At 65.2% G+C, this 110,606-nt stretch carries 109 protein-coding genes, 4 tRNA genes and 1 pseudogene (2 of these 114 running past the window's edge); 58 read left to right on the top strand and 56 right to left on the bottom strand.

Annotation, left to right across the window (positions count from 1 at the left end; translation table 11 throughout):
• The 5 genes from VJ162_RS02580 to VJ162_RS02560 all read left to right on the top strand — a co-directional run.
• Positions 1-1,289, top strand: partial view of a cryptochrome/photolyase family protein gene (locus tag VJ162_RS02580; protein ID WP_324662184.1) — the 3' portion only. The gene continues 118 nt to the left of window position 1, outside the view; 1,289 of the gene's 1,407 nt are visible here — the last part of the coding sequence; its start codon lies off the left edge, out of view; it ends in the stop codon at positions 1,287-1,289.
• Between the two features lie 246 nt (positions 1,290-1,535).
• Positions 1,536-3,194 (top strand): histidine kinase N-terminal 7TM domain-containing protein, encoded by a 1,659-nt coding sequence (locus tag VJ162_RS02575; RefSeq protein ID WP_324662964.1) that lies wholly within the window; start codon positions 1,536-1,538, stop codon positions 3,192-3,194.
• A gap of 150 nt (positions 3,195-3,344) precedes the next feature.
• Entirely contained in the window at positions 3,345-3,956 is a 612-nt protein-coding gene (gene sod, locus VJ162_RS02570) for a superoxide dismutase (protein ID WP_324662183.1), read from the top strand.
• Between the two features lie 123 nt (positions 3,957-4,079).
• Positions 4,080-4,349, top strand: a complete 270-nt coding sequence (locus tag VJ162_RS02565; RefSeq protein WP_324662181.1) for a DUF5827 family protein — start codon at positions 4,080-4,082, stop codon at positions 4,347-4,349.
• Positions 4,346-5,200, top strand: coding sequence for an ATPase (locus VJ162_RS02560; RefSeq protein WP_324662179.1), 855 nt, complete (start codon positions 4,346-4,348; stop codon positions 5,198-5,200). The genes VJ162_RS02565 and VJ162_RS02560 overlap by 4 nt, the downstream gene beginning before the upstream one ends.
• A 54-nt stretch (positions 5,201-5,254) precedes the next feature.
• Here VJ162_RS02560 and VJ162_RS02555 read toward each other — a convergent pair whose 3' ends face one another.
• Positions 5,255-5,830, bottom strand: a complete 576-nt coding sequence (locus VJ162_RS02555; protein ID WP_324662178.1) for an MBL fold metallo-hydrolase — start codon at positions 5,828-5,830, stop codon at positions 5,255-5,257.
• Between the two features lie 163 nt (positions 5,831-5,993).
• Between VJ162_RS02555 and VJ162_RS02550 the strand changes: the two genes are divergently transcribed.
• The 4 genes from VJ162_RS02550 (at position 5,994) to VJ162_RS02535 (ending at position 9,431) form a co-directional block, all read left to right on the top strand.
• Entirely contained in the window at positions 5,994-6,575 is a 582-nt protein-coding gene (locus VJ162_RS02550) for a HalX domain-containing protein (RefSeq protein WP_324662177.1), read from the top strand.
• Positions 6,576-6,587: 12 nt separating this feature from the next.
• Complete coding sequence (locus VJ162_RS02545) at positions 6,588-7,247, top strand: RAD55 family ATPase (protein ID WP_324662175.1); 660 nt, start codon at positions 6,588-6,590, stop codon at positions 7,245-7,247.
• Positions 7,248-7,298: 51 nt separating this feature from the next.
• Complete coding sequence (gene thyX / locus VJ162_RS02540) at positions 7,299-8,042, top strand: FAD-dependent thymidylate synthase (protein WP_324662174.1); 744 nt, start codon at positions 7,299-7,301, stop codon at positions 8,040-8,042.
• Between the two features lie 93 nt (positions 8,043-8,135).
• Entirely contained in the window at positions 8,136-9,431 is a 1,296-nt protein-coding gene (locus VJ162_RS02535) for an ABC transporter substrate-binding protein (RefSeq protein ID WP_324662173.1), read from the top strand.
• Between the two features lie 79 nt (positions 9,432-9,510).
• Here VJ162_RS02535 and VJ162_RS02530 read toward each other — a convergent pair whose 3' ends face one another.
• From VJ162_RS02530 to VJ162_RS02515, 4 genes are read right to left on the bottom strand one after another with little or no spacing between them, the layout of a single operon-like run.
• Positions 9,511-10,266, bottom strand: a complete 756-nt coding sequence (locus VJ162_RS02530; protein WP_324662172.1) for an ABC transporter ATP-binding protein — start codon at positions 10,264-10,266, stop codon at positions 9,511-9,513.
• Complete coding sequence (locus tag VJ162_RS02525) at positions 10,263-11,096, bottom strand: ABC transporter ATP-binding protein (protein WP_324662170.1); 834 nt, start codon at positions 11,094-11,096, stop codon at positions 10,263-10,265. The genes VJ162_RS02530 and VJ162_RS02525 overlap by 4 nt, the downstream gene beginning before the upstream one ends.
• Positions 11,089-12,372: a branched-chain amino acid ABC transporter permease gene (locus tag VJ162_RS02520; protein ID WP_324662169.1), complete on the bottom strand. Its 1,284-nt coding sequence runs from the start codon at positions 12,370-12,372 to the stop codon at positions 11,089-11,091. Before VJ162_RS02520 ends, VJ162_RS02525 begins: the two co-directional genes overlap by 8 nt.
• Positions 12,369-13,484, bottom strand: coding sequence for a branched-chain amino acid ABC transporter permease (locus VJ162_RS02515; RefSeq protein ID WP_324662168.1), 1,116 nt, complete (start codon positions 13,482-13,484; stop codon positions 12,369-12,371). The genes VJ162_RS02520 and VJ162_RS02515 overlap by 4 nt, the downstream gene beginning before the upstream one ends.
• Before the next feature lie 259 nt (positions 13,485-13,743).
• Between VJ162_RS02515 and VJ162_RS02510 the strand changes: the two genes are divergently transcribed.
• The 3 genes from VJ162_RS02510 to VJ162_RS02500 all read left to right on the top strand — a co-directional run bounded on the left by VJ162_RS02510 (position 13,744) and on the right by VJ162_RS02500 (position 15,655).
• Positions 13,744-14,856 (top strand): helix-turn-helix transcriptional regulator, encoded by a 1,113-nt coding sequence (locus VJ162_RS02510; protein ID WP_324662167.1) that lies wholly within the window; start codon positions 13,744-13,746, stop codon positions 14,854-14,856.
• Between the two features lie 67 nt (positions 14,857-14,923).
• Positions 14,924-14,998, top strand: a tRNA-Glu gene (locus VJ162_RS02505).
• Positions 14,999-15,142: 144 nt separating this feature from the next.
• Complete coding sequence (locus tag VJ162_RS02500) at positions 15,143-15,655, top strand: DUF21 domain-containing protein (protein ID WP_324662166.1); 513 nt, start codon at positions 15,143-15,145, stop codon at positions 15,653-15,655.
• Positions 15,656-15,732: 77 nt separating this feature from the next.
• Here the strand turns inward: VJ162_RS02500 and VJ162_RS02495 are convergent, their stop codons facing one another.
• The 4 genes from VJ162_RS02495 to VJ162_RS02480 all read right to left on the bottom strand — a co-directional run bounded on the left by VJ162_RS02495 (position 15,733) and on the right by VJ162_RS02480 (position 19,605).
• Positions 15,733-15,918 carry a DUF7576 family protein gene (locus VJ162_RS02495; protein WP_324662164.1) on the bottom strand — a complete coding sequence of 62 codons (186 nt, stop codon included), beginning with the start codon at positions 15,916-15,918 and terminating at the stop codon, positions 15,733-15,735.
• Between the two features lie 125 nt (positions 15,919-16,043).
• Complete coding sequence (glmU, locus tag VJ162_RS02490) at positions 16,044-17,225, bottom strand: bifunctional sugar-1-phosphate nucleotidylyltransferase/acetyltransferase (RefSeq protein ID WP_324662163.1); 1,182 nt, start codon at positions 17,223-17,225, stop codon at positions 16,044-16,046.
• Positions 17,226-17,454: 229 nt separating this feature from the next.
• Positions 17,455-17,529, bottom strand: a tRNA-Glu gene (locus tag VJ162_RS02485).
• A 111-nt stretch (positions 17,530-17,640) separates the two neighbouring features.
• Entirely contained in the window at positions 17,641-19,605 is a 1,965-nt protein-coding gene (locus VJ162_RS02480) for a 3-hydroxyacyl-CoA dehydrogenase/enoyl-CoA hydratase family protein (protein WP_324662162.1), read from the bottom strand.
• Positions 19,606-20,042: 437 nt separating this feature from the next.
• Here VJ162_RS02480 and cysE point away from each other — a divergent pair, with 437 nt between their 5' ends.
• Entirely contained in the window at positions 20,043-20,615 is a 573-nt protein-coding gene (gene cysE, locus VJ162_RS02475; RefSeq protein ID WP_324662161.1) for a serine O-acetyltransferase, read from the top strand.
• Positions 20,616-20,647: 32 nt separating this feature from the next.
• Positions 20,648-21,268, top strand: coding sequence for a DNA-3-methyladenine glycosylase family protein (locus VJ162_RS02470; protein ID WP_324662159.1), 621 nt, complete (start codon positions 20,648-20,650; stop codon positions 21,266-21,268).
• Positions 21,269-21,285: 17 nt separating this feature from the next.
• Here VJ162_RS02470 and VJ162_RS02465 read toward each other — a convergent pair whose 3' ends face one another.
• The gene (locus VJ162_RS02465) at positions 21,286-22,617 is read right to left on the bottom strand and encodes a RimK family alpha-L-glutamate ligase (RefSeq protein WP_324662158.1); all 1,332 of its coding nucleotides are present in this window, start codon (positions 22,615-22,617) and stop codon (positions 21,286-21,288) included.
• Between the two features lie 86 nt (positions 22,618-22,703).
• Here VJ162_RS02465 and VJ162_RS02460 point away from each other — a divergent pair, with 86 nt between their 5' ends.
• The 5 genes from VJ162_RS02460 to VJ162_RS02440 all read left to right on the top strand — a co-directional run bounded on the left by VJ162_RS02460 (position 22,704) and on the right by VJ162_RS02440 (position 27,350).
• Positions 22,704-23,738 (top strand): succinylglutamate desuccinylase/aspartoacylase family protein, encoded by a 1,035-nt coding sequence (locus VJ162_RS02460; RefSeq protein ID WP_324662156.1) that lies wholly within the window; start codon positions 22,704-22,706, stop codon positions 23,736-23,738.
• A gap of 110 nt (positions 23,739-23,848) precedes the next feature.
• Positions 23,849-24,244, top strand: a complete 396-nt coding sequence (gene sdhC, locus VJ162_RS02455; RefSeq protein WP_262177707.1) for a succinate dehydrogenase, cytochrome b556 subunit — start codon at positions 23,849-23,851, stop codon at positions 24,242-24,244.
• A complete protein-coding gene (locus VJ162_RS02450; RefSeq protein ID WP_324662155.1) occupies positions 24,244-24,609 on the top strand; it encodes a succinate dehydrogenase hydrophobic membrane anchor subunit in 366 nt (121 codons plus the stop codon). The genes sdhC and VJ162_RS02450 overlap by 1 nt, the downstream gene beginning before the upstream one ends.
• Entirely contained in the window at positions 24,609-25,490 is an 882-nt protein-coding gene (locus tag VJ162_RS02445) for a succinate dehydrogenase/fumarate reductase iron-sulfur subunit (protein WP_324662154.1), read from the top strand. Before VJ162_RS02450 ends, VJ162_RS02445 begins: the two co-directional genes overlap by 1 nt.
• 33 nt (positions 25,491-25,523) lie before the next feature.
• Positions 25,524-27,350, top strand: coding sequence for an FAD-binding protein (locus VJ162_RS02440; protein WP_324662153.1), 1,827 nt, complete (start codon positions 25,524-25,526; stop codon positions 27,348-27,350).
• A gap of 8 nt (positions 27,351-27,358) precedes the next feature.
• Here VJ162_RS02440 and VJ162_RS02435 read toward each other — a convergent pair whose 3' ends face one another.
• A complete protein-coding gene (locus tag VJ162_RS02435) occupies positions 27,359-27,679 on the bottom strand; it encodes a cupin domain-containing protein (protein WP_324662151.1) in 321 nt (106 codons plus the stop codon).
• A gap of 135 nt (positions 27,680-27,814) precedes the next feature.
• Here VJ162_RS02435 and VJ162_RS02430 point away from each other — a divergent pair.
• A tRNA-OTHER gene (locus VJ162_RS02430) sits at positions 27,815-27,917 on the top strand.
• Positions 27,918-28,574: 657 nt separating this feature from the next.
• Here the strand turns inward: VJ162_RS02430 and VJ162_RS02425 are convergent.
• Positions 28,575-28,659 (bottom strand) — tRNA-Leu (locus tag VJ162_RS02425).
• Positions 28,660-28,791: 132 nt separating this feature from the next.
• Between VJ162_RS02425 and VJ162_RS02420 the strand changes: the two genes are divergently transcribed.
• Positions 28,792-29,292, top strand: a complete 501-nt coding sequence (locus VJ162_RS02420; protein ID WP_324662150.1) for a helix-turn-helix domain-containing protein — start codon at positions 28,792-28,794, stop codon at positions 29,290-29,292.
• A gap of 65 nt (positions 29,293-29,357) precedes the next feature.
• Complete coding sequence (locus VJ162_RS02415; protein ID WP_324662149.1) at positions 29,358-29,900, top strand: HAD family hydrolase; 543 nt, start codon at positions 29,358-29,360, stop codon at positions 29,898-29,900.
• Here the strand turns inward: VJ162_RS02415 and VJ162_RS02410 are convergent.
• Positions 29,879-30,106, bottom strand: coding sequence for a DUF5822 domain-containing protein (locus VJ162_RS02410; RefSeq protein WP_324662148.1), 228 nt, complete (start codon positions 30,104-30,106; stop codon positions 29,879-29,881). The two genes, VJ162_RS02415 and VJ162_RS02410, sit on opposite strands and share 22 nt — an antisense overlap.
• 89 nt (positions 30,107-30,195) lie before the next feature.
• On the opposite strand from VJ162_RS02410, the gene VJ162_RS02405 reads away from it, so the two are divergent.
• The 3 genes from VJ162_RS02405 to bioB all read left to right on the top strand — a co-directional run bounded on the left by VJ162_RS02405 (position 30,196) and on the right by bioB (position 32,483).
• Positions 30,196-30,417, top strand: a complete 222-nt coding sequence (locus VJ162_RS02405; RefSeq protein WP_324662147.1) for a hypothetical protein — start codon at positions 30,196-30,198, stop codon at positions 30,415-30,417.
• A gap of 25 nt (positions 30,418-30,442) precedes the next feature.
• Complete coding sequence (gene panB / locus VJ162_RS02400; protein ID WP_324662146.1) at positions 30,443-31,252, top strand: 3-methyl-2-oxobutanoate hydroxymethyltransferase; 810 nt, start codon at positions 30,443-30,445, stop codon at positions 31,250-31,252.
• A gap of 127 nt (positions 31,253-31,379) precedes the next feature.
• Positions 31,380-32,483, top strand: a complete 1,104-nt coding sequence (gene bioB, locus VJ162_RS02395; RefSeq protein ID WP_324662145.1) for a biotin synthase BioB — start codon at positions 31,380-31,382, stop codon at positions 32,481-32,483.
• A gap of 236 nt (positions 32,484-32,719) precedes the next feature.
• Here bioB and VJ162_RS02390 read toward each other — a convergent pair whose 3' ends face one another.
• Together VJ162_RS02390 and acs are read right to left on the bottom strand one after the other, a co-directional pair.
• Positions 32,720-33,790: a phosphotransacetylase family protein gene (locus VJ162_RS02390; protein ID WP_324662144.1), complete on the bottom strand. Its 1,071-nt coding sequence runs from the start codon at positions 33,788-33,790 to the stop codon at positions 32,720-32,722.
• Positions 33,787-35,892, bottom strand: coding sequence for an acetate--CoA ligase alpha subunit (gene acs / locus VJ162_RS02385; RefSeq protein WP_324662143.1), 2,106 nt, complete (start codon positions 35,890-35,892; stop codon positions 33,787-33,789). Before acs ends, VJ162_RS02390 begins: the two co-directional genes overlap by 4 nt.
• A gap of 129 nt (positions 35,893-36,021) precedes the next feature.
• On the opposite strand from acs, the gene VJ162_RS02380 reads away from it, so the two are divergent.
• A complete protein-coding gene (locus tag VJ162_RS02380; protein WP_324662142.1) occupies positions 36,022-36,402 on the top strand; it encodes a hypothetical protein in 381 nt (126 codons plus the stop codon).
• Positions 36,403-36,526: 124 nt separating this feature from the next.
• Entirely contained in the window at positions 36,527-37,060 is a 534-nt protein-coding gene (dpsA, locus tag VJ162_RS02375) for a DNA starvation/stationary phase protection protein DpsA (RefSeq protein WP_324662141.1), read from the top strand.
• A gap of 63 nt (positions 37,061-37,123) precedes the next feature.
• Here dpsA and VJ162_RS02370 read toward each other — a convergent pair whose 3' ends face one another.
• Entirely contained in the window at positions 37,124-37,285 is a 162-nt protein-coding gene (locus VJ162_RS02370) for a hypothetical protein (protein ID WP_324662140.1), read from the bottom strand.
• A gap of 91 nt (positions 37,286-37,376) precedes the next feature.
• On the opposite strand from VJ162_RS02370, the gene VJ162_RS02365 reads away from it, so the two are divergent.
• The 3 genes from VJ162_RS02365 (at position 37,377) to VJ162_RS02355 (ending at position 39,013) form a co-directional block, all read left to right on the top strand.
• Positions 37,377-37,940, top strand: a complete 564-nt coding sequence (locus VJ162_RS02365; protein ID WP_324662139.1) for a DUF7547 family protein — start codon at positions 37,377-37,379, stop codon at positions 37,938-37,940.
• A 68-nt stretch (positions 37,941-38,008) separates the two neighbouring features.
• Positions 38,009-38,488, top strand: coding sequence for an HTH domain-containing protein (locus VJ162_RS02360; RefSeq protein WP_324662137.1), 480 nt, complete (start codon positions 38,009-38,011; stop codon positions 38,486-38,488).
• Positions 38,489-38,560: 72 nt separating this feature from the next.
• Positions 38,561-39,013: an HTH domain-containing protein gene (locus tag VJ162_RS02355; RefSeq protein ID WP_324662136.1), complete on the top strand. Its 453-nt coding sequence runs from the start codon at positions 38,561-38,563 to the stop codon at positions 39,011-39,013.
• A 16-nt stretch (positions 39,014-39,029) separates the two neighbouring features.
• Here VJ162_RS02355 and VJ162_RS02350 read toward each other — a convergent pair whose 3' ends face one another.
• From VJ162_RS02350 to VJ162_RS02340, 3 genes are all read right to left on the bottom strand, one after another.
• The gene (locus VJ162_RS02350; protein WP_324662135.1) at positions 39,030-39,413 is read right to left on the bottom strand and encodes a Zn-ribbon domain-containing OB-fold protein; all 384 of its coding nucleotides are present in this window, start codon (positions 39,411-39,413) and stop codon (positions 39,030-39,032) included.
• Positions 39,410-40,561, bottom strand: a complete 1,152-nt coding sequence (locus VJ162_RS02345) for a thiolase family protein (RefSeq protein WP_324662133.1) — start codon at positions 40,559-40,561, stop codon at positions 39,410-39,412. Before VJ162_RS02345 ends, VJ162_RS02350 begins: the two co-directional genes overlap by 4 nt.
• Before the next feature lie 61 nt (positions 40,562-40,622).
• Entirely contained in the window at positions 40,623-41,450 is an 828-nt protein-coding gene (locus tag VJ162_RS02340) for a DUF7551 domain-containing protein (RefSeq protein WP_324662131.1), read from the bottom strand.
• 201 nt (positions 41,451-41,651) lie between these two features.
• On the opposite strand from VJ162_RS02340, the pseudogene VJ162_RS18580 reads away from it, so the two are divergent.
• A pseudogene (locus VJ162_RS18580) lies at positions 41,652-41,826 on the top strand (DUF7836 family putative zinc-binding protein).
• Here the strand turns inward: VJ162_RS18580 and VJ162_RS02335 are convergent.
• The 3 genes from VJ162_RS02335 to fabG are packed head-to-tail and all read right to left on the bottom strand — an operon-like array spanning position 41,820 to position 44,468.
• The gene (locus tag VJ162_RS02335; protein ID WP_324662130.1) at positions 41,820-42,143 is read right to left on the bottom strand and encodes a hypothetical protein; all 324 of its coding nucleotides are present in this window, start codon (positions 42,141-42,143) and stop codon (positions 41,820-41,822) included. The pseudogene VJ162_RS18580 and the gene VJ162_RS02335 overlap by 7 nt on opposite strands.
• Positions 42,143-43,723 carry an acyl-CoA carboxylase subunit beta gene (locus VJ162_RS02330; RefSeq protein WP_324662129.1) on the bottom strand — a complete coding sequence of 527 codons (1,581 nt, stop codon included), beginning with the start codon at positions 43,721-43,723 and terminating at the stop codon, positions 42,143-42,145. The genes VJ162_RS02335 and VJ162_RS02330 overlap by 1 nt, the downstream gene beginning before the upstream one ends.
• 1 nt (position 43,724) lies before the next feature.
• Positions 43,725-44,468, bottom strand: coding sequence for a 3-oxoacyl-[acyl-carrier-protein] reductase (gene fabG / locus VJ162_RS02325; protein WP_324662128.1), 744 nt, complete (start codon positions 44,466-44,468; stop codon positions 43,725-43,727).
• A gap of 251 nt (positions 44,469-44,719) precedes the next feature.
• Here fabG and VJ162_RS02320 point away from each other — a divergent pair, with 251 nt between their 5' ends.
• Genes VJ162_RS02320 through VJ162_RS02295 form a run of 6 tightly spaced genes read left to right on the top strand, consistent with a single transcriptional unit; the run spans position 44,720 to position 52,377 of the window.
• A complete protein-coding gene (locus VJ162_RS02320) occupies positions 44,720-45,889 on the top strand; it encodes an alpha-1 4-glucan-protein synthase (RefSeq protein ID WP_324662126.1) in 1,170 nt (389 codons plus the stop codon).
• A 44-nt stretch (positions 45,890-45,933) separates the two neighbouring features.
• Positions 45,934-47,082 carry an extracellular solute-binding protein gene (locus tag VJ162_RS02315; RefSeq protein WP_324662124.1) on the top strand — a complete coding sequence of 383 codons (1,149 nt, stop codon included), beginning with the start codon at positions 45,934-45,936 and terminating at the stop codon, positions 47,080-47,082.
• A gap of 1 nt (position 47,083) precedes the next feature.
• Complete coding sequence (locus VJ162_RS02310) at positions 47,084-48,697, top strand: ABC transporter permease (RefSeq protein WP_324662123.1); 1,614 nt, start codon at positions 47,084-47,086, stop codon at positions 48,695-48,697.
• A 1-nt stretch (position 48,698) separates the two neighbouring features.
• Positions 48,699-49,832: an ABC transporter ATP-binding protein gene (locus tag VJ162_RS02305; protein WP_324662121.1), complete on the top strand. Its 1,134-nt coding sequence runs from the start codon at positions 48,699-48,701 to the stop codon at positions 49,830-49,832.
• Positions 49,829-51,841: a DUF7846 domain-containing protein gene (locus VJ162_RS02300; protein ID WP_324662119.1), complete on the top strand. Its 2,013-nt coding sequence runs from the start codon at positions 49,829-49,831 to the stop codon at positions 51,839-51,841. Before VJ162_RS02305 ends, VJ162_RS02300 begins: the two co-directional genes overlap by 4 nt.
• Positions 51,838-52,377 carry a gluconate 2-dehydrogenase subunit 3 family protein gene (locus VJ162_RS02295; protein WP_324662117.1) on the top strand — a complete coding sequence of 180 codons (540 nt, stop codon included), beginning with the start codon at positions 51,838-51,840 and terminating at the stop codon, positions 52,375-52,377. The genes VJ162_RS02300 and VJ162_RS02295 overlap by 4 nt, the downstream gene beginning before the upstream one ends.
• Positions 52,378-52,441: 64 nt before the next feature.
• Here VJ162_RS02295 and VJ162_RS02290 read toward each other — a convergent pair whose 3' ends face one another.
• From VJ162_RS02290 to VJ162_RS02275, 4 genes are all read right to left on the bottom strand, one after another.
• A complete protein-coding gene (locus VJ162_RS02290) occupies positions 52,442-53,152 on the bottom strand; it encodes a dolichyl-phosphate hexose transferase (protein WP_324662116.1) in 711 nt (236 codons plus the stop codon).
• Between the two features lie 79 nt (positions 53,153-53,231).
• Positions 53,232-54,284, bottom strand: coding sequence for an HTH-type sugar sensing transcriptional regulator TrmB (trmB, locus tag VJ162_RS02285; protein ID WP_324662114.1), 1,053 nt, complete (start codon positions 54,282-54,284; stop codon positions 53,232-53,234).
• Between the two features lie 46 nt (positions 54,285-54,330).
• The gene (locus VJ162_RS02280) at positions 54,331-55,395 is read right to left on the bottom strand and encodes a glucose 1-dehydrogenase (protein ID WP_324662113.1); all 1,065 of its coding nucleotides are present in this window, start codon (positions 55,393-55,395) and stop codon (positions 54,331-54,333) included.
• A 46-nt stretch (positions 55,396-55,441) separates the two neighbouring features.
• Positions 55,442-56,515, bottom strand: coding sequence for a Gfo/Idh/MocA family protein (locus tag VJ162_RS02275; protein WP_324662112.1), 1,074 nt, complete (start codon positions 56,513-56,515; stop codon positions 55,442-55,444).
• Positions 56,516-56,668: 153 nt separating this feature from the next.
• On the opposite strand from VJ162_RS02275, the gene gfcR reads away from it, so the two are divergent.
• Positions 56,669-57,310: a transcriptional regulator GfcR gene (gfcR, locus tag VJ162_RS02270; RefSeq protein ID WP_324662111.1), complete on the top strand. Its 642-nt coding sequence runs from the start codon at positions 56,669-56,671 to the stop codon at positions 57,308-57,310.
• 39 nt (positions 57,311-57,349) lie between these two features.
• On the opposite strand, the gene VJ162_RS02265 is transcribed toward gfcR, so the two are convergent.
• The 3 genes from VJ162_RS02265 to VJ162_RS02255 are packed head-to-tail and all read right to left on the bottom strand — an operon-like array spanning position 57,350 to position 60,564.
• Complete coding sequence (locus VJ162_RS02265) at positions 57,350-58,429, bottom strand: M24 family metallopeptidase (protein ID WP_324662109.1); 1,080 nt, start codon at positions 58,427-58,429, stop codon at positions 57,350-57,352.
• A 53-nt stretch (positions 58,430-58,482) separates the two neighbouring features.
• Complete coding sequence (locus tag VJ162_RS02260) at positions 58,483-59,592, bottom strand: Gfo/Idh/MocA family protein (RefSeq protein ID WP_324662107.1); 1,110 nt, start codon at positions 59,590-59,592, stop codon at positions 58,483-58,485.
• 3 nt (positions 59,593-59,595) lie between these two features.
• The gene (locus tag VJ162_RS02255; RefSeq protein WP_324662105.1) at positions 59,596-60,564 is read right to left on the bottom strand and encodes a sugar phosphate isomerase/epimerase family protein; all 969 of its coding nucleotides are present in this window, start codon (positions 60,562-60,564) and stop codon (positions 59,596-59,598) included.
• A gap of 208 nt (positions 60,565-60,772) precedes the next feature.
• Here VJ162_RS02255 and VJ162_RS02250 point away from each other — a divergent pair, with 208 nt between their 5' ends.
• Complete coding sequence (locus tag VJ162_RS02250) at positions 60,773-62,023, top strand: mandelate racemase/muconate lactonizing enzyme family protein (RefSeq protein WP_324662104.1); 1,251 nt, start codon at positions 60,773-60,775, stop codon at positions 62,021-62,023.
• 71 nt (positions 62,024-62,094) lie between these two features.
• Here VJ162_RS02250 and VJ162_RS02245 read toward each other — a convergent pair whose 3' ends face one another.
• Positions 62,095-63,657: a class I adenylate-forming enzyme family protein gene (locus VJ162_RS02245; protein WP_324662103.1), complete on the bottom strand. Its 1,563-nt coding sequence runs from the start codon at positions 63,655-63,657 to the stop codon at positions 62,095-62,097.
• On the bottom strand, positions 63,650-64,450 hold the full coding sequence (locus VJ162_RS02240) for an alpha/beta fold hydrolase (RefSeq protein WP_324662101.1): 801 nt from the start codon (positions 64,448-64,450) through the stop codon (positions 63,650-63,652). Before VJ162_RS02240 ends, VJ162_RS02245 begins: the two co-directional genes overlap by 8 nt.
• Positions 64,451-64,660: 210 nt before the next feature.
• On the opposite strand from VJ162_RS02240, the gene ppc reads away from it, so the two are divergent.
• Positions 64,661-67,357: a phosphoenolpyruvate carboxylase gene (gene ppc / locus VJ162_RS02235; RefSeq protein ID WP_324662100.1), complete on the top strand. Its 2,697-nt coding sequence runs from the start codon at positions 64,661-64,663 to the stop codon at positions 67,355-67,357.
• Between the two features lie 73 nt (positions 67,358-67,430).
• Positions 67,431-67,883: a universal stress protein gene (locus tag VJ162_RS02230; protein ID WP_324662099.1), complete on the top strand. Its 453-nt coding sequence runs from the start codon at positions 67,431-67,433 to the stop codon at positions 67,881-67,883.
• A 123-nt stretch (positions 67,884-68,006) separates the two neighbouring features.
• On the opposite strand, the gene VJ162_RS02225 is transcribed toward VJ162_RS02230, so the two are convergent.
• The 3 genes from VJ162_RS02225 to glpA are packed head-to-tail and all read right to left on the bottom strand — an operon-like array spanning position 68,007 to position 72,368.
• Positions 68,007-69,377, bottom strand: coding sequence for an anaerobic glycerol-3-phosphate dehydrogenase subunit C (locus VJ162_RS02225; protein WP_324662097.1), 1,371 nt, complete (start codon positions 69,375-69,377; stop codon positions 68,007-68,009).
• Positions 69,374-70,648: a glycerol-3-phosphate dehydrogenase subunit GlpB gene (gene glpB / locus VJ162_RS02220; RefSeq protein ID WP_324662096.1), complete on the bottom strand. Its 1,275-nt coding sequence runs from the start codon at positions 70,646-70,648 to the stop codon at positions 69,374-69,376. Before glpB ends, VJ162_RS02225 begins: the two co-directional genes overlap by 4 nt.
• Positions 70,638-72,368, bottom strand: coding sequence for an anaerobic glycerol-3-phosphate dehydrogenase subunit GlpA (gene glpA, locus VJ162_RS02215; protein WP_324662095.1), 1,731 nt, complete (start codon positions 72,366-72,368; stop codon positions 70,638-70,640). The genes glpB and glpA overlap by 11 nt, the downstream gene beginning before the upstream one ends.
• Positions 72,369-73,287: 919 nt before the next feature.
• On the opposite strand from glpA, the gene glpK reads away from it, so the two are divergent.
• From glpK to VJ162_RS02200, 3 genes are all read left to right on the top strand, one after another.
• Positions 73,288-74,820 (top strand): glycerol kinase GlpK, encoded by a 1,533-nt coding sequence (glpK, locus tag VJ162_RS02210; protein WP_324662094.1) that lies wholly within the window; start codon positions 73,288-73,290, stop codon positions 74,818-74,820.
• 3 nt (positions 74,821-74,823) lie between these two features.
• The gene (locus VJ162_RS02205; RefSeq protein ID WP_324662093.1) at positions 74,824-75,909 is read left to right on the top strand and encodes a hypothetical protein; all 1,086 of its coding nucleotides are present in this window, start codon (positions 74,824-74,826) and stop codon (positions 75,907-75,909) included.
• Positions 75,910-75,973: 64 nt separating this feature from the next.
• Positions 75,974-77,146, top strand: a complete 1,173-nt coding sequence (locus tag VJ162_RS02200) for a Cdc6/Cdc18 family protein (RefSeq protein ID WP_324662092.1) — start codon at positions 75,974-75,976, stop codon at positions 77,144-77,146.
• Here VJ162_RS02200 and VJ162_RS02195 read toward each other — a convergent pair.
• From VJ162_RS02195 to VJ162_RS02180, 4 genes are all read right to left on the bottom strand, one after another.
• The gene (locus VJ162_RS02195; RefSeq protein WP_324662091.1) at positions 77,143-78,114 is read right to left on the bottom strand and encodes an ROK family protein; all 972 of its coding nucleotides are present in this window, start codon (positions 78,112-78,114) and stop codon (positions 77,143-77,145) included. The genes VJ162_RS02200 and VJ162_RS02195 overlap by 4 nt on opposite strands.
• Positions 78,115-78,164: 50 nt before the next feature.
• Positions 78,165-79,919, bottom strand: coding sequence for a pyruvate kinase (pyk, locus tag VJ162_RS02190; RefSeq protein ID WP_324662090.1), 1,755 nt, complete (start codon positions 79,917-79,919; stop codon positions 78,165-78,167).
• A gap of 121 nt (positions 79,920-80,040) precedes the next feature.
• Positions 80,041-81,000 carry a bifunctional 2-dehydro-3-deoxygluconokinase/2-dehydro-3-deoxygalactonokinase gene (gene kdgK1, locus VJ162_RS02185; RefSeq protein ID WP_324662089.1) on the bottom strand — a complete coding sequence of 320 codons (960 nt, stop codon included), beginning with the start codon at positions 80,998-81,000 and terminating at the stop codon, positions 80,041-80,043.
• Positions 81,001-81,266: 266 nt separating this feature from the next.
• The gene (locus VJ162_RS02180) at positions 81,267-83,174 is read right to left on the bottom strand and encodes a hypothetical protein (protein ID WP_324662088.1); all 1,908 of its coding nucleotides are present in this window, start codon (positions 83,172-83,174) and stop codon (positions 81,267-81,269) included.
• Between the two features lie 215 nt (positions 83,175-83,389).
• Here VJ162_RS02180 and VJ162_RS02175 point away from each other — a divergent pair, with 215 nt between their 5' ends.
• The 6 genes from VJ162_RS02175 to VJ162_RS02150 all read left to right on the top strand — a co-directional run bounded on the left by VJ162_RS02175 (position 83,390) and on the right by VJ162_RS02150 (position 89,158).
• A complete protein-coding gene (locus VJ162_RS02175; RefSeq protein WP_324662087.1) occupies positions 83,390-83,836 on the top strand; it encodes a hypothetical protein in 447 nt (148 codons plus the stop codon).
• A gap of 43 nt (positions 83,837-83,879) precedes the next feature.
• The gene (locus tag VJ162_RS02170; protein ID WP_324662086.1) at positions 83,880-84,968 is read left to right on the top strand and encodes an outer membrane protein assembly factor BamB family protein; all 1,089 of its coding nucleotides are present in this window, start codon (positions 83,880-83,882) and stop codon (positions 84,966-84,968) included.
• 41 nt (positions 84,969-85,009) lie between these two features.
• A complete protein-coding gene (locus VJ162_RS02165; protein ID WP_324662085.1) occupies positions 85,010-85,810 on the top strand; it encodes a hypothetical protein in 801 nt (266 codons plus the stop codon).
• A 1,302-nt stretch (positions 85,811-87,112) separates the two neighbouring features.
• The gene (locus tag VJ162_RS02160; protein ID WP_324662084.1) at positions 87,113-87,508 is read left to right on the top strand and encodes a DUF5805 domain-containing protein; all 396 of its coding nucleotides are present in this window, start codon (positions 87,113-87,115) and stop codon (positions 87,506-87,508) included.
• The gene (locus tag VJ162_RS02155; RefSeq protein WP_324662083.1) at positions 87,505-88,542 is read left to right on the top strand and encodes a tyrosine-type recombinase/integrase; all 1,038 of its coding nucleotides are present in this window, start codon (positions 87,505-87,507) and stop codon (positions 88,540-88,542) included. Before VJ162_RS02160 ends, VJ162_RS02155 begins: the two co-directional genes overlap by 4 nt.
• 379 nt (positions 88,543-88,921) lie before the next feature.
• A complete protein-coding gene (locus VJ162_RS02150; RefSeq protein WP_324662082.1) occupies positions 88,922-89,158 on the top strand; it encodes a hypothetical protein in 237 nt (78 codons plus the stop codon).
• Between the two features lie 39 nt (positions 89,159-89,197).
• Here VJ162_RS02150 and VJ162_RS02145 read toward each other — a convergent pair whose 3' ends face one another.
• Both VJ162_RS02145 and VJ162_RS02140 read right to left on the bottom strand, forming a co-directional pair.
• Entirely contained in the window at positions 89,198-89,719 is a 522-nt protein-coding gene (locus tag VJ162_RS02145) for a phosphopantetheine adenylyltransferase (RefSeq protein WP_324662081.1), read from the bottom strand.
• 514 nt (positions 89,720-90,233) lie between these two features.
• On the bottom strand, positions 90,234-90,860 hold the full coding sequence (locus VJ162_RS02140) for a DUF7344 domain-containing protein (protein ID WP_324662080.1): 627 nt from the start codon (positions 90,858-90,860) through the stop codon (positions 90,234-90,236).
• A gap of 1,092 nt (positions 90,861-91,952) precedes the next feature.
• Between VJ162_RS02140 and VJ162_RS02135 the strand changes: the two genes are divergently transcribed.
• Positions 91,953-92,234, top strand: a complete 282-nt coding sequence (locus tag VJ162_RS02135; protein WP_324662079.1) for a winged helix-turn-helix domain-containing protein — start codon at positions 91,953-91,955, stop codon at positions 92,232-92,234.
• Here VJ162_RS02135 and VJ162_RS02130 read toward each other — a convergent pair whose 3' ends face one another.
• From VJ162_RS02130 to VJ162_RS02120, 3 genes are all read right to left on the bottom strand, one after another.
• A complete protein-coding gene (locus tag VJ162_RS02130; protein ID WP_324662078.1) occupies positions 92,235-92,366 on the bottom strand; it encodes a hypothetical protein in 132 nt (43 codons plus the stop codon).
• A 128-nt stretch (positions 92,367-92,494) separates the two neighbouring features.
• Positions 92,495-93,343, bottom strand: coding sequence for a formyltransferase family protein (locus VJ162_RS02125; protein WP_324662077.1), 849 nt, complete (start codon positions 93,341-93,343; stop codon positions 92,495-92,497).
• Positions 93,344-93,443: 100 nt separating this feature from the next.
• Positions 93,444-94,025, bottom strand: a complete 582-nt coding sequence (locus VJ162_RS02120; RefSeq protein ID WP_324662075.1) for an acyltransferase — start codon at positions 94,023-94,025, stop codon at positions 93,444-93,446.
• A gap of 224 nt (positions 94,026-94,249) precedes the next feature.
• On the opposite strand from VJ162_RS02120, the gene VJ162_RS02115 reads away from it, so the two are divergent.
• The gene (locus tag VJ162_RS02115) at positions 94,250-95,182 is read left to right on the top strand and encodes a polysaccharide deacetylase family protein (RefSeq protein ID WP_324662073.1); all 933 of its coding nucleotides are present in this window, start codon (positions 94,250-94,252) and stop codon (positions 95,180-95,182) included.
• A gap of 35 nt (positions 95,183-95,217) precedes the next feature.
• Here VJ162_RS02115 and aglF read toward each other — a convergent pair whose 3' ends face one another.
• From aglF to VJ162_RS02095, 4 genes are all read right to left on the bottom strand, one after another.
• Positions 95,218-96,009 (bottom strand): UTP--glucose-1-phosphate uridylyltransferase AglF, encoded by a 792-nt coding sequence (gene aglF, locus VJ162_RS02110; protein WP_324662072.1) that lies wholly within the window; start codon positions 96,007-96,009, stop codon positions 95,218-95,220.
• A 62-nt stretch (positions 96,010-96,071) separates the two neighbouring features.
• A complete protein-coding gene (locus tag VJ162_RS02105) occupies positions 96,072-96,938 on the bottom strand; it encodes a 3-keto-5-aminohexanoate cleavage protein (protein ID WP_324662071.1) in 867 nt (288 codons plus the stop codon).
• A 67-nt stretch (positions 96,939-97,005) separates the two neighbouring features.
• On the bottom strand, positions 97,006-97,206 hold the full coding sequence (locus VJ162_RS02100) for a hypothetical protein (RefSeq protein WP_324662070.1): 201 nt from the start codon (positions 97,204-97,206) through the stop codon (positions 97,006-97,008).
• 2 nt (positions 97,207-97,208) lie between these two features.
• The gene (locus tag VJ162_RS02095; RefSeq protein WP_324662068.1) at positions 97,209-97,916 is read right to left on the bottom strand and encodes a hypothetical protein; all 708 of its coding nucleotides are present in this window, start codon (positions 97,914-97,916) and stop codon (positions 97,209-97,211) included.
• Positions 97,917-98,178: 262 nt separating this feature from the next.
• On the opposite strand from VJ162_RS02095, the gene VJ162_RS02090 reads away from it, so the two are divergent.
• Both VJ162_RS02090 and VJ162_RS02085 read left to right on the top strand, forming a co-directional pair.
• Positions 98,179-99,786: an alkaline phosphatase family protein gene (locus VJ162_RS02090; protein ID WP_324662067.1), complete on the top strand. Its 1,608-nt coding sequence runs from the start codon at positions 98,179-98,181 to the stop codon at positions 99,784-99,786.
• A 121-nt stretch (positions 99,787-99,907) separates the two neighbouring features.
• Positions 99,908-100,996, top strand: coding sequence for a Gfo/Idh/MocA family protein (locus tag VJ162_RS02085; RefSeq protein ID WP_324662066.1), 1,089 nt, complete (start codon positions 99,908-99,910; stop codon positions 100,994-100,996).
• Positions 100,997-101,095: 99 nt separating this feature from the next.
• Here the strand turns inward: VJ162_RS02085 and VJ162_RS02080 are convergent, their stop codons facing one another.
• Positions 101,096-101,428, bottom strand: a complete 333-nt coding sequence (locus tag VJ162_RS02080) for a DUF7344 domain-containing protein (RefSeq protein WP_324662065.1) — start codon at positions 101,426-101,428, stop codon at positions 101,096-101,098.
• Positions 101,429-101,834: 406 nt separating this feature from the next.
• Here VJ162_RS02080 and VJ162_RS02075 point away from each other — a divergent pair, with 406 nt between their 5' ends.
• Positions 101,835-102,365: an HTH domain-containing protein gene (locus VJ162_RS02075; RefSeq protein ID WP_324662063.1), complete on the top strand. Its 531-nt coding sequence runs from the start codon at positions 101,835-101,837 to the stop codon at positions 102,363-102,365.
• Positions 102,366-102,439: 74 nt separating this feature from the next.
• On the opposite strand, the gene VJ162_RS02070 is transcribed toward VJ162_RS02075, so the two are convergent.
• The 8 genes from VJ162_RS02070 to VJ162_RS02035 form a co-directional block, all read right to left on the bottom strand.
• Positions 102,440-102,796: a DUF5658 family protein gene (locus tag VJ162_RS02070; protein ID WP_324662062.1), complete on the bottom strand. Its 357-nt coding sequence runs from the start codon at positions 102,794-102,796 to the stop codon at positions 102,440-102,442.
• A gap of 103 nt (positions 102,797-102,899) precedes the next feature.
• A complete protein-coding gene (locus tag VJ162_RS02065; protein ID WP_324662061.1) occupies positions 102,900-103,235 on the bottom strand; it encodes a HalOD1 output domain-containing protein in 336 nt (111 codons plus the stop codon).
• A gap of 561 nt (positions 103,236-103,796) precedes the next feature.
• Entirely contained in the window at positions 103,797-104,321 is a 525-nt protein-coding gene (locus tag VJ162_RS02060) for a DUF7344 domain-containing protein (RefSeq protein ID WP_324662060.1), read from the bottom strand.
• A gap of 294 nt (positions 104,322-104,615) precedes the next feature.
• Positions 104,616-105,515, bottom strand: a complete 900-nt coding sequence (locus VJ162_RS02055) for a hypothetical protein (protein WP_324662059.1) — start codon at positions 105,513-105,515, stop codon at positions 104,616-104,618.
• Between the two features lie 105 nt (positions 105,516-105,620).
• Positions 105,621-106,787, bottom strand: a complete 1,167-nt coding sequence (locus tag VJ162_RS02050; RefSeq protein WP_324662058.1) for a hypothetical protein — start codon at positions 106,785-106,787, stop codon at positions 105,621-105,623.
• 133 nt (positions 106,788-106,920) lie between these two features.
• Positions 106,921-107,751, bottom strand: coding sequence for an MBL fold metallo-hydrolase (locus VJ162_RS02045; RefSeq protein WP_324662057.1), 831 nt, complete (start codon positions 107,749-107,751; stop codon positions 106,921-106,923).
• 41 nt (positions 107,752-107,792) lie between these two features.
• A complete protein-coding gene (locus VJ162_RS02040; RefSeq protein ID WP_324662056.1) occupies positions 107,793-108,212 on the bottom strand; it encodes a hypothetical protein in 420 nt (139 codons plus the stop codon).
• Between the two features lie 161 nt (positions 108,213-108,373).
• Entirely contained in the window at positions 108,374-108,772 is a 399-nt protein-coding gene (locus VJ162_RS02035) for a YlbF family regulator (RefSeq protein WP_324662055.1), read from the bottom strand.
• 89 nt (positions 108,773-108,861) lie between these two features.
• Here VJ162_RS02035 and VJ162_RS02030 point away from each other — a divergent pair, with 89 nt between their 5' ends.
• From VJ162_RS02030 to VJ162_RS02020, 3 genes are all read left to right on the top strand, one after another.
• Positions 108,862-109,392: a hypothetical protein gene (locus tag VJ162_RS02030; RefSeq protein ID WP_324662053.1), complete on the top strand. Its 531-nt coding sequence runs from the start codon at positions 108,862-108,864 to the stop codon at positions 109,390-109,392.
• 51 nt (positions 109,393-109,443) lie between these two features.
• Positions 109,444-110,490, top strand: a complete 1,047-nt coding sequence (gene dph2, locus VJ162_RS02025) for a diphthamide biosynthesis enzyme Dph2 (protein WP_324662052.1) — start codon at positions 109,444-109,446, stop codon at positions 110,488-110,490.
• Positions 110,491-110,552: 62 nt separating this feature from the next.
• Positions 110,553-110,606 carry the start of a PAS domain-containing sensor histidine kinase gene (locus VJ162_RS02020; RefSeq protein ID WP_324662051.1) on the top strand. It continues 1,863 nt past the right edge of the window, so only the first 54 of its 1,917 coding nucleotides appear in the window; the start codon lies at positions 110,553-110,555; its stop codon lies beyond the right edge, outside the window.

The following is a 110,606-nucleotide window of genomic DNA, read 5'->3' as shown; positions in this document are numbered from 1 at the left end:
ACGCCGGCCCGCCACGGGTGGCGTTCATGCTCGATGCGCTCGCACGACTCCGGGAGTGGTACCGCGAGCGCGACAGCGACCTGCTCGTGGTCCACGGCGACCCGCGGGAGGCCCTGCCCGCCCTGGCGACCGAGCACGGCGCCGACCGGGTGACGTGGAGCAAAGACTACTCGGGACTGGCCCGCGAGCGCGACGCCGCCGTCCGCCAAGCGCTGGACGACGCCGACGTGGCCCGGGAAGCTGTCCGGAACGCGGTCTGTCACGAGCCGGGCGAGATTACGACCAACGACGGCGACCCCTACAGCGTCTTCACGTACTTCGGTCGGAAGTGGCAGGACCGCGAGAAGGAGGCGCCATACGACCCGCCGGCGGCCGAGGCGCTCGTCGAGTTCGAGGACGACACCGACCTGCCGACGCTTGCCGACCTGGGGTTCGACGAACCCGAGGCCGACGTGCCACCGGCGGGAACCGCCCCGGCCCGCGAGCTGCTCGATGGGTTTCTCGACGACGGTATCTACCGCTATGACGACCGCCGGGACTACCCCGCCGACGAGTGTACCTCGCGGCTCTCGGCCCACCTGAAGTTCGGCACCATCGGCATCCGTGAAGTGTACGCGGAGACCGCACGGGCCCGAAGCGCCGTCGAGCCCGGCAGCGAGCGGGACGAGTCGGTCGCCGAGTTCCAGTCCCAACTGGCCTGGCGGGAGTTCTACACGCAGGTTCTCTTTGCCAACCCGAACGTCGTCACGGCGAATTACAAGTCCTACGAGCGCCCGATTCAGTGGAACGACGACCCCGAGGCCCTGCAGGCCTGGAAGGACGGCGAGACGGGCTATCCCATCGTCGACGCGGGGATGCGACAGCTCCGCGAGGAGGCGTTCATGCACAACCGCGTGCGGATGATCGTCGCCTCGTTCCTGACGAAGGACCTCCTCATCGACTGGCGGGAGGGGTACGACTGGTTCCGCCAGAAGCTGGTCGACCACGACACCGCAAACGACAACGGCGGCTGGCAGTGGGCCGCCTCGACGGGGACCGACGCCCAGCCCTATTTCCGCATCTTCAACCCGATGACCCAGGGCGAGCGTTACGACCCCGACGCCGAGTACATCAAGCGCTACGTCCCCGAACTCCGGGACGCCGGGGCCGAGATAATCCACGAGTGGCACGAGGCCTCCCTGACCCAGCGGCGGTCGGCGGCGCCGGAGTATCCGGACCCCATCGTCGACCACGGCCAGCGGCGGGAGGACGCTATCGAGATGTTCGAGGTAGCGAGGGGCGACGACTGAACGTATCTGAGGGAGTCGGCCCTCGGTACTGCAAGCGGGGAGCGACGACCCGCGAGCGCGGGCCGACGCTTGGGCGTCCCGTCGCCTCGAAACGGGGCGGCGACCAGTAAGTGACTGTGGAGCAGTCAGACGACACGGCACACGGGCGACCCCCTCGTGTCTCCGCCCATAGGGGTGTCGTCCGGACGGAACGCGTTGTGTTTAAGTAAACACATGTGAACGATACGCCAACTCGTGCAAGCAGTGATGCTCCTCGCGGCGCTCGCTGCCTCGATACTCCTCAGTGTGCTGGCCGCCACACTCGTCGCTCGCAACCTGGCGATGCCCGGGGCGAAGGCGCTGTTGGTCGGGCTCGTGGCGGAGCTCTGGTGGCTCGTCTGTTACGTGGGCCAGATATTCGCTCCGTCGCGCTCGGTGACAGTCACCTTCTCGCAACTGGAGTGGGTGGGTGGGACCGTGGTCCCGCTGGCCTGGGCGGTCTTCGTCGTCGAGTACACCGGTCGGGGCGAGCATCTCACGTGGCGCCGAGTGACGGGACTCGCTGTCATCCCGGTGGTCACCGCCGTCGCGGCGGGCGTGTCGTACGTGCCGACAGTACGCGAGCGCGTCGAAATCGCCACCATCGACAGCGCGACGGTGGCGACAGGCATCCCCGGCCCACTCTACCTGGTTCTGTCCGTCTACTCATGGCTGCTCGTCACGGGGAGTGCGATACTCCTCGTTGAGTTCATCCTCGACCGCCGGTCGCTGTACACGAAACAGGCAGCTGCACTGATCGGCGCCGGTGTCATCCCCCTCGTGGTGAGTATCGTCGACGTGCTGTGGTCGGTCGGACCCAGTGCGGTCAAACTGACGCCGATGACGTTCGCGCTGTCGAGCGGGCTGGCGACGCTCGCTATCGTGGAGTTCGACATATTCAGACAGGCGCCGGTGCCGAACCATCTGGCCAGCGAAACGGCAGTAGCGTCCACCGACGACCCGACGTTCGTCCTCGACAGGGGCGGCACCGTCGTCGACTGTAACGCCGCTGCGCTTTCGCTCGCGGACGGCGACCGGGAGACGCTGCTGGGGCGGTCGAGCGAGGCCGTCACCGGACTGGGCGTCGAGTCCGGTGGGACAGTCACCGTCGAAACGGACGGCGTCACGGACTACTACGACGTCCAGCGGACGCCGATCTACGGCGACGGCGACCACACGTTCGGCGCCGTGGTGACGCTGCGGGACGTGACCGAACGCCGCGAGCGCAAGCAGCGACTGGACACGCTCACCGACGTACTCCGGGCGACGATTCAAGAGGAGATGACGACGGTCCAGCGGGCGGTCGACGACGGCGACGAGGGAGTGACCGATATCGACACGGTGCGCGAACGCGTTGCCGCCGCGTTGGGTGTGAGCGACCGCGCCGGCGAGCTGGCGTCGATGGCCGAACCGGAAGCCGAACAGCCGGCCGACATCGTCCCGATAATCCACGAGGAGATCGACGCGGCCCGGGAGTGGTGCCCCGGAGTCTCGTTCGTCCTCGATGCGACGCTGGGCGAGTGGGCCTACTGCAGCGGCCTGTTCGAACCCGTCTTTCGCGTCTCGCTGCGTCACGCCGCCGAACGGTCCCTGCAGGAGGGGGCAGACCCCGTCGTCGGGATCTCGGTCAACGCCGGTCCGGCGGCCGTCACCGTCTCGGTCAGTGACAGCGGCCGGCCGCTGTCGGACCACGAACGGGCGGTGCTCCGCGGGGAGGCCCAGCCACGGCCGTCGGACCGGGCCGACATGAGCCGGTGGCTCGTCAACTGGGGCGTCCAACAGGCTGAGGGCACCATCCGAATCGGGACGGACGGAGAACACACCTCGCTCGAACTGACCTTCCCGCGGACGGACGCCAGTGACGGACAGGCTACCAGCTACTCCTGACACAACGGGTCCCCCTAGCCCGGCCAGTTTATTTCGAGAAGCGTCGCGACGGCTCCGCTCGCCGGGCCGAACTGTATGTGGTGTGGTATCATACGTCTTCTAAACGTTTAAAAGTCGTCCGCCCGACTGTTACTGTGTAGGTGATTTCATATGTCCGAACACTCAGAACCTGAACTGCCACCGCTCCCGTACGACTACGATGCCCTCGAACCACACATCTCCGAACAGGTGCTCACCTGGCACCACGACACCCACCATCAGGGGTACGTAAACGGGCTTCAGTCGGCCGAGGAGACGCTGGCCGAGAACCGCGAGTCGGGGGAGTTCGGTTCCTCCGCCGGCGCCCTGGGGAACGTCACCCACAACGGCAGTGGCCACTATCTCCACACGCTGTTCTGGGACAACATGGACCCCAACGGCGGCGGTGAGCCCGAGGGCGAACTCGCCGCTCGCATCGAGGAGGACTTCGGGTCCTACGAAGGCTGGAAAGGCGAGTTCGAGGCCGCCGCGTCCGCTGCCGGCGGCTGGGCGCTGCTCGTGTACGACCCGGTTGCAAAGCAGCTGCGCAACGTCGCGGTCGACAAACACGACCAGGGCGCTCTCTGGGGCTCGCACCCGATTCTGGCCCTCGACGTCTGGGAGCACTCGTACTACTACGACTACGGTCCGGCACGCGGCGACTTCATCGACGCCTTCTTCGAGGTCGTCGACTGGGACGAGGTCGCCGAGCAGTACCAGGCCGCGGTCAGCCACGTCGAGTAACTCCCGAACACGCACTTTTATCGCGCGCTACACGCCGATAGCGGCTGCACTGGCCTGTCGCACTGACAGTGAGCCGGCGGTAACTTCGAGGGCTTTACACGCTCGCTCGGCATACCGGCGGCCATGCCTGTCCCGAAAACCGAGTTCGACGACGTTCGTTCGTTCGACCTCTATGAACCCGAGGACGTGCTCGATTCCGACCTGCTGTACACGATTCCGGAGCTTGCGCGACTGCTCCAGGGGCTGTCGGCCGACGCCGAGCTGAGCGATTTCAATGAGTCGGTGTTCATCGACTGGGCCATCCCGTGGATGATATACAACCAGGACGAGCTGGTCTTTGCCGAGCCGGACGACGACGAGGTCGTCGGCCTCTACGGACTCGCCGAGACATGAAGCTGCTCGTGGCCGGCGGCGACCGGGTCGACGCCGGGAAGACAACCTTCTCCGTCGGCCTGCTCGCACACACCGGCGCCCGCGGGTTCAAGCCCCGGGCCGGCAACAACTACTGGTTCGACCACGACGACTACGAGAAAGCGACCACACAGGGGCGGCTCTACGGCAAGGACGCCCGCCGACTGGCCGCCGCCTCGCCGGGCGACACCTCGCCCGAGGCCATCAACGCCATCCACCGGCTCTGGCACCCGTCGCCCGGCCCCTCGAAGGGACTGCTCGGCCAGACGGCCAGGCAGTTCGTCGTCGACCGCGTCGGGGCGGGACGGAGTCCCGCAAGCAGTCGGCCGGAATCCCACGACAACGGCGTCGGCGAGTTCGTCGTCAACGGCACCGTCGACATCCCCGAGTCGGCGACCGAGCGGCTGCCGCTGGACGCGGCGCCGCGGGTCACCTCGCTGCCCGACTTCAACGACCTCATGGGCGCGATGCACGCCGAGGCGCTCGCCGACTTACGCGAGGAAGTCGTCGCGGCGGACCGGGCGGTCGTCGAGTCCTACGGCGACATCGCCCGCCCGCTTTCGGGGTTCGAACCCGACGCCGTCGCCGTCGTCGAGCCGGGCAGAGCGCGCTTTTACGACGGGCGCCGCTACGCGAAGGCCTGCGAGATAGCCGCCGGCGGCCCCGAGGAGGGCCAGCTCGAGGAGCGGGTCGAGAACGTCGTCGACCTCATCGACCGGGCCGGCGCGGTCCGCCTGCCGGCGCTCGATAGCGAGACTCGGGCCGACCCCGAGGCGGTCGCGGACGCTTACGACCACGCCTACGACGCGCTGCTGGCGACGGCCTTCGACTGAGGAGAGGCGCCCGGGGTCGCGTGTGGGACGGCTGGCCGATGTCTGTATCGCGGCTCAAAACCGGGCGGCCTGCCAGGCGAGTTCTATGTCGTGGTACGGCCGGTCATCGACGCTCGGCCCGTGACCGGTGTGCATCGCCCCGAGACCCTCGGGCACGGTGTCGAGGACGCGGTCGATGCTCTCGACCAGCCGGTCGCGGTCGCCCTCCTCTAGGTCCGTCCGACCGAAGCTCCCGTTGGCAAACACCAGGTCGCCCGCGAACAGCACGCTCGCGTCCGCGGAGTACAGACAGAGGTGATCGTCCTTGTGGCCCGGCGTGTGGAGCGCAGTGTACTCGTGGTCGCCCAGCCGGACGGTGTCGCCGTCGGCGAGCGCGTGGTCGATGCCGTCCTGGGTCGTGTCGTACCCCCAGACGTCGACGTCGAACGCCGCAGTGACGGCCGGCAGGTTCTCGACGTGGTCGTAGTGGGTGTGTGTCACGACGACGGCGTCGAGGTCGTCGACGTGTTCCCGGACAGCGGCCACGACATCGAACTCGTTGCCGACATCGACGAGGACGCGGCGCTCACCGGTGACCAAGAAAACGTTGCTGGTAAACGCGTCCGTCCGCCGTGCGAGGTTTCGAATCATAGGCGGGGTTCGAGCGGACCGATGATGTCGGTGTCGCTCCGGACCGTCGTGACGTGGATGGCTCGTATCTCGCGGGCCCACGTGTCAGAAGTACGGACAGTGTTTGACGGAACACCCACAGGGCTATGTAGGAGGATACAGAAATCCCCCAGTAAGGAATAGCATGTCTGAGTCGGACCCACCTGTCGTACTTATTGTGGAGGATGAACCGGACGTCGCGGAGACGTACAAACTGTGGCTGCAGGGTGAGTACGAGGTCCGAATGGGGCAAAACGGGGACGAAGGCCTCGAACTGCTCGATGAGAGCGTCGACGTGGTCCTGCTAGACCGGATGATGCCGGGGCTGTCGGGCGACGAAGTCCTCGGGAAGATCCGCGAGCGCGACCTGGGCTGTCGGGTGGCGATGGTCACCGCCGTCGAACCGGACTTCGATATCCTCGAGATGGGCTTTGACGCCTATCTCTCAAAGCCCATTCGCAGCGAACAGCTCCACGACACGGTGACGAACCTGCTGGAGCGGTCGGAGTACGACTCGCTGCTACAGGAGTACTACGCGCTCGTGGAGAAGCAGGCCACGCTGGAGGCGACAAAATCCAGCGCGGAACTGGCCGAGAGCGACCAGTATGCCGCGCTCACCGAGGAGATAGCCGAGATGCGCGAGGGACTAGACGACGCGCTTGGGGGGGTCGAGGACGACGACGACTTCATCGCGACACTGCGCGGACTGAGCAATGACGAAGAATAGGGGGTGAAAGCTATGTACGATCTATCATCCGTTCTCGATTTCGACGCACTGGCCGAGGTCAGAGACGGGTCCAGTATCCTCGTGTCTGGACCCGCGATGACCGGGAAAGAGCAGCTCGTCTACGACATCCTGGCGGACGGCGCGAGAGAGGGCGACGGCGCCGTGGTCGTCACCACGAGCGACAAGGCGGCAAGCGTCGTCGAGGAGTTTCGCGACCGCGTGCCGGAGCTCCAGGGGGCACAGCTGGGCGTCGTCGACTGCCGCGGCGAGGGCGGGTCCGACCCCGAGGTCATCGATGGGGTGTCGGTGCATCAGGTCTCCTCGCCGGGCGACCTGACCGGTATCGGTATCGGCATCACCAAAGCACTGGAGGGGCTACACGACTCCGGGCGCGAACGGGGCCGGCTGGCACTGGTTTCGCTGTCGACGATGCTGACCTACACCGACAAGAAGACCGTCTTCAAGTTCTGTCACGTGCTCTCCTCCCGGCTGGACGCCGCCGGCTACATCGGCGTGTTCACCATCGACTCGGGCGCACACGACCAACAGACCATCCAGGTGATAAAGCAGGCCTTCGACGGCCTCATCGACATCCGCGACGCCGACGGCGGCGGTCGCGAGGCCCGGGTGCTGGGGCTGGCCAACGAGCCGACCGACTGGCAGAAGCTATAGCCGGCGCGGCCGGAAGGGAGTATTTTTGACCCTCGGGCGTTCCCACCCCGTATGGACGTCACGCTGCTTGAAGCCACCGAGGACCCGGAGGAGCTAATCTGCAAGGCGGCTCGCAACGATTACAGCGCGGACTTCGTCGGCGGACAGTCGCTGGACGCGACGATGGAGACCGTCGACGGCGAGACGATAGACGAAAAGAAGGAGACGCTCATCGGCCACCTGCTGGAGCATGGCCACTTCGGCCCGTTCGAACACCCCCAGATTACGTTCGCCGTCGAGGGCGTCTCCCGGTCGTGTATGGCACAGATAACCCGCCATCGACACGTCTCCTTCGACGTCCAGTCGATGCGGTACGTCTCGTTCGACGACGTCGACCCCGCGGACGTCCGCGAGGGCGAGATGGTCGTTATTCCGCCGTCGGCGACGGACCCGGACTGGGTGGGTCGCAACCAGAAGAGCGGTCAGGTAGACGAGGAGACCGTCGAGGCGCGGGCCGAGATTTTCAGGGACACCATCGAGGACGCCGTCGAGTCCTATCAGGAGCTGCTTGACCTGGGTATGCCCCCCGAGGACGCTCGCTTCGTCCTGCCTATCGGGACGAAAGTGAACATGGTGATGTCGATGAACGTGCGGATGCTGATGCACGTCGCCGACATGCGTGCCGCCGCCGACGCCCAGTGGGAGATCCGCGGGCTGACCGAGGACCTGCTCGACATCGCCGCCGACTGGTGTCCCATCACCTTCGACCACTACGAGCGCGAGATGAAAAACCGGAAGAACCGGCTCGCCCCGTAGGAAGTGGCTACCCGCAAACTGGCGGGAGACCGGCTGTTCGTTACTGAATTACGGGCAACCTATTTTATGGATGCGCGATAAGCGGCTATCAGCATGGCAAGCGATACCAATAGACGGTCGTTCTTGAAGTATGCTGGCGCCGCAAGCCTCGTCGGACTCGCCGGCTGCTCGACCGAGCAGGCCGACGACGAGGGGAACAATGAGACCCCCGACGTCATGATGGTCGTTGGCTACCCACAGAGCGGCGTCCAGTTGTTCAAAGACTACTACGCCGATTACGGCGACGATACCGCCGATATCCTCGTCACGGACGGGTTACAGGACAACGACCTGCCGGGGAACGTCGGCAACGACATGTCGAACGTCCAGGGCTCGGCGCCGTCGGCGTCCGGGCCGGGCGTCGACTTCTTCGAGTCGCTGTTTACCGACGAGTTCGACTACGACAGCGCGGGCGTGTTCACCTCACAGGCCTACGACGCCTCCGCCGTCCAGATTCTGGCGAACCTCATGGCCGGCGAGAACGACGGGGCCTCGATTCGGGACCACATGCGGGTGGTCGCCAACCCCGGCGGGACGACGTACACGCCGTCCGAACTCCCGGAAGCCGCCGAAGCGGCCGCCGCGGGCGAAAACATCGAGTACGCAGGGGCTTCGAGCAGCGTCGACTTCGACGAGGCGGGCGATATCACGTCCGCTCAGTACCAGGTGTTCGGGTTCAACCAGGACGGCTACGAGACCCAAAGCAGCGTCGACTTTGGCGGCTCCAGCGATGTGCCCCAGCCCGAACCCGCCGGCAGCGGGAGCGGCGCCGACCGGACCGTCCGGCTCGGGGTGTTGCAGCCGGAGACCGGCGACCTCGGTTCGCTGGGGCAGCCGATTCGGGACGCGGCGCTGTTGCCGGCCAGACAGCTCGAAGGGAGTATCGACCAGTCCATCGACACCCAGACGGGCGACACCCAGTCGACGGCCGAGGCGGCCGTCAACGCGGCCAATTCGCTCGTGAGCGCGGGTTATCCCTCTATCACCGGCGCCGCCGGGTCCGAAGCGACGATTCAGGTCGCACGGAACGTCCTCGTAGACAACGAGGTGGTGGCCTGTTCGCCGGCCTCGACGTCGCCGACGATTACCGGCCTGGAGGACAACGACTTCGTCTTCCGCACGCCGCCAAGCGACGCTCTGCAGGGGCAGGTGCTGTCACAGATAGCCAACGAGGACCTCGAGGCCTCGACCGCGTCGACGCTGTATCTCAACAACAGCTACGGCCAGGCCTTACAGGAGAGCTTCGTCAGCGCGTTCGAGGAGGCCGGCGGCTCCGTCCTCCAGCAGGTCGGATTCGAGTCACAGCAGTCCTCCTACACCTCACAGATAAACAGCGCGCTCAACCAGTAGCCCCTCATACTGAGTATTGGAGGCTATTTCCGGATAGCGCCGACCCGGGTCGGCGCGTCCCGGTAAATCGCTACACGAATCACCCGCCGAGGAACTCCTGTCGGACGTCCTCGTCGGCAAGCAGCGTCTCGCCGGTGTCCTGATACCGGTTCTGTCCCTGGACGAGGACGTAGCCGCGGTCACAGCGGCGCAGGGCCTCCTTGGCGTTTTGCTCGACCATCATGACGGCCGTGCCGTCGTCGTTGATGCCGTCGATGCGGTCGAACATCTCCTCGACGAGGTCCGGCGCCAGCCCCGCCGACGGCTCATCGAGCAACAGCAGGTCCGGGTCGAGCATGAGCGCCCGCCCCATCGCGAGCATCTGCTGTTGGCCCCCCGAGAGCGTCCCGGCTTTCTGCGTGGCGCGCTCTTCGAGGATAGGGAACCGGTCGTAGACGGCATCGATTTGCTCTTCCGGCACCTCGTCGAGGATGTAGGCGCCCATCTCCAGGTTCTCCCGAACCGTGAGCTTGCCGAAGACGTTGTCGCTCTGTGGGACGTAGCCGATGCCCTCGTGGATGATCTGGTCGGGACGGCGCTGGCTGATATCCCGGCCGTCGAAGGTGACCGAACCGCCCATGTGCGTCGTCAGGCCGAAGACGGACTTCATGACGGTCGATTTGCCCGCGCCGTTTGGCCCGACGACGACGACGTACTCCTCCGCCCCGACGTCCATGTCGACGCCGTCGAGTACCTGCAGGTCCCCGTAGCCGGCGTCTAGGTCCCGGACCGCAAGCAGGCTCTCCTCGGGGTCACCGAGTGTCACGTCCGTCGACCGGCTGGCCTGCTGGCTCATACGTCACCTCCGAGGTACGCTTCGAGGACGCGGTCGTCTGACTGGATGGTGTCGGCGTCCCCCTCGGCGAGGACCTGTCCCTGATGCATGACGATGATGTGTTCGCAGTGTTCCATGATGACGTCCATGTCGTGTTCGACGAGGAGGAAGGTCAGCCCGTCCCGGCGGAGCCGGTCGATTCGGTCGAGCAGCTTCTCCTCCAGCGTCGGGTTCACCCCTGCGAGCGGTTCGTCGAGCAACACCATGTCGGGCTCCGTCGACAGCACGCGGGCCATCTCCAGCAGCTTCCGCTGGCCGCCCGACAGCGAGCCGGCGTTCTCGTGGGCGAGGTGCTCTATCTCGAAGAAATCGAGCGTCTCCCAGGCGTCCTCGACGACGGCGCGTTCGGCCTCCTGGACCCGCTCGCGGAGCCCCGGGAGGACGGCCCGGACAGCCGACTCGCCGCGCTGGCCCGGCGAGGCGAGCATGACGTTCTCAAGGACGGTCATCTCCGAGAGCTCCCGGGCTATCTGGAAGGTCCGAACCAGTCCCTGCCGGGCGAGCGTGTACGGCGCCAGGCCCGTCACGTCCTGCCCGTCGAAGCGGACGGTGCCGCCGGTCGGCTCGTGGATGCCCGTGATGCAGTTGAACGTCGTCGACTTCCCGGCGCCGTTTGGCCCGATGAGCCCCGTCAGGGAGCCGGGCGCGACGCCGAAGGAGGCCCCGTCGACGGCGGTGACGCCGCCGAAATCCTTGCGGAGCCCGTCGACCTCCAGCAGCGGCGCGTCCACGGCTTCGCTGGTCGTGGGCACCTCGGCGTCCGTAGCGGCTGTCCCGTCGGATTCACTCATCGTCACCACCCCCATCGGCCGCCTGTGGGCGCGTCAGATCGACGCTTGCGGCTGGTTCGTTCCGGTGCCCGAGCAGGCCCAGCGGCCGGCGCTGGATGATGTAGACGAGGACGACCCCGATGAGGACAAAGCGGAGGGTGCTGATGTTTGCGATGGTGTAGGCAAGCAGCGGGCCAGCGTCCAGCACGCCCAGCGCGGCGACGGCGTCGACGATGTTGCCTGGCGCCTGCCCGCCCAGTTGCGGGAAAAACTCCCCAAGACGGGCTGGCAGGTAAAAGAGCAGCGCCGAGAACGTCGCGGCCCCGAGGATGCTGCCCGTGTTCGAGCCCGCGCCGCCGATGATGAGGGCGGCGAAGACGTAGAACGTGATGCCGGGCCGGAACTGCGCCGGGCTAATGTAGCCCGCGCTCCCGCGGAACAAGGTGCCGGCCAGCCCCATCAGCGCACAGCCGATCATGAACGCCTTGATCTTGAACAGCCGGGTGTCTTTCCCGAGTGACTGGGCCACCTGCTCGTCTTCGCGGATGGCCTTCAGCACGCGTCCGAAGGGGGAGTCGACGAGCCGGGAGAGCACCCAGTAGCTCGCCACGACGAGCGCGAGCAAGACGAGCCCGTAAGCGAAGTTGACGAGGTTCGGCCCCGAGATGCCGGCTCCCTCGGCGGCCGCGACCAGCGGCGCGCCGGGGCCGTTGACGACGCCGGCGACGACGCCGGAGGGGGATTTGAACGAGATGCCGGTCGCGCCGCCGGTCCCGAGTTCGACGCCCCCGAGCACAACCTGTTCGACGCCCGACCAGTTGACGAACAGCCGGATTATCTCCGAGAGGGCGACGGTGACGATGGCCAGGTAGTCCGCCCGGAGCCGGAGGGCTGGGAGAGCGGCCAAGGCGCCGACGATGGCGGCCATCACCATCCCGCCCGGAATGCCGACCCACAGCGGCAGCCCCAGGCCAGCCACAGCCCCCGCAGCGGGGTCGGGGGGCGCCGTCAGGATCGCCGTCGTGTACGCGCCCACGGCCATGAACCCCGCGACGCCGATATTGAACAGCCCGGTGTACCCCCACTGGAGGTTCAGCGCCAGCGTCAGCAGGGCGAAAGCGCCTATGAGGACGGTCACGCTGCTGACGAACCCGGCCGCGAGGTTCGGCGCCTGCTGGCCGCCGACAAGCGCCGCGAACAGCCCCAACAAGAGCCAGATACCGGCGATAAACAGGGCGACCAGGGCGTAGTCGGGGAGCGCTGCCACCCTGTCACGGACTTCGCTGGCGGTGCTCACGCCGTACTCACCCCGCCGAAGAGACCGGACGGTCGAAGCAACAGGACGGCGATGAGGACGGCGAACGCGGCCGCGCGGCTCAGTCCCGACGGGAGCCAGATGAGCGCCAGACTGTCGACCAGCCCGATGAGGACGCCACCGGCCATCGCGCCGTAGATTGAGCCGATACCGCCGACGATGACCGCCGCGAAGATGAGCAAGAGGAGAATCCAGCCGAAGTTAAACGAGATAGTGCCGCTTTCGAGGACGAGCAGGAACCCCCCGATACCGGCCAGGGCGCCGCCGAGAATCCAGGTGAGCCGGACGACCCGCTCTGCCGGGATACCGGTCACACGCGCGAGGTCCTCGTTGTCCGCCATCGCCCGCATCGCCTTGCCGAGCTTGGTCCGCTGGAGCAAGAGGTGGACCCCGAGCATCAGCGTCACGCTGACGACCAGCAGGGCGATCTCGTTGTCCGTGACGGACAGCCCGGGGATCACCTGGAAGCGGGCACCGCTGGAGGCGACGCCGCTGGTCTGGGTCCCGAAGACGAAGGCGATGAGATATCGCAGGGCGAGCGCGACGCCGATGGAGGCGATGAGCAGGGAGATGTTGTCCGACCCGCGCATCGGGCGGTAGGTGAGACGGTCGACGACGAGGACGACGCCGACGGTACCGGCGCCGGCGACGACAAGCCCGACTACCACCGGCGCGAACGCCGAAACGACGCTGAGTTGCTGGTCCGTATCGAACAGAAACAGGTCGGCGAAGGCCGCGCCGCTGCCGAGGCCGGCGACGGTGTACGCTGCTACCCACCCCAGGAACGCCCCGACGGTGACGGTGTCGCCGTGGGCGAAGTTCGCGAAGTCGAGGATGCTGTAGGTCATCGACAGGCCGATGCCGGCCAGGCCGACGGCCAACCCGACCAACAGCCCGTCGACCACCATCGAGAGAAGGGAGCCGACTGTGAGCGACCCCCCGATCACGCGGAAGCCGAAGGCTAACACAGTCGTCCCGGTCAGCTTGACTATCAGGTCTGCGACCAGATACACCAGTGCAGCGGCGACGACGCTGGCACCCGACAGCCCGCCGGAGAGCTGTCGCCTGCTAGATAGTGACTCACTAATGCCCATTGGTTACGCGTGGTTCATCGCCAGACCATAAATAAGGCTCCGGTGTTTGCCGGTTCCCCTCGGTCAGGAACGGACCACCGAGCCGGTGTGTGGCTGGGCCGACCAACTGAACCGTTAGAGAGGGACGTTTCCGAGCAGGAGCCAAACGGCGGTCCGGCCCCACACGTAGTCGGGAAATCGACAGACATCGTCCGGATAGCGTGCCATTAAATGGTCAATTCACAGTGCTTTTATGCTGTGGTTGGCTCTTACGATGTAGATGTCCCGCGCGGTGGTCGCCACGCTCGCCGCTGTCCTGCTGGTCGTCAGCCTCTTTGTCTCACCGGCAGTGGCCGCACCGGGCGCTGACCGGCTGCAGACGCCCGACAGGTTCGATACGACGACGTTCCGCGTCGAACTCCACGAGAACGGGTCGGCCACATGGACGATAGAACACTACCAGCCCCTAGATACGGGGACCGACAACGAAACCGAACAGTTCCGGGCCTACGCCGCGAACTTCGAGGACAACGAGACAGCGCTGTACCGGAACTTCGTCGCCGACGCCGAGACTCTCACTCGGGTCGGGACGAACGAGACCGACCGACAGATGGACGCCCGGAACTTCGAGCGGTCGGCCGGCGTCGAACCGGTTCAGGAGCGGGGCGCGGTCCGGATGACGTTCCTGTGGACGAACTTCGCGCAGGTGTATGACCGCCGCGTCGTGGTCAGCGACGTGTTCGCCGGCGAGTTCTACCTGGGCGACGGGCAGCGGATGGTGTTCGAACACGACACGTCGATGGTGTTCACCGCAGCCGAGCCCGGCCCGGACTCCCTGAGCGCCCCGGACTCCCTGGCCGAGAGCCAGTCGATAACCTACAACGGCGAACAGCTGTTCCCGGATAACCGCCCGTACGTCGAGTTGGGCCCGCCCGGCGCCCAGACCACGGGGACCCCCACCACGACGCCCGGGACGGCCGCCGGTGAGAACATGTGGCGGTTCGCTCTCCTGCTCGCCGTCATCGCGCTGGGCGCGGTGGCCGCCGCAGCCTGGCGATCCGGGGCCGCGGGCGCAGTACTGGGCGGCGACGACGGCGACAGTGGCGCCACGGCGGAGTCGGCGACCGACTCGGCGTCAGACACCGCCATCGAGGAGCCGGCACTGCTCGACGACGACGACCGCGTCATCAAGCTGCTGGAGGAAAACGGCGGCCGGATGAAACAGGTCGACATCGTCGAGACGACCGACTGGTCCAAATCCAAGGTCAGTATGCTCCTCTCGGACATGGAGGAAGCGGGCGACATCAGCAAACTCCGGGTGGGCCGGGAGAACATCATCAGCCTCGCCGGCGAGGAGCCCGACGCGGCCGGCTCCCCCTTCGACGAGGAATGAGAAACCCACACAGGGCGGTTCCGAAACGGAATCGTTAAACGTTCCTCCTCCCTTGATCTCAATGTACGCTCTGGTGGTGTAGTCCGGCCAATCATATCACCCTCTCACGGTGATGACCAGGGTTCGAATCCCTGCCGGAGCATTCTTCGACGAGCAAACCCGCGAGCTACCGCTGTGACTGCAAGTCCGAGTCCCCGAGGCGGTCGATTTCACTGCCGGCGTCGTTTTAGCAGCCACCTACCGACCAGAGCGGCGGTTCTTTCACGGGTGATGCCGGACCACGGGTATGGCTATTCCGCTCGTGCCGACGCTCGTCGGTATCGTCGCACTGCTTGGCTGTAGCGCCTTCTTTTCCAGCAGCGAGACAGCGCTGTTCTCACTCTCGCGGGAGTGGGTGGCCGAGGCGGCGGAGACCGACCGACGCGGGGCCGCCCTCGCGGACGTGCTTGACGACCCCCACAGGCTCCTGGTCACACTGCTGGTCGGGAACAACGTCGTCAACATCACACTGTCGAGCCTGCTGACGGCATTGCTCGTCGACCGACTCGACCCGGGGCTGGCCGTCGTCGCCACGACCGTCCTCGCCAGTACGGTTATCCTGATCGCGGGGGAGATAATCCCCAAGTCCTACGGGCTGGGCCACGCACAGACGTTCGCGCTGACCGTCGTCCGGCCCCTGCGGTACGTGAGTCTCCTGCTGTATCCGGTCGTGGCCGTCTTCGACCTGCTGACCAGAACCTTCTCGGACAGAATCGGGGGCCAGCAGTCGATCGAGCGGACCTACGACGAAGTCGAGTGACACGACGGGCGGGAGAGCGGCTCAGTTCGCCCGTGTCGGCACGGCCGATAGTAGAAGTGGAGAAAAGCGAGCCGGCGTCAGGCACCGTCCCACGACGCGCGACAGTCGTCGTCACAGAAATGTGCCGTCTCGACGCTGTTGTCCGCTATCCACGTTACCACACGGTGTGTCACTTCGTTGGCTATGGCGGTGTCACACACCGCACAGTTTGGGGCGTCCTCCTCGTCGATATCTTCCTGGTGGTCCGATGTCGGGTCGACCATCTTACCGAAGCGTTGTCGTCACCCTACTTAATCTCACATACTCGCCGCCGAGAAGCCATCGCCCACGCAAGCGTCCGAGCGCCCCGTCAGGTCGCCTCGCTCCGAGACACTGTCGTTCGTCCCCGCTACCGGTCTCTCGTCACGCTCTCTCCGGGCGTCGTCGTCGCGCCGGCCGAGAGCACGACGCCGGCGTTCAGGCTGGTGTTGATAGCCGTCCGAACGCCGTCGCCGGCGACGATGCCGAACTTTCGTCGTCCCGTCGAGACGCGGTCGCCCTTGACCGTTACTTTCACCGGCTCGCCGTCGTGGCGGAGGTTCGCAACCTGCGTGCTCGCGCCGAGGTTCACGTCGGTTCCCAGCACGCTGTCGCCGATGTAGGAGACGTGTGGGACGTTCGAGTCGGCCATCACGACGCTGTTCTTTACCTCGACGCCGTGGCCGACGTGGGTGTCCTCGCCCAGCACCGTCGCGCCCCGGATGTAGGCGTTCGGGCCGACCGTCGCGCCCGACCGGACCAGCGCCGGCCCCTCGATGACGACGCCGGGCTCGATTACCGCCCCCTTCTCGACGACGACATCGCCGCACAGGTCGGCATCGCCCCGTACCTCGCCGTCGATGCGGCGCTCCAGTTCGCCGACTTTCCACTCGTTGGCTTCCAGCAGCTCCCAGGGCCGACCCACGTCGAGCCAGCGGTCGACCTCGACGGCGGTCACGTCGTAGGCCTCGATGACCTGCGTGACGACATCGGTTATCTCCCGTTCGCCCCGCTCGCTCAGCTCGACGTCGAGCCACTCGCGGGCCTCGTCCGGGAAGACGTACGCGCCGGCGTTGGCGAGCTGGGTGGGGGGGTCCGCCGGTTTCTCGATGATGGCGGTGACCCGGTCGCCGTCGGTCGAGAGGACGCCGTAGTTCGACGGGTCCGGAACCGAGTAGGCCGCGATGGAGGGCGCCGCGTCGAAGAGTTTCGAGAGGCTCGCCTCGTCATAGAGGTTGTCGCCGTTCAACACCGCAAATGGGCCGTCGAGATGCTCGCTCGCCGCGTCGACGGCGTCAGCAGTGCCCAGTTGCTCCTCCTGAACGGCAAACTCCACCGGGACGCCGCCGTAGCTGTCGCCGAAGTACTCGCGAACGGCGTCGGCCTCGTAGCCGACGACGAAGACGAGTTCTTCCGCACCGGCCGCGATAGCCGTGTCAGCAGTGTGTGCGACCAGCGGGCGGTCGGCCACGGGGAGCATCGGTTTCGGCGTGTTCTCTGTCAGCGGACGCATCCGCGTCCCCTCGCCGGCGGCGAGTACGACTGCTTGCATACTCGGAGTCTCTCGCGGCCCCCGAAAATAGCTACCGCTGTGGCATTGGTTCTCATGTTCGTACGGTCGACGGAGCGCCGAAAGAAGCAGAGCGGACGCTTCCGAGTTTGTTCGCCGCAGTAATGTGCTCGGTCAGGGATTTGAACCCGATGCAAACGCTCGCTGTCGTTCGCGTTTCCGTGATTCAAATCCCCGACGCTCCGCTTATCACTCACTCCGTTCGTGAAAATGCTCGGTCAGGGATTTGAACCCTGGTCCTCGGCTCGAAAGGCCAAGATGATTGGCCGGACTACACCAACCGAGCGTACTTCCGGATTTCGAGTGCACCAATTTAACCCCATCGAATTCTCCACTACCTGTGGTGCGGTGACACGGGCCGACGGCCGTGCCCTGTGGAGGTCAGACGGTCCCGGAGCTACTTCCCTTCGAACTCGGGGTCGCGGTCCTCGGCGAAGGCGGTCAGGCCCTCCATGAGGTCCTCGGTCGCAAACAGGTGACCGAAGGCCTGTGACTCGATCTCCAGACCGGCGTCCTCGTCGACGCGGCCCGCGTGCATCGCGCGCTTCGTGAAGTCCATCGCGATGGGTGGCCCAGCGGCGAGGTCCCGGGCCAGCTCCGTGGCGCTGTCGAGCAGGTCGTCGCTGGTCGTGACCTCGTTGAGGAACCCGTAGTCGGCCATCTCCTCGGCGTCGTAGCGCTCGGCGGTGAAGATAATCTCCTTGGCCCGGCCCTCGCCGACGATGTTGGCCAGCCGCTGGGTGCCGCCCCAGCCGGGCAGCAGGCCGAGGTCGTGTTCGGGCTGGCCGAACTGCGAGCTCTCGGAGGCGACGCGCATGTCGGCGGCGGTGGCCAGTTCCATCCCGCCGCCGAGCGTGTAGCCGTCGATGCCGGCGACGACGGGCATCGGGGAGTCTTCGAGCTTGCCGAAGGTCTCCTGACCCGTCTTCGAGAGTTCGACGCCGTCGAGCGTCGTCGCGTTCGTCGCGGCCGACTGGACGTCGGCGCCGGCGGAGAACGCGCGGTCGCCGGCGCCGGTCAGCAGGATAGAGCGCACGTCGTCGTCCTCGTCGAGCCGGTCGATGGCGTCGGCGAGTTCGTCCAGCATCTCGGAACTGACCGTGTTCATCCGGTGGGGGCGGTCGAGTTCGATGTGGCCGACGTTGCCCTCCAGCCGCTCGACGTTGATGGTGTCGTAACTGACCTCGCCCCCGCCGTCGTCACCGTAGAAGCCGCCCTCGGCCGCGGCGTCGGCCAGGCCGTCCGAGACCTCGTAGCGCTCCGCCTCAGTCTGGTCGTACACCTCGGCGAGTGTCTCGACGAGCGTGTCCAGGCCGGCTTTATCCGCCAGCTTCGCGGGCCCCTCGGGGAAGCCGCCACCGAGCATGACCGCTTCGTCGATGTCGGCGACGGGCGCCACGTCGTTCTCGACGAGCTTGCCCGTCTCGTTGGCCATCACGGCGAGCAGTCGGTTTTTGACTTCCTCGCTGGACTGGTCCCGCGGGATGTCGGCGCCGCCGTCCTCGTAGTCGTAGAAGCCCTCGCCTGACTTCTTGCCGAGCTTCTCGTCTTCGACCTTCGCTTCGAGCAGCGGGCAGGGGTCGTAGGCCTCGCCCAGCGTCTCGTGCATGTACTCTAAGACGTGCAGGCCAACGTCGTTACCGACCTGGTCTGAGAGTTCGAGCGCGCCCATCGGCAGCCCGATGTCGAACTTCGTCGTCGAGTCGACCTCGGCGATGGATGCCACGTCGTCGTGGACGAGCCAGCAGGCCTCGTTCATCAGCGGGACGAGGATGCGGTTGACGATGAACCCCGGCGAGTCCTTGCGCACGCGAACGGGGGTCTTGTCGAACTCCTCGGCGAGTTCCTCGATGGTCTCAAGCGTCTCGTCGCTGGTGTGTGCGCCGGTGATGACCTCGACGAGCTGCATCCGTACCGGCGGGTTGAAAAAGTGCATCCCGCAGAACTGCTCCGGGCGGTCGGTCACCTCCGAGAGCTCGGTGATCGAGAGACTGGAGGTGTTCGTCGCGAAGATAGCATCCTCGGGGGCGTGCTGCTCGACGTCGGTGTAGACGTCCTTCTTTATCTCCATCTTCTCGGGGACGGCCTCGACGACGACGTCGGCCTCGCCTACGGCGTCCTCGACGTCGACCAGCGGCGTGACGCGGTCGAGCGCCGCGTCGGCCTCCTCCGTGGTGAGGCGGTCTTTCTCGGCCAGTTTGTTCAGCGACCACTCGATGTTGTCGTAGCCGTCCTGGACGAACTCCTCTTTGATGTCGCGCATCCGGACCTCGTAGCCCGAAAGCGCGGCCACTTCGGCGATGCCGTGACCCATGTTGCCCGCGCCCAGCACCGCGACCGTCTCGATGTCCTCGAAATCCATGACATATGTCCCCACTGGCGGCCGACGTTTCAACGTTTCTCTCCCCGAAAAACCGCCCCCGAGTTTATCCGGCGTTACCGCCGTGAGGCGACGATATTCACGCGCCAGAGCCAGTCTTCCCGCTCCGCCCACCGGCCCTGTCCTCGCGGGTGATGGGTACCCGGCGGCTACCTAAGCACGCTGGACTCCCCGTCCGTTTATCGACCGTCGGCCCCTACTCGACAGCGGTCACGAGATAGATATCGAGTCGCTCCCAAGTCGGTTCAGTCCCGCTGTGTTTAAGCCCGTCCGGCGGGGATTTTCGGTATGACCGGTGGGAGACATCTCTCGCCCGCTCGGATCGGCAGCCAACGGCGCCGCGCGGAGTCGCGTCGCTGTTGTTGTGGCGCAGTTTGCTACCGATAGCACCGCTGTCGATTGCCCCCACCGACTCCACGATGTTCGAAACACTCAGAGACGACGTTCGCACGGCGCTGGCCAAGGACCCCGCAGCGACCAGCGTCGCAGCCGTCGTCCTCACGTATCCCGGCCTACACGCCGTCTGGCTGTACCGCTTCGCCCACGCGCTGTGGGTTCGCAACTACGAGTTTGCCGCCCGGCTCGTCGCCCACGCCGGCCGCTTTCTCACGGGCGTCGAGATACACCCCGGCGCCGACGTCGGCGACCGGCTGTTCATCGACCACGGGATGGCCACCGTCGTCGGCGAGACGTCCGTCATCGGCGACGACGTGCTGTTGTACCACGGCGTCACACTCGGTGGGAAGTCCATGCGCCGGGAGAAGCGCCACCCGACGCTCGAAGACGGCGTCACTGTCGGCGCCAACGCCACGCTCATCGGTCCGGTCACCGTCGGCGAGAACGCGACGGTCGGTGCGGGGGCCGTCGTCGTCGACGACGTGCCCCCTGAGACGACAGTCGTCGGCAACCCCGCACGCCCCCTCGACGAGCGGGACGCCGAGGCCGAGGAACGGCAGGCCGCTGTGACGGACGGCAGCTGCGCGGACGGGTAAATTCATCACCCGCGGTCCGCTACCGGGCAGCGATGACGGACTCGCCCCACAGCGTCCTCCGCGAGGACCCCGACATCGGACCGCTCGTCTCCGCACACGGCGAACTCACGCTCGACCCAGCCGATGACCTCTTCCAGCGGCTGGTCGTCTCTATCTGCCGCCAGCAGGTCTCGATGGCGTCGGCCGCGGCCACCCGCGACCGGCTGTTCGACGCCGTCGAGGTGACGCCGGCGGGCGTTCTGGCGGCCGACGACGCGGTGTTGAAAGACGCGGGCCTCTCCCGACAGAAGACCCGTTACGTCAACGAGGTCGCGGCGGCCTTTGAGGAGCATGGCTACTCTCTCGACTACTTCGCGGAGAGAAGCGACGACGAGGTCCGCGCGGAACTTACGGCCATCACCGGCGTCGGCGAGTGGACCGCGAACATGCAACTCCTGTTCGCGCTGGGCCGCGAGGACGTCTTCCCCGTCGGTGACCTTGGCGTCCGAAAGGGCTTCTCGAACGTTGTCGGCGAGGGGTACAGCCGCTCGGAGATGCGCGAGTACGCACAGCGGTGGGCGCCGTACCGCAGCTACGCGACGCTGTATCTCTGGCGGGCCGAGGAAGACATCGCCGAGAGCGTGGCGGAGGTGACCGACGGACACGACAAGTGACGAAGCGTCCCGACGCGTTACTCCTCGGTGTCGACCTCGCGGTCGGCGTCGGCCCGGTGGTTCACGTCGACCTGATAGTTCTTGAGGATGTCACGCCCGAGCAGGACGGGATAGTCCATGTGCGAGCGGTCCTCGACGCTCGCGGGGACGGTGTGTTGGGTGCCGCCCAGCCCGACCACCACGTCGACGACCGGCCGCGAGCGGCCCGATTTGACGCTTCCGGACTTGATTTTCACGATGTCGAGGATGGGCCCGGTCCCGATTTCGGCGGCGAGTTCGGCGTCGATGCTGGTGCGGGTCGCGCCGGTGTCTGACTTGGCGAGGACGGTCTTGTTACCCCTGGTGCCGGAGACGACGACCTCCTCGATGTAGCCGACGACGACGTTTTCGGCGCGCTTCTGTGTGGGTTTGGGCGGCATCGCGGCGGGTCGGGAGTCGTCGAGCCGGTCGGAGAGGCGCTCGACCTCGCTGTCGGGGACGCTGCCGCCGGCCCGCTCGATTGCCCGCTGTGCGATGTAGGGCGCGGGCGAGACGCCGCTGGCCGCGAACAGCCCGCGAAAGCCCGCCGTCGGGTTGACCTCCAGGACGTGGTAGCCGTCCTCGCCCTGGACGATGTCTACGCCGGCGTAGTCCAGCCCGATGGCGTCGACGGATTCGAGCGCTATCCGCTGTACTTCCGCCGGCAACTGCCCGGTCATGTCCTCGACCTCGCCGCCCAGCGCGACGTTGGTCCGCCACTCCCCCTCCGGCGCGTAGCGGTTCATCGCGCCGACGATGCGGTCGCCGACGACGTACACCCGGAGGTCGTGGTGGCGTCCCTCGTCGTGGTCGAGAAACTCCTGGAGGAACGCGTGGCGGTCGCCGACCTGCGCGTTGACCGGGTCGTCGAGTTCGACCATCCACGTGCCGCCGCCGTGGGTGCCGATAGCGGTCTTGTACACCGCCCGCTCACCGAACTGCGCGCGCTCCTCGTTGAGCCGCTCGTTCGAGAGTGCGAGGACGGCGTCGGGAATCGGAACGCCGGCCTCCGCAAGGGCGGCGGCGCTCGCGAACTTGTGCAGCGCCGTGGTCGCCGCTATTGGCTCGTTGAGCATCGGCACGAAGTTGTTGAGCGTCAGCGCGAGCCCGACCCCCTCCATGGGGTGTTCGTCGTTCGAGAGCAACAGTCGGTTGGCGATGACGTCTACCTCCGGTTCCAGCGCCATGCTCCCCGCGGTGGCTCGAACGGTCGTGTTCTCCGTTCGGAGCCACGCCGTGTCGTAGCCAAGCTCGTCAGCGGCGTTGAGAATCGCCTTCGTCTCTTTGCTCGAGTGGAGACTCAACACGCCGACAGTGATGTCGTCCGTCATTGACCGCTAGTTCCGGCGTTGACACGAAAGGTCTGGCGGGTTCGCCGTCCGGAGGTTTATATAGCCTCTGTCACAGTTGTAGCTGCATGAACGAGGCCGAGCCGTTCACGTACGACGGGGGGCGGGTCGACCCGGGCGAGACGCAAAACGTCCGGTACACCGTCAGCGAGACGTATCTCGGTGACCCCGTGCGGATGCCCGTGACCGTCATCAACGGGGCACGACCGGGGCCGACGGGTTTTCTCTCGGCAGCGGCCCACGGGGACGAACTCAACGGCATCGAGGTCGTCCGCGAGGTCGCCCACGAGTGGGACCTGGGGGAACTCGCGGGCACGCTCGTCTGTCTCCCCGTGTTGAACGTGCCCGCCTTCCTCGCACAGGAGCGGTATCTCCCCATCTACGACCGCGACCTCAACCGGTCGTTCCCGGGGAACCCGGACTCGACGAGCGCAAAGCGGATGGCCCACCGGATCTTCCGGAACTTCGTCGCCCCGTGTGACTTCGGGCTGGACTTCCACACCTCGACGCGGGGGCGAACGAACACGCTGCACGTCCGGGCCGACATGGACGACGGGCCCGTCGCCCGCGTCGCGAACGCCTTCGCGTCGAACGTCATCATCTCCTCTGAGGGACCAAGCGGCTCGCTCCGCCGGGAAGCGAGCGCCCAGGGGACCCCGACCATCACTATCGAGATGGGGGAGGCCCACCGGTTCCAGCGACAGCTCATCGACAGCGCCTTAGACAGCGTCCGGTCGGTGCTGGCGGAGTTCGAGATGCTGGACTCCGAGGTCGTCAGCTGGCCGGGCTGGCGCACCGTCATCGAGAACTCCGACGAGAAGACCTGGATTCGGGCCGACGCCGGCGGGCTCGTGGACATGCACCACGAGCGGGGCGGGCTCGTCTACGAGGGCGAAACCATCTGTACTATCGCGAACCCGTTCAAAACCGACAGTACGACCGTCACAGCGCCCTTTACCGGGCTGCTCGTCGGCGTGCTGGAGAACCCGCTGGTCTATCCCGGCAACCCGCTGTGCCATCTGGTTCACCTCGACGACCGGACCCTGCGGGCGTTCGAACGGAGCCGCGAGGCGCCGGTGTGGGACGCCACTCCGGCCGGCTGAAGGGCCGACCCGCCCGCGCCCCGGGCTTCCGGTAGCGTCGCCGACGGCGGATTCCGGCGAAGGACAGTTGCGGTAGTAACTACTATCTGTCCCCGGACTAACCCCCCTGTATGAGTCAGTCTTACAACCGTGGCTCCGTCGAGGACTTCGGGCGGTGGCGGGAGTTCTCGGCCGGGATGTGGGCCTGGATCTTCCACAAGTTCACCGGCTGGGTGCTCGTGGGCTATCTGTTTACCCACATCGCCGTCCTGAGTACCTCGCTTGGGGGCGCCGACATGTACACAAACACGCTACAGGGGCTCGAAGCCCTGCTCGTCGTCCGGTTCCTCGAAGTCGGTCTGCTGGCAGTCGCCGTCTTCCACATACTGAACGGCGTCCGGCTGCTGATGGTCGACCTCGGCGTCGGGCTGGAGGCACAGGACAAGAGCTTCTACGCGTCGATGGTGCTGACCGGCGCCATCACCGTCGCGAGCATTCCGACCTTCCTCGGGGGGCCGCTGGTCTAATGGCCGAACACTACTCCTCCTTCGAGCGGGGCGGTCGCCGCTGGCTGCTCCAGCGGCTGACGGCCGTCTTCCTCATCGGCGTGCTGGCCTTCCACTTCCTGTTGCTGCACTTTGCCAACCACGCGGCAGACATCACCTTCGCCGGCACGCAGGCGCGGATGAGCCAGGTCGGCTACTTCGCGACGATGTGGCTGTTCCTGGTGACCGCGACGTTCCACGGCGTCAACGGGGTCTACAACGCCCTCGTCAACCAGGGTATCGAAGGCACGCAGAAGAGCGCTGTCAAGTGGGTGCTGGTCGTCGCCGGACTGCTGCTCGTCGCACAGGGAACGCGAGTCGCACTCGCCATGAACGGGTTGCTATAATGAGTACAATAGAACAACAGGAGACCGAAACCGAAGAACAGGCCGAAAACCAGACGGTCGAGTCGCCGGGCGAGCGCCGCCGCGCCGAAAAGCGCGAACGGGAGGCCGAACGCCAGGCCCAGCGCGAGGCCGAGGAGGCGAGTCTGGACGACGAGGAGACCATCCTCCTCAAGGTGTTCCGCTACGACCCGGAGGTCGAAGGGAAGCAAGAACCCCGCTTCGACGACTTCCAGGTCCCGTTCCACAAGGGGATGACTGTCCTTGACGCCCTTATCTACGCCCGGGACAAGTACGACTCCTCGCTTACCTTCCGACACTCCTGTCGGCAGGCCGTCTGTGGCTCCGACGCCCTCTTCGTCAACGGGCGCCAGCGTCTGGGCTGTAAGACGCAGATGGCCGACCTCGAATCGCCGGTCCGCATCGAACCGCTCCCCCACCAGGAGGTCGTCAAGGACCTCGTCGTGGACATGGAGCACTTCTACGACCAGATGCACGCCGTCGAACCCTATTTCGACGCCGACGAGCTCCCCGAGGACGGCCTCGAAGAGCAGCGCCAGACCCGGGAAAACCGCGAGAAAGTGAAGATGTCGACGCGGTGTATCTGGTGTGGCGCCTGCATGTCCTCGTGTAACATCGCCGCCGGCGACAACGAGTATCTCGGCCCCGCGGCCATCAACAAGGCCTACCGCTTCGCGATGGACGAACGCGAGGGCGCCGAACGCAAGCAGGAGCGCCTGCGTATCATCGAGCAGGAACACGGCGTCTGGCGGTGTCAGACCCAGTTCTCCTGTACCGAGGTGTGCCCGAAGGACATCCCGCTGACCGAGCACATCCAGGAGCTGAAACGCGAGGCAGTCAAGAACAACCTCAAGTTCTGGTAGTCCTAAGGACCCCCAGAGAACCTTTACCATACAATGTACGAACACGACGTCATCGTGGTCGGCGCGGGCGGCGCCGGCCTCCGAGCGGCTATCGCAGCGGACGAGGAGGGGGCCGACGTGGCCCTCGTGACCAAACTGCATCCGGTTCGCAGCCACACGGGCGCGGCCGAGGGCGGCATCAACGCTGCGCTCCGGGAGGGCGACTCCTGGGACCTGCACGCCTACGACACCATCAAGGGAGCCGACTATCTGGCCGACGCGCCGGCCGTCGACACCTTCGCTAAATCGGCACCCGAGGAGGTCATCCAGATAGAACACTGGGGGATGCCCTTCTCCCGTGAGGACGACGGCCGCGTCTCCCAGCGTCCCTTCGGCGGGATGTCGTTCCCGCGGACCACCTACGCCGGCGCCGAGACCGGCCACCACCTGCTGCATACGATGTACGAGCAGGCGGTCAAACGCGGCATCGAGGTGTACGACGAGTGGTACGTCACCAACCTCGCGGTGACCGACCACGAAGACCCCGAGGACCGCGAGTGCCACGGCTGTGTCGCCTACGACATCAAGTCCGGCGAGATCCACGGCTTCCGCGCGAACAACGGCGTCATCCTCGCAACCGGCGGGCTCGGGCAGGCCTTCGACCACACCACCAACGCCGTCGCCAACACCGGCGACGGCTGTGCGATGGCCTACCGCGCCGGCGCCCCGATGGAAGACATGGAGATGATCCAGTTCCACCCGACGACGCTCCCCTCCACCGGAGTGCTCATCTCCGAGGGGGTCCGCGGCGAGGGCGGCATCCTCTACAACGGGGAGGAAGAGCGGTTCATGTTCGAGTACGGCTACGCGAACAACGACGGCGAGCTCGCCTCGCGCGACGTGGTCTCCCGGGCCGAGCTCACCGAGATAAACGAGGGCCGCGGCATCAACGACGAACACGTCGACCTCGACATGCGCCACCTGGGCGAGGAGCGCATCCTCGACCGGCTGGAGAACATCCTCCACCTCGCGGAGGACTTCGAGGGCGTCGACGGGCTGGACGAGCCGATGCCGGTAAAGCCCGGCCAGCACTACGCCATGGGCGGTATCGAGTGCGACGAGAACGGCGAGACCTGTATCGACGGGCTCTACGCCGCCGGCGAGACCGCGTGTGTCTCGCTGCACGGCGCGAACCGCCTGGGTGGAAACGCCCTGCCGGAACTGCTCGTCTTCGGCGCCCGCGCCGGCTGGCACGCCGCCGGCAAGGACATGAAAAAGGCCGAGATCGGTACCGGCCCCTCCGCCAAGAGCGAAGACGGCGCGGTCCAGCCGCCGGTCGAGCCGGGTGCCATCGACGCGGGCAGTGAGGACGTCGTCGCCGACGGCGCCGCGGTCGAACCCACCGCAGTCATCGAGAACGCCGTCGACAACGAGCGCGAACGCATCGAGACGCTGCTGGAGGACGACGGCATCAACCACGCGAACGTCCGCGCGGACGTCCAGGAGACGATGACGGAGAACGTCAACGTCTTCCGGGAGGAAGAGAGCCTCGAGGACGCGCTGCGTGACATCCGCAAGGCCCGCGAAGCCTACGAGGACGTGGCCGTCTCGGACCCCTCGCGAACCTACAACACCGACCTCATCCACACCATCGAGACGCGCAACATCCTCGACGTGGCCGAGGCCATCACGCTCGGTGCGCTGGCCCGCGAGGAGTTCCGCGGCGCCCACTGGCGCGCGGAACACCAGGAGCGCAAAGACGACGAGTGGATAAAGCACACGATGCTCGCCTGGAACGACGGCACGCCGGAGCTGTACTACAAGCCCGTCGAGCTCGAAGGCGACGAAGAGACCTACGAACCGAAAGAGCGCAGCTACTAACCCACGTCTTACGGCGCTCCGACGAGAACGAACAGGCTCTCCCGGTCGCCGTTCCGAATCTGCCGTCGCGCGTCCGGGTCGATTCTGAGCGCGTCGCCCGCCTCTAGCTCGACTGCGTCACCGTCTACCTCGACTGTCGCTGCCCCCTCGACGAGTATGTACACCTCCTCGTGTCCTTTGCCGCCGTGGTTGTGCTCTTTCCCCGTCCACCCCGGCTCGCACTCGACGACGGTGACCCCGAGGTTCGAACATTCGAGCGGGTCCCGCATGAAGTGCATCGCGTCGCCGACCGGGTCGACGTCCTCGTAGTTGATCCGTGTGTAGCTCACGAAATGACAATCGAACGGAACCCACAAATATATACTGCCGAGCGCGCCGAACCGCCCCGGACAGGTGACCCGATGAGATCGCCCATTGGTGTCCCGTCACATATTTGTCCCCCACAGACCTACTGGGTACCGTTCGGAAGGGTGGCTCAGTGGTAGAGCGCTGCCGGCCAAAATGCCAGAAAACGGCCTGGTAGTTTCCCTCGCAGGGCTCCGCGTGGTTCGAATCCCGCCCCTTCCATTTTGTGAGAAGTTGATACGACGGGTAACAACAGGGGATTCGAGCCCTGGAAGACGAGCGTAGCGAGTCTTCCTCCGGTTCGAATCCCGCCCCTTCCATTTGCTCGGCGTCAGCCCCCCGAAAGTGGGAGCGGGCAGTGCCGCTGCTCGCGATGCACCGTGTGCTGTCGACTCGACTGGACCTCCCGGTCAAAAGTATGGAAAGTGGGGGTGGGGGTGGGGGGGTAGTGGCACCAAAACGGTGCCATGGTACAACATGGTGGCCGTGTATTCAAAAAGGTACTGGCCAAATTATCAGTCCTGATTTTCACGGGGTCGAATAGAGACTCACTGCGTCCGTCTTCTAGGGTTCGAGCCGCTATAACAGTCGCTCGCGAGTTTGCTCGCGACAGAATATGCGTGGGACCGGATTCGAACCGAATGGAGAAATGCTCGCTCACATTCGTTCGCTGCGCGTTCCTCCCGGGGTTCGAATCGCTCCGTTCGACGTACAGAGCGCTCACGTCCGTTCGCGCTCAGTAGAAATGCGTGGGACCGAATTCGAACCGTTAGAAGGCTCGCTCCGCTCGTCTTCTAGAATTCGAATTCGCTCGTCTTCTAGAATTCGAATCCGCTCGTCAGCAGAGCGACCGCTCGCGAGTTTGCTCGCGACAGAATATGCGTGGGACCGGATTCGAACCGGCGGACCCCTACGGGACAGCGCCCTCAACGCTGCGCCGTTGGCCTGGCTTGGCTACCCACGCTCGCTGCGTCTTGCTGCAATAAATCGTATCCCGCGGTCGGATAAAAGGGCTTTCGTTTGCGTCCCGCCCCGGGACGCACTCCCATCCCGTCGAACCGGATGTTTCAAATATGACGAAACCGCTACCGGGGGCATGGCCAAATACTCGACCGGCAGCGGGGGCGACAGCGCCGGCGGGAGCTGTGAACTCTGCGGAGCGGCGGGCGACACACAGACCGCCGATGTCGCTGGCGCGACGCTGGAACTCTGTGCTGACTGCGCACAGAACCACGGCGAGAGCGACCGGGGTCCGTCCGGCGGCGACACGCCGGACGACCGTGAGCGAAAGCGCCGCGCGGCACAGAACTCCGCGAAGATACAGGACGCCCAGTCCACCGACAGCTCTCACTGGGAAGACGGCGCCGACTACGATGCCGACCAACTCCCCTACCTGGTCAACGACTACGCGTCGCGTGTCGTTGATGCCCGCCAGGAAGCGGGCCTCAAAACCGACGAACTCGCCGAGGAGCTGGACCTCTCCGAGGACGCCGTCCTCGCCGTCGAGCAGGGCCGGGCGGTCCAGGCGAACGTCAAAGGCTCGACCATCTCCGAGATAGAGGCATTTCTGGACATCGAACTCGCGGATTCGCGGTAACTCCCTGTACGTAACGGGACAAGCGGCGCCGAAGCACATTTGCGAAGCGGCGCCGTACCACCGCTGTGACTCACGACGCTGTCGTCTACGACCTCGACGGGACGCTGGTCGATCTCGCCGTCGACTGGGCTGTAGTGACCGGTGACGTCGCGACCGTCCTCAGCGACCACGGAGTCGAGACGGACACTGCGAGCCTCTGGGAACTGCTGGAACTGTCCGACGAGACCGGCCACCGGGCGGTCGTCGAGGCGACGATTGCCGAGTACGAGCGCGCGGGGGCTCGCGAATCGACGAGGCTCTCGCTCGCAGACGGCCTCCCGCACGACGTCCCCGTGGGCGTCTGTTCGTTGAACGCGGAGTCGGCCTGCCGGCTGGCGCTTGAGGTCCACGGGATAGACGGCGCCGTCCGGTCAGTGGTCGGCCGCGACACGGTGGGGTCGGAGAAGCCGGACCCCGAAGGGCTGTTGTGGGTACTCGAGGAACTGGGGGCCGAGCCCGGCTCCGCGGTGTTCGTCGGCGACTCGGAGAGCGACGCCGAGGCGGCGCGGCGGGCCGGCGTCGAGTTCGCCTGGGCGAGCGAGTTCGATCAGCGGCGGTATCGGGCGTAGAGGTAGACCGAGACGGCGGTCAGTATCCAGATGACCGCGCCGACACGGACGGCAAACATCGCGCGGCTGGTCCACGTCGGGAGCCGCGCCCCGAGCGAGGCGGCGGCGACGACGGGCGACCCGAGGAGGATGGTCGTGACGAAGGTGACCTGCATCACCCAGCCGAAGTCGACGCCGTCGGGGTCCGTTTGCTCGACTGCTGGCACGGCTGTGGGTTCCCAGCGGGGTGGCAAGGCGGTTGCGGTTTCGGGAGCCGACCGACCCTTATTTTACGACCCGTCGCAAACCGGGCGCTATGACTGCTGAGAGAGATATGCCGGAGATTCCGGTCGTCTGTACGGCCTGTGGGACGCGCACGCAGGTCCCGTTCGAGGACGTCGAGGCGGCCGTACAGCGACACAACGAACAGCTCCACGACGGCGACGCCGTCGCCGAAGTCGACCCCGAAGTGCTGGACGCGTTGACGGACCAGCTCGGTCGGGAGATGGGGCTTTTCGGCGACGACCCGAACACGTAATACCCCGGAGCGCCCGGCCACGCACATGACTACCGTTCGGGACCTGCAGGCGATGGCCGGTGACGAACAGATCACGATGCTGACGGCCTACGACGCGGTGACGGCGGCGCTCGTCGAAGATGCCGGCGTAGACGTGGTCCTCGTCGGCGACAGCATGGGCAACGCCGTGCTGGGCCACGAGGACACCCTCCCTGTGACCGTCGACGAGATGGCTTCCCGTGTCGGCGCCGTGGCTCGGGGGACCGACGACGCGCTGGTCGTCGCCGATATGCCCTTCCTCTCGGTCGGTGCGGACGAGGCCGAGAGCGTCAAAAACTGCGGGCGGATGCTCAAGGAGGAAGGGGCAAACGCCGTCAAACTGGAGTCGGGACCACACACCGTCGAACTGACCGAGCGGCTGGCCGACCTCGGCATCCCGGTGATGGCACATCTCGGGCTCACGCCACAGAGCGTGAATCAGACGGGCTACACGCAGCAGGCTACTGGCCGCGAGGAAGCAAAAGAGATTCTCGACCTCGCACAGGCCCACGAGGACGCCGGCGCGTTCGCGCTCGTGCTCGAACACGTCCCCGCGAACCTCGCCGCCCAGGTGACCGAGGCCCTGGATATCCCGACTATCGGTATCGGCGCCGGCGGCGACTGCGACGGGCAGGTGCTCGTGTTCACCGACGTGGTGGGGCTGGCCGAGTCCTCGCCGCCGTTTGCCGAGCAGTTCGGCGACGTACGAAGCGAGGTCCAGTCGGCCGTCGGCGACTACGTCGAGGCCGTCGAGTCGGGCGAGTTCCCCGGTGACGACCACGCCGACTCGAACGCGGAGCTTGACGACCTCTACTGATACTGCCGGCTGTAACAACCTCACTGAATTTGCCACCGCGAATATCCGCACGAACGTACAGCCGGCAGTATGTGCGGCCCTGTCCGTCACCCGAATCTTTATCCTGCTGTCAACTGGAATCCGGAGTGTGGTTTACGAGACAGGTAACCGGACGGTAGACGACGCAGTGCGACGCGTACTGGACGGAGAGCAACTCGACCGGCGGGACGGTCTGGCGCTCATCGCTCAACCCGTCGATGCGCTGGCCGCGGGCGCGGACGCCGTCCGTGCTGCGCTGGGCGATGGCACCGTCGACGCCTGCTCCATCGTGAACGCGAAGGCGGGCAACTGCGCGGAGGACTGTGGGTTCTGTGCCCAGTCGGTCCACTTCGACACCGGCATCGACAACTACGGCTTTCTCGGCCCGGAGAAGATACTGGAAGCCGCAAAGCGGGCCGAGCGGGACGGGTCACAGCGGTTCGGTATCGTCCTCGCCGAGAAGGGCGTCTCGAAGGAACAGCGGCCCGGGGAGTGGGAAGAGGTCCTAGAGGCCATCCGGCTCGTCCGGGACGAGACGGACGTGGAGGTCGACGCCTCGCTGGGAATTCTCACCGAGGAGGAGGCCGCGATACTCGCCGAGGAGGGTCTCAACCACTACAATCACAACATCGAGACCTCCCCGAGATACTTCCCGGAAATCGTGCAGACCCACAGCTTCGAGGACCGCGTCGAGACGCTGGAGGTCGCCAAGGCGGCAGGGATGGACCTCTGTGCCGGCGTCATCCTGGGGATGGGTGAGAGCCCGGCCGACCGCGTGGACGCGGCGATGGCCCTCCAGGACATCGGCGTCTCCTCGCTGCCGGTGAACATCCTCAACCCCGTGGAGGGGACACCGATGGCCGAGCGGGGCCTCCCCGACATCACGACCGAAGAAGTCGTCAAGACCGTCGCCGTCTACCGACTGTTACATCCGGAGGCCCGCGTGCGCCTGACCGGCGGGCGCGAGGTCAACTTAGACACCGAGGGGCAGGTCGCCGCGCTGGAGGCTGGTGCGGACGGCATCCTCACCGGCGACTACCTGACGACCGAGGGCCAGTCCCCGGCCGACGACATCGAAATCGTCGAGCAGGCGGGCCTAGAGCCCAACACTGACAGCAACGATTTCGACCCCGAGCGGGTCAAAGCGCGAGGGGACGACGTCGACGCGCCCGAGACCGCCGCAGGCAGCGCACAGAGCAGGTCAGACCCGTAGGTGTCCCGTCTGTCCCGTACTGTCCCACTGGCAGAGAACGGAACCGACCGACGCACAAAGGGAACAAGCCGGGGACCGGAGTCCCCGGGCGTGTGACACTACGGAGCCGGAGAGGCTCCGTCCGGAGGTAGTGCGTCAGACAATAAAAAAGGTGAGGTGCATTTCGACTGGAGATATGGACGGATAGCTTCGCTGTGGGCCGTTATCAAAGCATAGAATCGCAGCGGAAACGGTGGCTACTCCGAGAGGCGGAGCAGTGAGTTGACGTCGACGCCGTCGCTCAGTAGCTCCTGCATCCGCGTGACGGTCTCCGCGTCGCGGGTGCGCCCCGAGTGAAGCACGTCTTCCACGCGGTCGATAGTGGTCCGGGTGTCGGACTGGACCAGCAGGATGGGGACGTTCTCCTTTTCGGCCCGGCCGAGTACGGCACTGGCCGGCCGGAACCCGCCGGTAAGCAAGAGCGCCTTGATACCCGACGCTTCCAGCGCGGCCGTCTGGACTTCCGAGCGGTCGCCGCCGCTGACCATAACGGCGTCGCGGGTCCGCCGGAACTGGTCGAGAGCCTTGCTACCGCCCATCGCGCCGACGGTGAACCGCTCGACGTGGACGTCTGTCGAGGCCTCGCTGGTGAGCACGTCCGCGCCCAGGCTGTGAGCGAGGTCGCCGACGGTGATACCGGAGAGGTCCTGCACGCGCGGCAGCGCACCGAAGACCGGCACGTCGCGCCCTTCGAGGAACGGGATGACGTCGTCGACCAGTTCGTCCATGGCCGACTCCGTGACGCCGTTGAACACCACGCCGGCGAGTCGGTCGCCCAGCTGGTCGGCCGCGGCGAGCACTTCGTCGGCGTCGCCCGGCGTTTTGTAGCCACAGACGAGCAACACGCGTGCGTCTATGGCCTCGGCGATGTCAGCGTCGGTGAGGTCGACGATACCGCCCGTCTCCAGCCGGTCGCTCCCCTCGACGAGCATCGTATCGCGGTCCGCCGAAAGCGCCTCGAAGTTCTCGACGACGCGCTCGCGGAGTTCGCCGGAGTCCTCCCGGCCGCGGACGGCCTCCTTGATGAAGGTCGGCGAGTAGACGATCGGCTCCATCTCGTGCATTTCGGCGTCGAAATCGAGCAGCTCGCGCGCGAGCATCGGGTCCTCGTCGCGGGTCTTGCCGACGGCGCTCTGGAGCCGTGTCCCCTTTGGCTTCATGTAGCCCACGTCATTGCCGGCCGCCTGTGCGGCCTTCGCGAGCGCGATGGTGATTGCTGTCTTGCCGATTCCTTCTTCGGTTGATGTGACGAGTAGCGTGTCGGTCATAGTTCCTCCTGGTCGAGGGTGAGTCGCAGGTCGACCGCCTTGACGCCGTCGGGCGTCGCGACGAGCGGGTTGATGTCCAGTTCGACGATGGCCGGGAAGTCCGTGACGAGCTGTGAGAGCCGCTGGACCGTCTCGACGAGGGCGTCCCTGTCAACCGGGTCTCGGCCGCGGGCCCCTTGCAACAGCGGGGCGGATTCGATGTCGTCGAGCATGGCACTGGCCTCGGGTTCGCTGACTGGCGCGACCCTGACGGTTGTATCTTCGAGGACCTCCACGAAAATACCACCGAGGCCAAAGAGCAAGAGTGGGCCAAACTGTGGGTCCCGGTTCATCCCGAGGATGGTCTCGGTGCCCGCATCGAGGTCGACCATCTCCTGGACCTGCACGCCCAGGATGGTGGCGTCGGACTGGTAGTTCCGGGCCCGGACGACAAGGTCCTCGTAGGTGTCCCGAACCTCCTCGGGCGAGACGCCGACCTCCACGCCGCCGATGTCGGACTTGTGGAGGATGTCGGGGCTGACGATTTTCATCACCACGTCCTCGCCGATTTCTTCGGCGATGGCCTCGGCGTCGCCGGGCGAGTCAACGACACCGCCCTGCGGTGTCGGGATGCCGTAGGCGTCCAGTAGCTCCATCGCCTCGACGCCCAAGCGGTTCGTGTCCCGACGGGTCGCACTCTGAAGAATCTCGCGGGCGCGCTCGCGGTCCACGTCGAAGGTGTCCGGTTCCTGGAACTCCCGTTGGGAGATGTTCCGGTACTCGGTCAGGGCGTCCAGGCTGCCGACGGCGCGAGCGGGGTCGAAGTACTGGGGGATGCCCGCCTCTGCGAGAATCTCCTGGCCGGCGCCGACGGACTTGCCGCCCATCAGCGTCGTCGCGACGGGGAGCCCGCTTTCCTGTTGTTGCTCGACGACGACTTCGGCCAGTTCCTCGAAGGAGAGTACGGCGGTCGGGCAGGCGACGACGACGGCCATCGAGACGTTCTCGTCCGCGAGGACCGTCTCCATGGCCGACTCGAACCGTTCGGCGGGCGCGTCCCCGATGATGTCGACCGGGTTGTAGATGTTGGCCGCCTCGGGCATCGTCTCGCGCAGTTCCGCCAGGGTGTCGTCGGTGAACTCGGCCAGCGAGAGGTCCGAGTCGCCGACGGCGTCGGTCGTCATGACGCCGGGGCCGCCGGCGTTCGTGACGATAGCTATCTCCTCGCCGTCGGGCAGGGGCTGGCCCGAGAGAATCTGTGCGTAGTCGAAAAGCTCCTGGACGGACTCGACACGCAACGTGCCGGCCTGTTCGAGGCCGGCCTCGTAGGCCCGCTCGGAGCCGGCCATCGCGCCCGTGTGTGAGGCGGCGGCCGAGGCCCCGGCGTCGGTCCGACCGGATTTCACGACGACGATGGGCGTGTCCTGTGTCACCTCACGGGAGGTCCGGATGAACTCCCCGCCGTCGTCGATGTCCTCCAGATACCCCAGGATAACGTCCGTCTCGGGGTCCTCGCCCCACTCCTCGACGAAGTCGCCTTCGTCCAGTATCGCCTTGTTTCCAAGCGAGACGATATCCTTGAAACCGACGTCGCGCTCGGCGGCCCAGTCCAGGACGGCCGTCACGAACGCCCCGGACTGGCTCATGAAGGAGATATCGCCCTCGTTGGCCATCTCGTTGCCGAAGGTCGCGTTGAGTCCCTTCGGCGTGGACATCACGCCGAGGCTGTTGGGGCCCACCAGGTTGAGGTCGTACTCCTCGGCTACCTCGCGCAGTTCGCGCTCGCGGGCGGCCCCGTCGCTGCCGGTCTCGCCGAAGCCGGCGGTGATGACGACGACGTTCTCGATACCGACCTTGCCGGCCTGGCGGATAGCGTCGACGGCGATGTGTGGTGGTACGACGACGACGGCTACGTCGACGGTCCCGGGGGACTCGACGTCGGCGATGCCGTCGTGACACGGGAGGTCGAGGACCTGGTCGGCGTTCGGATTGACCGCCAGAACCTCGCCGTCGAACGATGCAAGCAGGTTCTCCGTGATGGCGCGACCGACAGACCCCTCCGATTCTGAAGCCCCGATCACGGCGACCCGTTCCGGCCCAAAGAGTGTTGATAATCGTCCCATTCCTCTCTCTTGAAGTAGCGCATCAGCGTGGAAATAGCTGCCGAACCGCGGGTTTTGACAGAGATAATCCGGTATGATATGCGGCTCACAGAAGCAGGTGCTATGTGTCTGGCCGGCCAAGCGGACCCGATGACAGACGAGACGCTACTGGCCCCGTTCGACCTGGCAGTGATACGCACGACCGCACAGCGCAACGACGTCGAAGAGGGCGTCTTGCGGGACGCACTCGCCACCCATCAGCGGACGATGCGGGAAAACCCCGGCGTCGAGGACCTGGTCTACGAGTGGCGCAAGCAGTACGACGACCCGGTGCTCCTCCGCACGCCGGACCTGTTCATCGTCGCCGTTCCCCCGACCGTCTGGGAGGAGTACGGGACACACCTGGAACTCGATGACGGCGTGTTGCCCGCCGTCGTCGCCGTCCACCAGGAGCAGACGATTAGGACCGACGCCGTCGAGAGCACCGCGCTCCCACAGGACCACACCGCGCTGGTCGTCGCTCGGGAGTGATCCCAGCGGTCTCGCAATCACCGTGGGAAAAGTAACCATATCGGAAAGTGAATTTCGTATATCCGAAAAACGTTTTTTCTGAAGCGAAGTTTTAAGTGCTATCCGCGAGTATGTACGAGTGACAATGGCGACACAAGAGCACGTCGACCGCGAGTTCGGCAGCGTAGAGGAAAACGACCTTCGGCTCGACGTAGAGAAGTCCGAGCAGATAATCGACGCCCTGAACCAGGACCTCGCTAATACGTACGTCCTCTACCATCAGGTCAAGAAACACCACTGGAACGTCGAGGGGGCGGAGTTTCGCGACCTCCACCTGTTCCTCGGTGACGCCGCCGCGAACCTCGAAGACGGGGCCGACGAACTGGCAGAGCGCGCACAGGCCCTGGGCGGAACGCCGATCTCCGGCCCGGCCGCACAGGAGGAACATGCGTCTGTCGAGTACGAGGGCCAGGACATCTACGACATCCGCACGTCGCTCGAACACGACCTCGAAGTGTACGGCGACATCATCGAGGCGACCCGGGACCACATCGAACTGGCGGAGAACCTCGGCGACCACGCGACGGCCCAGATTCTCCGGGAGAACCTGGTGCAGATCGAAGAGGACGCCCACCACATCGAGCACTACCTCGCGGACGATACGCTCGTGATGGACTGACGGGGCAACACCCCCCAAACGAGTAGCGTTTTTATATAGCGAGACGGCAGAACTCCGACAGCGTCAGCGCCAGAGGTCGACGGTGAGGTCGGTGGCGATCCACCCTTCTTTGTTGTCGCTCTCGGTGAACACTGTCCGTTCCGTGTGGCTCTTGTGGGCAGTCACTGTCGGACAGTCGTCGGTCTCCGCCTCGGGGGCCCGTAGTTCCTCGGCCTTCGTTGCCATTAGCGGTGATTAGGTATGCCTAAAGTAAAAAGGGTTTTGGTCTGCCTAATCCCCGCGGCGGGCTTTTGTGTGGGACAGTCCAAGAGGACGTATGACCGACTCCAACGACGACATCTCCGCGCTGTTGGCGGACCTCGTCAGGACGCTACAGGACCTACAGAGAGAGGTCGAGCCCCGTACTGCAGGCGGTCGCCCACGTCCGCCGACGCCGACCGAACTCGTCCGGTTCACCAGCGACGTGACGATTCCGGCGGCGATTCTCGTCCTGAAGACGAACATCGAGGCGCTGAAGCTGCTCCGTCGGGCCCTGCGGCTCGCCGAGGGGCGACCGTCGACAGCGTCGAGTGGCGGCGACGTCCAAGAGCGGGCGACCCAGCTGAGCCGCGCGACGCTGGCACGGCTCGACGACGCGCTCTCGGACCTTCAGGGGGCCGTGGAGGGACGGCCACCGGACGCGGAGGCGAGGGAACTACTGACCGAGGCCAGACAGCTCCGGGAGTCACTGGCCGACCAGCTGGCCCGGAGCGAGGTAGACGGCGAGGCGTTCGACGCCGCCGAGAGCACGGAGGTCCCGGTTGATGTCGACGCCGAGCTCCAGTCTATCAAAGACGATATCGGCGACGTGAGCGACGGCGGCGGCGAAGACGACGGCTGACGAGTCGAATAAACATACCTAAATAAACATAATGATTTATTATGTTGTGGGCGTATCATCAGATACCGATGTCGAACCCAGAGTGTCCACGGACCCGGCGTGTGGAGCTGTTCGTCAGAGCGGAGCTGCCGCGGATGTCGGAGTACCGACGAACGGCCGTCGAGCGCCGACTGCACCGCCTAGAGTGTGCGGGGGTCCTCGACCAGTACGGGACGACGACGTGGGAAAAGCGCGTCCCGGTCGCCGACGAGGACTGCCCCGAACGCGGCCGCTACGAGGTGTTTCGCGACTGGGCGGCCAGAGCGGACGCGACGCTTTCGCCCTTCTTTGACACCCGGTGCTGTTACAGCTGGGAGACCGGCGAGAGGCGGACGGAGCTGGTCATGCCGGCGCTGTGTCTGGCCGTCTACGAGGACGAGAAGCTGGTCCAGGTCGCCCCCTGTGCTCGCGGGGGGACGACACACTCCATCGAGGACTGCCTCGATGACCTGGAGGCGGGCCGGGTACCGAGGCCGACGGGTGCCGTGACCGCCTCCACCGCAAAGTAGCGGCGCCGGATACGGGCACCGACACGGCTATGCTGGGAGCCGGCGTAGAGTACTCAACAGGAGTACAGTACAATGAGTCACAACAGACGGTTAGCGGTGTATCTACGCAGGCCGGTCGCTGACGGGACCGAAGGGCGCCAGAACAGTGTTCTCGGCCGGGCTGACGCCCTCCGCCAGCAGTCTCTCGTCGACGAGGTCACGGTCACCTACTGGAATCGGCTCTCGACCGGCGTCGATCCCGAGGAGAACGCGGATATCGAGGCCCTAGAGCGGTGGGCAATCGACAACGGCTGTTCGCTCGCGCCGGCGTTTGACCGCCGGGAACGACACAGCGCCTTCATCGGGGACGACGCCGTCGTCACGCTGCCGGTCGTCTGTGTGGCCTACTGGGAGGACGGCCGACTCGTCGGTGTCTACCCCCACGCGGGACCGTGTGGTCACTGCACGGTCGCGGACGGACTGGACAGAATCGAAGCCGCCCTTCAGAGTGGCGAGCCCCTGAACCTCGCGGTCGACAGGCGGTAATGGCCCGAGCGCTGTCTCAGACCGGGTCCCAGCGGTAGCCGCCCCAGTCCGTGCTCTCGGGGTTTGCGCTCTTGATTCCCACGTCGGGGTCCCGGAGTTCCTCGACGTACACCGGCTCGACCACGTCGCCGGTCTCGACATCGTCGCTCGTCACCTGGCCCAGCGCGCGGACGAACGTATCATCGTGCTCCAGATGGGAGATGTCGAACTCGACGATGGCCATCGTGTTTGGCTCTCGCACTCCGGGCGGCGTCGCCGTGGAGGTGGTCCACGTGACGACCTCGGCGCGCTCCTCGGAGAGGTCGACGGTCTCGTCCTGGGGTTCGCCACAGTCCGGACAGCGCGGATGCGTGGGGTACGATACGTGGCCGTTCGGACAGATACCGGCGTCCAGGCTCATTTGCCTGCCTCCATGATGGTGGTGATGACACAGTTGCCAAAGCCGCCGACGTTACACGCCAGGGCGGTGTCGGCCTCGACCTGTCGCGGGCCGGCCTCGCCGACGAGCTGTTCGTATATCTCGACGCCCTGGGCGACGCCGCTGGCCCCGAGCGGGTGGCCCTTCGATTTCAGCCCGCCCGACGTGTTGATGGGCAGGTCGCCGTCTTTCGCCGTGGTGCCGTCCATCGCCAGCTCCCAGGCGGTGCCCTGGTCGGCGACGCCGATGCCCTCAAGCTGGAGGAACTCGAGGATGGTGAACATGTCGTGCAGCTCCGCGGCGTCCAGGTCGTCGGGCCCGAGGCCGGCCATCTCGTAGGCTTCCTCGCTGGACTCGACGACGCCGCCCATGACGGTGGGGTCGTCGCGCTCGTGGACGACGTGGGTGTCGGTCGCCCCGCCGATACCGGAGACGACGGCGTAGTCGTCGGTAATCTCTTTTGCGCGTTCCTCGGTCGTAAACAGCATGGCCGCGCTCCCGTCCGTGATGGGACAGAAGTCGTACAGCCGGAGCGGGTCCGCGATGATGGGCGACTCCAGGGCTTTCTCGACCGTTATCTCCTTCTGGAACTGGGCGTTGGGGTTGTCGACGCCGTTCCGGTGGTTCTTCACGGCGACGCGAGCCAGCGACTCGCGGGGGGCGTCGAACCGCTCCAGGTAGTGCCGGGCGGTCATCCCGGCAAAGGAGGGGAGCGTGACGCCGTGTTTGTACTCCGCAGGGTGGGTGATGGAGGCGATGATATCCGTCGCCTGCCCGGTCGTCTTGTGGGTCATCTTCTCCCCGCCGACCAGCAGCGTCATCTCGCTTGCGCCCGACGCGATAGACTGCCAGGCCTCGTAGATGCCCGCACCGCCCGACGAGGAGGTCTGGTCGACCCGTTCGCTGTACGCCGGCAACACGCCAAGGTCGTGGGCCAGCGCGTTCATCACGCCCCCCTGGCCCTCGAACTCGCCGCTCGCCATGTTCGAGACGTACAGGTGCTCTACTTGCTTCGGTGTGACGCCGGCGTCGTCCAGACACGCCTCGCCCGCCTGCGAGAGCAGCTCCTGGAGCCAGGCGTCGCGTTGCCCGAATTTCGTCATCGACGCGCCGATTACTGCGACTCCCATGTGTCGCTCCTCTCAGGGGGAGCGTGTATTCGTTACGGTCCGACAGCTCTCGCGGTGAATCTTACCCCTGCGTCGCCGCGACCGAAAGCCCGGCGGCCGGCGCGTCGCCCGCCGTGGCGACGACGAACGTCCACCCGTCCGCCGTCCGCGTCAGGTCCGTGATACGGGGGGCCACGGCTGTCCGGCGGAGCAACTCGACGACGACCGGCAGGACGGGACAGCGCTCGGCCGAGAGCGACGGCCGATACCCCTCGACCGTGACCCGCTGTGTGCGACGGCCCGGACCGGCCGGCGTCGGCTCGATGGTGTACGCCGACAGGAGCCCGGTGGCCCGGAGCGACCGGAGCGCGTCGGCGAGTGGCTCCGCGTCGGCGTCGGGTGACGGGAGCCGGCCGGCCGTGGTCGCAAGCACCGTGGCCTGCTCACTGGTGGTGAGTCGGGCGTCGAGGGCGTCAGCCGAGCGTTCGAGCATCGTGAGACAGAGCCGCTCGCGGTCCGTCGTCTCCTCGGCGGCCGCGAGATACGCGTCCATGACCGTCCGCTCGACCGGCCCGTGGCGGTCCGAGAGTGTCTCGAACAGGGCGCCCGCGACGGTGTGACAGTACTCCGGGAGCGTCTCCGGCGGCCCGGGACTGGTGCCGGAACCGACTCCCGCCTCGGTGACAACGAGCCCGTGTACCGCCACGCGCGGGTCGTACCGACGGAGCGCGCGCCGGTAGGCCGACACGACGGTGGCGGCCTCGGCCGCGGTCCCCCGGTCGGGGAACTGCAGGCCGGTCACCGGGAAGGGGCCGTCGCCGGTCTTGGCGCTGACGACTCTGTAGGGGCCGACGGCGACCGACAGCTCCTCTAAGCGCGCTCTGATGTCCGAGAGCGTCCGGCCCACCATCGGTCACCGGGCGGAGTGGCGTGCAGTCGGTCGGCCGCGTGCGATACCGTCGGTTCCGCTGACCCGTCGTTCCATACTCAACTGTGGCAGGCGTCTCGGGGAAATATCTTCCTATTTTTAGGCCACCCTAAATCGCGGCTCTGCCCGGACGCGTCGAGCATCGGCACAAGACATATACACGCGTCATTGCCACACTCACACATGCAGGAGGCCTGGCTCCAGTTGCGCTGTCCGGTCTGTGACAAACACTGGGAAGCGACGCCGACGGACCTCCCCAGCCCCGACACGGTGTGACGACTGCGACGCCGAGCGGCCGCTCTCGGAGTTCACGAAGACGAAACGCGGTCTCGAACTACTGCGGGAGTTCCATCAGTAACGCGCCCGGGCCGCCGCCTTCCACTCCTCGCCCCGCTTTACCTTCCGCGGGCGGCGGCGCTTGCCAAACCGCGCCAGTCGACCCTCCAGGGTCCACTCGTCGACGTAGTCGGGCGAGTCACTCGCCGCGGCCGCTGCGGCGGCGGCCCGCTGGCGGTCGGTGATGTGTGCGCTGACCGCCGCCGAGATAGCCGCCGCCTCGGCCTCGGACGCGTCGTCCGGAATTGAGACGGTAACGGTCGCCTCGGACGCGTCGTCCGCGGGTGTCTCCGTCGCCTCTGTGCCGTCGTCCTCGTCCTGTTGGTCCAGCGATGACATTACAGTGGGATGTTGCCGTGGTCTTTGGGCGGGCTGTCCTCGCGCTTGCGCTGGAGCATATCGAGGTCGTCGATGAGGCGCTTGCGCGTGTCCTTCGGTTCGATGACGTCGTCGAGATACCCCCGCTTGGCCGGGCCATACGGGTGAGCGAACTCCTCGCGGAAGTCGTCCATCAGCTCCTGGCGCCTGGCGTCGGGGTCGTCAGCCTCGGCGATTTCGTTGCGGTAGAGGATGTTGACCGCGCCCCGGGGTCCAAGCACCGCCATCTCGGAACCGGGCCAGGCGTAGTTCACGTCGCTGCCCAGGAACTTCGAGGACATGACGATGTAGGCGCCCCCGTAGGCCTTCCGGACGACGACGGACAGCAGGGGGACCGTCGCCTCGGCGTAGGCGTAGATGAGTTTCGCGCCACGGCGGATGATGCCGTTGTGTTCCTGGTCGGTGCCGGGCATGAAGCCGGGCACGTCGACGAACGTGAGGATGGGGATGTTAAACGAGTCACAGAACCGGACAAAGCGGGCAGCCTTCTCCGCGGCGTCGATGTCGAGTGTCCCCGCGCTCACGCGGGGCTGGTTGGCGACCACGCCGACGCTTTGCCCGTCCATCCGGGCGAAGCCGGTGATGACGTTTCTGGCCCAGTTGGTGTGGACCTCGAACAGCGACTCCTCGTCGACGATGCGGCCGACGACCTCGGACATGTCGTAGGGCTTGCGCGGGGCCGAGGGAACGATATCCGTGAGTTCGGGCACCTCCCGGTCCGGCTCGTCCCACGGCTGGACCCGCGGCGGGTCCTCCATGTTGTTCTGGGGCAGATAGGAGAGCAGCCGGCGGATGTTCTCCAGGGCCTCCTCCTCGGAGGGACAGGAGAAGTGGGCGACGCCGGACTTCGTGGAGTGGGAGCTTGCACCACCCAGTTCCTCTTTCGAGACCTGCTCGCCGGTGACGGTCTCGATGACGTTCGGTCCGGTGATGAACATGTGGCTGGTGTCCTGGACCATGAACGTAAAGTCCGTCAGCGCGGGCGAGTAGGTGGCGCCGCCGGCACACGGCCCCATGATGGCCGAAATCTGTGGGATGAGGCCACTCGCCTTCGTGTTCCGCTCGAAGATCTTCGCAAAGCCGACCAGCGAGTCGACGCCCTCCTGGATGCGTGCGCCCCCGGAGTCGTTCAGCCCGATGACGGGGACGCCGTTCTCGATGGCCTTGTCCATGACCTTGCATATCTTCTCCGCGACGACCTCGCCCACTGAGCCGCCCAGCACGGTGAAGTCGTGGGCGAAGAGGAACACCTTCCGACCGTCGACGTCGCCGTAGCCCGTCACCACGGCGTCGCCGGGGAACTTCTTGTCCTCCATGCCGAAGTTCGTCGAACGGTGTTCGACGAAGGGGTCGACCTCCTTGAACGAGCCGTCATCGACAAGGAAGTCGATGCGCTCGCGTGCGGTCATCTTGCCCTTCTCGTGCTGTGATTCGATGCGTGCCTCGCCCCCGCCGAGTTCGGCCTCGCGGCGCTTCTCTCTGAGCTCCTCGATGGGGTCGTCGGTCGTGTCGGATGTCTCGTCTTTCTCTTGTTTGCTCATGTTACCACTCCATGCCGCCGTTGACGCCAAGCACCTGTCCGGTCATGTAGCTCGACTCCTCGCTGGCGACAAAGCGGACGATACCGGCGATGTCCTCGACGGTGGCAAAGCGGTCCAGCGGTATCTCGCGGAGAATCTTCTCCTGGACGCGCTCGGGCACCTCCTCTAGCATGTCCGTCTCGACGAACCCGGGCGCGACGCAGTTTGCGGTCGCGCCCGTGTGTGCAAGTTCAAGTGCGAGTGTCCGTGTGAAGCCAAACAGTCCGGATTTGGTCGTCGCGTAGTTTGCCTGTCCGATGTTGCCCTGCTGGCCCACGACGCTGGAGATGTTGATGAGCCGGCCGTGATCGGCGCGCTTGAGGTCGTCATAGAAGGCGTCAGTGCAGTTGAACACGCCACCGAGATTGACGTTTATCACCGCGTCCCAGTCCTCGCGGGTCATGTTCTCGAACTTCTTGTCGATGGTGATACCGGCGTTGTTGACGAGGACGTCGACGTTCCCGAACTCGTCGTTGACCGCCTCCCGCATCGACTCGACGTCGTCGGCGTCGGCCACGTCGGCCTGTGCGGCGATAGCGTCGCCGCCGCTCTCGCGTATCTCCTCGACGACTGCACGGGCCTCTGCCTCCGAGGACCGGTAGTTGACCACGACGTTGGCCCCGTGGTCGCCGAGGTCGGTCGCGATACCGCGACCGATACCCCGCGAGGAGCCGGTAACGACGCAGGTCTGATCTTCGAGGTTCATCCCGTAGGACGACCCCCGTCTGTTCGTGCACTCATTGCTCGACTAGTGAGCCAAAGCACAGCCAGATAATAGTTCGCCTTAAACGAGGGTGTCACCCCCCGGTCAGCAGCGGTGTCGCTGCCGTCGGTGTCCAGTCACAGCCGGAAAAAGTACCCACGAAGGAAGTATTCCGGGACGTGTGGCGGCGGCCGAGAATTGTTTGGCCAGCCTAAAACGGAACGTTCTTTAGGGTTGCCTAAAGATTCGGCACCATGACGGAGCAGGACATCTGCGTGATGGTTCCGACGATACGGAACCCCGAGTGCATGCGCGAATACTTCGAGAACGCCCGGGAGCACGGGTTCGACTTAGACCGGCTGTTCGTGGTCCTCATCACCGAGGACTTCTGTGACAGCGAGTCGATGCAGGCGATGCTCGACGAGGAGGGCGTCGACGGGGCCGTCTTCGACGAGACGGCGCGGGGCGAGTGGTTCGAAGAGTACGGGATCGGCGAGTTCTCGCATCTGGTCCCCGCGGCCAGCCATGCCCAGACCTCCTTCGGGTTGCTGTACCTCTGGGCGTCCGACTACGACTACGGCGTCTTCATCGACGACGACACCGCCCCACACGACGACGTGGACTTCTTCGGGACCCACATGGAGAACCTCGCCTTCGAGGGCGACATCGAGCGGGTCCGGTCCGACGAGAACTGGGTGAACGTCCTCTACCAGAACGAAGACGAGCACGGTCTCTACCCGCGTGGGTACCCCTACGCGGCGATGGACGAGACTGTCGAGACCGACACGACCGAGGTCGAGCGCGTCGTCGCCTCCCAGGGGCTGTGGACGAACGTGCCGGACCTCGATGCGGTCCGTATCCTGATGGACGGCGACCTGCAGGGCCAGGCCCAGACCCACACCTCCGGGGCGGACTTCGACGGCGACTTCGTGGCCGCCGACGGGAACTACCTCACGGTCTGTTCGATGAACCTGGCCTTCCGCCGGGAGGTCGTCCCCGCCTTCTACCAGCTGCCGATGGACGACAACGCCTGGGACGTGGGCCGCTTCGACGACATCTGGTCCGGACTCTTCCTCAAGCGCGCCTGCGACGTGCTGGGCGGGAAGATATACAACGGCGACCCGCTGTGTGAACACAACAAGGCCCCCCGGTCGACGTTCTCGGACCTGACCAACGAGGTCCACGGCCTCGAACTCAACGAACACGTCTGGGAGGAGATCGACGCCGTCGGCGACGACGCCGACTCCTACCGCGAGGTGTTCGAAGCGATGGCCGACCGCCTCGCCGAGGGCGACTACGCCGAGTGGGAAAACGGCGCCTTCCTCAACCACTGCGGGGAGTACATGCGCGACTGGCTCGACTGCCTGGCCGCGCTGGACGCCCCCGACGCGACCACGCCGGCGCCGGCGGCGGCCGACGACTGAAAACGCAAACCATTTAGGTAAACCTAAAACATACTCAACCAACCATGACTGACACACACTCAAACTCCACCCGGCGGCGGTTTCTCGCCCTGGGCGGAGCGACTGCCGCCGGCTCGCTGGCCGGCTGTTTCGGGCTGTTCAGCAACGACAACACCGAGGTCGGCGTCTCGCTGTCGGACTTCCGGGGCTCCGGGCCGCTCGTGGAGTCCCGCGACCAGCCCGGCGGCACCTCGATACAGGACCTGCCGCCGCTCGAAGGCGACCTCACCGTCTACCTCGGCGGCGGCGAAGGGGGCCTCTACGTCGACCTGCTCGACCTGTTCGAACAGGCCTACGACAACTTCTCCGTGGAACACCGCGTGGAGGGGTCCAGCAGCCTCGCCACCACAATCATCGAGGAAAACGAGGCCGGCGCGTCCCAGGCCGACGTGTTCATGTCCGTCGACGCCGGGTCGCTGGGCGCCGTCGCCAAAGCCGGGGCCACCCAGTCGCTGCCGAGCGAGGCGCTAGAGGCCGTGCCCGGGAGCTTCCAGGACGGCGACGGTCGCTGGGTCGGCTTCGCCGGCCGCGCCCGGGCGATCCCGTACAACACCAACACGCTCTCCCCGTCCGACCTCCCGAACTCAGTCCACGACTTCCCGGACACCGCAGCCCTGGAGGGGACGATGGGGTGGGCCCCCACCTACGGCGCCTTCCAGTCCTTTATCACCGCGATGCGGCTCAACAGGAGCGACGACGTGGCTCGCTCCTGGCTCAACTCGATGCAGAACCACGGCATCACGGAGTACGACAACGAGTTCGCCGTCTCCAACAGCGCCGCAAACGGCGAGCTTGCGGCCGGCTTCGCGAACCACTACTACTCGCTGCGTGTCCAGTCGGCCCGCCAGAACGCACCCCTGGACCTGTACTTCACCGAAGGGGACGCCGGCGCGCTGGTCAACGTCTCCGGGCTGGAGATTCTCAGCGGGACGGGCAACGCCGAACTGGCCGGGAACTTCGTCCGGCACGTCCTCTCCGCTGAGGCCCAGGAGTTCTTCGCCACCCGTACCTTCGCCTACCCGATGATCTCGGGCGTCCAGCCCGTGGGTGGCCTCCCGCGCATCGACGACCTGAACCCGCCGGACATCGACCTCACGGAGCTTGCCGACGTGGAGGGGACCGTCGACCTGATGCAGGACGTGGGCGTCCTCTGAGATGGGCGCGAGCGACCGTCTGGAGCGGATTCGCGAGCGGGCGAACGTCGCCGACCGCGACGCCGACGAGCCGACGATCCTCGCTCTGGTCGTTCTGGCGATCTCCCTGCTTCTCCTCTCGCCCATCGCCTGGGTGCTCATCGAGGCCAGCGAGATGCCGACCGGCCGGCTGCTCGAACTCGTCGTGAGCGGGACAACGAAGACGGTAACGGTCAACACGCTCGTGCTGGTCTCCGCCGTTACCGCGGCGTCGGTACTCATCGGCGTCCCGCTGGCCCTGCTCACCGTCCAGACCGACCTCCCGTTCAAGCGGTTCTGGACGGTCACCGCGGCGCTCCCGCTGGTGGTTCCAAGCTATATCGGCGCGTTCGCGTTCGTCTCCGCCTTCGGCCCGCGCGGGGAGCTTGCGGACCTGCTGGCACCGCTTGGCGTCGAGTCGATTCCGACGATTTACGGGCTCCACGGCACCGTGCTGGTGTTGACGCTGTTTACGTACCCCTACGTCTTTCTGACGACGCGAGCGTCGCTCATCTCCTTCGACGGGCGGGTCGTCGAGGCCGCCCGAACGCTGAACGCCAGCCGATTTGAGGCGTTCAAACGCGTCACGCTGCCACAGATTCTCCCCGGCATCGCCGCCGGCGCCCTGCTGGTGGCGCTGTACACGCTCTCTGACTTCGGGACGCCGGCCATCATGCGTTACGACGTGTTCACGCGCATGATATTCGTCGAGGAGCAGGCCCGGAACCTGGACGCCGCCGCCGTCCTCTCCCTGCTCTTGCTCGCTCTGGCGATGGCGATACTCGCCGTCGAGTCACGCATCGGCGCGAGCCGTGACGGCGCCTACGTCGCAAGCGGCGACCACCGCGCCGGGAAGATACAGCTGGGCTACTGGAAACTGCCCGCGATGGGCTTTTGTGCCCTCATCGCCGCGCTCTGTCTGGCCCTCCCAATCGGCATCCTCGGGCTGTGGCTGGTCAGGTCGGCCGGTGCCGCGCCCGCGGGGTTCGTCTTCGAGGCCCAGCATGTCACCAACTCGGTGATGCTCGCGGCCGGCGCGGCCGCGCTCTGTGTCGTCGTCGCGCTCCCGATAGCTTACCTCTCGGCGCGCGGCGACGGCACGCTCTCCTCGCTGCCCGAGCGGGTCTCCTACGTCGGCTACGCGGTCCCCGGCGTCGTCATTGGGCTCTCGCTCATCTACCTCGCGCTACGGTTCGTCCCCTTCCTCTATCAGAGCCTCTTCGTGCTCGTGTTTGCCTACGTCGTCCGCTTTCTCCCGCAGGCCGTTGGGACGACGGAGTCATCCATACTACAGGTCGACCCAAGCTATATCGAGGCGGCCCGCTCGCTCGGCTACGGCCCGATAACCTCGTTCCGGAAGGTGGTCCTGCCGCTTGTCGCGCCGGGTATCGCCGCCGGCGCGGCGCTCGTGTTCCTGACGACGATGAAGGAGCTGCCGGCGACGCTCATGCTCCGGCCGATCGGCTTCGAAACCATCGTAACGTACATCTGGCTGGTCCGCGGAGCAGCGTACCAAGGACAGGCGGCCGTCCCGGCGCTGATTCTCGTCGGCGTCTCGGGGCTGTCGATGCTCGTTATCCTCAGACAAGAGGGCTAAAATGGCAAAAAACCAACCAAAGCAGCGAATTTCCGAGTTCGAAACGATAGAGACAGCGGTCGAGGACCCGGAGCGGACGGTGCTCTCCATCGAGGGCGTCTCGAAGGAGTACGGGGCCGAGAAGGCCGTCGAGGACCTCTCGCTGTCGGTCAAGGACGGGGAGTTGCTGACGCTTCTGGGCCCCTCGGGCTGCGGGAAGACGACCACGCTCCGGATGCTGGCCGGCCTCGAAGCGCCCAGCGAGGGGACCATCACCATCGCCGGCGAGACGGTGACCGGCGACGCCGACGGCCCCTTCAGAAAGCCCGAAGAGCGCGACGTGGGCATCGTCTTCCAGGACTACGCCCTCTTTCCGCATCTCACCGTCGCCGAGAACATCGCCTTCGGGCTCGACGAACTGGACGAGGCCGAGACCGACGCGCGGGTCGCGGAGCTGCTGGAGCTTGTCGACCTGGAGTCCCACGAGGAGAAGATGCCAAGCCAGCTCTCGGGCGGGCAACAGCAGCGGGTCGCGCTGGCCCGCTCGCTGGCCCCGGAGCCGGACGTACTCCTGCTCGATGAGCCGTTCTCGAATCTCGACGTACGCCTGCGCGTCGAGATGCGCGAGGAGGTCCGCCGGATACTGAAGCGGGCCGGCGTCACCGCCATCTCGGTGACCCACGACCAGGAGGAGGCCCTCTCCATCAGCGACCGCGTCGCCATCATGAACGACGGCACCCTCGCGCAGATGGGCGACCCGGGCGAGGTGTTCGAGAACCCCGAGAGCCGCTTCGTCGCGAGCTTCCTCGGGCAGGCCAGCTTCCTCTCGGCCCGCGTGACCGACCGGCTCGAAACCGGGCTGGGGAGTTTCGGTCTCGAACGCCTGAACGGCCCCATCCAGGCTTACGACGGCGCGATGGTTGACGTGCTGGTCCGGCCGGACGACCTGCAGGCGATCCCCGCCAGCGAGCCGAAAGCCGACGGCTACGTCGTCCACCGCCAGTACAACGGTCCCAACTTCATCTACCGGGTCGAGTTGCACAGCGGCGACGTGGTCCACTGCATGCACAACCACGTCGAGACGTTCGAGGCCGGCCAGCCGGTCGAGATAGACCTGGCCGCCGACCACGAGCTGGCCTGGTACCCCGCTGAATGAGTCGGCTGCGACGACCCCGCGTGCAGGCGGCGCTCGTCGCAGTCGTCGGCGGGCTCCTCGTCTACGCCATCGCCCACGTCGTCTTTCCGTACCACACCAGCAACCACGACGAGGCGGTGTATCTCCAGCAGGCCGCGATGTTACTGGAGGGGCAGCTGTTCTTGCGCCCGCCGGTCGACGGGCCCTTCCGCCCCTGGTTCTTCGTCGAGAGCGGTCGGGGGCTGTACTCGAAGTACACGCCTCCGACGGCGGCGGTGTTCGCCGTTGGCAAACTGCTTGGCGGCTACCGCATCGCGCTCGCGCTCGTCGCGACCGGCGCGCTTGCGGGCACCTACCACACGGTTCGTGAGGTCTTCGACGCCCGGACCGGCGTCGTCGCTACGGTCCTCATGCTCGCCTCGCCGCTGTTCGTCGTGGAGGCCTCGGTATTTCTCTCGTACGTGCCGGCGATGTGCTGGAACCTCGCCTTCGCGGTGTCGTACCTCCACGCCGACCGGACCGGCAGCCGGCGGACCGCTGTGCTTGCGGGTGTCGCGGTCGGTGTCGCCTTCTTTACCCGCCCCTACACCGCGGTGCTGTTCGCGACGCCCTTTATCCTACATGCGCTGTGGTCGCTCCGCGGCCGGGAACGGTCGGTCGTCGAGCGCGTCGGGCTGACCGCCCTGTTCGGACTGGCCGGCGTCGCCGTCACGTTTGGCTACAACAGCGTGATGACCGGCGACCCGCTCGTGTTCCCCTACCAGGCGTTCGCGCCGCTTGACGGGCTCGGCTTTGGCTACCGGGAGATAGCCGGCCACTCGGAGACGTTCACGCCGGCGCTCTCGCTGCGGTCCAACGCGGAGGTGCTGTGGCTGTTCGCGACGGAGTGGGTCGTCGCCGGCCCGCTCGGAACAATCGCCGCCCTCGTCGGGCTCCGGACGGTCAGACGGCGTGGATTCGACGACCGCCAGCTCGCCCTGGCCGGCGTCGGACTCAGTGTCCCGCTGGGGAACCTCCTCTTTTGGGGGAACTTCAACATCCTCGGCGAACTCGCCGACCCAAACGACGGGCTCGTTGCCTCTTTCGGCCCGTACTACCACATGGACCTGCTCGTCCCCGTCGTCGCCTTTGGCGCCGTCGGCCTGTTTGCCGCCGTCGAGTGGGCCCGTGAGACGCTCCCGCGCCACGTGAGCGCCGAGCGCGCCCGGCCGGCCGTGACCGCGCTGTTACTGCTCGGGGCCACAGTCGGGACCGGGGTCGCCGTGGGCGCTGTCGCGGCCCCGCTCGGGGACAACTACGACGTGACCCAGCAGTACGAGCAGGCCTACGAGCCCTTCGACGGGCGCGACCTCGACGATACCGTCGTCTTCCTGCCCCGGACCTACGGCAACTGGCTCAACCACCCGTTCCAGACGCTCCGCAACGACCCCGGGTTCGACGGCGAGACGGTGTACGCCATGCAGCGCCAGCAGTTCGCCGTCGTCGACAGCTACCCCGACCGGAGCTACTACCGGTACGTCTATCGGGGCCAGTGGGCACCGTTCCTGGGTCAGTCGGTCGAACCGCGGCTCCAGCGCGTGCGGGCGGCCAGCGGGCAAACGGTGACAACGGACCTCTCGGCGTCGGTGCCCGCGGCGGCGGAGTCGGTCACCGTCCAGCTACACAACGGGACGACAAACACCAGCGCAAACGAGTTCACGACCGCCACCGACGCGTCGCCGCTTGCCCTGCGGCTCCGCACCGACGCCAACCGGACCCGACTCAGCGGTGACAGCCTCGATGACAGTCTCGCCGTGCCCACGCCCCGACGGGGGACGGTGACCGTCGTCGCCTTCGTCGATTACGGCGCCGACCGAGCCGTAAAGTACCGCTGGGTCCTTCCGGTAAACGGGACTGACTCGGGCGTGCGGGCCCTGACACCGCGGATGGAGGTGTGCTGGTCCGAGCGGCTCTGTGGCGGACAGGCCGCCTACGTGCCCGGCGCCCACCGCGACGGTATCGCACTCAACGCAACGGTGAGACAAGGATGACAGAACTCGACAGACGCGACGTATTGAAGGCACTCGGCGCGGCCGGCATCGCCGTCGGCGGCGGCGCGGCGCTGCTCGAATGGGCCGACAACGATGGCGACGGAACTGTCGTCACCGACCACGAGCGGCGGACGCTGCACGCGGTCGCACGGACCGTCTACCCGAGCGAGGTGGACGGCGTCGGCTCGTTCGTCGACGGCTACATGTCCCGTCGGCTGCGGGACGACTTGGAGCGGGCCGACGCCGTCCTCGACGCGCTCTCGGCGCTCGATAGCTACGCACGGGAGTGGGAGGACACCGACTTCCGGCAACTGGACCCCGCAAAACAGGAGGAGACGCTCAGAGCGATGGGCGTGGCCGACGCCGACCCCGTCCCCGACGGCGCGCCCCGCGAGCGGGTGCGGTACTATCTGGTCAACGAACTGGTGTACGGGCTCTATAGCTCGCCCACTGGCGGGGAACTGGTCGGCATCGAGAACCCGCAGGGCCACCCCGGCGGGACCGAGAGCTACCAGCGGCCGCCCGGCGGGGAGTGACGACGGGCCGCACGGTCCCGTCGTCGTTGCCGGAACTGGGGTCCGGACAGGCGCAGTTGCGTCGTTACCGGAGTCGCTCCTCGAACGCGACTTTCAGGATGGACTTGGCGATAGCGGCCCCACCCTCGAACGGGTCCAGTTTGGTCTCGCCCTTGCGCTCGTCGTACTCGATGGGACGTTCGCGCACGTCGTAGCCACGCATCAGCGGGCGCATCAACAGCTCGGCCGAGAGACCGGTGTTTTCGGTCCACCGTATCTTCTGGACGACCTCGCGCCGGTAGGCCCGCATCCCGGTCGTCGTGTCGTGGACGCGCTCGCCTATCGCCACGGAGGCAAGCAGGGCGAACAGTTCGTTGCCGAGCTTGTTCAGCCCGGGCATCTCGTCGGCGCCGTAGTAGAGCCGGTCGCCGCTGACCACGTCGGCGCCGTCGTTGATCTCGTCGAGGAAGTCCGGCAGCCGCTCCATCGGGTAGGTGTCGTCGCAGTCGGTCGTGACGACGACCGGCCGCTCCGGTGCCAGAACGGCCGCGCGGACGGCGACGCCGTACCCCTGTGGCTCCTGTTCGATGACCGTCGCGCCGTGGTCGCGGGCGATCTCGGGCGTGCGGTCGCTGGAGCCGTCGACACAGACAACCTCGGCCCGGCCGTCGGTGACGGTCGCGATGTCCTCCAGGACGGTGGCTATCGCGTCTTCCTCGTTGTAGGTACCCATCACGACGGCGAGGTCGTCGAACGTGTACTCCGAGTCGGTCTCACCGGACTGCTGTGAACTCATTACGCTATTTCTCTCGTGAGGGGTTTAGTATTTTTAGGTTCGCCAAAAATACGGTCGGCGCGCCGACAGGAACGGGAACTCAGGCGGACGGCGGGGCGTCTCTGCCGACCCGTATCTCGTAGGCCTCGATGTCCTCGTAGGCGGCGACCTGTCCGCCCACGTCGACTGGTCCGTCTTCGGTCTCGACGACCAGCGTCGCCACCTCCCGGTTGGGCCCGAACGAGACCTCGCCGACCCGGCCTTCGACGACCCAGCTGTCACCAGTCGCGACGTTCCGGCCCTCGATAGTCGCGTAGAACTCTCCCTCCAGCGCGACCAGATCGGAGATGCACCGACGTATCGTGCCGTAGCGCCGCGGGAACGGGAGTTCGGTGTCGGCAGTCGCGATGGTGTCGGCCGTCGTCCAGAGGACCGTGTTGAGAAAGCCCGAGACCAGAAAGCCAAGCTCCGACCGGTTGAAAATGACGCCGTAACGGTCGGGGGCGCCCCTGACCGACTCCCGGGTGGCGTACATCGAGTAGTTCCCATCGGCGACGGCCACCACCGGCGTCGTGATGCCCCGGCGGCCCTTGACCGTGGTCGCGACGGCGTCGTAGTCGAACATCTCGGGGTCGGGCGCGTCGCCGGCCGGCGACAGCAGTATCTCGGTCCCGATACCGTCCTCCCGTCGCCTCCGGAGCGTGTCCTCGAAGCGGTCCAAAAGCGAGGGCGTCAGCGACAACAGGAGTTCGTACTCGGCGGCGTCGATGATGTCTTCCAGATAGCGCAGGATGGTCGGCCGGGACTTGACCAGCGAGACGGCCTCGGGCTCCCGTGCGGGCGCGGTGTAGCGCGCCGAGAGGTCCTCGACCAGCTCGTCCAGTGACTCCTGGATATCGCCAAACGACTCGCGTGGGTCGATCGCGATCACCTTCATCGGCCGGGACTCCTTGAGTTCGACCAGCCCCACCTCGCCGAGGCTCCGGACGGTGTCGTACACCCGAGGCTGGGGAATGTCCGTCCGGTCAGCGATCTCCGAGGCCGTCAACTCGCCGTGCTGGAGGACCGCCAGATACGCCGATATCTCGTACTCGCCGAGGTTGAACCGCGAGATTACCCCGTCCAGCGCCGCCTCCAGATCGTCGGATGGCATACGGACGTGGGTTGGCCGGACCGCTACAAAGAAGTTCTCCCCGCCGTCACAGTGTGTCGAACTCGACGACGGCCTTTATCTGGCCCTCGTCGTCCTCGAAGGCCGCCTCGACGTTGTCGGGGCTCGCGACCGTCGTCACGAGGTCGTCGAGCAACCACTGGGGCATCTCGTCGAGCGTGTCCACGGCGGCCTCGAAGTGCTTGACGTGTGAGTTGACGGTGCCGATGAGACACTTGTTGTGCAGGACGATCTCCTTGTGGAGGGTCCCGCCGTCGATTTCGAACTCCCAGGGGCCGGGGATGCCAAGCAGGGCGCCGACGCCGTTGGGGGCGAGAGCGTGGATAGTCTGGACGGCGTGGGGCGCGTAGCCGGTGGCCTCGAAGACGTAGTCGACGGCCTCGTGGGCGTCCGGCAGCTCCTCGACGCTCGTCTCCCGTGAGTCGACGTAGGTGGCACCGAGTTCGTCCATGACATCGATCGTCGGGTCCGGGCGGTCCCGCCGACCCACACAGTAGGTGCGGTCGAACTCCCGGCCGAGCATCCACAGGGTCAAGAGTCCGAGCGAGCCGTTGCCCAGCACACAGGCGGCCTCGGGGCGCCACTCGAAGGGCTCTCTGGTCGAGAAGGCGTGGTCGTTTGCCTTCTCGGCGATGGAGACCGGTTCGACCAGCATCCCGTACTCCGCCAGGTGGTCGGGGATCGGCACGAGGTTGTCGGCCGGCGAGGTGAAATACTCCGCCATGAACCCGTGTTCGCCGACGATGCCGCGCTCGACGTACTCGCCGTCGGGGGCCATGTCGGGCTCGCCCCGCCGGAAGTAGTCGTTGGTCTCCCCGTTGGGTTTCCGGCGGACGGTCGGGACGACGACCTGGCCGGCGTCGAGCCCGGAGCCGTTGCCGTCCTCGACGACGCCGACGGCCTCGTGGCCCAGTACCATATGCTGGGCGCTCTCAGGGTAGCCGCCGTGTGACCCGGCGATGACCTCGTGGTCGGTACCGTCGACACCGACACGGAGTGTCCTGACGAGCGCCTCGCCGTCGCCGGGCTCCGGGCGTTCCACGTCGAGTAGCTCCACGCCGTCCCCATCGCGAGTGACACCGATAGCCTTCATCTTATCTGAAACTCCGTAGAGACATGGTTAAAATTGTCCATGGTGGTCACTCCGCAAGCGAGATGGCTCGCCCCTCCTCGCTGGAGCGGTAGATGGCATCCAGCACCCGCTGGACGGCCAGGGCCTGCTCGACGGTGTTGGTTCCGGGGGGCTCACCGGTGGCGACGCTTTCGACGAACTTCTCCAGTTCGATGCCGTGGGCGTCCTCGCCCGCCGTCTCGATCTGTGAGGTCCGGTGGTGGTCGACGCCGGTCGAGACGGTCTCGTACAGCTCCATCTCGTCGTCGCTCAGTTCGAGCCGGGCACCGGCTCCCGACCCGCGAACGACGTACTCCTGGCTATCGGGTCGGTTCGACGCCCACGCCACCTCCAGCGCGATGGTCGACCCGTCGGCACACCGGATGAACGCCGAGGCCGAGTCGTCCACGTCGAACCCCGACGAGCCGTGGTCCTCGCCCCACATGTTCACGTAGGCATACTCGGCTCGGGTGCCGAAGGTCGCCCGCGTCTGTCCGGACACCTCGACTACCTCGGGGAAGTCAAGCAGATACAGCGAGAGGTCGATGGCGTGGACCCCGATGTCGATGAGCGCCCCGCCGCCGGCCAGCGCCCTGCGCGTGAACCACGACCCTCGGCCGGGGACGCCACGGCGGCGGAGGTAGTTCGCCTCGATGTGATCCAGCTCGCCCATGGTGCCGTCGTCGCGGTAGCTGACGAGAACCTGGACCGGGTCCCGAAAGCGGTTGTGAAACCCGACCATACAGAACCCCTCGGCCTCCCGGGCGGCCTCGGCGATTCCCTCGGCACTCTCGACGGTGTGGGCCAGCGGCTTCTCCACGAACACGTCCAGCCCCGCTTCGAGCGCGCCGACGACGTACTCCTCGTGGAACTTGTTGGGCGTCGTTACCAGGACGGCGTCGACGTCCGCGTAGAGGTCGGCCTGGCGTTCGTAGACGGTCGCGTCGTACTGGGCGGCAAAGCGGCCGCGTGCATCGGGGTCGACGTCCAGACCGGCGGTGACGACGTTGTCGTAGCCCGCTTTCTGGAGGCGGTCACAGTGGAGTCGAGCGATGTTTCCGAGACCGATAACGCCCAGTGCGGGTTCATGTTGCTCTTCCATTATGTTGGTGAAGGAACCGGAGACGGAAATTATTCCGGTTAGCTCGACTACCACTTTCGGTCGTCGGACAGTTCGTCGGAACGGTGTCCGCTGGGGGCGTCACCGCGGCACAAAGGCGTTGCATATTAAGCCCCACCGGACAGAAGGCAGCGTATGAAGAACATCGACGACCTCGTCGAGAGCGCAGCGGACCTCGCCGAGCGAGGCCTCTCCAAGGGTGAGATAGCCGACGAACTGAACGTCTCCCGCGAGACGGCGAGCTGGCTGGTCGAGCGAAGCGGCTCCGGTCCCACGCCCAAAGAGCCCGACACGAGCGGTCCCCACGACATCCACGTCGACTGGTCCGCGCTGGGCCGGGACAGCAACCGCCTCAGTCACGTCGGGGCTGCGATGGCCGACCTGCTCTCGAAACAGGGCGAAGACGTCGACCTCACCATCGGTATCGAGAAGGCCGGCGCGCCGCTTGCGACGACGGTCGCACGGGAGCTTGACACCGACCTCGGGACCTACGCCCCCTCGAAACACCAGTGGGACGACGACGAGAGCGAGACCTCGGACGGCTCTTTCTCCCGGAACTTCGCCCAGATTCGGGACCGGGACTGCTACGTCGTCGACGACACCATCACCAGCGGGAACACGATGACCGAAACCGTTGAGGCCATCCAGCAACAGGGCGGCAACCCCGTCGCCTGCGTCGTGCTGGCCGACAAGCGCGGCATCGAGGAGATACACGGCGTCCCGGTGTACTCGCTGTTGCAGGTCATCCGCGTGGGCAGCGACGAGTCCTCGGCCTGAGAGTAACGCGGCTATTTTTCAACAGTCTGACCCCACCGGCTACCGCTGGAGGACGCCGTGTCGGGGCAGTTCGCAGTCGTAGCCGACAGCTTCGACCCGCTGGGTCGGCCACTCGCCAGTCCCCGAGAGGAGTTCGATACCGTCGGCCGTGACCAGATGCGTGTCCTCGCTTTTGGCGCCCCGGACGGTCGGGTTCCAGGCGTACCCCTGGGGGAGCACGACCGGCTGGTCGCCATCCGGGGTCGCAATCCACTCCCGACCGGCGTAGCCCGCCGCGCCGCCCTGGTGGTGGTTGCGCCACTCGCCGTCCCACCCGACGGCGTCGTAAGCCCGCTGGATGGCCTCGAACACGTCACCAGCCGTGCCACTGTCGCGGCCGACGGCCCGCGTCGCGGCCAGCGCGGTCGCTTCCACGCGCATCGCTGCGCGCGTGCGTTCCCGGAGCCAGTCAGGTGCGTCGAAGGCTATCGTCCGGGTGCAACTGGTGTACAGCCCGTCGCGCCCGGCGGTCACCGAGAGCAGGGCGTACTCGCCCAGCGGCTCGGCCTGTGGCGTGTAGTGGCGGTACCGCTGGGCCCGCTCGGCGCCCCCGACCAGTGCGACCGGCGAGTCGATGCCCGCCTCGGACAGTTCGCCCCGGAGCGCCGCCGCGACATCGCGCTCGGTGTCAGTGGACTCGACCCGCCGGGCGACTGTCTCGACCGCCTCGGCCACCTCGGCGCTCAGCGTCCGGTAGCGTTCGCGCTGGCGCTCGGTCAGGGGTTGCCGGAGCGCGGACGCGTCCACGCTATCGAAGCCGGGCACGTCGAAGTCGGCGGCGGCCGGCGCCGGGCTCACGTCGGCGACGGTCGCGGCCAGGTCGCTCTCGTACCAGGCGTAGGTCTCGACCTCGACGTCGTCGGCCAGTTCCTCCTCGCGCAGCCGCCGCCCTTCGATACTGTTCGTGACGACGGTGATGCCGTCGCCGTCGTAGCCCGCCGCGGCGACGCCGATATCCCCGCCCCGGTCGACGACGTTGTCGCCCCCGGTCAGCCAGGCGAAGCCGTTCGGTCGCGCAAACCACACCGCGGCGAGGTCCTCGCTGTCCAGATACGCGTCGAGTCGGGGGGTGAGTGACATACCGGCCCAACGGTGGCCGGTCGATTAAAACCGCGCGGTGTGGGCGGGCCGGGTCACCGCACCGACACCCGCTCGCCGCGCTCGTCGCTCTCCTCGACCGCGGCGAGGACCCGCTGGACCGCCAGCCCGTCCGCGAAGCTCGGCTCGTAGGCCCCGCCCCCGGCGACCGCCGAGAGGAACTCGTAGTTCTCGTGGACGAAGGTGTGCTCCCAGCCGATGACGTGGCCCGGCGGCCACCAGTGGTCGACGTAGGGGTCTTCGGGGTCGGTGACCAGAATCGTCTCGTACCCACGGGAGTCCTCGCGCAGCACCTCCAGTTCGTTCAGCCGCTCCAGCGAGAACTTCAGACTCCCCTTCGAGCCCTCTATCTCGATTGTGTGGTCGTTCTTGCGCCCGTTTGCGAATCGGGAGGCTTCGAGGGTCCCCATCACGCCGTTCTCGAAGTCGACCTGCGCGCTGTAGGCGTCGTCGACGGTGACCGCGCGGGTCTCGTTTTCCCCCTCTACGGGTCGCTCGTCGACGAACGTCCGGAGGCGGCCGGACACCTCGGCGATGTCGCCGACGAGGTATCGCGCGAGGTCGATGGTGTGTGCGCCCAGGTCTCCCAGCGCGCCGCTGCCGGCCATCTCCGCGTCGTTGCGCCACGACCACGGCGCCTCGGGGTCGACCAGCCAGTCCTGCAGATACTGCCCGCGGAAGTGGTGTATCTCGCCTAAGTCGCCGTGCTCGATGAGCTCCTTGGCGTACTGGATGGCCGGGATGAACCGGTAGTTGAACGCGATGCCGGCGGGGACCCCCGCGTCGCTGGCCGCGTCGGCCATCGCCTCGGCGTCGTCGAGCGTCGGGGCGAGCGGCTTCTCACAGAACGTCGGCGTCCCGGCCTCCAGCGCGGCGATAGACGGCTCCGCGTGGACGTGGTTCGGCCCGAGATTGTAGAACACGTCCACGTCGTCGACCACGTCGCGCCAGTCGGTCGCGGTTCGTTGGAACCCGAGCCGGTCGGCCGCGTCGGCCAGCGCGGCCTCGTCCCGGCCGACGATGACCTCGCGGTTCACCTCGGGGGCGTCCTCGAAGAACATCGGCAACCGGGCGAAGGCGTTGGCATGGGCCTTACCCATAAACCTGTAGCCCAGCACGCCGATGTCTAAGGGAGTTTCCGGCATGGTTCACTCCGTCCAGTAAACGTCGCCCGGCTGTGTCCTGAAGACGGCGCGGTCCAGCACGTCGACGGCCTTCTCCAGGCCCTCGCGGGCGCTGGTGAGGGAGTCCTCGTGTTCGATGGAGAGAGCACCGTCGTAGCCGACCATCCGCAGGGTCGAGACCACGTCCTTCCAGTGACTCTCGTCGTGACCGTAGCCGATAGAGCGAAAGAGCCACGAGCGGTCGGGCTCGTGGGTGTACGGCGTCGTATCGAGGACGCCCTTCTCGCGGGCCCGGTCCTCGTAGACCTTGGTGTCCTTTGCGTGGAAGTGATGGATAGCGCCGTGTTCGCCCAGCAGCCGGATGGCCGCGGTCACGTCGATTCCCTGCCAGTAGAGATGCGAGGGGTCGAAGTTCGCGCCGATGTACTCGTTTGTGGCGTCGCGCAGTTCCAGCATCCCGTGGGGCTCGTAGATGAGCATGTTCGGGTGCATCTCGATGGCCACGTCGACGCCATGGTCGGCGGCGTGGGCAGCCAGGTCCGACCAGTACTCCGTCGCGACCTCCCACTGGTACTCGTGGGCGTCGGCGTGTTCCTGGGGCCAGGGCGCCGTGACCCAGTTTGGGACCTCGTCGTTCGGGCCGCCGGCGGGCAGCCCCGAGAAGCAGGTCACCGTGTTCACGTCCAGCTGGTCGGCCAGCGTGATGGCCTCCCGTAGCTCCGTGTCCGCGGTCGCGGCCCGCTCCTCGTCGGGGTGCAGGGGGTTGTTGTGCGTCGCGAGGGCGCTCACGCCCAGCCCGTACTCGTCGAGCAGGTCGTGCAACTCGGCCTGAGCCGATTCGTTATCGAGCAGTTCGCCCCGGTCGAGGTGGTCCGACCCCGGGTAGCCGCCACAGCCGATTTCGACGGTGTCGACGCCGATACCGTCGAGATACGAGAGTGCTTCCTCGAGCGACTGGTCGCCGAGTGGGACGGTCAGTACACCGATATCCATATCGGGCGGTACGACAGGTGGTATGATAAAATCCCGGGCAGGGACGGGCCCGCCGCCTGCTGACAGTTGTCTCCGGGACGGTCCTGTGGCGACGCGTCAGGGCGGGAGCGAACCGTGACGGAATCGGTGCCACACTGCGAGGCTCTCGAACCACGGCCGTATCTGCCTATCCTCTAGGTTTTTGTGAGGGGGCAAGCAAGCCACCCGCATGGGAAACGCGAACGACGTTGATTATGCCGATCTGCACGACCCCAACGCGGAGTATACGATGCGAGAGCTGTCCGCTGAAACCATGGGGACCACGGCCAAGCGGGGCGGCGGTCGGGACGTAGAGATCACGGACATCCAGACCACGATGGTCGACGGGAACTTCCCGTGGACGCTGGTCCGTATCTACACCGACGCCGGCGTCGTCGGCACCGGCGAGGCCTACTGGGGCGCGGGCGTCCCCGAACTCATCGAGCGGATGAAGCCGTTCGTCGTCGGCGAGAACCCCCTCGACATCGACCGGCTCTACGAGCACCTGATTCAGAAGATGTCCGGCGAGGGGTCTGTCGAGGGCGTCACGGTCACCGCCATCGCCGGTATCGAGGTCGCGCTGCACGACCTGGCCGGGAAGATTCTGGATGTCCCCGCCTACCAGCTCCTGGGCGGGAAATACCGCGACGAGATGCGGGTGTACTGTGACTGCCACACCGAGGAGGAGGCCGACCCCGACGCCTGTGCCGACGAGGCCCGCCGCGTGGTCGACGAGCTGGGCTACGACGCCCTGAAGTTCGACCTCGACGTGCCCAGCGGCCTGGAGAAAGACCGCGCGAACCGTCACCTCCGCTCCGGTGAGGTCCGACACAAGGCCGAAATCGTCGAGAAAGTCACCGAGGAGGTCAAAGACGAGGCCGACGTGGCCTTCGACTGCCACTGGACGTTCTCGGGTGGCTCCGCGAAACGACTGGCCGAGGCCATCGAGGAGTACGACGTCTGGTGGCTCGAAGACCCCGTCCCGCCGGAGAACCTCGAAGTCCAGGAGGAGGTCACCAAGTCGACGACGACGCCCATCACCGTCGGCGAGAACCGCTACCGCGTGACCGAGGAGCGCCGGCTCATCGAGAACCAGGCCGTCGACATGGTCGCGCCGGACCTCCCGAAAGTCGGCGGGATGCGCGAAACGCGCAAAATCGCCGACGTAGCGAACCAGTACTACATGCCGGTCGCGATGCACAACGTCGCCTCCCCGGTGGCGACGATGGCCAGCGCACAGGTCGGCGCGGCCGTCCCGAACTCCCTTGCCGTCGAGTACCACTCCTACGAGCTGGGCTGGTGGGAGGACCTGGTCGAAGAGACCGTCATCGAGGACGGCTACATCGAGATTCCGGAGGAGCCCGGCCTGGGCCTTACGCTGGACATGGACGCCGTCGAGGAACACATGGTCGAAGGCGACACCCTCTTCGACGAGGCCTGAGACGGGTCGAAGACGTGGAGCGTCGCTCCACGGCGTTCGACAAAGCGCAGGACCGCCCTGCTAACCGGTTCTTATTCGCTTCCGAACCGCTCTCCGATGGCCTGCCGGTCGACTTTCTCCGGGCCCGACGTGGGCATCTCGTCGACGAACGCCAGGTGTTTCGGGACCTTGTAGCCCGCGAGTCGGCCCTCACAGAACGACTCGATGTCGGCGAGCGTCAGCGAGTTGTCGCCCTCGACGACGGCTTTGCCGACCTCGCCCCACCGGTCGTCGGCCACCGGCACGACGACCACTTCGTCGATTTGGTCGTGTTCAGTGAGAACGGATTCGATCTCCGCCGGGTAGACGTTCTCACCGCCGCTGACGAACATATCCTTCTTGCGGCCCTCGATGCGGTAGTAGCCGTCGGCGTCGACGCTGGCGAGGTCGCCCGTGGACACCCACCCGGAACCGAACGTCGCCGCGCTCTCCTCGCTGTCGAGATACCCTGTGGCCGCGTGGGGCGAGCGCAGTTCGAGCTCGCCGACGGCGCCGGTCTCGACGGGCTCGCCGTCGTCGACGATGCGGGCGTCGACGTGCATCGCCGGCTTGCCGACGGTGTCGGCTTTCGTCCCCGGCCAGCCGTCGGGCATCGCGAAGTTGTTCGGGCCACACTCGGTGAGCCCGTACCCCTGCGAGAGGTCGATACCGCGGTCCCACCACGTCTCCATGACGGACCCCCGGCAGGGGCCGCCGCCGGATTTGACGAGTCGCAGCGACGAGAGGTCGGTGGCCACCCAGTCGTCGTGGTCGGTCAGCATACGCAGGACGGCGGGCACCGCCACGAGAACTGTGGCTCCTTCCCGTTCGACAGTAGCGAGCAACTGGCCGGGGTCGAACTCGCGGGCTATCACTACTGTCCCGCCCATGTGCCAGACAGGGACCGTGACGACGTTCCAGCCGCCGGTGTGGAACATGGGGAAGGTAAGCGGCGTCACGTCGTCGTCGCGCAGCCCCCACGAGACGATGGTGTTCAGCGAGTTCCAGACGACCGCGCGATGGCTGACGGCCGTCTCCTTCGGCGTCCCGGTCGAGCCGCCGGTGTGCAGGAGTAGATGGGTGTCGTCGGGCGCAAGGTCGGGCGTCGCAACGGAGCTGTCGTCGTCGGGCAGTTCAGCCGCGTAGGTCGCTGTGTCGGCAGGTGCGTCGCCCGTGCCAGCGTCGTCGCCGGCTTCGATACCCAGAACGGTCGGTGCCGCGGTGTCCGCGTCGGCGAGTGCTGACCGCGTTTCGGGCAAAAACGGCGACTCGACCGCGAGCAGGTCGGGGTCGACCCGGTCTACCAACGCGGCGAGTTCGGGCGGCGCGAGCCGGTGGGAAAGCGGCGCGAGGGCGCTCCCGGTCTTGGCCGTCGCGAGGAACAGGTCCACCAGTTCCGGACGGTTCCGCGAGACGACGGCGACGCGGTCGCCGCGCTCTACGCCCGCCGCCCGCAGCAGCCGGCTCGCGCGGTTGGCCCGCCTATCAAGTGTCGCGTACGTGAACCGCTCGCCCGTCGTAGCGTCGACCAGTCCCACCCGGTCGGGGGTCAACTGGGCCCGCTTCTCGCTCCAGGCGCCGACCCAGGCCTGCGGGCCGTCCGTGAACTCAGACATCGGCCAGGAACCCCCGGAGCGCGTCGTTGACTTCGTCTGCCCGCTCGATGAAGCACAGATGCGGCGCCCCGTCGAGCTCCCGGTAGCGGGCGCTCGGGAGCCGGTCGGCCAGCAGGCGGCCGTTCTCGACGGGGACGACCCTGTCGGCGGAGCCGTGGACGACGAGCGTCGGCACGGTGATATCGCCGAGTCGAGTCGACACGTCGAAGGCCTCGACGGCGGCGGCCTGCCAGGCAAGCGCCCGCTCGCTCGCGTCGCTCTCGATTCGCCAGTCGATGATGCGCTCGACGAGGTCGGCGTTGTCCCGCATGAACGACGCCGTCATCGCCGGCGCCATCTTGTGGCGGCGCCGTTCCCGCTCGTCGTACTCCTCGGGCACGTCGAAGATACGCTGCCGTGTCGCTTCCGGCGTCGGTACCGCCTCGGGGCCGCCGGGCGTCGTACACAACAGCGTCAGCGAGTCGGCCCGCCCGTGGTCGAGGGCGAACTGCTGGGCTATCATCCCGCCCATACTGGCCCCGACGACGTGGGCCGACTCGACGCCGGCGTCGTCCAGTACGGCCGCGAGGTCGTCGGCCATCTCGCCGATGGTGTAGGGGCCTTCCGGCGTGTCGGAGTCGCCGGTCCCGCGGTTGTCCCACAGAACCGCGTCGTACTCCCCGAGGGCCCGGCGCTGCCAGCGCCACATCCAGCGGCCGTAGCCCAGCCCCTCGACGAAGGCGACTGTCTCGGCCTCGGGCGGCCCGTCGCGTTCGTAGGACAGGCGGACGCCGTCGTTGGTCGCAGTTGACATAGCGGGACTACGCGGCCCGCCCGTTTCAAACTGTGTCGGTGCGCGCCCGGCGGCCGGCCGGGCGAGTCTGGCACACACTCTCTCACATCCGAAAATTCAACTCCGTGAATAGGTTCAGAAACCGGTTTCTCATGAACAACCACAGGGAACCGCGGTGCAGTACCTCCCTGATTCAATAATGTTTTAGGCTTCGCATTTGGAGGGACTGGTATGACTTTGCACGCCAGAGAGATAAACCAAGACGTACGGGAGCTTGGCGAGCTCCTGGGTGACGTTCTCGAGGCCCAATCTTCGACTGAAGCGTTCGAGATCGTCGAACGGACGCGAAAGGCCTCGATCGAGTACCGGCGCGGCGACGCCGAGACCCGCGAGGAGGTCGGTCGCACTCTCGACCGCCTCAACCCCGAGATGCAGGACATCGTCGCCCGTGCCTTTACCACGTACTTCGAGCTCATCAACCTCGCCGAGGAGCGCGAGCGAGTGCGGGAGACGAGAGAGGGGAGCCAGGAGGGCATCCTCGCCGACAGCGTCGAGGAGGCCGTCGACATTCTGGACGAACGCGATGCCGGCGCGGCGGAGCTAGAGCAGGTCCTAGAGGACGTGCTCATCGAGCCGACCTTCACCGCCCACCCGACCGAGGCCCGCCGGAAGACCGTGAAGGCGAAGCTCCGGGCGGTCGCCCGGGATCTCGAGCAGCTGGACGAGACTCGGCTGACCGACCGCGAGGAAGAACGGGTCGAACGCGACCTCGCCGCCGAGGTGACGAGCCTCTGGCAGACGCCCCAGGTCCGCGAGCGCCGCCCCGAGGTGACCGACGAGGCGCTGAACGTCCAGTGGTACCTCGAAAACGTCCTCTTTGAGGTCATCGACGAGGTGTACGACGAGCTGGAACGGGCCATCGAGGACCGGTACGACGAGGACATCGACGTCCCCAAGCTCTACGAGTTCCGCTCGTGGGCCGGGTCGGACCGCGACGGCAACCCCTTCGTGACGCCGGAGGTCACCGAGGAGACCCTGGAACGCCAGCGCGACACCATCCTGCCGCTGTACCGCAACAAGCTCAAGGAGCTCTCGGGCGTCCTCAGCCAGGACGCCTCGAACATCACAACCGACGCCACCTTCGACGAGCGACTGGGCAAGCACAAGGAGCGACTGCCCGGCGTCGCCAGCGAGGCCGAGGAGCGCTATCCCGACGAGCCCTACCGCCAGAAGCTCAAGCTGATGCGCGAGTCGGTGCTACGGGTCAGCGACGTGCGACAGGGCGGCTACGAGAACCACGAGGAACTGTTGACGGACCTCCGGGCCATCGCCGAGAGCCTCCGGGAGAACAACGCCGAGGTCATCGCCGAGTCCCACGTCGACCCCCTCATTCGAAAGGTCGACACCTTCGGCTTCTCGCTTGCGGGGCTTGACCTCCGCGACCACCGGAAGATGCACACGGACGCCATCGCCGAGGCGATGGACCGACAGGGCATCGACTACGCCGGGATGGACGAGGACGAACGCGTCGAGTTCCTCACGGAGGCCATCCTGCAGGACGGCTCGGTCATCGACATGGAGGACGCGACCGGCCTCTCGGACGATTCGACCCGCGTGCTGCGGCGGTTCCGCAAGACGGCCGACTGGCAGGACGAGTTCGGCGTCGACGCCATCGACACCTACGCCATCTCCTGGTGTGAGGAACCGAGCCACGTGCTTGAGGTCCTGTTTCTCGCCGACCAGGTCGGCATCGTCGACCTGCCCGGCTACTGCGGGCTGGACATCGTCCCGCTGCTGGAATCGGAGTACGCACTCTCCGGCGCCCGACGCATCATGGGCACCCTCTTCGAGAACGAGGCCTACCAGATGGCCCTGGACGCCCGCGCCGGCATCCAGGAGATAATGCTTGGCTATTCGGACTCCAACAAGGAGAACGGTTTCCTGGCCGCCAACTGGTCGCTGTACAACAACCAGAAGCGCCTGGCAGCGATTACCGACGACTTCGACGTCGACATGCGGCTGTTCCACGGCCGCGGCGGCTCTATCTCTCGCGGCGGCGGGCCGATGAACGACGCGATGCTCGCGCTGCCAAACGAGACCGTCACCGGCCAGATAAAGTTCACCGAGCAAGGCGAGGCCATCGCCGAGAAGTACGCAAACCACGACATCGCCGAGCGCAACCTAGAGCAGATGCTCAACGCGCAGGTCCGGGCCCGCCACAACGCGATGGGCGACCCCGTCGAGGAGATCCCGGAGTCGTGGCGCGAGGCCATGGAGACGGCCGCGCCCGCCGCCCGAGAGGAGTACCAGGACCTGCTGGAGACTGACGGCTTCGTCGACTACTTCGAACAGGCCACGCCCATCACCGTCATCGAGAACCTCAACATGGGCTCGCGGCCGGCCTCCCGCAGCGAGGACCGCAGCGTCGACGACCTCCGGGCCATCCCGTGGGTGTTCTCCTGGACCCAGGCTCGCTGTATCATCCCCGGCTGGTACTCCATCGCCACCGGGCTGAACGCCTACCTCGAAGACGGCGGCGACATCGAGACGCTCCAGGAGATGTACGAGGAGTGGCCCTTCTTCCGGACGAAAATCGACAACGCCTCGCTCGCGCTTGCCCGGACCGATTTCGACATCGCCGAGGAGTACGCCGACCTCGCCGACGACGACCTCCGCGAGCGTATCTTCCCGCGGCTCAAGGACGAGTACGAGGAAACCGTCGACCTCGTCCTCGATATCACCCAGCGCGACGGCCTCCTCTCCCGGGAGTGGCTGGAGGAGAACCTCGAACGCCGTAACCCCTACGTCGACCCGCTGAACCTGCTGCAGGTCCGCCTGCTCGCACAGTCTCACCTCACGGAGACCGAGAAACGGACGCTGCGGCTGACGGTCCAGGGCATCGCCGCCGGGATGAAAAATACCGGGTAACCGTCCGGATACGTGGTACAGTAGCCGTCGTCTTTGCCAAAGGACTTAGGCTCCGGTGGGGAACATATCCGATATGGCACTCGAAACGCTGCTTCTCGCCGTAGGGCCCAACGACGCGAACCGAACCGAAGAGCTGGCAGACACCGTAATCGACATCGCGGGCCCGGCCGGGGCCGACGTGGTCGTCGCGCACGTCTTTACCGACGACGAGTACGAGAACGTCGTCGACCGGCTGGAGTTCTCCGCCGTCGCCGAGGCCGACCCGGACGAGGTCGCCGACCGCCACACGACTATCCGGGAGCTGCGCGAGCTGCTGACCGAGGCCGACATCCCCACAAGCGTCCGGGGGTCGGTCGGCGACCACGGCGACGAAATCGTCGCCCTCGCGAAAGATATCAGCGCCGACCTCGTCGTCGTCGGCGGCCGCAAGCGCTCGCCGACGGGCAAGGCCGTCTTCGGCTCGGTCGCCCAGGAGGTCATGCTGTCGGCCCCCTGCCCCGTGACCTTCGTCCGCGGCGACGAGTAACCGACTCCCACCGTGTTTTCTGCGGATTCGCCATAGCCGGAGCCCACGGCCCGTCGTTCGGGCAACACGTGTGTCACTGGGGCACTGAAACCCGGGAAACGTCGACAGGAAAAGCGCGGTCGGTTACTTCACAAGCGCGGCTTCCAGCAGTTCGAGCGGGTGGCGAATCTCGTAGCCGGTGCCGTGTTCCATCTGGCTCGCACAGGTTGGACACTCGGTCATGCCGACCTCGCCTTCGGCGTGTTCCATGTGTTCGAACATCTCCTCGCCGATCTCCATGGACTTCTCGTATTTCTCCTCTTTCCAGCCGTAGGTGCCCGAGATGCCCGAACAGGACTCCCCGACGTCCTCGATGCCGGCGCCCTCCAGATCGCGGAACAGCTCGACGCTCTGGCGTTCGAGCCCCTGGTTTCGGGCGTGACACGGCGCGTGGTAGGCGAACTCCTCGGCCAGCTCGCCGGAAACCTCGGTCTCCTGGATGTCTTCCTTGATGTCCTCGTGAATGCGCAGATACTCCAGGGACTCGAAGGTGTTCTCGGCGACCTTGTCGATGCCGTCGATGTCGAACAGCTCGGGATACTCCTGGCGCAGCGCCATCGAACAGGAGGTACACGACGCGATGGCGTCGTACCCCTGGTCGACGAGGTCGGACATCGAGGAGACGTTGACCTCGGCGTGGCGGCGGGCGTCGTCTAACATCCCGTTGGCGAACATCGGCGTCCCGGAGCACTTCTGCTCGGGCGCGACGACCTCGTAGCCGTAGTGTTCGAACACCCGGACCATGGCCTGGCCGACGTTCGGGGAGTTGTAGTTCGAGTAGCAGCCATGGAAGTACGCGACCTTCTTGTCGGCGTCGCGGTCCAGTCCCAGCTCCTCGCGGCGCTGCTGGGCGTTGCGGCGGGAGGCGTCGGCGCCACCGCGCTTTGTCCACCACTCGCGGAACGTCTCCTCGGCGAACTCGGGGAACTCCCGCTCTTTGGTGACACCCAGCGTCTTCTCCATCAACCAGCGGGCCGGCCCGAAGTTCATCCCCCAGTTTGCCAGTTTGGGGACCTTGCTCGCGATGGCCGCCGACGTGCGGTAGTTCGCGAGGATGCGGTTGCGGATGTACTCGACGGAGAACTTGTCCATCTGCTCGCTGACGTACTCCCCGCGGGCCGTGTTGTGCATCTGCGACAGCGGGACGCCCGACGGGCAGGCGTTGTCACAGCGCATGCAGTTCGAACACGACATCACGGAGTCGTCTATCTCGTAGTCGTCGTCGGTCTGTTTGAGCCGCCACTGCTCCGGACCCTGGAACTTCGGCCCGGGGAACTCGTCGTCGACCTCGGCGACCGGACAGTTGGTGTCACACACCGAACACTTGAAACAGGAGTCGGCGCCGGGTCGCAGGTCGAAGTCGTTGCTGTCGGGGAAGACGTCGACCGGCTCGAAGTCCTCGCCCGTGTTCGGTTCGACTGGGTCGAAGTCTGTTGGGGATTGTGCGTCGCTCATCGTGCCTCCGCTGCGGCGTTCTCGCCCGCCACGTAGCCTGTCGCAATCGACACTCCGCTACCGGACTTCTCTGCGGCGAAGTCGTAGCCGCCAAGCACCGAGCCCGCGGCCCGCAGGTTCTCGAACTGGACCGCGCTGTCGGCGGTCAGCGGCCGCAGGGTCTCGTCGGTCTCGACACCGAAACTGGCGAAGGGATGGTCGCCGAAGGCGTCGCCGTCGAACCACTCGTAGCGGTCCTCGCCGTGTTCGATGTGACAGTCGAAGATTGGCTCCTCGACGGCCTCGCGGTCGGACTCGATGCCCTTGCCGACCAGCCCGCCCGTCGCGAGGACGTACTGGTCGGCGCTGTTGGGGATTCGCGCGCCGTTTTTCTCGATGTAGACGGTCTCGATGCGGTCGCCGTCGGCGTCGAAGTCAACGACCGGGTTGCCGGTCTCGAAGCTCGCGCCGGCCTCGTCTAAGGCCTCGAAGAGGGCGTCTTCGAGCCGGAGTCCCGGCAGCGACGGCGGTCCCATCGGGACCTCGAAGACATCGGCGCCGATTTTGTCCTCCAAGGCCGCCCGGACAGCGTCAGTGTGGGCGTCCCCGAGGATGGCCGGGAAGCCGACCCGTTTCTCCGTGTCTCTGACGGTGTTTACCCGTTCGGCCAGCGCGTCGCGGGCGCCCTTCTTGCGGCCTCGAACGGCCACGTCGCCGTTGTTGTCCAGTAGCTTGGCGTAGCGGGTTATCTTTGCGTCGGCCTGCAGGTCCCCCGGGAACCGAATCGTTTCGCCCCGAACGTCGAAGGGGACGCCCGTGGCTTCGAGGTGTGCGGCGGCGTGTGGCGCGTCGAAATCGACCATCGATTCGAGCCCGACGAGCAACACGTCGCGGTCGTCACTGGCCAGCCCGGCGGCGGCTCCGGTCGGGTAGCGCGCCGTCGGTTTAATCGTCCCGCCGTGTGTCGGGACCAGGGCGTTGGTGTCAGTGTGGTCGCCCCGATAGTCGGTCACCTCGTCGAACAGCGACATCGACTCCCGGACGGTCTCGACGCCGACCTGCCGGTAGGGGTGTTCCTCGGGCAGGTCGCCCATCGCGGCGTAGGGGTCGGTTACCGGCCCTTCGCCGTCGGGCGTGTAGCCCAGCAGGTCGACCAGCCCGGAGGCGTGGCGCAGTGAGCTCTGCTTGTACGAGACGAGCCGTACGTCCGCGCCCTCGCGGGCGGCTTTGAGCGCGCTGGTCAGCCCAGCGAGCCCGCCGCCGATGACCAGTACCTCGGAGTTAATCGCCATTCCGTGTCCCCCCGTCGGCGGCCACGTCCGCAGTCCCCGAAGCCTCGCCCGCGCGCACGCCGCTGTCGAAGGCGGCAAAGTCGACCGGCTCGCCGTCGGCCGGGTCGTTGTCGCGGTTCTGCGTGGTCGCGTGCAGCGCGTAGTTCAGCGCGGCCTGTGAGAGCTGCTCGCCCCACAGCGCGTGGCGCTGGCCCTTCCAGCGCTCTTGCAGCAGTTCGTCCCAGGCCTCGCGGGCGATATCTTCGCTGTACTCGCCGTGGAGCTCGCTCGCGAGTCGGCTACAGCAAAAGCCGCCCTGGCAGTTCCCCATCGAGGCGCGTGTCCGGATGCGGACCGCGTTCAGGTCCGAGCCGGACTGTTCGATGGCGTCCTGGACCTCGGCGCGGGTGACGCCCTCGCAGTTACAGACGGTGGGGTTCGGGTCGCTGGTCTTGAGCACGTCGTCGGCTCGCGAGCCCAGCCGTTCGACGCTCCGGCGGCCGATGGGCGACCGGAGGCCGAACTCGTCCATGTAGTCGCGCAGCACCGAGAAGTCCTCGCTGCCCGGCAGGGGCTCGTCGGCGGTGCGACACTCGGCGTCGATACCGAACTTGGCACAGACGTGGTCCGATATCTCCTCGCCCATCATCCGGTAGGTCGTGAACTTCCCGCCGACGATGGAGGTCATCCCCTGCAGGTCGTCGCGTTCGTCGTGGTCGAGCAGGAAGTAGTCCCGGGTGATGTCCGTCGGGTCGTCGCTGCCCACGTCCGGGGGCTCGTACAGCGGACGCACGCCCCAGAACGACCGGATGGTCCGGGCCTCGTCGAGCATCGGCACCAGCTCTTTGAGGGTGTCTATCATCTTGTCGACTTCCCACCCCTCCTCGGGGTAGTCCTCGGGGTCCTCTACCTCCTCGTCGGTCGTGCCCAGAATGGCGGTCGTCTCGTGGGGGACGACGATGTCGGCGTCGCCCTTGGGCTTGCAGCGGTTGATGACCGTGTCGACCTGCCGGATGTTCATGATGGTCATCACGCCCTTCGAGGGGCGCACCGCGATGTCGACGCCGGCCATGTCGCCGATGCGGCCGGCCCACGCCCCCGTCGCGTTGACGACGTAGTCAGCGCGTATCTCCTCGGTGCCGCCCTCCTTGCCGTGGATGCGCTTGCCCGAGCCCGAGTCGTGTTCGACTTCGAGGCCGACGACCTCGTCGTCCTCGATGATGAGGTCTGTCACCTTCGAGTGGGTCTCGATGCGGGCGCCGTGTTCCTCGGCGCTTGCCGCGTTCGCCACGACCAGTCGGAACGGGTCGATGGCCCCGTCGGGAACGGTGATCGCCTTCTCGACGTCTTTCGCGAGATGGGGCTCCATCGCGCGGGCCTCCTCGCCGGAGATGACCTCCGCGGGGATGCCACACTCCTTGCAGCCCTCGAGTTTCTTCTGGAAGTACTCCTCCGAGTCTTCGGGGCGTTTGACGAACAGCCCACCGGTCATCTCGACACAGTGACTCGCGATGTCCCGCAGGACCCGGTTTTCCTCGATACACTCGGTCGCACTGGCCTGGTCCGCCACGGCGTAGCGGCCCCCGCTGTGGAGCAGCCCGTGCATCCGTCCGGTCGTTCCGTGTGTTAGGTTCCCCTGTTCGACCAGCGTGACATCGAGCCCCCGCATGGCGAGGTCGCGGGCGATGCCGATACCGGTCGAACCGCCGCCGATGACGGCGATGTGTGGTGTCTGTGCCATCTGTTATACCTCGGCTTTGGCTCGCATACACTTTATTTTACCGCTAAACAGGGGTCCGCCAGTAAATTTTATTAGTAATCATGAATGTTACGTCGGGTCGCGGGAACGGGTTCGCTGTGGCGGGATACTGGTCAGTCAGCAGGTTGCAAAATCAACCGCACCACGCACCGACTGGGAGTCGAGTGCGACCCGTCTGTGCGTAACGGAGAAATACCACTAACACGAGTAGATAGGTCAGGCGATTACTTATTTCCGGCGTCGATAGGTGCAGTCCGCCCCTGCCGCACCCGAATTTTTCCCTATCATCGCGCGCACGCTCACGAAAGCTATACGGGTATCGGTGCAGGCGACGGATTGGTCGGGCTATCGGACGATGAACTGACGGCGTCGACGCATCTCGAACGGTCAGTGCTGTCCCGAGCGGCTGAGACCGATTGCCTAGTGTGTCGACTTCCAACTCCCGGCCTGTCCTGACCGGCGTCGTTTCAGGCGCGGTCCCGACAGTGTGTGGCAAGCACCCAGTGACGGACGGGCGAGCGAACTGCATGGCGGCTGGCCGGGATAGGTCATGACTGCGCGACAGGCATTATTTATCATATATTTTACTGGCTCTACGCCGCGCCTCGGTCCGGGAGGGCGATTTCATCGCAATATTTGCCGTAATATCGGTTTCAACCGCGCCCGAGCGGCCTGCAGGCAGGGAGATATTTTTCAACCAGGATATAGTATTGCGCAATAATATCAGTTAGGCTATTCCAAATATGCCATATTCCCGCTCTTGAGCATCTCTCAGCCCGTTCTCGGTGTTTTTTACTACCTCTCCGACGCCAGCAGTAATCTTTATAATGATTCACTATATTGTTTACTCTCAAGGCGGGGTCTTGGATAAACAAGGTCCGCCCAACGGAGAACACACACAATGGCAGACACATACGTCGGTGCGATCGATCAGGGGACGACCGGAACCCGCTTTATGGTATTCGACCACAGCGGTCAGGTCGTCGCGAACGCGTACGAGAAACACGAACAGATCTACCCGGAGCCCGGCTGGGTCGAGCACGACCCGATGGAGATATGGGAAAACACCAAAGACGTCGTGACGACGGGTCTCGACGAGGCCGACCTCGACCCCGAGCAACTCGAGGCCATCGGGATCACGAACCAGCGTGAGACCACGATTGTATGGGACAAGGAGACCGGCAAGCCGGTCCACAACGCGCTGGTCTGGCAGGACCGCCGGACGACCGACCGCGTCGAGGAGATTCAGGAAGAGGGCAAAGTCGAGTGGATCCGCGAGAAGACGGGTCTGGAATGTGACGCGTACTTCTCGGCGACCAAGACCGAGTGGATCCTCGACAACGCCGAACCGCTGAAGATGGAAGCCTCCCGCGGCGAGGACGTTCGCAAACGAGCCGAGCAGGGCGAACTCCTCATGGGGACCATCGACACGTGGGTTATCTACAACCTCACCGGCAACCACATCACGGACGTCTCGAACGCCTCCCGGACGATGCTGTACAACATCCGGGACCTCGAGTGGGACGACGAGCTCCTCGATGAGTTCAACGTGCCCAAATCGATGGTGCCGGAAGTCCGCCCGTCCTCCGACGAGAACACCTACGGCTCCACGGACGCCGACGGATTCCTGGGCGCGGAAGTGCCGGTCGCGGGCGCGCTGGGTGACCAGCAGGCCGCGCTGTTCGGCCAGACCTGTTTCGACGAGGGTGACGCGAAGAACACCTACGGGACCGGTTCGTTCTACCTGATGAACACCGGGACCGAGGCCGTCGCCTCGGACAACGGGCTCCTGACGACCATCGGGTTCCAGATGTCGGGCGAGCCGGTCCAGTACGCGCTGGAGGGCTCGATTTTCATCACCGGTGCGGCGATCGAGTGGCTCGAAGACGTGGACCTGATCAACAACGCCGCCCAGACGGCGGAACTGGCCCGCTCCGTGGACTCCACGGACGGCGTCTACATGGTGCCGGCCTTCACCGGCCTGGGCGCTCCCCACTGGGACGGCCGCGCACGCGGGACTATCGTCGGTATGACCCGTGGCACCCGCAAAGAACACATCGTCCGTGCGACGCTGGAATCTATCGCCTACCAGACCCGCGACATCGCGGAGGCGATGGAAGAAGACTCGGGCGTCGAGACGACGACGCTGCGGGTCGACGGCGGTGCAGTCAAGAACAACTTCCTCTGTCAGCTCCAGTCCGACATCATCCAGACGGACATCGCGCGACCCGAGGTCGACGAGACCACCGCCCTGGGCTCGGCGTACGCCGCCGGCCTGGCCGTGGGCTACTGGGACACCGTCGACGAACTCCGTGACAACTGGCAGATCGACCGCGAGTTCAGCCCCGAGATGGACAGTTCCAAGGCGGACAAGCTCTACAGCCGCTGGGACGACGCCGTCGAGAAGTCCCTCGACTGGGCACAGGAGGAATAAACCATGGTGGACCCAGTACTCCTCCAGATAGACGTCCTCGGTGGGCGAACGGGTGCGGAGTTCGCCTACTGGCTGATAGCGGCCTTCGCAGGCGGCGCGTTCGGTGCGGCCATCGGCGCACTGCCCGCGTTCTGTTTCACCGGCTTCGCGGTCATCGCCGGGGAAGCGGCCAACCTCGTGAGCGTCGTGACGGAAGGCTCGGCAGTCGAACTCGGTTCGTCCGGGATAACCGGCCTCGTCGGCTTCGGCCCGGTCTTCGGTCCGCATATCGCCTTCGCCGGCGGTGCGGCCGCGGCCGCCTACGCAGCCAAGAAGGAAGGCGCCATGCCGCCACAGGAAGACGGCGGCTACCACCCCGGGAAGGACATCGCCTACGCGCTCGGTACGCGCCCGGACGTCCTCGCCGTCGGTGGTGCCTTCGGTATCTTCGGCGCACTCTGTAACGTCCTGCTGAGCAACCTCGTCGCCACGGCCGTCGCCTTCGACACCATCGCGTTTACGGTGTTCTTCTCGGCGCTCGTCCACCGAGTGGTCTTTGGCTACTCGCTGTTCGGGTCGCCCGGCGGCAGCGGTTACTTCGACATGACGCCGTTCGAGAACGGCGAAGAGGTCGCCGCCGACGGTGGTAGCGAAGTCATGCGCCCGGCCGTCGAGCCGTGGCTCCCCCACCAGTACAAGTGGGGCAACGTCGCCATGATCGGCCTCGTCGCCGGTCTGCTCGGTGGCTTCCTCGTCATCACGACGGGGAGCATGTTCCTCGGGTTCGGTATCTCCGCGGCGTCGCTGACCTTCCTCAACCTCGGCGTCGAGAAGATTCCGGTCACCCACCACATGACTCTGCCCGGCAGCGCCGGTGCGGCCGCGTTCGTGGCCGACCCGACTGGGACGTCCCAGCTCGTCGCGCTCGTCATGGGCGGCGTCTTCGGTATCGCCGGTGCCCTCATCGGTGAGGCCGGCCAGCGTGTGTTCTACGCACACGGTGACACCCACGTCGACCCGCCTGCGTTCGGCATCTTCGTGACCACGCTCATCATCGGGATCCTGGGCGTCGCCGGTGTCACGCAGCGAGCACTGTTCGTCCCCTTCTAACCGGGACACCACATCGGATTCCATTTTTGTACAAAGCCCGTAGCCGGAGACAACTGTAGCACCAATGGATATAGAAGCCAGAATCAAGCGACGCCAGCAACACGACGGCGAGCCACGCTTGGTTCAGGACTACGAGTCGCTGTCGCCGGTGACACACATCGACGAGCCGGCCGACAGGGGGCCGCTGCTTGAGCGGTTGCTCGACCATCTGGATCCGGTTTTCGACGGGAAGCTGCCCGCGAACGCGTATCTGTACGGCCCCAGCGGGGTCGGCAAGAGCGCCGTGGTTACGGCCCTTTTCAGGCAGCTCGACCAGCTACCGACCGAAACACGGACCATCATCCACACGACGACGCGGGCCCAGGCGCTTGCCTCGCCCTCGTTTGTCTACCTGGACACCAGACAGACCACAAGCGAGTTCGCCTTCTATCACGCGGTACTCGACGCACTGGTCGAGGAGACGGTCCCCGAACACGGTATCGGGACGGACACACTGCGGGCGCGTCTCCACGACGAACTGGACGGGGCCCGGACGGGCGTCGTCGTCGCTGTCGACCACGTGGGCGAACCACGGAGCGCCTCGGAGAACGACCTCGTCGACCTGTTTGCCGGCCTGCCAAGCAACGTAAGTTGGCTGGCGATAGGCCGGAAACGGCCCGCCGAGACCGAACTCACGGAGTACACTGCCGAGTCCATCCGCGTCGACCCGTACAAACAGCAGATGCTCGTCGACGTGTTGATGACACGGGCCTCTATCGGCCTCTCCCAGCAGGCGATCGACCACGACCTCGCCAACGAGATCGCCGCGTGGGCCGACGGGAACGCCCACGACGCCCTGGCCGCACTGTTTATCGCGACCCACTACGCCGAGAAAGCGGACCAGTCCACGCTCACCAGCGAAGATGTCACAGCGGCTATCGACGAAATCCCGAGACCCTGCGTGTCACTTGGAATCGTCCTCGCGTTGCCCGCGAACAGACAGGCCGTGCTACGGGAGCTCGTCGACCTCGAAGAGACAGAGCGGTCCTCCGTCACGGCGACCACCGCAGCAATCGGCGGCGCGGAAAGCGTCGACCTCTCGCCGGGGACAGTAAAGCGGTTCCTGTACGAGATGGCCGAAGCAGGGGTCGTCGAGCGCGTCCAGGCGACGACACAGAGCGGACAGGGCAGACCGCCCAGTCGCGTCGAACCGCGGTTCCCGCCGACGGTGTTCCGGCGGCTCTACGACCTCGGCTAGCGGCCCGACGACGTGTCGCCGGTGCCCCCGGTCAGCGCCGAGGCCAGGGCCCCGCGTACCACGACGTCGTCACCGTATGTCGTCAGCTGGATGTCCGGGATGTTCGACATCACCATGTCGTCAAGGCGCTCCCGGATGGGGTCTATGATCTGGTCGGGGTTGTTGATAGCGACGGCGCCGCCGACAGAGATGACAAGCGGCGCGTAGGCGTGGACGATGTTGGCGACGCCGATAGCGTTCCAGTGGGAAATCTGCTCTAAGACGTGGGTCGCAAACTCGTCCTCACCGGCGTACTCGAAGACATCGGCCGCGGTAAAGCCCTCCGTGTCGATTGGGAGGGCGGTCTCGACGGGGTCTTCCCGGTGGAGCCGGGTCGCATAATCGGGGATGTTCTCGCCCGAGCAGTACGCTTCCCAGTGGCCGTCGTGGCCACAGCCACAGGTCATAAAGCCGTGTGGATCGACCGTGAGGTGGCCGACTTCGCCGGCGTTCCCGTCCCACCCCCGCAGGACGTTCCCGTCGACGGCGACGCCGGCACCGATGCCCGAGGAGATGGTAAGATACGCCATATCGTCGGGGTTCCGGTCGGCGTAGTAGCGCTCGCCGATGACCCCTGCGTTGGCGTCGTTGTGGAGGTAGACCCGCTCGGTATCGAAGAGGTTCTCGACGGGCCCGACGAGGGGGATGCGGTCGATTGAGTCCGGGAGGTTCGCGGGGTTCTCGACGGCGCCACCAGCCAGGTCAAGCGGGCCAAAGGAGGCGATTCCGGACGCGACGACCTCCGACGGCGCGACGTCGGCGGCCTCACACGCACCCCGGAGGGCGTCGAGGACGGCCTCGGTCACGTCGATACCGGTCGGCCCGCGAGGGGTATCCCGCTTGTGGGAGGCGATGATTGCCCCGTCCGCGTCGCCGATGACAGCCCTGATATGCGTCGCACCGAGGTCGACCCCAGCGTATGCGCCCATTTGGTCAGACGGTGTCCCTTTGAGTACTTAACTGCACAGATTCGCGGTAACTATCGGTCCGGGAGCTGCTCGCGGGTGGCGGACTCCTCGTAGACGACGCCACGCTCGGCATCGAGGGTGAGGACGTCGCCGTCAGCGGTGTCCGGAAGTGCCGCGTCGGAGATCATCGGAATCGATAGCTCGCGAGCGACGATGGCGGCGTAGCTCGTGATGCCCTCGTGGGCGTCGACGATCCCGCCGATACGCTCGGTGTCGCCGGAGAACTCCCCGTCGAACCCACGTGGCACGACGAGAAGTGCCCCTTCCGGTGCGTCGGAGATGTCGCCGCCACCGACGTGGTAGACAGGCCCGGTCACCAGCCCCTCGACGACGGACCGCCCGCTTGTGACCGTCTCGGCGGCGACGTGGACCTTCAGCATGTTCGCGGTGTTCATCCCGTCCAGTTCAGTCATCATCCCCGAGAGGACGACGACGGTGTCCCCGCCGTCTGCGGCGTCGGTGTCCAGGGCGGCCTGCACCGCGCTCTGGATGACGGCGTCGGCCCCGTCCTCAGTGTATCTGGTTGTGACGGGGATGATACCCCAGGAGAGCGCGAGCTTCCGACGGACCCGCTCGCTGGGCGTCGAGGCGACGATGGGGATCGACGGTCGATACTTCGCGGCTTTCAGCGCCGTGTACCCCGACTCCGAGGCGGCGACGACGGCGTCCGCCTCGATGTCGCGCGCGAGGAAGCGCGCCGAGCGGGCCAGCGCGTCGGTTCGGGTGTCGCCGGCGTTGGGGATGCGCTGTTCGCGCGACTCGGCGTACTCCTCGCTGCTCTCGACATCCCGGACGATGCGGTCCATCGTCTCGACGACGCGGGCGGGGTGGTCGCCGATTGCCGTCTCGCCCGACAGCATCACGGCGTCGGTGCCATCCAGCACGGCGTTGGCCACGTCTGAGGCCTCCGCACGCGTTGGTCGGCGGGAGTGTACCATCGAGTCAAGCATCTCCGTCGCCGTGATGACGGGGACGCCGGCCTGGTGACACTTCCGGATGACGCGCTTCTGGATTATCGGGACGTCTTCGAGGGGCATCTCGACGCCGAGGTCGCCCCGGGCGACCATGATACCGTAGGCGGCGTCGATGATAGAGTCGATGTTCTCGACCGCGCCCGCACGCTCTATCTTCGCGATGATGGGGATGTCGACCCCTTTCTCCTCTAGAGCCTCGTTTATCTCGTAGATGGCGTCGCCGTCGCGGACGAAAGAGGCGGCCACGAAATCGGGCTCCTTCTCGGCGGCGACCTCGATTTCCTTCCGGTCGTTTTCGGTGATCGTCGACAGGTCCAGGTCGACGCCGGGGACGTTGACGCCTTTCCGACCGCCCAGTTTGCCGCCGTTTTCGACGTGAGCGACCACGGTGTCGCCGTCGACGCTCTCGACGGTGGTCTCGATGCGACCGTCGTCAAGCAGAACGCGGTCGCCCGGGCCGGCGCTACCGATGGACTGGGAGAGGCCGACCTCTTCGGGGGTGGCGTCGTCGCCGACGACAAAGCGGACCGTCGACCCGGCCGACAGCTGGATCGGCTCCTCGATCGGAGCGGTCCGGACCTCGGGCCCGGGCATGTCGAGCATCGAGGCGACCGGCGTGTCGACCCGCTCGTCGACCTCCTTGATGCGGTCTATCATGGTCCGGCGGTGTTCGGGCGACCCGTGGCTGGCGTTGAGCCGGGCGACGGACATCCCCGCCTCCGCCAGGGCCTCTATCTGTTCGACGGAGTCGCTCGCCGGGCCGAGCGTACAGACGATCTTGGCGCTACGCATCGGCGAGTCCCCCTACAGAAGGCGAGTGAAACGCTGTCGGTAGTTGAATCATACTCCCCCGTACCGAGCCAGGGGATAAGAAGCTTATTAGACACCCCAGTTTTCGCGTGCCGGCTGTCGACTATCGGGACAGCGCCTCGGTGTCCCCGTCGATCACGTCACGGACCTCGGCCGGTGAGACGATCGCCACGTCGCCGGGGACCGACCGCTTGAGCGCGGCGGTCGCCGCGCCCCACGCGAGCGCCTCCGGGACCGGCTCGCCGTCGAGATACTGTGAGAGAAAGCCACCGACGAACGCGTCGCCGGTCCCGACGGGATAGGCGTCGGACGCCTCGTAGGTCGGCTGGGTGAACACCGAGCCATCGGTGAACGCCAGCGCCCCGTCGCCACCGCGGGTGACGACGACGACTTCAAAGCCGTACTGCTCGTCGAGCTCTCGGGCGATGGATTCGGCGCCGCCGTCAGCGCCGAGGACGACCTGCGCGTCGCGCTCGGCGACGACCAGAATATCTATGTCCGGAAACAGGTCGACAAGCACGTTCCTCGCCTCAGATGGCTCCCAGAGGTTCGAACGGAAGTTGACGTCGAAGCTCGTGTGGACCCCGTTTGCTCGTGCCCGCTGGAGCAGTTCGGCGGTCGTCCCAGCCAGGGTTTCCGAGAGTGCGGGCGTGATACCCGTCGTATGGAGACAGTCCGCGTCGGCAAGTACCGATGTCGGGAGTTCGTCTACCGTCGCCGTCGTCACACTCGCGTGTGCGCGGTCGTAGGTCACTTCGCTCCCTCGCGGGGGGCGCCCCCGCTCTAGGTAGTACGTGCCCTGTCGCCGCTCGGGTGAATCGTCCCAGACGACGTCCACCGAAACGCCGTGGCTCCGGAGGTCAGCGGTGACTTTCCGGCCGACAGGGGAGTCCGGGAGCTTCGAGAGCCAGGCGCTGTCTACCCCCAGCCGCTGGGCGGCGACGGCCACGTTGGACTCGGCCCCCGCGACGTCGACATCGTACCGGTCGGCCGTTTCGAGACGTTCCTCATCGGGCGGGGAGAACCGGAGCATCGTCTCGCCGAACGTAACCAGGTCGACCATACCCGGTCATCATCACCGGTCGGGTATAAATCCAGTCACACGTCCCCCGGGTAATCAACGGTACGAAGCGCCCCGGCATAGGTTCGGAGGATGGGGGTAATAACAAACGAAACACGGGGTGAAAGCGGAATTTGGACTACTCTCAGCAACAGCAATAGCTCGTCGTCACGGTCGACAGCGAGAGTACGATTTCACGGGACAGGTGCCGCAAAAACAGGTCGAAATGCCGAGAGGTGTCACTACCGGTTACAAATGAACTCAGAACCTCACACCGTCACGTCCGGTGGGTCGAAACCACCGCTGAACAACAGAACGATAGACGATGCCAGATAGTCGCTCAGGGGTAGCAACGTGGCTGACCGTCTCTCGTGTTTGCCCCGGCCATAGTCGTCCCACACTTCCGAAATCACCATCTTCAGCGAGTGGTCTGTCACCCGCCACATATTGTAGAGTAGGCACGAGAACACGAACGAAAAGAACCGCATCCGGTAGTCTCTCGACGCAATAGACGGCACCAGCGGCGTAATCATCTTGTACTCGATCTCGATATCCCATCTGTCCGAGTACCGATTCGTGAATCCGAGTGCGTCCATCGGAGATATATCGTCCGACCTGTTTGTCACGAACAGCGCATAGGGAATCTCTCGCTCCGGGCTCGTATCCCACTTCTTCCGATCAGCGGGGACGTGCATGAACGTCACGTCGTGACTGTACCCGTTCTCACCCAGTGTCTCGTCAGATTCCACGTCAAGATACGCTGTATCGTCCTGTACGTACAGCGAAGCGTCCTGCTCGACCAGTGATTTGAGTTCACTATCTTCGCTGACTTTCTCGGCGTCCGCTCGAAGCCGCTTCGAGTCCGTCTTCTTTGGAATCAGATAGTTCACGTCGTGCTTCTGGTCTAAAACGTGGAACACACCGTGGCCGTCGAAGGCACGGTCGGCCATGACCAGCTGAATATCGACGAGCTCGCTGGCCTGTTCAAGCAGTCGGTCGACGACCTCAGCCCATGAGGATGTGTCGCCGTCGTCACCCTCCCAATTGGAATTGTGACGGACGGGTTCAACGGCGAGAACCAGCGGCGTGTTCCGACCGACGACAGTGAGAGTGGCGTACTGGAACTCGTAGACACCGTCCTCCTGGCCGCCGTTGACCATCTCCGGGTACTCGGGCTTCGGAACTTTCGACCGTCCATTGACCCACACGCGCTCGTCACTCGGCTCGATATCCTCTTCTCCCTTCCACGGGGAGACGTGGTACGGGACGTTTGTCACGTCGATGGCGGCGACGACCGGCTCCGTGAACATCTCGCCGTCTCGGATGGGTTCGAGCATCTGTTCGACAGCGCCGCTGAACTGGTCCTGAATGGTGGTGGCGATGCTTCGCCAGTCGGGAACCGGCGTCCGGTTTGTCTCGGTCGTAGAGTAATCGGTGAACGTATACTGGTAGTCTGCGGGCGTTCCGAGCTTCTTCACAGCCCGTGTGTGAGTATCGTGGTGAAGCGCATCTGAGCGGAACTTATTGAACGACCGATAGGCGGCTCGCGTCCCCGCCGTATCCATCAAGCTCATGAGCGTCTGATGCTCCCACACTGTCCGGTCGTCGTGTTTCGCATTCGCGGCTCTACCCGTGTCAAACGCCGGGATAACCGAGTCTAACAGTGATTCGATAACGTCCGGTGCGTGGTTATCGACGTAGTGATGGAGCGGTTGTCGACTCTCTCTGATCTCTGATGGGTCCGGGTTAGTGTCCCCTATGGCTAACTCCGCAGACGATATGCCCGCCTCCTGCGCGACTTCGTGGATACCTACTGCCACATCTTGTATGAACTGCCGAAGGCGGCGCGAAAAGCGTCGTCGTTTGGTGTGTGAAAGTGCCTGCTGTGTCGGCGGTCGGTCCAACCCAAACCGCGACTGGAGATACGGCCACTGTTCCACCCGCTTGGCGACTTCTTGTTGGCTGAATCCCCCTACCTCCTTGTAGAGAAACAGCCGGAACATCGACTCAAAATCAAACGCTGACCCTGCATTTCCCCACACCCCATACTCGTCGCGGAAGCGTTCTATCGGCAGGTCGAGATCGCCAATCACCCGAGAGACGTTGTCGTGAACATCAAATAGCGCATCTGCTTGCCCCACCAACTGCTCCGCTTCCAGCGAACTATCAGAACCCATTATAATATTGCCTAATCTGTAATACCAGCGAAGAGCGCCTTTACCCCCGCAAATATACTGTTAGTAGGGAGTGGCGACACCGAGGATAAGTCTATTCCACACATCATACTAATCCAGTATAATTCTACTATCGAAGGCTGTTTGATTCAAACACTATTCTATATCACAGCACAACTCAAAAGGCCTTCGGCTAAGAAGGATGTTCAAATCGCACAATGATAGAGGACAAGCAGATTATCGACTTTCTCCAGCGGAAAGGCGCACTGGAAATCTTAGTCGATATCGGGGACGGCCCGAAGCGGCATACTGACCTACGTGAGAAGCTCTTGATGAGCTCCAGCACTATCCACGAGCGACTGACTACGGGGATGCAACTTGACCTGTGGAAGCAGTCGCTTCAAGAGCAACCCTCAGGTGTCTCGGCGAAGGTCTACGAATTGACTGACCTGGGTCTGGAAGTGTGGGACGCTGCTAAGAAAGAGGACCTACGCCGGTATCACATGGGCCGTCGTGATGCCGTCCGACAGGTGCGAAACGCCGAGAATGCCGTACTTAGAGAAGTTTCTCCACAAGATGCCGAGTGGTGGGATGAAATAAATTCTGAGATTGAAATTGAAAGTTTTGAGACACAAAAACGGCTTGACGAATATTTCACCGATTAGATTGAAACGAAGTATTTTGTAAATAGACCTATTCTAAAATGTCATGAATAGGCGTAAGTATCTCGTCGGTCTTGCGGGTGTAGGATTATCTAGTATATCAGGATGTAGCTCGGATAATTCATCAACACCCCAAACCCCAGAGAATCAGTCAGAGAACACTCCGGCTATTGAGTGGGAATCTATAGCAGCTGCAAACATTGGAAATGGATTTCATTTCCCAGCCCCAGTGTTAGTCGATAATCAACTGGTGGTAGTGAGTGGCCTCGATGATGCTGGGACGATAGAAGGATATGATCCAGACTCGGGAGAGAGAAACTGGAGTTACTCTACTGGGGTTGATATGAGTAGCGAACAGCCACTCTGTGTAAATAATTCTACTATTGTCTACAGCTCTTTAGACGGCCTTGAAGCCGTATCAGTGTCAAGTGGTGAATCGGTCTGGGAAACAGATACTAGTGTTCGTGGGGATATCATCTCTGCTGATGGGATAATCTATGTACCGACGTATGACGGTGTTTTGGCGCTGGATTTCGATGGGAGTGAATTATGGAATGTCCAGATTGAGAGCCCAGTTTATAATCTCGCTGTCGATAGTAATTCTGTATATTTCAAAGCAGGGACGACGATACACTCCCTAAATAAGCAAAATGGGTCAAGTCGGTGGGAAATGAGGAGCACGATTGAACCATCTGTTGCCCCAGTTGTAAAGGATAATTTACTCGTCTTTGCCTTAGAAAACGGTGAGGTAAGAGCGATAAATAAAAATTCGCAGGAATTGGAGTGGAGTACAGAACTAACTCGTAATTTCAATACGCCGATAAGTGTAGGAGATACATCTGTCTATGCTGCTAGTTGGTCATATCCGCTACACGCGATAAACACAAATAATGGGAACTCCAGATGGACTTTTGACCCTGAGTATGCGCCATTATCTCCCGCTCTTGAAATTGATGAAACTGTCTATTTAGGTAGTGATACTGGTGTCCTCTTCGCTTTATCTCCGTCTAACGGAAACACAAAATGGTCCTATGATACAGAGTCCGCTATATGGGCTCCGCCCACGGTTGACGATAACCAACTGTATTTAACAACTGAGGCAGGCGATATAATCAATCTCAAGATCCCCCAGTAGATAGAGAGCAAGTCCTGTTGGAATCACGGTCGATACAATTTATGACAAAAGACCCAATTCGAACCTTGGTTGCACAGTTTTCTCATTTTATAGCTAATAAGTCTATATCTCATGAAGACTGGGTGATGCTAACTACGGAATATGGTGTGCATCAAACAGCGAAGGAACAGGAACGATTCTTCCAAAGTTGGGAATGGGGTGATAACGACCAGCTACAAAGAACCCGTCAGTTATTCAGTAAGATCATTGAGGATGACCAAGAGAAAGGTCTAGCTCTCATGAAACGGGTCTACGATTTTGTTGGCGGGGCTGATGATAGTGAGATCGCAAAATACCCCGCACTCCAAAATCTTGAAGGAGAACGGACAGATGTTGCTGGTGGACTTCCAACAATAACTACTGAGCTGTTTATCGACATAGAACATACAACAGACGATTTCTACGATGACCTTATATCGAACATCAATCAGAGTTACCGGATTGGTGTGTACGATGGGACATTCGTTTTGACGCGCAAACTTCTAGAAAATCTCGTAATTGAACTGCTCCGTAACCAGTATGGCACTTCTTATCTTAGAATGTATTATATCCCAAACCAACGCAGATTTCAGAATTTCAGTACTCTCCTTGATGGATTAGAATATAAGCTCAAAGACTACCAGTCATACTCAAATGGGCTTGATAAAGAACTTATTAGGGATATTCGACAGTTCAAAAATTCAGCAGATGCGGATGCCCACTCAATAATTCGTAATCCAGATAAAGAAGAGATTGATGACCTTGGTACTGATGCGGAACATGCAGCTAAGGTAATGTTCCGAGTGTTACGAAATATGGATTAGGCACTCGGATTGAGTTAACTGACGACACTTTATCTGACCGTGAGCCTCGGTTACTGCTAATAGTCCTAAGAAATCTAAATTCGCAGAAGAAATATCAGAAAGTTACTAGTTTGTAGATTGCTACTTGCCGAACCTGTGGCCCCGGCTCCCACCGCAGTTCAATATAGCACTATATCGTTTATCTGGTGGCTGTCGGACGGTAGTTCACTCGGCAAAAGGACATGTCGATAGATGATAAATTCCGAAACTGGCAGTTTCCGTACGACGGGACTGGGTCGACCGCCCTTCCGGCGGGAAAGGTGGCATGCCATCGACTGTGTACCTGGTTCGTTGGGCAGGACGTTCAGACGGCAGCGAGTGGTCCCGTGGGCCCGGAGTATCAACTACTCCCGGACGTGGTCGATTCGACTACGGGCGCCGTTCCACGGTAAGGCCCACTTCGAAGGTCGACACAGCAGGAGACGCGTTCAGTGCCAGTTGACCTTTTGAGCGATAGACGAGTGATTCGTCTGGGACCAGATTCGACTGGGGACCACACAACCGAATGCATCGACCGCCGCTGTACGACCCGCTGAAGATCGCTGTCTACCGGCTGTGAAGCAGCAGTGCAATCGACATGTACGCCGGTCCGGTTGAACCGGTGTGCCAGTTCAAGCCGCCTTGGACGACCAGCGGACAGGGACAGCTGAGATCCGACAGGCGCCATACCGCCGTACACTGCGTTCCGGAGTCGGCTAGGGACAGTCCGCTGGCGGGAGGGTTCGGGTCTGGGTCCGCTGTTGCCCGTGGCAGCTATTTCCTGTGAGCGACGTGGTCGGAGACGATGGCGACTGCCTCGACGATCCCCCAAGACGACGGGCCGGTATCGGACTGTGGGACATCGGGATATCGGTCATGATGGACCCGGACCGTCCGGAGCGAGGAACCCGACACCCGACTGAGAGAGTGAATCCGGCGCCACCGAGTTCAGCCGAGCCGGACGCGAAGCGAACGCGTACGAATACGGCGAGGGCTGTTTTCTGTCGACTGAACTCGTGGTCGGGCGGCGGCGCACTTCTTGATCCGAGGGAAAAGCAACGGCCGCAGTCTGCTCTAGGGGCGTGCAGGATAAATTTCGTTGTTTCTGCAAGGACGAAATATATTTGTGTATCTACACTCTTCTAAAGAAGAGGCAATATAGACAGTATTGTATTTGTATTTCTAGTACTATATTGGGCGATAACTGGCACTGCTGGCACAAATAATCTTCTTTATCCGGTTTGGTAGGACTAGATTGAAGTGGCCGGGGAGCGAGTCGCGAATATGGCAGCCGACAGCGAGGAGCGTACCTCCGTACGGACGTACGTCCCGGAATACCAGAAAGAGCGCTGGCAGTCCCACGCCGAGGAACTCGACATGAGCCAAAGCGAGTTCGTCCGGACGATGGTACAGGCCGGTCGAAGCGGATTCGAACCGGACAGTTCGGCGAGCGCCAAAGACGTGGAACCCCGTTCTCCGGACGCTAACCCCAGGGGTGACGGGCTGGAAGAACGGGTCGTCGAGACCCTCTCCGACGGGGGCCACTACGACTGGGACGAACTGGTGGCCGCCCTCACCGACGACATTGAGCAGCGCCTCGACGAGACGCTCCAGGAGCTCCAGTCGAGTGGTCGGGTGAGATACAGCGGTCGACACGGGGGGTACGTGCTGGACGAATGAGCTCCGAGGCTGGGACCCCAGAGCCCGATGACGACCCGGTCGGCTACTTCCTCGACGACGTCACCTACCACGGGAAAAGCGAGCGGACCCGGGCGTTCTACGAGCGGGTCCTGCGTGACTTCGAGGCGTTCCTGGCCGAGAGCGAGCGCGCGACGCCGGTCACAGCGGCCACACACCGAGACTGTATGGCCTACGTACACGGCCTCAGAGGCGACCACAGCGAGAGCACCGTCGCGACGTATGCCTCCTATCTCCACCGGTTTTTCGCCTACATGACCCAGGTCGGGGCGTTCGAGTCCAACCCGATGACCCTGGTGATGGAGGAAATGGACGAGTCGATCAACACGGACCCGACACGGCGCGAGATCAGCGTCGACGAGATGCGGGCGTTCGTGGGGCAGGTCAGTCACCCGCTGGAGCGAGCCGTGGTACTGACGCTACTGAAGACGGGGATGCGAGCCGGCGAGCTGTGTAATCTGGACCTCCGGGACCTCAACCTGTCCGAGCCGGGACCGCGCCCCGAGATACCGGTGCGGGCCGCGCTCGACGGGCGGCCAGACTCGCTGTACGTCGCCGCAGAGCCCAGCCGGGGGTCGGTGGCGAACGGCGAGGAACGCTCGGCGTCGAACAAGCGAAAGCGGGACACGACGCTACCCGTCGACGGGGAACTCGCCCGGACGCTACGGCGCTGGCTGGCGATTCGCCCGGACGTCCGTTCCGAGGCGGAACCGCTTTTCGTATCGACCAGCGGTGACTGGGGACAGCGACTCACGCCCGATATGGTCCACCACCTCGTCGAGAGCCACGCCCGCGATCACGGCTGGTACCGCGACGGCGGCGGGACCGAGGAAAACGTCACGCCCCACTACTTCCGTCACTTCTTCACCACACACCTGCGAGACCGAACGGGAGACCGGGGCGTCGTCAAGTATCTACGGGGTGACGTCGCACAGGACATCATCGACACGTACACCCACGACTGGGGGAGCAGAGTTCGGGAGAGCTACGAGTCCCACATCTACTCGCTGCTGTAAACTAATCGTGCGTTTGGAGTTTAAATCGGCCGACAGCGAACACATAAATCGTATAGCGCTATACAGAAACGGGGCCGCTCACCCGGCGTAGGACGACTTGAGCGGCCGCCGTCTCGGCGGCCACAGCGGTCGCGTTGGTGTGCCTGTTCGGCCGCAGTTTCGCTGAAGCCGGCTTTCCGTAGTCGTCGCGTCGCGGTTTGTGTCCCAGCGTGTGGGCCAGTCAGTGGTAAAAGCCGGATAGGAAGTCGCTAGTCAGTGTATTACCGAATTAGCAGCTGTATACTTATTTTCTCCCCGTTCCTGGGCGTCATGTCATGGTTGAGGAACGTGTCCACATCAAGTGGGTGTGGCAAGCTTCGACGCGTAGGTGGGATGCTCGATGAGCAGCGACGTGCCAGCCGACAGTGACAAGTCGGCACACGAGCACCTGCAGGATATCTTCCTGGAGGTGACCGGCACCGACGTCTGCGTCGAGACACAGAAACAGGACACCGAGCCGGGCCGCAACGTCGCTCCGGTGGACAGCTCCACCGCCGAGTACGTCTCGACGATGGTACAGGACGACGGACTCTCCGAGACGCTGGCCGAACCGAACGGCGAGAGCGGGCGGGAGTGAGCCCGCCCGTAGGGCGTACTCACTGCCGGGGCGAACCCGTCAGTCATCGCCCTGGAGCACTCGTCCCTGGGCGTCTATCTCGCCGTTCCGGATGCGGGTGCTACTTATTCGCATGCCGTCTTCGGCAACCACGAACGGCGAGGTGTGAATTTCCAGCGGCTGGTACCCGCGTCTGAGTCGCTCGTCGTTGAGTTCGTGGGCGCGTTGCTGTGCTTTCCCCTCCGGCGCGACGACGAGTGCGTCGGCGTCCTCGCGCGTGGCGGCGGGGCCGAACGCGTCCGTTATCTTCACGATGTCCCATGTCGCCGGGTAGGCCTCGGAGATACGCTCTAGTGTGGTTGCGAGCGTCTCCGCCCGCTTTGCATACGAGTCCAGCTGGTCAGCGTGTGAGGGGTCACTGCGTGTCTCGCGTGCCAGCGATTCGGCCGTCAGACCGACAATGACGTGTCCGTCTCCCTGCCCGTCGTGGCTCGCAGTCTGGAACGCGCTGTGGAGTAACGCGCGGTGACCGTTGTGAATCGGGGTGAACGTGCCACCGAGGATAGCGATACGTGCTGGCATACGACTCGATAGAGTGGCGACGCCGGTATATATGTAAGGCAGTACGGGGGTGACGGCCGGCGTGAGTGACGCCACCTAGAGAGATACCGTCGGCGGCCTGCCGGGGTCGAGCACTGTCTGTCCCGGAGACACAGTCGTCGGTGAGTGTACCCGAGCGGACCATGTCGTACAATCCCCGTACCGTTCCAGCGGTCCAGAGCGTAGGAACAGGGTTACAATACAGATACCGCCTCTCCCTTCGAACGCCGACGCGCGCCGGCGACGGCGCGATACGCTCGGTTGTCCGTCTGTGCCGCCCCGAGCGTTTCGGTCAGCGGTACATCGATGCGACAAAGCGTATACGTAGTCGGCAACCCCCAACCCGGAACGGTCCACCATCCACTTGTGTCCGATCCAACGGAGCCAGTTGGCCGTGCCACATCCGGCTCGCGTGCAGGCCAATAGCCACCCCGGACCACCCCCCTTCCAATCCGGTCGTCCCCGACGAACACGACAGAACGACGCCCTTGCCGGGTCAGTCTTCGTCGCGAGTTTCTGTGACCCAGTGACACGCAGAACAGAACGCGAACGTCGTGACGACGAGTCCGAGCAGCCCCACCGCGAGTCCTGACGCGAGACCGACGCCGAGCGAGAGCCCGACGATTGCGATGCCGACGACCGAGATAGCGCCGTAGTAGCGGTGCCACTGCACGTCTTCGTCCTCCGCCGGGCGGTCGAGATACTCCGTCAGGCAGTCCGCCTGCGGAGCCAGCGCCACGTGCCCGCGGTCCTGGTTGAAGTCGACGACCCCCATGTCGTCCATCTTCGGGAGGTGACACTGGTAGAGACCGACGTAGACCCGTTTTCGCTGGCTGGACGTGAGCTGGTCGGTCGTCGTGTCGTTCTCGATGGCCGCGACGTGTTCGGCCAGTTCGCCGAGCGATACCCGATCGTCCGTCTCCTGGTCCCGGAGATAGTGGATTACCTCACGCCGTCGGCTGTTCTTGAGTATCTCGAACACGAGGTCCAGCGAGAGCGGCTCCCGTTCGGTCTCGGTGACCCCCTCGCCCTGCTGTGCCGTGCTGTCGGGAACGTCGTTTTGTCTGTCGGTTCGAGTCGGTTGGTCGCTGTTTGCGTGTGCGGATTGGTCCTGAGTACTCATTGTGTAGTCCTCGATAGCCCGGCATCCGGACGGTACGTAGTCCTCGCAACGGGTTTGGCTCCCTGCACCCCCCGAGATCCTGCAAGACCTGTGGGCTGTCCGGACCCCAAGCGTCTGACAAAACAGTCATTCGTCCCACACTTAATACTTTGTTTTGACATCTATCTTATACTTAGTGCGCAGCTAGTAGCCAGTACGGTCGGGAATGCCCGCAGTGTGTCGTGGGCGTGTCCCCCGCCGATGTCTGTCGGTAGCGGTCGCTAACCAGGGGTGTGTCCACGGCGTGATCCACGCGGTCACCGCAGACAGCACCAGGATTCCGGCCCAGTCCCCGGAAAAGACAGCTATACGACGTGGGGAGCCCCGCGGGAGCGGATATCAACCACGACTGCGATGGTAACTCACTGATATCGGGGGAGCGTCCCGGTCGGTGTGTCTCGGACATCACTAGCGGGCTGTGGCAGCAAATTATTGTCATTGTTATATATAGCTTGCACAGCGAAACGTCCTGTTTCGCCTGACGCGGGCACGAGCAAGCCAGTTTCACCTCACGTGTGTGTCGGTTCGTTTTACCGGAGATACCCACTCTGTATCCGGTATATGTGATACGTAACAAAGGCGGGGCCACGTGTGTATCTCCCAACAGTGGCTTCGAGGCGGGGACATCCGCAACCACGTCAAAAAACGCATGACACAGATTCCAGCCGAGACCGTGCGCAAACAGTTCGCCGTCCCGCGGGTCGGTGTCCGACCGGACCCGTGCCACCGCGGACGGGTTTGTCCGTCACTGTACCGAGATTATCTGCCGGACTCGGACGCGGTGAAACCGACCCCAGTCCGGCGTGCGGGGATGGAACGCGGTGTCGTCTCTGCCTCGCCCGCAGTCGCACAGCTTGCCAACGACCGATATCGTCGAGGGACACGACCGCCGGAGCATCACACGATGCTACATACGCGCCGAGGTCGGTTCGAGCGACTGAGAAGCGCTAGCAGGCCCTACCGAACCCATATGGCTACAGACAACCGCGCCCAAACGAGCGAGCGAATCGAACCCGACAGTGACCGCGCCGCTGCCACGGAGGGGAGGCCGCGATGAGCGAGCCCGACCCGTGGGACGAAATCAGCTACGTCATCAGTTCCCGATACCGGATCGCGACGCTCCGCCGGCTTTCGGACGGCCCGGCGACGCCGTCGCTCATCGCGGACGAGACGGACCTGAGCATCGCCCACGTCTCGCGGGCGCTCCAGGAGCTTCGCGACGCGGACCTCGTGACGCTGCTCGTCTCGGAGAACAGACGCAAGGGGCGGGTGTACGGTATCACCGACGGGGGTCTCGAAGTGTGGGAGACTATCGAGGCCGAAAACATGCTGTAGTTACCGCTCGGAGGACCCCTCATCCGGCCGGCTGTCTTCCGGTAGTAACTGTTCCGGGCGACGGCGGTGTTTCGGCGTGTCCGCGAACTCGTTGATGCGTCGCAACTCGTCGGCCGTCAGGTGACCACTCATACGGCAGTAGTGCCTGCAGCGAACGGCTTTGTAAATCGGTATCTATCCGGCATAAGCGGAGCTTTTGGTCGTCGCGAACCGGGACCTAAGCCAGCAAGGCCGGTGGGCCGGCCAAGCGCCGACGGAGTCTATCTACCCGAGACCGACACGGGGTCGGCCTCGGCGTCGAAGCTCGACACCGAACGCCCGAAGATGTCGCCGTAGTTCGTCGCCGTCAGATACACCCGCCGCCCGCCCAGTTCCGTGTAGGCGGGCTCGAACGGCGGGAAATCGAGCGCGCGTATCTTGTCGTACACCGCGAGCTGGGTCGCCTCGTCGTCGGCAACTACCTGTTCCGGCGGAATCGCCCTCTTGTCGTCGAGGCTCTCACCGGTGTAGCAGTAGCGCTCACCGTCGTACGCCGACTGAGGGGTCCCAATCCGGTGGACGGCCCCGTCACGGAGCGTTGTGAGCTGTTCGCGAAACAGCGCCAGAGAGGCGTCGGTCACGCGGTCGTACAGCGTCCGCGCCGTGTCGGACGCCTCAATGGGAACGAACCGGCGGGCGACGACGTCGCCAGTCTCGACCTCCGGTGCCATCACGTGCAGTGTGGTTCCGTACCGCCAGTGGTCGTCCGCGCGGGCGTTCATGATAGCATGAGAGAAGACGTTGCACCCGCGATACCGGGGCAGCTCGGCCTGATGGAGGTTCAGCGGGGCGACGTTCGGGTGGGCTAACAGCTCGACGTCGATGACATCGGGGTAGTAGACGCTGACGAGGTAGTCAACGTCGTAGTCGAGCAGGGCGCGCTCCGAGTCCCGCGTGACGACCCGGTGGCCCAGCCGTTCGGCGCGGTCGTACAGGCAGCCGTCCCACCAGGTGTCCTCGCTGGGCCCGAGAGTCACGACCAGCTCGACGTCGAAGGCGTCGTGGTCGGTCAGCTCGTCAAGACAACGCTCGCCGAGGGGACGGCTCCCGAAGAGTGCGACCGAGGGCATGGACACTATATCCCGAACCGCGGCCGTAGTTATAGAGCGCCTGTTCGGACGGGTCGCCGCCTCGTCTCCCGGTCTCGTCCGGAATGACACCGGGGCCGACTCACCGATGGGCGTTACCGGCAGCCAACTGGTCTGGCAGCGGGCGGTGTTTCGCCGGCGTCCCGACCGCGAGCGTCGACGGCGGGACGTCTTCGGTGACGACGGCCCCCGCGGCGACGACGGAGCGTTCACCGACGGTCACGCCCGGCAACACGGTTGCGTTGGCCCCGACGGTCACGTCGTCTTCGAGGGTCGGGCCCGCCGGGTCGACGGCCTCCCCCAGCGGGGACGGGTCGTTCGTCAGGACGGCGCGCGGTCCGACGAGCACCCGGTCGCCGATGGTCGTGTCCGACGGCACGTACGCACCGGTCTGCAGACGCACCTCGTCCCCGAGGTCGCTCCGGCCGTCGACGACGGCCTGAGCGCCGACGACACAGTCGTGGCCGACGGTCGTCTGCTCTCTGAGGATGGCGTGGTGGCCGGTCTGAAAGCGATTGCCGGCGACGATATCCGGGTAGACGACCGACCCCGCCCGGACCACCGAATCGGCACCGATTCTGGCTGGCGACTGCCCGTTTTCCGGCGGGAGGATGTCGGCCGACTCCGCGATTCGGCAGCCCTCGCCAAGCTTACACTTACTCATCGGTAGGCCTCCCGTCGCCGGTGTTCTCCGTCACTGGCCCGCTCTGGCGCTGGTTCATACCGGTCATCTTAACTCAGTCCGAGATTTCTACCAGTTCAGGGCTTTGTTATACTGTTCCTGTATATTTCGGGGTCTGAAGGCTGTGACGTAGCAAAGTGCTACTCCGGCAAACGAGGTCCCATCCCGCGGTATAACTTAGATGGGGCCGGCTCACTCGGGAACAAATGGGAGCAGTCGTCATCTCTATCGACGCGGCGCTGGGCTGGGGGTTCCACGTCGACCCGCCCGCCGACCGGCCGACTGACCGCATCGCCCGCTCGCGCTGGGGGTGGACACAGCTGGCCGAGACGCTCGAAACCTACGACATCCCGGCGACATGGGCGGTCGTGGGCCACCTGTTCGAGGAGGAGTGTGCCGGCGCCCACGTGGGCCACCCGTCACCGCCGGGGTGGTTCGCCCACGAGCGCGGCGATGACCCGATGGACGAACAGTACCGGTACGCACCGGCGCTGCTCGACGACCTCGTCGGGAGCGAGCTCGACCACGATATCGGCACGCTCACTTACTCGCACGTCGAGTTCGACGACGCGACCGAAGCCCTCGCACACGCGGAGTGTGACCGCGCTATCGAGGCCGCCGAGACCGCCGGCGTCGACGTGGACTCGTTTGTCTTCCCCCGAAATCAGGTGGGCCACCGGGAAGTCCTCGCCGAGGCGGGCGTTCGCTGCTACCGGGGGACCCGACCGGAGCCGGCTACGGACAGCCCCTACTCGGCACCGCTTCGCAAGCTCGCCCGGGCGACCGTGGTCCGGGAGCCGCCGCCGCTGGTCGAGCCGGAGGTAGACGAGTACGGCCTCGTGAACGTCCCCGCCTCGCTGTCCCTGTTCGGGGTCGAAGGGCCGGCACAGCGGCTCCTCGCCGCGACGGTCGGCGACCCCGCCGTCAGGCAAGCCAAACTCGGCGTCGACGCGGCTGCTTCGGGAGAGGGGCTCTGTCACCTCTGTCTGTGCCCGAGCGACCTCACGACGGAGGCCGACCTCTCCCGGTTCCGGGCCGTCTGTGCCCACATCGACAGCGTGCGAGCCGAGACAGACCTCACCGTAGAGACGATGCGGTCGGTGGCGGACCACGTGGCAACGCCGGACACCGCAGCGTAAACGGACCGCCTTCGGTCGGTTCGAAAAGCGGCCCGTTACTCCGAGGACGGGACGGACGCGACGTCGTCCTCGGTGTCGTTCGACTGCTCGCCGGCCTCGACCCGGGCTTTGTCGTCGTCGCCTCGGAGCCGCTCTTCGGCCTCGTCGCGGTCCTCGGGGTAGCCGATGTCGTTGCGCCACCCGTCCATGCGGATGGCGTCGATGGTCCGCCCGGAGTGCAACAGGAGGTCGATGGCGTCGCTTATCTCGTACTCGCCCCGGTTGGAGGGCTGGACGAGCTGACAGGCGTGGAAGATGGCGGGCGTGAACGTATAGAAGCCGGTCATCACCAGGTTAGAGGGCGGGTCCTCGGGCTTTTCGATGACCTCAGTTATCTCGCCGTACTTGTTCGTGTCACAGACCCCGTATCGGGAGGCCTCCTCCCAGGGGACCTCCTCGACGAGGAAGGCGGCGTCGGCCCGCTCTTCTCGCTGGCGGTTGACGACATCGGGGAGGTTGGCCTGGAAGATGTTGTCCCCCAGCATTAGCATGAAGTCGTCGTCGATGTGTTCCTCGACGGTCAGCAGGGCGTGGGCCAGCCCCTTCTGTTCGCGCTGGTGCGTGTACGTTATCGGGACGCCGCGGTACTCGTCCTCGTAGTAGTTGATGATGTTCTGTTTCTTATAGCCCACGACGACGTACAGCTCGTCGGCGCCGAGGTCGATGAGCTGGTCGAAACAGTGTGTGAGTATCGGTTTCCCGTCCACTTCGACCATCCCTTTGGGCTTGTCGTCGGTGAGTGGGCGGAGTCGAGTCCCCTGGCCGGCTGCGAGTATTACTGCGTCCATCGTCCCCGAATAGCACTACCCGAAAGCAAAGGTATACACCGCTTTCGCCGGCTACGGGGCGGTTACGCCTCGACGTCGTTGCCCTCGGTGGCGGCTACGGGAACGGAGAGCTGGCGTCTGGCGCTCCGGGCAGTCGCCAGCGAGCGCAGCGAGCGCTGTGTCAGCTGGGCCACCGTCCGGACGAGCTGTGCGTTGCGCTCGACCGGGGTGTCCGGGTCGAAAAACAGGTTGTCCGCCATGCCGACCACCGGGTGTGCGCCCATGAAAAACGCCATCGCCGTCAGCGGGTACTGGTTCGGGCCGGTCGCGCGGACGAAGCAGTGTGCCGATTCGGGCACCGCATCGAGGAGCGCGAGCAGGCTCAGGGGCGTCCCGACGGCGCCGCTGGGAGCGCCAAACAGCAGCGTCACCACGGGCCGGTCGGGCAACTGCTCGCCCAGACGGGCGAGTTCGTGGCAGTCAGTACCGCCCGTCAACAGCAGATTGGGGGTGATACCGCGGTCGAGTACCGCCTCGACGAGCTGTTCGGTGTCGCGGCGGCTCGTCCCCGAGACCGACCGGTAACCCGACTGGGTCGGGCCCAGTCGGACGGTAGCGAGGTCGGGGGTCGGCTCACCGTCCAGCGCGCCGAGGAAGTCGCCCAGCGGCGCGTCCGGCCCCGCCGCGTATTCGATCAGGACGTCGCGGCCACACTGTTCTCTGACTGCACGCCCGAACGCGGGCAGCCGCGACGGGTCCGGTTCCCCGTCGGCGTCGCGGCCGTGGAGCCGCGCGACAGTCGCCCCGAGCGCAGCCGACTCGTACACCTGTGTCGCGACGGACTCGGGGGTGACTGGGAGATCGTCGTTCTCGTCTGTCGAGTATCGATAGCCGGTCGGAGCGACGCCGAGTGTCACCTCGTCGCCGCGCATGTACTCACGGTAGGTCATCTGGGACGCCGACGCTGTGGCGGGTCGCCTGAGAGGAGACGGGTGGCGGTGTTAGTTATCCGTCGGGTTACTGTGTCAGGTCGACGAGCGAGTCCTCGCTCGCGACGATAAAGGCCTCCTCGAGCAGGTGAGACTCCTCTGCCGGCAGGAAGACGTACTGGTCGTTCGTCTCGGAGCGGACGACTGTCAGCTCCTCCAGTTCGTAGTCGAGGTTCTCGTGTGGGTCCGGGTCCTCGGGGACCTCCTCCCACTCCGTTTCTGTCGCCATTGTTAGTTGTAGAAGATGTTGATGTCCGCGTCGCCGTCGGTTTCGACACGCTCCAACTGGCCGCTGTAGAAGAACGCGTCCGCTCCGTTTCGGACGTGGCCGCTGACGTTCCCCTCGCTGATATCGCCGGTCAGCCACAGGGCCTCGCCGCTTCCGACGACGGTGTGTGCCTCGTCGAGCGTGAGGTCACCGGTGACCGAGAGCGCGTAGGACGCCCCCTCGGTGTCGCCGGCGCCGTCTATCTCGATCCGGTTCGGACGCGATGCGGGCCCGACACGGGAGTTGCCACCGCGCTCGCCGCGGATAGCGACGTTCTCGATGCGGACCTGTCCATCGGTCTCGACGGTGGTCTGGCGGGCCTCGGCTTCGGGGTCCACGGACCGGGTTAGCGTGACGCCGTCAGCCGAGCCGACGAGCGCCGCGTTCGCGTACGCACCGTCCAGTCCGCCGCCGCCGAAATCGTACTCCCCGGCGGGAACGTGTACCGCCGTTCCACCATTGAAAAACTCCTCGAAGTACGGGTCGATTAGGTCACCGTTACCGAGCCCTTCCGCCCCGAGGTCGACGGTGTTCGTGGCCCCGAGTCCCGTTCCGGTCGATGCCGTCCCGACTGCAGCGGTCGTCGCGCCGACGCCGACGGTCCGTATGAAGCGCCGTCGACTGGTATGGTTTGCTTTCCCGCACGTCGCGTTCCGGTGGTTGCCTGCCATACCTGTCAGGATATTCCTACCCGAAAAGGAGTTGTGACCAGCTTGCCAGTAAGGAGTACCTAGTCCTCGGGAGTTAGTTCAAAGTTGTCTACCAGCTACGTACCAGTCGTCCTTTATACAGCAGCCACGCATAGAAAATTCAACTCGTGAGGGAGAACGCGGATAACGTGTTAGGTGTAGGTAGTGTCAATTTCAGTGTCACCTGTCCGGCGCGGGAGTAAGTATTTGATTACAAAGATTTCTCAGTGCTGTTCCCGAACTGATGCGGACGCTGGTACTCGGGCTCGACGGGGTGTCACTGCCGGTCCTCGACTCGGTAGCCGCCGATGGCGTCGTCCCGACCGTCGAGTCGCTGTTCGACCGTAGCGCTGTGGGGCCACTCACGTCCCAGCTGCCCCCGTGGACGCCCAGCGCCTGGCCCTCGCTGTACACCGGCGTCAACCCGGGGAAACACGGGGTATTCGGGTTCCTCAAGTTCGACGGCTACGACCACGACGTCGTCGACGCGACGGACGTGCGGGCCCACGCGCTCTGGGAGCTACTGGACCAGCGGGGGCTGTCGAGTGTCGTCGTGAACGTCCCGGTGACGGCACCGGCACGCCCGATCGACGGGGCCGTGATTCCCGGGTACGTCTCGCCGGAAGACCCGCCGGGACACCCCGAGGGCATACTCGACGACGTGCGGGACACAATCGGCAGCTACGCCGTGTACGGTCCAATGGAGACGCGCGGAAAGGCGACGTTACCGGACATAGCCGCCCACGCACGGGGCCGCGGCGACGCCTTCGCGTATCTCGTCGACCGGTTCGACCCCGACTTTGGCTTTCTGGAGTTCCAGCAGACCGACACCGTCTTTCACCGCCGGCCGGAGGACAGCGAGGCCATCGAGTGTGTCTTCGGTGCGGTCGACGACGCCGTCGCGACGGCACTCGACGCGGCCGACCCCGACACCGTCGTGGTCGCCAGCGACCACGGTATCGGTGCGTACGACGGGTACGAGATCCGTCTCAACGAGATACTGCGGGAGTGGGGCCACGTCGCGACGACGACCGGTGGCGGGATGCCCTCCTGGAGTACGATCTCCCGGCAGCGCCTCCAGCAGGGCGAGGCCGGCGGGCAGCCAGCCCCCGGCGTGGCCGAGCGGGCCGTGACGCTGCTCGCTCGCCTCGGGCTGACGAGCCAGCGCATCGAGCGGGCCCTCGAACCGCTGGGGCTGGCCGATACGGTCGCCGAACTCGCGCCCACTGACGCGATTCGCGCCGGGACCGAGCAGGTCGATTTCCCCGCGTCGTCGGCGTACGTCCGCGACCGTATCGAGCTCGGTGTCAGGGTGAACCTCGCGGGCCGGGAACCGAACGGCGTCGTTCCGCCGGAGCAGTACGACGAAGTGAGAGACACACTCCTCAACCGTCTCCGCGGGCTCACCGACCCGGACGGCCGCCCGGCGTTCGAGCAGGTCGCGCCGCGTGAGGCCGTCTTCAAGGGCCCCTATCTCGAACGGGCACCGGATATCGTCGTCGTCCCCCGGGCGTTCGATAACTTCCTCAGGGGGATTCTCATGGGCGAGTGGTTCGGACCGCTGCGTGAGTCCTGGAACCACAAACGAGAGGGTGTCGTGGCCGTCAGCGGCCCCGCAATCGATACGACAGCGGACCTCGCTGACGCGCATCTCTTCGACGTCGCGCCGACCGTGCTGAGTACGCTGGGCGTGGCGCGACCGGCGCGAATGGACGGCTCGCCGCTGCCGGTCGTCTCGCCGACGCCGGTCGAAGAGTACCCGCCCTACGAGGAGGCGGCGGGCGGCATCCGCGAGGACCACGACGTGACCGAGCGACTCGCGCAGCTGGGGTACATCTCAGAGGACCGCTAGCGGTCCCGGCGCGGGGTCCAGAGACAGATGGCGGATGGCTGCCCGCCCCGGTCGGTAACAGTCAGTTACCCCCCGCACATCCCGGGTATAACAATGTATTCGCACGCGGGGTGATGGGACGATGACACTGGAAACCGCGGTCGTCGGCGGCGTGGCGTCCGAATCCCACTTCTCCGGGCTCCAGGCGTGCCCGGCCACGGAGCTCGTCGCCGTCTGTGACGAGGACGAGTCACGGGCCAGGGAGAGAGCCACCGAGTACGACATCAACGCCTACGCCGACTTCGAGGGGCTGTTGGCGCGTGAGTCGCTCGACTGGATACATCTCTGTACGCCGGTCGGTACCCGCCTCGAACTGGCCCGGATGGCCATCGAGGATGGCATCCCCGTCCTGATAGCGAGCCCCGTCACCGAGTCCGTCGCCGAAGCCGAGGAGCTGGAACGGCTCGTGGCGGAGTACGACGCCCACGTGTCGGTGGCCCACAACCGCAACTTCTCGCCGGCCATGCGGGACGCCCGCCGGCGCATCGAAGACGGCACCGTCGGCGAGGTGCGCTCCGTCGACCTGCTGTCCGCCGGCGGGACGTACCCGGACGACGGCCCCCGCGGAGACGGGGCGTTCGAGTTCGAGGCGGGGCTCTCGCACCCGATATACACGGTGTTGACTCTCGGCGGCTACCCGTCGAGCCCGGACTCGGTACAGTCGAGTGCGTCGCTGGCCAACGAGTACACCTGGGAGTTCGACTACGGCAGCGTCCAGTTCCAGTACACCACAGACGACGGCGTGCTCTGTAGCGGGACCGTACTCGCAAGCGGGGTGCCCCACGAGGTCGTTCGGGTCCACGGCGACCGCGGCAGCATCGAGATAGACCTCGTGGCCCAGTCCGTGACAGTCCTCGACCGCGACTACCAGGGCTCACCGGGACTCCGGGTCCTGGCCGACGTCAACCACATCCTCGGCCGTCTTCAGAGGACCGTCGAGAACCTCGTCACTGTCGCCCGCCGCGCTCTCGACGATGACCGGGACGCCCCCCGCACCCTGGACTCCCACAGCTACCAGTTCGGCGAGGAGGCACGCGCGATACAGCGGGGCGAGCCGCCGACGGTACCGGTCGCCGAGGGGACCTGGACGCTGCGCGTCATCGAAACGCTCCGGGCGGGTGCGATGACCGGCGAGGAGCGGCCCGTCCCGCTGAACACGGACGGGATGTGAGCGAGCCGCTACCGTCGTCAGGTCGGGATAACGATGTCGCACTCTGCTGACGCCACCGTGTCGGCGGGTCGTCGGGCCCCGATGCCGGCGAACGGGCAGTCACCGCTCGTCCGCGTCGAGAAGCTGTTCGACGGCGTCGCCCGCGATGTACTCGACGACGTTGCGCTCGGCGTCGTACGCCACGATATCGGCCGCGTCGAGCTTCGGCAGGTGGACGTGATGCAGGAGCAGACACACCCGGCGGGTCGACCGGGCACCGAGGTCGGGGCCCCGCTCGGCCTGTGTGACCGCAGTCGCGAGTGCTTCCAGTGAGTGGACATTCCCCGTGGACGCGGCCAGCAGTTCGAGCAGCGTCCGCCGGCGCGCCGAGGCCAGGAGGTCCGCCCGCGCCGCCCGCGACAGCCCGGCCACGGTCTCGCTGTCGTTACTCACCACGACCCCCGCCGTGAGAGGAGCGTTCGAGCATCACGGGGACCGTCCGAAGATATCCGATTAGTTATGGTGGGCTTTCGGGCCGTCTCACAGCGAGTAAACGCCGTCGGGAACGCCGATTCGGCCGTGTGAGAGGGCTTACCGGGACTAACCACGGAGTAACAATGACATCGGGGTCTGTTGGTCCTATCGCGGGGAGAGCAACCATCCGCACGTACTGGCCACCGGTCCATCCCTTGCCAACTCACCCACCCCACCCCCACCGAGGCCACACACGACGGCGGCCGTCGTCGTCCGGTCTGCGTTGACGCTCTCCCCCAATTTACCGTTCACACAGGTAGGATGCTTCTATCCCCTGAGAACGACCTGTCCCGTTTATCACTGGTGTCGGGCCTTCGCTAAACCGATGCGAACAGACGACGCCACCGACCCGACACTCGATGCGGTGTTACCTCCGGCAGACAGCGACCTCCGGGCGACGGTCTTCGTCCACTCACTCGCGCCCGCCCCGAACAAGCCGTCCCAGGACCGGCTCGTGGCGGACCTCCAAGAACTCGCCGAGCGCGATACGCTCAGCGATGTCGACCTGCTCGTCTGGGGGACCAGCATCTGCACGAGCAGCCCGCTCACCGACATCGGGAGCGGGCGGCGAATCCTCGACGCCATCGGCGAGTTCTACGAGCTCGCGGCCAACAGCAGGCTCTCGGTCTCACCGTTTTTCAGCGTCTCGACGGTGACGACCGAGTACGACGAGGACGCGTTCAGTCGAGTCGTCCCACCGTCCAGAGCCGTAGCGGTCTACGATGGGACCGAGCTCGCGGCTGTCTTCCCCTGTCTCGTCGACGGCACGGCGTACACGCCCGAGGACCTGGTCGCGCACCTGACTCGCCAGCAGCCGGCCACCCTGGGGCCGGCCGTCGTCGACGAGTCTGTCTGAAGGGCCGTCCGTGGGCCGACGAGACACGACGGCATCGCGGCTGCCGGCGCCGAGTTCGTCCCGTGACACTCGACTCACCCACAGCTGTCGGCGTGCTGTGCGATAAGCAGCCCGTTGTGCCAGACGGCCAGCAGCTGCGGCGTGAAAAAGGCCACCAGCGCCGCCCGGCGAAACAGCGGCCGCACCGCCCGGTAGACGCCCAGCAACACGGCCAGTGCGGCCAGTTTCAGTGCGACGAGGCCGGCGCCGCCGCCGGCGTCGAGAAACGCTCTCGCAACGGGGTTTGCCTCGGTGAAACACAGCGAGAGCCCGGAGAGGGTCAACACCACGTCGCCGGCGGCCGCCGCGACGACGAGACCCCAGAGCAGATGGTCACACCGGAGCGACGAGTCGGCGACGTACACCGCGTCCTCGCTGAACGTCTGTGACACACCGGAACGCAGGCCGTGGGAGGTATTGGTAAACGAGTGAGTAACACGACCCGTCGCGGTTCAGGTGCTGACCGCGAGAACTGCTTCGGTCAGGGGCGCCCGGTCACTCGGGCGGTGTGATTTCGACCCGACGGTCGCCGGTCACGACGACCTCGAACCCGTCTATCTGCATTGCCACGCGGAGTTGCTCCGTCCCGCCAGCGACGAGTCGGTCCAGGGCGTCGGGGTCGACCGAGCGATACAGCGGTTCGAGCTCGGTCGGGTCACAGTGTCGGACCGTCGCCAGCGCTTCCGTCACCGCGAGACTCGCCGACGCCACCTCGAACGTCCCGACGTACGTGTCCGTATTCGGGTTGTATGTCGGACCGTCGTCGGTCACGCGTTTGGCACCGTCGAATCGACCACCGGCCAGTGCGTGCCGCGGGTCCGGACCACTCATTTTGTGCTACGGGATTCAAAAGCGTATCCAAGCATAAGTTTTCCGGTAATTTTGCGCGGAGCGGCCGAGTCTGTCCGGCTCCGGGACGCCAGTGGGACGGACCCGCCCAGTTACGCCCCCACGCTCGCTGACAGTACACGTACCGTCGACCAGGGCAGGACGAGGCCTGCCGACGCTACCGGTAGCCGTCGGTCACGGACGTTTGATCGCGGTGCGTGTCCGGTCCGTTATCCCTCGTATACCAGCCCGTTACCCGGACAGGGACCGTGCGTCGGGCGGTAGCCGCGTTTCCCGGGATGAAGCCGCCGCCGTGGTATAAAGTACATTCCAGTGGCTATGAGCTCAATTACTAACGGCCCCCACGGAGAGCCCCTCTATGATGCCAGAACACATCACTGAGAGCGAGCTCGAGCGGATGACGGAGTTTGCGAACACGCCGACGTATCTGCGAACGCCCGAGCAGCTGTTGCCGGAGGACGACGACTGATACCGCCGGGTCCCAGTGTGGTAGCGCTCGCTCCTCCGCGGCGTCGAATCGGCTGGGACCGTCCGTCGGTCGCGTCACTCGCGGAACTCCGCTGGGGGTGACTGCTGGCTCCACTCGTATGCCATGTGTGCGATGGTCAGGACCGCGAAGGCCCCGATGATTCCGACTGCGAGAGCGATCTGAGGGATAGCCAGGCCGACGACCGACGCCACGACCAGCAGCGAACTCACCACCGCCAGCCCGAAGTAGTAGAGGTACCAGGCCGGCTCTGAGCCCTGCTCGCCAAGCAGCGGGTCTATCTCGCTCGCCTTCGCGGCGATGGAGACGTCGCCCGACTCCTCGTCGTAGTTGACGAGGCCCGCCTCCGCGAGTTTCGGGAGATGGGTCTGGTACAGGGAGACGTATACGCGTTTTCGCTGCTGGGTCGATAGCTCCTCGACAGTCGTGTCGTTCTCCCAGGCAGCGACGTGCTCCGCCAGGTCGGTCAGCTGAATCGGGTTCGGCTCCGTCCGCAGGAAGTAAAGCACGTACCGTCGCCGGGGGCTACTGAGTATGTCGAAGATGCGATCGCGTGTGAGTTCGGTGTTGTTTTGATCCATCGCATACGTCGCTGTGGTTGCTAGTGGAGCGGTTCCTCGGCCGCTGACGACCGCGCTACGGATAAACCGAGCGCCGGATACCCATTTGTTACAGCGTCGTTACCCGACAGACGGCGGGCATTACCGGCGCCACGGGGCGTAGAAACGAGGTGTACTCGACGTACCTCCCCTCCATGAATTCGCCAGTGGGTCGGACCCGACCGAAGGCGGCGTCCGGGCGGCCGTAAGCGACTGCAAAAGCGCCATCGCGATTACCGCGTGACAGGATGTGCCTACCGCACATCACCCGCCCTATCAGATCGACTGGAGCGCCGTCGCTTCGGGTTCGGCGAACAGCTCCGCGACGCCTTCTGTCGCCGGCGTCCGCTCGGAGCTGTTTTCCAGCAGGACGGTCTCGCTGGGGAACAGCTGCTCGCCCAGCACGAGCCCGTTGTCCCGGGCCGTCGACCCGGTGACGGTGAGATAGACGCCCAGCCCGGTCTCGGCGATAGCCGCCTCCTCCTCCTCCTGCCCGTTCTCGGGGTAGGTGAACGTGATGTCGTCCAGCGCGGCCGTTCCGAGGACGGCCTCGATGAGCCGCTCGTACCGCGGGGAGATACAGAGCTCGCCCGCGTACTGTCGGACGAACGCGCGGTCGAGCGGGCGGTCCTGGCTGTCGGCGACGGTCGGGGTCGCAAGCAGCGTGTGATACACCGTGTCACCGAGTCCGGTCACCACCCGAACGTCGGTGTCCAGCGGGTCGATGCGGTCGTTTATCTCCCCGATGGTCCGCAGTGGGTCGTCCTGCAGTTCGACGACCTCCTCCAGAACGAGGTCGGCGCTGTCAAAGCCCAGGGCGAACTCGTGGGTCCGCAGCGCCCGGAACGGTTCCTCGCGCCCGATGAGCTGGACGTCGCCGCGGTCGGTCGGGACGGTGACGCTGTCGAAGACGACGCGTCGTGGCATCCCGTCGCGGTCGTCCCGCAGGAGCGTGAACTCGGGCCGGGTCGGGTCGTCAAGCTCGGAGTAGTCGGCGAGGCGATGGTAGACGTGGTCGTCGGCGTCCTGGTTCCCCTTGGTCAGGTCCTTCTCGTAGCGCAGCGTCGAGATAATCTCGTCGGCCAGTTCCGTCGTCCCGGTCCTGGCAGCGAGCCGTTCCAGCACGGCTTCGAGGGGGCGACCTTTGCGGGGGACGGCCACTCTGGTCGTCGTCATTACCTCACTCAACCGCCGGCCCGGATAAAACGGGTTCGGTTATACTGCGGGCGACGCGAAGGGAGTCGCTGCCCCAGAAGCCGCGATAGGGGTCGGGCGACGGCCTCAGTTGCTGCCGCCACCGATGACCGAGGAGAGCTGTTCGCGCCACTCCTGGAGCTGGATTATCTCCTCCTCCAGCTCGGAGACCCGGTCGGCCAGCTCCCCGTCGCCGATCTCCGCTCGAACGCTCTCGATTTCCCCCTCCAGATCGTCGAGGTCGCCCTCGATGTTGTCTACGGTCCCCTCGACATCGTCGAGTCCGTCCCCCAGCGAGTCGACCTCGTCGCCCAGCGTGTCTATCTCCTCGGTCGCGGCCTCCGCGGCCGACTTCGCGCTGCCGATCTCGTCTTCGAAGCTGTCGAGTTCGGACTCGAAGGCGTCGAGTCGCTCGTCGAACTCCTCGATTACCTCGTCACCGGTGCCGTTCTCGGCGAGGAACGTCTCCAGGGCGTCCGTGTACGCGCGGAGGTCGGCGATGTCGTTCTGGATACGGTTGATGCGAGCCGTGTTGACACCACTCTCGGACTCGTCGTCCTCGGAGACAGCGTCGAGGGCCCGCTTGAGGAGTTTGACGTCCTGTGCCGAGACGTTGTTCTGGCGTATCTCGTTGGCCATCGCGGCGACCACGTTGTCCGTCGCCGGTGCGTTCTCGCTCTCGCCCCCGTCGTCCGCGCCGTCCGCGTCTTCGGTGTCGGCCCCGCCTTCGGCCGCTGGGGTCCCCTCGTTGTTGGGGTCTTTCAGGTTCAGCGTCTCGATGTCCTCGTCGTCCTCGTCTTCCAGCCCCGGAACGCTGTCGGACTCGCCCGAGATGACGTCCTTGACGGCATCGTTACTGCCGCCGACGAGGTCGGCCTCGTCGGCATCCAGTGGCGGCTCGACGCTCTCTATGGTCGGCTCAGTGAGGAACTTCTCGACGTCGTCGGTCCCCGTCGCCCGGATACCGTACACGGTCGTGTACTCGCTGTCGGCCTCTAGCTCCTTCTCGAAGGTGATGCGGTCGTCGTTGATGTCCCAGAACTCAGAGCCGTACTCCGGGTGAAAGCCCAGGTCCTCGACGGCCACGTCGCCCGGGACAGTGTCGACAAGCCGGAGGGTAACTGCCTCGGAGCGTTGCGATACGACGTTGAACGCGATAGCGGGAACGGGGAACTCGTCAGCCTCGAATCGCTTGGTGACCGTGATCCCATCCGAGGCGACAGTAATCGCCTCATACGCTTGCGAATCACTCATGTATGGTACTCCGTACCCCTCAAGTAATAAAGCTACTCCGGCGCTGTCAGCTCGTGATCGGCTGCCAAGGCCGGCGGTCGACCTGAGCGACGTATACGGGTTCTGTGCCGCGAGGGGCGATACGCTCCCCCTATCAGAGATCGATTCGGTCGCCGATCTCTATCACCCGCAGGGTTTCCGGGTACTCGAAGCTCTTGGCGTGGTTGTGCAGCACCGTCGGCTCCGTCGTCATCCCCTTCCACATGTCCCAGTGGGTCGGGAGCAAGCTGTCGAGCTGGAGTTCGTTGGCCGCCTCGATTATCATGTTCTCGTCGTTGTACCACTTCGTGCGCTTGGGGTCGCCGGTCTCGGAGTCCGGAATCATACCGACCGTGCCAAACGCCAGCACGCCCAGGTCGATGTCGTAGGCCTCGCCGACCGGTTCGAACGCGCCGGGCCGCGCGTCGCCGCCGTGGAAGAAGGTGCCCGAATCGTGTTCGAAGACGAAGGAGACGGGGTGGTCGGCGTCGGGGTCGTTGGCCGGCTCGACGTGGACCGTCAGGTCGCCCAGTTCGAGCGTGTCGCCCTCCGCGACCTCTTCGAGCTGGTCGTCGGTCACCGACCAGTTCCCCGTCCAGTCCTCGTCTTGGATGACCTCGTGACCGCTGTCGGTCGTGTAGTAGGTCGCCCCGGTGGCCGCGAGGATCGGGGCCTGTGACGGGCCGTGGACGTGGTCGGTGTGTTCGTGGGTTCCGAGGACGGCGTCGGCCTCGGTGACATCCGAGGGGTCAAAGGGCACCGGGACCATGCGGACGGTCCGGGGCGGGTCGCCGATACCCAGGTATGGGTCGATAAAGACCGTCGTGCCGCCGCTGGATTTGACGATGAAGCCGTTACAGCCCAGATACCAGAGGGCCAGTCCGTCGGGGTCGGCGTCCTCGACCGCACGCAGGAGCCAGTCCCCCCAGTCAGAGTCGACTGTCATACCGACGACTCCGCAGGGCGGTGGCTAAGGCCTTACGACCCTCACGCGGCCGTCCGGGCGCGACCCATGACCGTAAGCAGGGAGAGAAACAGGACCATCGGAACGTGACAGACGATAATCGCCGTGAGGACGTATCGGAGCTCGGCCCCCCACTGAAAACGGGTCGCAAGTTCGGGGACGGTCCACCACGAGACCGCCGCGAACACGAACGCCAGGTCGACGATGACGGAGTACACGTCGGTCACGGCGAAGAAGAACTCGGTGTACCGCCTGACCCCGTCGCTGGCGAAAAACAGCGCCGCGGTGAGGACGAGCAACACCGTGCCGGCTGTCGCAACCAGAGCGAGGTTCGTAACGACTGCCGACAGCCCGCGGTTCAGATAGAGGAACGGGGGCAGCGACAGGAGGAGATACAGGCTCACGAACGTCGTGATGTCCTTTACCGGATTTACCCCGCCCATGCGTCGAGTCTACTGTCTGGTTTATGTTCAGTCTGTCTATTACTTTCTCCGGGTGGTCGGCAGTTGGTATCGAGAACCGCAGCCGACGTACCCGAGACAGGGGTGTGGCTGGTGGGTGCCGTCGCTACGGCTATACGAAAGAAACGCGAAAAAGTGGCGGTTCAGTCCTGACAGCAGCCGCCGGCCGTCTCGCCGAAGTCGACTTCGAGCTGGTCGGAGACGAGCTCGTTTATCTCCTGGAGGCGGAGTTCGAGCTCGTTTTGCAGTTCGAGGTACTCGCTCATCGAGGCGATGTCGTGGAGTTCCTCCTGGGCCTCTTGGACCTTGCGGAGGTCCTCCTGGGTGGCCTGGCCGGTCTGGCGGGCCATCTGGAACTCCTCGCGGAGCTGTTCGAACTCCTCGATGGCCCGTTGGGCGTCGGCGTCGTTCTCGACTTTTGCCTTCGCCTGCAGGTACTCCTGGTAGACCGGGAGCTGGGCGATGCTCTCGCCGAGTTCGGTCGCGAGCTGGTCGACGTGGTCGTCGTCGATTTCGGTGACGGTCTCGGTCTCGATGCTCATTACCACCGTGTTGGGACTCGTGCGGTATAGGTTTGCCGAAGGGGGAACCTCGGGGCGCCTTATTTGTACCCGGGTGGCAACTGCAGACTATGCAGGTGCTGGACGGGATTGTCTTCGTTGTCGGCCTCCTCCTCTATGTCCTCCTGCTGTTGCTGCTGTCGGCGGGTATCATCGCCGCGATGACCGGCCTCCTCGGACTCGCCGGCGGCGTCCTCTCGGTGCCGCTGCTGTACGTCCTGCCCGACGTTCGGCGGTTCCTGGTGCGGGCCTCCGGCGGGCGACCCGACCAGGCGACGCCGACCTGGCGCGTCGCATTCAGGCCGCGATACCTCCTCCTGTCCGCCGTTTTCGGTATCAGCTACGGGTTCGCTGTCGTGGTGTTACTCGACCCGCTTATCAAGTTTGGGCTGTTCCCCGGGGCCGGCGAGGTCGCCCCCGGCCTAGTCGTGATACCGCTCGTCTTCACCGGCGTGACCACGCTGGTGGCCTACGGCGCCCACCGACTGTCCAGCACGTGGCCGGAGGGCGCGTCGAAACGGGGCGTGTTCGCCCAGTGGCTAGTCTTTGTCGGCGTCGTCACCACGGCGGCGACGGCGGTCGCACTGCTCGTGTGGCTGTGAATCCGGTCGGAAGCGCCGGGGTTATCCCCCTCGAACGGATACAGAGGTCCAATGAGCCAAGAGCGAACCGAGGGGGACCTTCGGAACACCGGCCTCTCGCTGAAACACGACCGCGAGTGGGACTACGAGATCGACCGGATCGTCGAAGCGGTCGAAGAGCGCGACGCCGAGACAGTGGGCCTGCAGTTCCCGGAGGGGCTGAAACGCCGTGGCCCCGCCGTCACCGACGACCTGCGACAGGAACTCCCCGACGACGTGCAGGTGATGATGTCGGGCCAGCCCTGCTATGGCGCCTGTGACTTAGACACCTACATGATGCGCCGGACCGACGTGTTCGTCCACTTCGGCCACTCCCCCATGAAGGAGTCTGACAAGATAATCTACGTGCCGCTGTTTTCCAACGTCGAAGTCACACCCATCATGGAGCAGGCCCGCGAGGAGGAACTCACCGACCCCGACGAGGACCCCGACGTGGGCCTCGTGACGACGGCCCAGCACATGAACAAGTTCGGCGAGATGCGCGAGTGGCTGGAAGACCGGGGCTACACCGTCCACACGCAGCGGGGCGACGAGCGCCTCACCAACGAGGGGCAGGTACTTGGCTGTAACTACGCCAGCGCCGACGTCGACGCCGACCAGATACTCTATGTCGGCGGCGGGAAGTTCCACCCCCTCGGGCTGGCTATGGAACACCCCGACAAGAACGTCGTCATCGCCGACCCCGTCAACAACGCCGTCACCATCGCCGACACCGAGAAGTTCATGAAACAGCGCTACGGCGCGGTCCATCGCGCGATGGACGCCGAGAGCTGGGGCGTCATCTTCTGTACGAAGATCGGACAGGGTCGCTGGGACCAGGCCCAGGAGATCGTCGAGAACAACGACGACGCCTACCTCATCACGATGGACGAGGTCACGCCCGACAGGCTCACGAACTTCGGGATGGACGCCTACGTCAACACCGGCTGTCCGCGCATCACGACCGACGACGGCCCGCAGTTCAAGAAGCCGATGCTCACCCCCGGCGAGTACGAGATAGCCATCGGCGAGAAAGAGCTCGACGAGCTGGAGTTCGACACGTTCCACGGCACCTGGTAGGCCTTTCTCGCCGTTGATAACCGGGGGCGTGCGCATTTGTATATCGCCCGCCCTGATTGCGTATGGCTTCGACAGGGGAGTCTCCCCTCTACCGGGATATCTTCGAGGTGGCCCCG

The organism is Haloarcula sediminis (genome assembly GCF_035656455.1).
Taxonomy (GTDB): Archaea; Halobacteriota; Halobacteria; order Halobacteriales; family Haloarculaceae; genus Haloarcula; species Haloarcula sediminis.
The sequence above is the reverse complement of the archived record's forward strand: the minus strand, read 5'-3'. Positions and strand labels throughout refer to the sequence as shown.

What these genes read in the sequence shown, in the direction of transcription:
- VJ162_RS02160 (WP_324662084.1), top strand. Translation starts at nt 87,113, where the DNA reads ATGGCAGCCGACAGCGAGGAGCGTACCTCCGTACGGACGTACGTCCCG.
- VJ162_RS02515 (WP_324662168.1), bottom strand. Translation starts at nt 13,484, where the DNA reads ATGGGCATTAGTGAGTCACTATCTAGCAGGCGACAGCTCTCCGGCGGG.
- VJ162_RS02095 (WP_324662068.1), bottom strand. Translation starts at nt 97,916, where the DNA reads ATGGCAGGCAACCACCGGAACGCGACGTGCGGGAAAGCAAACCATACC.
- VJ162_RS02200 (WP_324662092.1), top strand. Translation starts at nt 75,974, where the DNA reads ATGGATATAGAAGCCAGAATCAAGCGACGCCAGCAACACGACGGCGAG.
- VJ162_RS02065 (WP_324662061.1), bottom strand. Translation starts at nt 103,235, where the DNA reads ATGAGTGGTCCGGACCCGCGGCACGCACTGGCCGGTGGTCGATTCGAC.
- VJ162_RS02135 (WP_324662079.1), top strand. Translation starts at nt 91,953, where the DNA reads ATGAGCGAGCCCGACCCGTGGGACGAAATCAGCTACGTCATCAGTTCC.
- VJ162_RS02100 (WP_324662070.1), bottom strand. Translation starts at nt 97,206, where the DNA reads ATGGCGACAGAAACGGAGTGGGAGGAGGTCCCCGAGGACCCGGACCCA.
- VJ162_RS02115 (WP_324662073.1), top strand. Translation starts at nt 94,250, where the DNA reads ATGGGAGCAGTCGTCATCTCTATCGACGCGGCGCTGGGCTGGGGGTTC.
- VJ162_RS02170 (WP_324662086.1), top strand. Translation starts at nt 83,880, where the DNA reads ATGAATAGGCGTAAGTATCTCGTCGGTCTTGCGGGTGTAGGATTATCT.
- VJ162_RS02175 (WP_324662087.1), top strand. Translation starts at nt 83,390, where the DNA reads ATGATAGAGGACAAGCAGATTATCGACTTTCTCCAGCGGAAAGGCGCA.
- VJ162_RS02195 (WP_324662091.1), bottom strand. Translation starts at nt 78,114, where the DNA reads ATGGGCGCATACGCTGGGGTCGACCTCGGTGCGACGCATATCAGGGCT.
- sdhC (WP_262177707.1), top strand. Translation starts at nt 23,849, where the DNA reads ATGAGTCAGTCTTACAACCGTGGCTCCGTCGAGGACTTCGGGCGGTGG.
- VJ162_RS02150 (WP_324662082.1), top strand. Translation starts at nt 88,922, where the DNA reads ATGAGCAGCGACGTGCCAGCCGACAGTGACAAGTCGGCACACGAGCAC.
- VJ162_RS02265 (WP_324662109.1), bottom strand. Translation starts at nt 58,429, where the DNA reads ATGTCACTCACCCCCCGACTCGACGCGTATCTGGACAGCGAGGACCTC.
- VJ162_RS02345 (WP_324662133.1), bottom strand. Translation starts at nt 40,561, where the DNA reads ATGGGAGTCGCAGTAATCGGCGCGTCGATGACGAAATTCGGGCAACGC.
- VJ162_RS02305 (WP_324662121.1), top strand. Translation starts at nt 48,699, where the DNA reads ATGGCAAAAAACCAACCAAAGCAGCGAATTTCCGAGTTCGAAACGATA.
- VJ162_RS02360 (WP_324662137.1), top strand. Translation starts at nt 38,009, where the DNA reads ATGTCGAACCCAGAGTGTCCACGGACCCGGCGTGTGGAGCTGTTCGTC.
- VJ162_RS02050 (WP_324662058.1), bottom strand. Translation starts at nt 106,787, where the DNA reads ATGAGTGATTCGCAAGCGTATGAGGCGATTACTGTCGCCTCGGATGGG.
- VJ162_RS02055 (WP_324662059.1), bottom strand. Translation starts at nt 105,515, where the DNA reads ATGACGACGACCAGAGTGGCCGTCCCCCGCAAAGGTCGCCCCCTCGAA.
- VJ162_RS02035 (WP_324662055.1), bottom strand. Translation starts at nt 108,772, where the DNA reads ATGAGCATCGAGACCGAGACCGTCACCGAAATCGACGACGACCACGTC.
- VJ162_RS02390 (WP_324662144.1), bottom strand. Translation starts at nt 33,790, where the DNA reads ATGACCGACACGCTACTCGTCACATCAACCGAAGAAGGAATCGGCAAG.
- VJ162_RS02365 (WP_324662139.1), top strand. Translation starts at nt 37,377, where the DNA reads ATGACCGACTCCAACGACGACATCTCCGCGCTGTTGGCGGACCTCGTC.
- panB (WP_324662146.1), top strand. Translation starts at nt 30,443, where the DNA reads ATGACTACCGTTCGGGACCTGCAGGCGATGGCCGGTGACGAACAGATC.
- acs (WP_324662143.1), bottom strand. Translation starts at nt 35,892, where the DNA reads ATGGGACGATTATCAACACTCTTTGGGCCGGAACGGGTCGCCGTGATC.
- VJ162_RS02140 (WP_324662080.1), bottom strand. Translation starts at nt 90,860, where the DNA reads ATGAGTACTCAGGACCAATCCGCACACGCAAACAGCGACCAACCGACT.
- dpsA (WP_324662141.1), top strand. Translation starts at nt 36,527, where the DNA reads ATGGCGACACAAGAGCACGTCGACCGCGAGTTCGGCAGCGTAGAGGAA.
- VJ162_RS02480 (WP_324662162.1), bottom strand. Translation starts at nt 19,605, where the DNA reads ATGGATTTCGAGGACATCGAGACGGTCGCGGTGCTGGGCGCGGGCAAC.
- VJ162_RS02165 (WP_324662085.1), top strand. Translation starts at nt 85,010, where the DNA reads ATGACAAAAGACCCAATTCGAACCTTGGTTGCACAGTTTTCTCATTTT.
- sod (WP_324662183.1), top strand. Translation starts at nt 3,345, where the DNA reads ATGTCCGAACACTCAGAACCTGAACTGCCACCGCTCCCGTACGACTAC.
- VJ162_RS02405 (WP_324662147.1), top strand. Translation starts at nt 30,196, where the DNA reads ATGACTGCTGAGAGAGATATGCCGGAGATTCCGGTCGTCTGTACGGCC.
- dph2 (WP_324662052.1), top strand. Translation starts at nt 109,444, where the DNA reads ATGAGCCAAGAGCGAACCGAGGGGGACCTTCGGAACACCGGCCTCTCG.
- VJ162_RS02275 (WP_324662112.1), bottom strand. Translation starts at nt 56,515, where the DNA reads ATGGAAGAGCAACATGAACCCGCACTGGGCGTTATCGGTCTCGGAAAC.
- VJ162_RS02030 (WP_324662053.1), top strand. Translation starts at nt 108,862, where the DNA reads ATGCAGGTGCTGGACGGGATTGTCTTCGTTGTCGGCCTCCTCCTCTAT.
- fabG (WP_324662128.1), bottom strand. Translation starts at nt 44,468, where the DNA reads ATGAACCTCGAAGATCAGACCTGCGTCGTTACCGGCTCCTCGCGGGGT.
- VJ162_RS02280 (WP_324662113.1), bottom strand. Translation starts at nt 55,395, where the DNA reads ATGAAGGCTATCGGTGTCACTCGCGATGGGGACGGCGTGGAGCTACTC.
- VJ162_RS02555 (WP_324662178.1), bottom strand. Translation starts at nt 5,830, where the DNA reads ATGATTCGAAACCTCGCACGGCGGACGGACGCGTTTACCAGCAACGTT.
- VJ162_RS02450 (WP_324662155.1), top strand. Translation starts at nt 24,244, where the DNA reads ATGGCCGAACACTACTCCTCCTTCGAGCGGGGCGGTCGCCGCTGGCTG.
- VJ162_RS02330 (WP_324662129.1), bottom strand. Translation starts at nt 43,723, where the DNA reads ATGAGCAAACAAGAGAAAGACGAGACATCCGACACGACCGACGACCCC.
- VJ162_RS02315 (WP_324662124.1), top strand. Translation starts at nt 45,934, where the DNA reads ATGACTGACACACACTCAAACTCCACCCGGCGGCGGTTTCTCGCCCTG.
- VJ162_RS02460 (WP_324662156.1), top strand. Translation starts at nt 22,704, where the DNA reads ATGAACGAGGCCGAGCCGTTCACGTACGACGGGGGGCGGGTCGACCCG.
- VJ162_RS02355 (WP_324662136.1), top strand. Translation starts at nt 38,561, where the DNA reads ATGAGTCACAACAGACGGTTAGCGGTGTATCTACGCAGGCCGGTCGCT.
- VJ162_RS02130 (WP_324662078.1), bottom strand. Translation starts at nt 92,366, where the DNA reads ATGAGTGGTCACCTGACGGCCGACGAGTTGCGACGCATCAACGAGTTC.
- VJ162_RS02350 (WP_324662135.1), bottom strand. Translation starts at nt 39,413, where the DNA reads ATGAGCCTGGACGCCGGTATCTGTCCGAACGGCCACGTATCGTACCCC.
- pyk (WP_324662090.1), bottom strand. Translation starts at nt 79,919, where the DNA reads ATGCGTAGCGCCAAGATCGTCTGTACGCTCGGCCCGGCGAGCGACTCC.
- VJ162_RS02525 (WP_324662170.1), bottom strand. Translation starts at nt 11,096, where the DNA reads ATGAGTGAATCCGACGGGACAGCCGCTACGGACGCCGAGGTGCCCACG.
- VJ162_RS02495 (WP_324662164.1), bottom strand. Translation starts at nt 15,918, where the DNA reads ATGGTCGACCCGACATCGGACCACCAGGAAGATATCGACGAGGAGGAC.
- VJ162_RS02510 (WP_324662167.1), top strand. Translation starts at nt 13,744, where the DNA reads ATGTCCCGCGCGGTGGTCGCCACGCTCGCCGCTGTCCTGCTGGTCGTC.
- VJ162_RS02040 (WP_324662056.1), bottom strand. Translation starts at nt 108,212, where the DNA reads ATGGGCGGGGTAAATCCGGTAAAGGACATCACGACGTTCGTGAGCCTG.
- VJ162_RS02250 (WP_324662104.1), top strand. Translation starts at nt 60,773, where the DNA reads ATGGGAAACGCGAACGACGTTGATTATGCCGATCTGCACGACCCCAAC.
- VJ162_RS02320 (WP_324662126.1), top strand. Translation starts at nt 44,720, where the DNA reads ATGACGGAGCAGGACATCTGCGTGATGGTTCCGACGATACGGAACCCC.
- VJ162_RS02105 (WP_324662071.1), bottom strand. Translation starts at nt 96,938, where the DNA reads ATGACCTACCGTGAGTACATGCGCGGCGACGAGGTGACACTCGGCGTC.
- trmB (WP_324662114.1), bottom strand. Translation starts at nt 54,284, where the DNA reads ATGCCATCCGACGATCTGGAGGCGGCGCTGGACGGGGTAATCTCGCGG.
- ppc (WP_324662100.1), top strand. Translation starts at nt 64,661, where the DNA reads ATGACTTTGCACGCCAGAGAGATAAACCAAGACGTACGGGAGCTTGGC.
- VJ162_RS02300 (WP_324662119.1), top strand. Translation starts at nt 49,829, where the DNA reads ATGAGTCGGCTGCGACGACCCCGCGTGCAGGCGGCGCTCGTCGCAGTC.
- VJ162_RS02125 (WP_324662077.1), bottom strand. Translation starts at nt 93,343, where the DNA reads ATGCCCTCGGTCGCACTCTTCGGGAGCCGTCCCCTCGGCGAGCGTTGT.
- VJ162_RS02120 (WP_324662075.1), bottom strand. Translation starts at nt 94,025, where the DNA reads ATGAGTAAGTGTAAGCTTGGCGAGGGCTGCCGAATCGCGGAGTCGGCC.
- gfcR (WP_324662111.1), top strand. Translation starts at nt 56,669, where the DNA reads ATGAAGAACATCGACGACCTCGTCGAGAGCGCAGCGGACCTCGCCGAG.
- VJ162_RS02245 (WP_324662103.1), bottom strand. Translation starts at nt 63,657, where the DNA reads ATGTCTGAGTTCACGGACGGCCCGCAGGCCTGGGTCGGCGCCTGGAGC.
- VJ162_RS02530 (WP_324662172.1), bottom strand. Translation starts at nt 10,266, where the DNA reads ATGAGCCAGCAGGCCAGCCGGTCGACGGACGTGACACTCGGTGACCCC.
- VJ162_RS02535 (WP_324662173.1), top strand. Translation starts at nt 8,136, where the DNA reads ATGGCAAGCGATACCAATAGACGGTCGTTCTTGAAGTATGCTGGCGCC.
- VJ162_RS02545 (WP_324662175.1), top strand. Translation starts at nt 6,588, where the DNA reads ATGTACGATCTATCATCCGTTCTCGATTTCGACGCACTGGCCGAGGTC.
- VJ162_RS02255 (WP_324662105.1), bottom strand. Translation starts at nt 60,564, where the DNA reads ATGGATATCGGTGTACTGACCGTCCCACTCGGCGACCAGTCGCTCGAG.
- VJ162_RS02045 (WP_324662057.1), bottom strand. Translation starts at nt 107,751, where the DNA reads ATGACAGTCGACTCTGACTGGGGGGACTGGCTCCTGCGTGCGGTCGAG.
- VJ162_RS02060 (WP_324662060.1), bottom strand. Translation starts at nt 104,321, where the DNA reads ATGGATCAAAACAACACCGAACTCACACGCGATCGCATCTTCGACATA.
- glpB (WP_324662096.1), bottom strand. Translation starts at nt 70,648, where the DNA reads ATGGCGATTAACTCCGAGGTACTGGTCATCGGCGGCGGGCTCGCTGGG.
- glpK (WP_324662094.1), top strand. Translation starts at nt 73,288, where the DNA reads ATGGCAGACACATACGTCGGTGCGATCGATCAGGGGACGACCGGAACC.
- VJ162_RS02380 (WP_324662142.1), top strand. Translation starts at nt 36,022, where the DNA reads ATGACAGACGAGACGCTACTGGCCCCGTTCGACCTGGCAGTGATACGC.
- VJ162_RS02085 (WP_324662066.1), top strand. Translation starts at nt 99,908, where the DNA reads ATGACACTGGAAACCGCGGTCGTCGGCGGCGTGGCGTCCGAATCCCAC.
- thyX (WP_324662174.1), top strand. Translation starts at nt 7,299, where the DNA reads ATGGACGTCACGCTGCTTGAAGCCACCGAGGACCCGGAGGAGCTAATC.
- VJ162_RS02295 (WP_324662117.1), top strand. Translation starts at nt 51,838, where the DNA reads ATGACAGAACTCGACAGACGCGACGTATTGAAGGCACTCGGCGCGGCC.
- VJ162_RS02565 (WP_324662181.1), top strand. Translation starts at nt 4,080, where the DNA reads ATGCCTGTCCCGAAAACCGAGTTCGACGACGTTCGTTCGTTCGACCTC.
- kdgK1 (WP_324662089.1), bottom strand. Translation starts at nt 81,000, where the DNA reads ATGGTCGACCTGGTTACGTTCGGCGAGACGATGCTCCGGTTCTCCCCG.
- VJ162_RS02155 (WP_324662083.1), top strand. Translation starts at nt 87,505, where the DNA reads ATGAGCTCCGAGGCTGGGACCCCAGAGCCCGATGACGACCCGGTCGGC.
- VJ162_RS02370 (WP_324662140.1), bottom strand. Translation starts at nt 37,285, where the DNA reads ATGGCAACGAAGGCCGAGGAACTACGGGCCCCCGAGGCGGAGACCGAC.
- VJ162_RS02230 (WP_324662099.1), top strand. Translation starts at nt 67,431, where the DNA reads ATGGCACTCGAAACGCTGCTTCTCGCCGTAGGGCCCAACGACGCGAAC.
- cysE (WP_324662161.1), top strand. Translation starts at nt 20,043, where the DNA reads ATGTTCGAAACACTCAGAGACGACGTTCGCACGGCGCTGGCCAAGGAC.
- VJ162_RS02465 (WP_324662158.1), bottom strand. Translation starts at nt 22,617, where the DNA reads ATGACGGACGACATCACTGTCGGCGTGTTGAGTCTCCACTCGAGCAAA.
- VJ162_RS02550 (WP_324662177.1), top strand. Translation starts at nt 5,994, where the DNA reads ATGTCTGAGTCGGACCCACCTGTCGTACTTATTGTGGAGGATGAACCG.
- VJ162_RS02500 (WP_324662166.1), top strand. Translation starts at nt 15,143, where the DNA reads ATGGCTATTCCGCTCGTGCCGACGCTCGTCGGTATCGTCGCACTGCTT.
- VJ162_RS02075 (WP_324662063.1), top strand. Translation starts at nt 101,835, where the DNA reads ATGCGAACAGACGACGCCACCGACCCGACACTCGATGCGGTGTTACCT.
- VJ162_RS02090 (WP_324662067.1), top strand. Translation starts at nt 98,179, where the DNA reads ATGCGGACGCTGGTACTCGGGCTCGACGGGGTGTCACTGCCGGTCCTC.
- glmU (WP_324662163.1), bottom strand. Translation starts at nt 17,225, where the DNA reads ATGCAAGCAGTCGTACTCGCCGCCGGCGAGGGGACGCGGATGCGTCCG.
- VJ162_RS02420 (WP_324662150.1), top strand. Translation starts at nt 28,792, where the DNA reads ATGGCCAAATACTCGACCGGCAGCGGGGGCGACAGCGCCGGCGGGAGC.
- VJ162_RS02470 (WP_324662159.1), top strand. Translation starts at nt 20,648, where the DNA reads ATGACGGACTCGCCCCACAGCGTCCTCCGCGAGGACCCCGACATCGGA.
- VJ162_RS02205 (WP_324662093.1), top strand. Translation starts at nt 74,824, where the DNA reads ATGGTGGACCCAGTACTCCTCCAGATAGACGTCCTCGGTGGGCGAACG.
- VJ162_RS02575 (WP_324662964.1), top strand. Translation starts at nt 1,536, where the DNA reads ATGCTCCTCGCGGCGCTCGCTGCCTCGATACTCCTCAGTGTGCTGGCC.
- VJ162_RS02445 (WP_324662154.1), top strand. Translation starts at nt 24,609, where the DNA reads ATGAGTACAATAGAACAACAGGAGACCGAAACCGAAGAACAGGCCGAA.
- VJ162_RS02260 (WP_324662107.1), bottom strand. Translation starts at nt 59,592, where the DNA reads ATGCCGGAAACTCCCTTAGACATCGGCGTGCTGGGCTACAGGTTTATG.
- VJ162_RS02240 (WP_324662101.1), bottom strand. Translation starts at nt 64,450, where the DNA reads ATGTCAACTGCGACCAACGACGGCGTCCGCCTGTCCTACGAACGCGAC.
- VJ162_RS02225 (WP_324662097.1), bottom strand. Translation starts at nt 69,377, where the DNA reads ATGAGCGACGCACAATCCCCAACAGACTTCGACCCAGTCGAACCGAAC.
- VJ162_RS02290 (WP_324662116.1), bottom strand. Translation starts at nt 53,152, where the DNA reads ATGAGTTCACAGCAGTCCGGTGAGACCGACTCGGAGTACACGTTCGAC.
- VJ162_RS02560 (WP_324662179.1), top strand. Translation starts at nt 4,346, where the DNA reads ATGAAGCTGCTCGTGGCCGGCGGCGACCGGGTCGACGCCGGGAAGACA.
- VJ162_RS02335 (WP_324662130.1), bottom strand. Translation starts at nt 42,143, where the DNA reads ATGTCATCGCTGGACCAACAGGACGAGGACGACGGCACAGAGGCGACG.
- VJ162_RS02145 (WP_324662081.1), bottom strand. Translation starts at nt 89,719, where the DNA reads ATGCCAGCACGTATCGCTATCCTCGGTGGCACGTTCACCCCGATTCAC.
- VJ162_RS02310 (WP_324662123.1), top strand. Translation starts at nt 47,084, where the DNA reads ATGGGCGCGAGCGACCGTCTGGAGCGGATTCGCGAGCGGGCGAACGTC.
- aglF (WP_324662072.1), bottom strand. Translation starts at nt 96,009, where the DNA reads ATGGACGCAGTAATACTCGCAGCCGGCCAGGGGACTCGACTCCGCCCA.
- VJ162_RS02440 (WP_324662153.1), top strand. Translation starts at nt 25,524, where the DNA reads ATGTACGAACACGACGTCATCGTGGTCGGCGCGGGCGGCGCCGGCCTC.
- VJ162_RS02180 (WP_324662088.1), bottom strand. Translation starts at nt 83,174, where the DNA reads ATGGGTTCTGATAGTTCGCTGGAAGCGGAGCAGTTGGTGGGGCAAGCA.
- glpA (WP_324662095.1), bottom strand. Translation starts at nt 72,368, where the DNA reads ATGGCACAGACACCACACATCGCCGTCATCGGCGGCGGTTCGACCGGT.
- VJ162_RS02340 (WP_324662131.1), bottom strand. Translation starts at nt 41,450, where the DNA reads ATGGTGGGCCGGACGCTCTCGGACATCAGAGCGCGCTTAGAGGAGCTG.